The sequence below is a fragment of the Robertmurraya sp. DFI.2.37 genome (assembly GCF_029211245.1).
In the GTDB taxonomy this organism is placed as follows: Bacteria; Bacillota; Bacilli; order Bacillales; family Cytobacillaceae; genus Robertmurraya; species Robertmurraya methanolica_A.
Genome location: NZ_JARGEJ010000001.1, coordinates 1 through 115343 on the forward strand (window position 1 = coordinate 1; position 115343 = coordinate 115343).

114 protein-coding genes, 1 pseudogene and 1 other annotated feature (1 of these 116 running past the window's edge) are annotated in these 115343 nt (G+C 39.0%); of the genes and pseudogenes, 3 read left to right on the forward strand and 112 right to left on the reverse strand.

Features of this window, described 5'->3' with window-relative positions; translation table 11 throughout:
* Positions 1-166: 166 nt before the first annotated feature.
* From rseP to PZE06_RS00375, 75 genes and pseudogenes are all read right to left on the reverse strand, one after another.
* Positions 167-1429 (reverse strand): RIP metalloprotease RseP, encoded by a 1263-nt coding sequence (gene rseP, locus PZE06_RS00005; RefSeq protein ID WP_150913534.1) that lies wholly within the window; start codon positions 1427-1429, stop codon positions 167-169.
* Positions 1430-1595: 166 nt separating this feature from the next.
* On the reverse strand, positions 1596-2741 hold the full coding sequence (locus PZE06_RS00010) for a 1-deoxy-D-xylulose-5-phosphate reductoisomerase (protein WP_150913532.1): 1146 nt from the start codon (positions 2739-2741) through the stop codon (positions 1596-1598).
* Between the two features lie 50 nt (positions 2742-2791).
* Positions 2792-3580 (reverse strand): phosphatidate cytidylyltransferase, encoded by a 789-nt coding sequence (locus PZE06_RS00015; protein WP_150913530.1) that lies wholly within the window; start codon positions 3578-3580, stop codon positions 2792-2794.
* A 21-nt stretch (positions 3581-3601) separates the two neighbouring features.
* Complete coding sequence (locus PZE06_RS00020) at positions 3602-4378, reverse strand: undecaprenyl pyrophosphate synthase (RefSeq protein ID WP_150913528.1); 777 nt, start codon at positions 4376-4378, stop codon at positions 3602-3604.
* 286 nt (positions 4379-4664) lie between these two features.
* The gene (gene frr, locus PZE06_RS00025; RefSeq protein WP_150913526.1) at positions 4665-5222 is read right to left on the reverse strand and encodes a ribosome recycling factor; all 558 of its coding nucleotides are present in this window, start codon (positions 5220-5222) and stop codon (positions 4665-4667) included.
* Between the two features lie 2 nt (positions 5223-5224).
* The gene (gene pyrH, locus PZE06_RS00030) at positions 5225-5947 is read right to left on the reverse strand and encodes a UMP kinase (RefSeq protein WP_150913524.1); all 723 of its coding nucleotides are present in this window, start codon (positions 5945-5947) and stop codon (positions 5225-5227) included.
* 118 nt (positions 5948-6065) lie between these two features.
* A complete protein-coding gene (gene tsf, locus PZE06_RS00035; protein WP_150913522.1) occupies positions 6066-6947 on the reverse strand; it encodes a translation elongation factor Ts in 882 nt (293 codons plus the stop codon).
* A gap of 268 nt (positions 6948-7215) precedes the next feature.
* Positions 7216-7917: a 30S ribosomal protein S2 gene (gene rpsB / locus PZE06_RS00040; RefSeq protein ID WP_095308115.1), complete on the reverse strand. Its 702-nt coding sequence runs from the start codon at positions 7915-7917 to the stop codon at positions 7216-7218.
* Positions 7918-8090: 173 nt separating this feature from the next.
* A complete protein-coding gene (locus tag PZE06_RS00045) occupies positions 8091-8690 on the reverse strand; it encodes a hypothetical protein (protein WP_137742840.1) in 600 nt (199 codons plus the stop codon).
* Between the two features lie 9 nt (positions 8691-8699).
* Positions 8700-9011 carry a hypothetical protein gene (locus PZE06_RS00050; RefSeq protein ID WP_150913520.1) on the reverse strand — a complete coding sequence of 104 codons (312 nt, stop codon included), beginning with the start codon at positions 9009-9011 and terminating at the stop codon, positions 8700-8702.
* A gap of 43 nt (positions 9012-9054) precedes the next feature.
* Positions 9055-10410 (reverse strand): flagellar assembly protein A, encoded by a 1356-nt coding sequence (locus tag PZE06_RS00055; RefSeq protein WP_150913518.1) that lies wholly within the window; start codon positions 10408-10410, stop codon positions 9055-9057.
* 45 nt (positions 10411-10455) lie between these two features.
* Positions 10456-11220, reverse strand: coding sequence for a FliA/WhiG family RNA polymerase sigma factor (locus PZE06_RS00060; protein ID WP_150913516.1), 765 nt, complete (start codon positions 11218-11220; stop codon positions 10456-10458).
* Positions 11221-11487: 267 nt separating this feature from the next.
* On the reverse strand, positions 11488-11985 hold the full coding sequence (locus PZE06_RS00065; RefSeq protein WP_150913514.1) for a chemotaxis protein CheD: 498 nt from the start codon (positions 11983-11985) through the stop codon (positions 11488-11490).
* A complete protein-coding gene (locus PZE06_RS00070; RefSeq protein WP_150913512.1) occupies positions 11978-12619 on the reverse strand; it encodes a chemotaxis protein CheC in 642 nt (213 codons plus the stop codon). Before PZE06_RS00070 ends, PZE06_RS00065 begins: the two co-directional genes overlap by 8 nt.
* Before the next feature lie 4 nt (positions 12620-12623).
* Positions 12624-13094, reverse strand: coding sequence for a chemotaxis protein CheW (locus PZE06_RS00075; RefSeq protein ID WP_150913510.1), 471 nt, complete (start codon positions 13092-13094; stop codon positions 12624-12626).
* A gap of 63 nt (positions 13095-13157) precedes the next feature.
* Positions 13158-15215 carry a chemotaxis protein CheA gene (locus PZE06_RS00080; RefSeq protein ID WP_150913508.1) on the reverse strand — a complete coding sequence of 686 codons (2058 nt, stop codon included), beginning with the start codon at positions 15213-15215 and terminating at the stop codon, positions 13158-13160.
* A 170-nt stretch (positions 15216-15385) separates the two neighbouring features.
* Positions 15386-16479: pseudogene (locus PZE06_RS00085) on the reverse strand (protein-glutamate methylesterase/protein-glutamine glutaminase).
* 8 nt (positions 16480-16487) lie between these two features.
* A complete protein-coding gene (locus PZE06_RS00090) occupies positions 16488-17351 on the reverse strand; it encodes a MinD/ParA family protein (protein WP_150913506.1) in 864 nt (287 codons plus the stop codon).
* Positions 17335-18513: a flagellar biosynthesis GTPase FlhF gene (gene flhF, locus PZE06_RS00095; RefSeq protein WP_150913504.1), complete on the reverse strand. Its 1179-nt coding sequence runs from the start codon at positions 18511-18513 to the stop codon at positions 17335-17337. Before flhF ends, PZE06_RS00090 begins: the two co-directional genes overlap by 17 nt.
* A complete protein-coding gene (gene flhA, locus PZE06_RS00100) occupies positions 18510-20546 on the reverse strand; it encodes a flagellar biosynthesis protein FlhA (RefSeq protein ID WP_150913502.1) in 2037 nt (678 codons plus the stop codon). Before flhA ends, flhF begins: the two co-directional genes overlap by 4 nt.
* Positions 20547-20706: 160 nt before the next feature.
* Positions 20707-21789, reverse strand: coding sequence for a flagellar biosynthesis protein FlhB (flhB, locus tag PZE06_RS00105; protein ID WP_150913500.1), 1083 nt, complete (start codon positions 21787-21789; stop codon positions 20707-20709).
* A 1-nt stretch (position 21790) separates the two neighbouring features.
* Positions 21791-22567 carry a flagellar biosynthetic protein FliR gene (gene fliR / locus PZE06_RS00110; protein WP_150913498.1) on the reverse strand — a complete coding sequence of 259 codons (777 nt, stop codon included), beginning with the start codon at positions 22565-22567 and terminating at the stop codon, positions 21791-21793.
* A 4-nt stretch (positions 22568-22571) separates the two neighbouring features.
* The gene (gene fliQ / locus PZE06_RS00115; protein ID WP_150913496.1) at positions 22572-22841 is read right to left on the reverse strand and encodes a flagellar biosynthesis protein FliQ; all 270 of its coding nucleotides are present in this window, start codon (positions 22839-22841) and stop codon (positions 22572-22574) included.
* A gap of 79 nt (positions 22842-22920) precedes the next feature.
* Positions 22921-23586 carry a flagellar type III secretion system pore protein FliP gene (gene fliP / locus PZE06_RS00120; RefSeq protein ID WP_150913494.1) on the reverse strand — a complete coding sequence of 222 codons (666 nt, stop codon included), beginning with the start codon at positions 23584-23586 and terminating at the stop codon, positions 22921-22923.
* Complete coding sequence (locus PZE06_RS00125; RefSeq protein ID WP_150913492.1) at positions 23583-24263, reverse strand: flagellar biosynthetic protein FliO; 681 nt, start codon at positions 24261-24263, stop codon at positions 23583-23585. The genes fliP and PZE06_RS00125 overlap by 4 nt, the downstream gene beginning before the upstream one ends.
* Before the next feature lie 83 nt (positions 24264-24346).
* Entirely contained in the window at positions 24347-24709 is a 363-nt protein-coding gene (locus PZE06_RS00130; RefSeq protein WP_095308081.1) for a response regulator, read from the reverse strand.
* A 19-nt stretch (positions 24710-24728) separates the two neighbouring features.
* Complete coding sequence (gene fliY, locus PZE06_RS00135; RefSeq protein WP_150913490.1) at positions 24729-25988, reverse strand: flagellar motor switch phosphatase FliY; 1260 nt, start codon at positions 25986-25988, stop codon at positions 24729-24731.
* On the reverse strand, positions 25978-26976 hold the full coding sequence (gene fliM / locus PZE06_RS00140; RefSeq protein WP_150913488.1) for a flagellar motor switch protein FliM: 999 nt from the start codon (positions 26974-26976) through the stop codon (positions 25978-25980). Before fliM ends, fliY begins: the two co-directional genes overlap by 11 nt.
* 44 nt (positions 26977-27020) lie before the next feature.
* Complete coding sequence (gene fliL / locus PZE06_RS00145; RefSeq protein ID WP_137742837.1) at positions 27021-27449, reverse strand: flagellar basal body-associated protein FliL; 429 nt, start codon at positions 27447-27449, stop codon at positions 27021-27023.
* The gene (locus PZE06_RS00150) at positions 27439-27660 is read right to left on the reverse strand and encodes a flagellar FlbD family protein (RefSeq protein WP_095308074.1); all 222 of its coding nucleotides are present in this window, start codon (positions 27658-27660) and stop codon (positions 27439-27441) included. Before PZE06_RS00150 ends, fliL begins: the two co-directional genes overlap by 11 nt.
* A 54-nt stretch (positions 27661-27714) precedes the next feature.
* Entirely contained in the window at positions 27715-28938 is a 1224-nt protein-coding gene (locus PZE06_RS00155) for a flagellar hook protein FlgE (RefSeq protein WP_150913487.1), read from the reverse strand.
* 77 nt (positions 28939-29015) lie between these two features.
* On the reverse strand, positions 29016-29402 hold the full coding sequence (locus PZE06_RS00160) for a TIGR02530 family flagellar biosynthesis protein (RefSeq protein ID WP_150913485.1): 387 nt from the start codon (positions 29400-29402) through the stop codon (positions 29016-29018).
* 15 nt (positions 29403-29417) lie between these two features.
* Complete coding sequence (gene flgD / locus PZE06_RS00165) at positions 29418-30056, reverse strand: flagellar hook assembly protein FlgD (RefSeq protein WP_150913483.1); 639 nt, start codon at positions 30054-30056, stop codon at positions 29418-29420.
* 13 nt (positions 30057-30069) lie between these two features.
* Positions 30070-31314, reverse strand: a complete 1245-nt coding sequence (locus PZE06_RS00170) for a flagellar hook-length control protein FliK (RefSeq protein ID WP_150913481.1) — start codon at positions 31312-31314, stop codon at positions 30070-30072.
* Between the two features lie 30 nt (positions 31315-31344).
* Positions 31345-31932, reverse strand: a complete 588-nt coding sequence (locus tag PZE06_RS00175) for a MotE family protein (RefSeq protein WP_150913479.1) — start codon at positions 31930-31932, stop codon at positions 31345-31347.
* An 8-nt stretch (positions 31933-31940) separates the two neighbouring features.
* On the reverse strand, positions 31941-32384 hold the full coding sequence (fliJ, locus tag PZE06_RS00180) for a flagellar export protein FliJ (RefSeq protein WP_150913477.1): 444 nt from the start codon (positions 32382-32384) through the stop codon (positions 31941-31943).
* On the reverse strand, positions 32381-33706 hold the full coding sequence (gene fliI / locus PZE06_RS00185) for a flagellar protein export ATPase FliI (protein WP_150913476.1): 1326 nt from the start codon (positions 33704-33706) through the stop codon (positions 32381-32383). The genes fliJ and fliI overlap by 4 nt, the downstream gene beginning before the upstream one ends.
* Before the next feature lies 1 nt (position 33707).
* Positions 33708-34481, reverse strand: coding sequence for a flagellar assembly protein FliH (gene fliH, locus PZE06_RS00190; protein ID WP_225310566.1), 774 nt, complete (start codon positions 34479-34481; stop codon positions 33708-33710).
* Complete coding sequence (gene fliG, locus PZE06_RS00195; RefSeq protein WP_150913474.1) at positions 34465-35481, reverse strand: flagellar motor switch protein FliG; 1017 nt, start codon at positions 35479-35481, stop codon at positions 34465-34467. The genes fliH and fliG overlap by 17 nt, the downstream gene beginning before the upstream one ends.
* A 12-nt stretch (positions 35482-35493) precedes the next feature.
* Complete coding sequence (fliF, locus tag PZE06_RS00200) at positions 35494-37086, reverse strand: flagellar basal-body MS-ring/collar protein FliF (RefSeq protein WP_150913473.1); 1593 nt, start codon at positions 37084-37086, stop codon at positions 35494-35496.
* A gap of 55 nt (positions 37087-37141) precedes the next feature.
* On the reverse strand, positions 37142-37450 hold the full coding sequence (fliE, locus tag PZE06_RS00205) for a flagellar hook-basal body complex protein FliE (protein ID WP_150913472.1): 309 nt from the start codon (positions 37448-37450) through the stop codon (positions 37142-37144).
* A gap of 15 nt (positions 37451-37465) precedes the next feature.
* Positions 37466-37915 (reverse strand): flagellar basal body rod protein FlgC, encoded by a 450-nt coding sequence (gene flgC, locus PZE06_RS00210; protein WP_191963106.1) that lies wholly within the window; start codon positions 37913-37915, stop codon positions 37466-37468.
* Between the two features lie 2 nt (positions 37916-37917).
* Positions 37918-38313, reverse strand: a complete 396-nt coding sequence (gene flgB / locus PZE06_RS00215) for a flagellar basal body rod protein FlgB (protein WP_150913471.1) — start codon at positions 38311-38313, stop codon at positions 37918-37920.
* Between the two features lie 763 nt (positions 38314-39076).
* Positions 39077-39856: a GTP-sensing pleiotropic transcriptional regulator CodY gene (gene codY, locus PZE06_RS00220; RefSeq protein WP_150913469.1), complete on the reverse strand. Its 780-nt coding sequence runs from the start codon at positions 39854-39856 to the stop codon at positions 39077-39079.
* Positions 39857-39992: 136 nt separating this feature from the next.
* Positions 39993-41399 (reverse strand): ATP-dependent protease ATPase subunit HslU, encoded by a 1407-nt coding sequence (gene hslU, locus PZE06_RS00225; protein WP_150913467.1) that lies wholly within the window; start codon positions 41397-41399, stop codon positions 39993-39995.
* A gap of 2 nt (positions 41400-41401) precedes the next feature.
* On the reverse strand, positions 41402-41953 hold the full coding sequence (gene hslV, locus PZE06_RS00230) for an ATP-dependent protease subunit HslV (RefSeq protein WP_150913465.1): 552 nt from the start codon (positions 41951-41953) through the stop codon (positions 41402-41404).
* A gap of 23 nt (positions 41954-41976) precedes the next feature.
* A complete protein-coding gene (gene xerC / locus PZE06_RS00235; RefSeq protein WP_150913463.1) occupies positions 41977-42879 on the reverse strand; it encodes a tyrosine recombinase XerC in 903 nt (300 codons plus the stop codon).
* 260 nt (positions 42880-43139) lie between these two features.
* Entirely contained in the window at positions 43140-45218 is a 2079-nt protein-coding gene (gene topA, locus PZE06_RS00240) for a type I DNA topoisomerase (protein ID WP_150913461.1), read from the reverse strand.
* Between the two features lie 362 nt (positions 45219-45580).
* The gene (gene dprA, locus PZE06_RS00245; protein WP_150913459.1) at positions 45581-46441 is read right to left on the reverse strand and encodes a DNA-processing protein DprA; all 861 of its coding nucleotides are present in this window, start codon (positions 46439-46441) and stop codon (positions 45581-45583) included.
* Positions 46442-46626: 185 nt separating this feature from the next.
* Positions 46627-47529 carry a succinate--CoA ligase subunit alpha gene (sucD, locus tag PZE06_RS00250; protein WP_095308034.1) on the reverse strand — a complete coding sequence of 301 codons (903 nt, stop codon included), beginning with the start codon at positions 47527-47529 and terminating at the stop codon, positions 46627-46629.
* A 113-nt stretch (positions 47530-47642) separates the two neighbouring features.
* On the reverse strand, positions 47643-48803 hold the full coding sequence (gene sucC, locus PZE06_RS00255; protein WP_150913457.1) for an ADP-forming succinate--CoA ligase subunit beta: 1161 nt from the start codon (positions 48801-48803) through the stop codon (positions 47643-47645).
* Positions 48804-49008: 205 nt separating this feature from the next.
* Complete coding sequence (locus PZE06_RS00260) at positions 49009-49332, reverse strand: EscU/YscU/HrcU family type III secretion system export apparatus switch protein (RefSeq protein WP_150913455.1); 324 nt, start codon at positions 49330-49332, stop codon at positions 49009-49011.
* The gene (locus PZE06_RS00265) at positions 49329-51077 is read right to left on the reverse strand and encodes a hypothetical protein (protein ID WP_150913453.1); all 1749 of its coding nucleotides are present in this window, start codon (positions 51075-51077) and stop codon (positions 49329-49331) included. Before PZE06_RS00265 ends, PZE06_RS00260 begins: the two co-directional genes overlap by 4 nt.
* A 13-nt stretch (positions 51078-51090) precedes the next feature.
* The gene (locus PZE06_RS00270) at positions 51091-51861 is read right to left on the reverse strand and encodes a ribonuclease HII (RefSeq protein WP_150913451.1); all 771 of its coding nucleotides are present in this window, start codon (positions 51859-51861) and stop codon (positions 51091-51093) included.
* A 154-nt stretch (positions 51862-52015) separates the two neighbouring features.
* Positions 52016-52870, reverse strand: a complete 855-nt coding sequence (gene ylqF / locus PZE06_RS00275; RefSeq protein WP_150913449.1) for a ribosome biogenesis GTPase YlqF — start codon at positions 52868-52870, stop codon at positions 52016-52018.
* 57 nt (positions 52871-52927) lie between these two features.
* Positions 52928-53479 (reverse strand): signal peptidase I, encoded by a 552-nt coding sequence (gene lepB, locus PZE06_RS00280; protein WP_150913447.1) that lies wholly within the window; start codon positions 53477-53479, stop codon positions 52928-52930.
* A gap of 424 nt (positions 53480-53903) precedes the next feature.
* Positions 53904-54248: a 50S ribosomal protein L19 gene (gene rplS / locus PZE06_RS00285; RefSeq protein WP_019152808.1), complete on the reverse strand. Its 345-nt coding sequence runs from the start codon at positions 54246-54248 to the stop codon at positions 53904-53906.
* 137 nt (positions 54249-54385) lie between these two features.
* A complete protein-coding gene (gene trmD, locus PZE06_RS00290; RefSeq protein WP_150913559.1) occupies positions 54386-55126 on the reverse strand; it encodes a tRNA (guanosine(37)-N1)-methyltransferase TrmD in 741 nt (246 codons plus the stop codon).
* Positions 55126-55644, reverse strand: a complete 519-nt coding sequence (rimM, locus tag PZE06_RS00295; protein WP_150913445.1) for a ribosome maturation factor RimM — start codon at positions 55642-55644, stop codon at positions 55126-55128. The genes trmD and rimM overlap by 1 nt, the downstream gene beginning before the upstream one ends.
* Positions 55645-55656: 12 nt before the next feature.
* The gene (locus PZE06_RS00300; RefSeq protein WP_150913443.1) at positions 55657-56043 is read right to left on the reverse strand and encodes a YlqD family protein; all 387 of its coding nucleotides are present in this window, start codon (positions 56041-56043) and stop codon (positions 55657-55659) included.
* A 263-nt stretch (positions 56044-56306) separates the two neighbouring features.
* Positions 56307-56537, reverse strand: a complete 231-nt coding sequence (locus PZE06_RS00305; RefSeq protein ID WP_150913441.1) for a KH domain-containing protein — start codon at positions 56535-56537, stop codon at positions 56307-56309.
* A 5-nt stretch (positions 56538-56542) separates the two neighbouring features.
* The gene (rpsP, locus tag PZE06_RS00310; protein ID WP_150913440.1) at positions 56543-56815 is read right to left on the reverse strand and encodes a 30S ribosomal protein S16; all 273 of its coding nucleotides are present in this window, start codon (positions 56813-56815) and stop codon (positions 56543-56545) included.
* Positions 56816-56921: 106 nt separating this feature from the next.
* On the reverse strand, positions 56922-58289 hold the full coding sequence (gene ffh, locus PZE06_RS00315; RefSeq protein ID WP_095308008.1) for a signal recognition particle protein: 1368 nt from the start codon (positions 58287-58289) through the stop codon (positions 56922-56924).
* 11 nt (positions 58290-58300) lie between these two features.
* Positions 58301-58633: a putative DNA-binding protein gene (locus tag PZE06_RS00320; protein WP_150913438.1), complete on the reverse strand. Its 333-nt coding sequence runs from the start codon at positions 58631-58633 to the stop codon at positions 58301-58303.
* 240 nt (positions 58634-58873) lie between these two features.
* A complete protein-coding gene (gene ftsY, locus PZE06_RS00325) occupies positions 58874-59866 on the reverse strand; it encodes a signal recognition particle-docking protein FtsY (RefSeq protein WP_150913436.1) in 993 nt (330 codons plus the stop codon).
* 29 nt (positions 59867-59895) lie between these two features.
* Entirely contained in the window at positions 59896-63462 is a 3567-nt protein-coding gene (gene smc / locus PZE06_RS00330; RefSeq protein WP_150913434.1) for a chromosome segregation protein SMC, read from the reverse strand.
* 70 nt (positions 63463-63532) lie between these two features.
* Positions 63533-64273: a ribonuclease III gene (rnc, locus tag PZE06_RS00335; protein WP_150913432.1), complete on the reverse strand. Its 741-nt coding sequence runs from the start codon at positions 64271-64273 to the stop codon at positions 63533-63535.
* Positions 64274-64464: 191 nt separating this feature from the next.
* Positions 64465-64698 carry an acyl carrier protein gene (gene acpP / locus PZE06_RS00340; RefSeq protein WP_095307998.1) on the reverse strand — a complete coding sequence of 78 codons (234 nt, stop codon included), beginning with the start codon at positions 64696-64698 and terminating at the stop codon, positions 64465-64467.
* Between the two features lie 184 nt (positions 64699-64882).
* Positions 64883-65626 (reverse strand): 3-oxoacyl-[acyl-carrier-protein] reductase, encoded by a 744-nt coding sequence (fabG, locus tag PZE06_RS00345; protein WP_150913430.1) that lies wholly within the window; start codon positions 65624-65626, stop codon positions 64883-64885.
* Positions 65623-66570 carry an ACP S-malonyltransferase gene (gene fabD, locus PZE06_RS00350; protein WP_150913428.1) on the reverse strand — a complete coding sequence of 316 codons (948 nt, stop codon included), beginning with the start codon at positions 66568-66570 and terminating at the stop codon, positions 65623-65625. The genes fabG and fabD overlap by 4 nt, the downstream gene beginning before the upstream one ends.
* A 21-nt stretch (positions 66571-66591) precedes the next feature.
* On the reverse strand, positions 66592-67581 hold the full coding sequence (gene plsX / locus PZE06_RS00355; RefSeq protein ID WP_150913426.1) for a phosphate acyltransferase PlsX: 990 nt from the start codon (positions 67579-67581) through the stop codon (positions 66592-66594).
* Between the two features lie 40 nt (positions 67582-67621).
* The gene (gene fapR, locus PZE06_RS00360; RefSeq protein WP_150913424.1) at positions 67622-68185 is read right to left on the reverse strand and encodes a transcription factor FapR; all 564 of its coding nucleotides are present in this window, start codon (positions 68183-68185) and stop codon (positions 67622-67624) included.
* A 117-nt stretch (positions 68186-68302) separates the two neighbouring features.
* Positions 68303-70357, reverse strand: coding sequence for an ATP-dependent DNA helicase RecG (gene recG, locus PZE06_RS00365; RefSeq protein ID WP_150913557.1), 2055 nt, complete (start codon positions 70355-70357; stop codon positions 68303-68305).
* A 104-nt stretch (positions 70358-70461) separates the two neighbouring features.
* Positions 70462-72135, reverse strand: coding sequence for a DAK2 domain-containing protein (locus PZE06_RS00370; protein WP_150913422.1), 1674 nt, complete (start codon positions 72133-72135; stop codon positions 70462-70464).
* Positions 72136-72150: 15 nt separating this feature from the next.
* Positions 72151-72513 carry an Asp23/Gls24 family envelope stress response protein gene (locus PZE06_RS00375; protein WP_150913420.1) on the reverse strand — a complete coding sequence of 121 codons (363 nt, stop codon included), beginning with the start codon at positions 72511-72513 and terminating at the stop codon, positions 72151-72153.
* Positions 72514-72962: 449 nt separating this feature from the next.
* Between PZE06_RS00375 and rpmB the strand changes: the two genes are divergently transcribed.
* Positions 72963-73151 carry a 50S ribosomal protein L28 gene (gene rpmB / locus PZE06_RS00380; protein WP_095307982.1) on the forward strand — a complete coding sequence of 63 codons (189 nt, stop codon included), beginning with the start codon at positions 72963-72965 and terminating at the stop codon, positions 73149-73151.
* A gap of 310 nt (positions 73152-73461) precedes the next feature.
* Here the strand turns inward: rpmB and spoVM are convergent, their stop codons facing one another.
* From spoVM to PZE06_RS00465, 17 genes are all read right to left on the reverse strand, one after another.
* The gene (gene spoVM, locus PZE06_RS00385; protein WP_017551496.1) at positions 73462-73542 is read right to left on the reverse strand and encodes a stage V sporulation protein SpoVM; all 81 of its coding nucleotides are present in this window, start codon (positions 73540-73542) and stop codon (positions 73462-73464) included.
* A gap of 80 nt (positions 73543-73622) precedes the next feature.
* Entirely contained in the window at positions 73623-74267 is a 645-nt protein-coding gene (locus PZE06_RS00390) for a thiamine diphosphokinase (RefSeq protein WP_150913418.1), read from the reverse strand.
* A 66-nt stretch (positions 74268-74333) separates the two neighbouring features.
* Positions 74334-74978, reverse strand: a complete 645-nt coding sequence (gene rpe / locus PZE06_RS00395; RefSeq protein WP_150913416.1) for a ribulose-phosphate 3-epimerase — start codon at positions 74976-74978, stop codon at positions 74334-74336.
* 2 nt (positions 74979-74980) lie between these two features.
* The gene (gene rsgA / locus PZE06_RS00400; protein WP_150913408.1) at positions 74981-75865 is read right to left on the reverse strand and encodes a ribosome small subunit-dependent GTPase A; all 885 of its coding nucleotides are present in this window, start codon (positions 75863-75865) and stop codon (positions 74981-74983) included.
* A 103-nt stretch (positions 75866-75968) separates the two neighbouring features.
* Complete coding sequence (gene pknB / locus PZE06_RS00405) at positions 75969-77960, reverse strand: Stk1 family PASTA domain-containing Ser/Thr kinase (RefSeq protein ID WP_150913406.1); 1992 nt, start codon at positions 77958-77960, stop codon at positions 75969-75971.
* Between the two features lie 5 nt (positions 77961-77965).
* Positions 77966-78715, reverse strand: a complete 750-nt coding sequence (locus PZE06_RS00410; protein WP_150913556.1) for a Stp1/IreP family PP2C-type Ser/Thr phosphatase — start codon at positions 78713-78715, stop codon at positions 77966-77968.
* An 8-nt stretch (positions 78716-78723) separates the two neighbouring features.
* Positions 78724-79809, reverse strand: coding sequence for a dual-specificity RNA methyltransferase RlmN (rlmN, locus tag PZE06_RS00415; protein ID WP_150913404.1), 1086 nt, complete (start codon positions 79807-79809; stop codon positions 78724-78726).
* A gap of 72 nt (positions 79810-79881) precedes the next feature.
* Complete coding sequence (rsmB, locus tag PZE06_RS00420) at positions 79882-81228, reverse strand: 16S rRNA (cytosine(967)-C(5))-methyltransferase RsmB (protein ID WP_150913402.1); 1347 nt, start codon at positions 81226-81228, stop codon at positions 79882-79884.
* A 1-nt stretch (position 81229) separates the two neighbouring features.
* Positions 81230-82168 (reverse strand): methionyl-tRNA formyltransferase, encoded by a 939-nt coding sequence (gene fmt, locus PZE06_RS00425; protein ID WP_150913400.1) that lies wholly within the window; start codon positions 82166-82168, stop codon positions 81230-81232.
* The gene (gene def / locus PZE06_RS00430) at positions 82161-82649 is read right to left on the reverse strand and encodes a peptide deformylase (RefSeq protein WP_150913398.1); all 489 of its coding nucleotides are present in this window, start codon (positions 82647-82649) and stop codon (positions 82161-82163) included. Before def ends, fmt begins: the two co-directional genes overlap by 8 nt.
* A 121-nt stretch (positions 82650-82770) precedes the next feature.
* Positions 82771-85170, reverse strand: a complete 2400-nt coding sequence (gene priA / locus PZE06_RS00435) for a primosomal protein N' (RefSeq protein WP_150913396.1) — start codon at positions 85168-85170, stop codon at positions 82771-82773.
* A complete protein-coding gene (gene coaBC, locus PZE06_RS00440; protein WP_150913394.1) occupies positions 85160-86377 on the reverse strand; it encodes a bifunctional phosphopantothenoylcysteine decarboxylase/phosphopantothenate--cysteine ligase CoaBC in 1218 nt (405 codons plus the stop codon). Before coaBC ends, priA begins: the two co-directional genes overlap by 11 nt.
* Positions 86378-86612: 235 nt before the next feature.
* On the reverse strand, positions 86613-86831 hold the full coding sequence (rpoZ, locus tag PZE06_RS00445; RefSeq protein ID WP_150913392.1) for a DNA-directed RNA polymerase subunit omega: 219 nt from the start codon (positions 86829-86831) through the stop codon (positions 86613-86615).
* A gap of 2 nt (positions 86832-86833) precedes the next feature.
* Positions 86834-87448, reverse strand: a complete 615-nt coding sequence (gene gmk, locus PZE06_RS00450) for a guanylate kinase (RefSeq protein ID WP_150913390.1) — start codon at positions 87446-87448, stop codon at positions 86834-86836.
* Positions 87449-87457: 9 nt separating this feature from the next.
* Positions 87458-87721: an extracellular matrix/biofilm regulator RemA gene (remA, locus tag PZE06_RS00455; RefSeq protein ID WP_095307958.1), complete on the reverse strand. Its 264-nt coding sequence runs from the start codon at positions 87719-87721 to the stop codon at positions 87458-87460.
* A gap of 60 nt (positions 87722-87781) precedes the next feature.
* Positions 87782-88657, reverse strand: coding sequence for a YicC/YloC family endoribonuclease (locus PZE06_RS00460; protein ID WP_150913388.1), 876 nt, complete (start codon positions 88655-88657; stop codon positions 87782-87784).
* A 237-nt stretch (positions 88658-88894) separates the two neighbouring features.
* Positions 88895-91582 (reverse strand): calcium-translocating P-type ATPase, SERCA-type, encoded by a 2688-nt coding sequence (locus tag PZE06_RS00465; protein ID WP_150913386.1) that lies wholly within the window; start codon positions 91580-91582, stop codon positions 88895-88897.
* Between the two features lie 771 nt (positions 91583-92353).
* On the opposite strand from PZE06_RS00465, the gene PZE06_RS00470 reads away from it, so the two are divergent.
* A complete protein-coding gene (locus PZE06_RS00470) occupies positions 92354-94066 on the forward strand; it encodes an Rqc2 family fibronectin-binding protein (RefSeq protein ID WP_150913384.1) in 1713 nt (570 codons plus the stop codon).
* A gap of 279 nt (positions 94067-94345) precedes the next feature.
* Positions 94346-94561, forward strand: coding sequence for a hypothetical protein (locus PZE06_RS00475; RefSeq protein ID WP_150913382.1), 216 nt, complete (start codon positions 94346-94348; stop codon positions 94559-94561).
* Positions 94562-94630: 69 nt separating this feature from the next.
* Here the strand turns inward: PZE06_RS00475 and pyrE are convergent, their stop codons facing one another.
* The 20 genes from pyrE to pgeF form a co-directional block, all read right to left on the reverse strand.
* A complete protein-coding gene (pyrE, locus tag PZE06_RS00480; protein ID WP_150913380.1) occupies positions 94631-95266 on the reverse strand; it encodes an orotate phosphoribosyltransferase in 636 nt (211 codons plus the stop codon).
* Positions 95263-95979 (reverse strand): orotidine-5'-phosphate decarboxylase, encoded by a 717-nt coding sequence (gene pyrF / locus PZE06_RS00485; RefSeq protein ID WP_150913378.1) that lies wholly within the window; start codon positions 95977-95979, stop codon positions 95263-95265. The genes pyrE and pyrF overlap by 4 nt, the downstream gene beginning before the upstream one ends.
* A 1-nt stretch (position 95980) precedes the next feature.
* Entirely contained in the window at positions 95981-96892 is a 912-nt protein-coding gene (locus PZE06_RS00490; RefSeq protein ID WP_150913376.1) for a dihydroorotate dehydrogenase, read from the reverse strand.
* Positions 96889-97665 (reverse strand): dihydroorotate dehydrogenase electron transfer subunit, encoded by a 777-nt coding sequence (locus PZE06_RS00495; protein WP_263641544.1) that lies wholly within the window; start codon positions 97663-97665, stop codon positions 96889-96891. The genes PZE06_RS00490 and PZE06_RS00495 overlap by 4 nt, the downstream gene beginning before the upstream one ends.
* On the reverse strand, positions 97662-100874 hold the full coding sequence (carB, locus tag PZE06_RS00500) for a carbamoyl-phosphate synthase large subunit (protein ID WP_150913372.1): 3213 nt from the start codon (positions 100872-100874) through the stop codon (positions 97662-97664). Before carB ends, PZE06_RS00495 begins: the two co-directional genes overlap by 4 nt.
* A complete protein-coding gene (locus PZE06_RS00505; protein WP_150913370.1) occupies positions 100853-101956 on the reverse strand; it encodes a carbamoyl phosphate synthase small subunit in 1104 nt (367 codons plus the stop codon). Before PZE06_RS00505 ends, carB begins: the two co-directional genes overlap by 22 nt.
* Positions 101953-103239 carry a dihydroorotase gene (locus tag PZE06_RS00510; RefSeq protein WP_150913368.1) on the reverse strand — a complete coding sequence of 429 codons (1287 nt, stop codon included), beginning with the start codon at positions 103237-103239 and terminating at the stop codon, positions 101953-101955. Before PZE06_RS00510 ends, PZE06_RS00505 begins: the two co-directional genes overlap by 4 nt.
* Complete coding sequence (locus PZE06_RS00515) at positions 103202-104134, reverse strand: aspartate carbamoyltransferase catalytic subunit (RefSeq protein WP_150913365.1); 933 nt, start codon at positions 104132-104134, stop codon at positions 103202-103204. Before PZE06_RS00515 ends, PZE06_RS00510 begins: the two co-directional genes overlap by 38 nt.
* 320 nt (positions 104135-104454) lie before the next feature.
* A complete protein-coding gene (locus PZE06_RS00520) occupies positions 104455-105768 on the reverse strand; it encodes a solute carrier family 23 protein (RefSeq protein ID WP_150913363.1) in 1314 nt (437 codons plus the stop codon).
* Positions 105769-106135: 367 nt separating this feature from the next.
* On the reverse strand, positions 106136-106678 hold the full coding sequence (pyrR, locus tag PZE06_RS00525; protein WP_150913361.1) for a bifunctional pyr operon transcriptional regulator/uracil phosphoribosyltransferase PyrR: 543 nt from the start codon (positions 106676-106678) through the stop codon (positions 106136-106138).
* 190 nt (positions 106679-106868) lie between these two features.
* Complete coding sequence (locus PZE06_RS00530; RefSeq protein ID WP_150913359.1) at positions 106869-107780, reverse strand: RluA family pseudouridine synthase; 912 nt, start codon at positions 107778-107780, stop codon at positions 106869-106871.
* Complete coding sequence (gene lspA / locus PZE06_RS00535; protein ID WP_150913357.1) at positions 107755-108246, reverse strand: signal peptidase II; 492 nt, start codon at positions 108244-108246, stop codon at positions 107755-107757. The genes PZE06_RS00530 and lspA overlap by 26 nt, the downstream gene beginning before the upstream one ends.
* 91 nt (positions 108247-108337) lie before the next feature.
* A complete protein-coding gene (locus PZE06_RS00540; RefSeq protein ID WP_150913355.1) occupies positions 108338-108616 on the reverse strand; it encodes a TraR/DksA family transcriptional regulator in 279 nt (92 codons plus the stop codon).
* 248 nt (positions 108617-108864) lie between these two features.
* A complete protein-coding gene (gene ileS, locus PZE06_RS00545; RefSeq protein ID WP_150913353.1) occupies positions 108865-111636 on the reverse strand; it encodes an isoleucine--tRNA ligase in 2772 nt (923 codons plus the stop codon).
* Between the two features lie 110 nt (positions 111637-111746).
* Positions 111747-111990: a binding site (T-box leader), on the reverse strand.
* A gap of 42 nt (positions 111991-112032) precedes the next feature.
* Entirely contained in the window at positions 112033-112548 is a 516-nt protein-coding gene (locus tag PZE06_RS00550) for a DivIVA domain-containing protein (RefSeq protein ID WP_095313042.1), read from the reverse strand.
* 102 nt (positions 112549-112650) lie between these two features.
* Positions 112651-113424, reverse strand: a complete 774-nt coding sequence (locus PZE06_RS00555) for a YlmH family RNA-binding protein (RefSeq protein ID WP_150913351.1) — start codon at positions 113422-113424, stop codon at positions 112651-112653.
* 75 nt (positions 113425-113499) lie between these two features.
* Positions 113500-113766 (reverse strand): YggT family protein, encoded by a 267-nt coding sequence (locus PZE06_RS00560; protein ID WP_170943640.1) that lies wholly within the window; start codon positions 113764-113766, stop codon positions 113500-113502.
* A gap of 3 nt (positions 113767-113769) precedes the next feature.
* A complete protein-coding gene (locus PZE06_RS00565) occupies positions 113770-114213 on the reverse strand; it encodes a cell division protein SepF (RefSeq protein WP_150913349.1) in 444 nt (147 codons plus the stop codon).
* Positions 114214-114228: 15 nt separating this feature from the next.
* Entirely contained in the window at positions 114229-114900 is a 672-nt protein-coding gene (locus tag PZE06_RS00570; protein ID WP_150913347.1) for a YggS family pyridoxal phosphate-dependent enzyme, read from the reverse strand.
* Positions 114884-115343 carry the 3' portion of a peptidoglycan editing factor PgeF gene (gene pgeF / locus PZE06_RS00575; protein WP_150913345.1) on the reverse strand. The gene runs 380 nt beyond the window's last position, so only the last 460 of its 840 coding nucleotides appear in the window; the start codon falls outside the window, past its right edge — the gene reads right to left on this strand; it ends in the stop codon at positions 114884-114886. The genes PZE06_RS00570 and pgeF overlap by 17 nt, the downstream gene beginning before the upstream one ends.

Sequence of the window (115343 nt, forward strand, 5' to 3'; positions counted from 1 at the left end):
TAATATCCTAGTTTGCCCCTTAGATATTCCATTACAATTTTTAATTTAAATTCTTCACTATATTTTGCCATACAAAAACACCCCAGAGGTTAGATTTTTAACTCTAACTTCTGGGGTGCAGTACCTAATGACACCTTTTAATACCAGCTTCTTTAATTTAATTATTTTACAGGAAAAACCTTTGAATATCGTTCCACGTTACCACGAGCATAAGGAGCATTAATAATGCAAAACCGATAAAGTGAACCATCCCTTCTTTTTGTCGGTCAACCGGCTTACCTCTTAATCCTTCTACAGCAAAGAACATCAATCTTCCACCGTCTAATGCTGGAATAGGCAGAAGGTTCATAATTCCTAAGTTTATGCTCAATACTCCTGCCCACTTCATTAAATAAAGGATACCGGATTTAGCCACCGTGTCAGTTGAAACATAAATCCCCACAGGACCAGATAAAGCATCAATTGAAAATTGACCTGTTATCAGCTTGCCGAGCATGGAGAAGATCTCCTTTGTCCAAATATAAACCTCTTTTGCTCCATACGTGATCGATTTGAGTGGTGATTTCTCCATGGGACTATAGACGCCAATAATTCCAATCGTTTTCCCATCTTCTACTTGTTGTGCTTTTGGAGTAACTGAAATGTTCATATCTTGCCCATCTCTTTCCAAGAAGAAATCCAATTCCTTTTCAGGATTCTTCTGGATAATTTCCACCACATCTTCCCATGTGGATATTTCAGCTCCATCGACTGTATGGATAATATCCCCTTCCTTAAGACCTGCTTCTAATGCAGCTCCATCAGGAGTTAATTTACCAAGCATCGGTTCATGAGTAGGCATTCCCTGAATTAATGCGATAATAACAAAAACAACAAAGGCCAACACGAAGTTCATCAATGGACCTGCAAAAATAGCCATTGTTCTTTGCCCAAGTGTTTTGGAGGCAAATTGACGATCGTAAGGAGCAATTAATGTTTCCTTCCCATTTTCAACAAAATTTGCTTTTCTGCTGATACGAAAGGTTTGCAGACGCTCGTCATCGCCCTCTTCATAGCCTTTTATCATTAATTCATGTTCAACATCAGCATGCTCAACCTCAATTACGCGAATATCAGGATATTTTTCCTTATTATTAAGTACAATTTTAGATACTTCATCATTTTTATCAAACAACAGACCAACACGATATCCAGGCTTGATCTCCACCATTTCAGGATCTTCACCGGCCATGCGTACATACCCTCCAATCGGGAGAAGGCGAATCGTATAAACCGTGTCATTCTTTGTAAATGAAAGGAGCTTTGGTCCCATCCCTATCGCAAATTCACGACAGAGAATTCCCGCCCTTTTCGCAAAGATTAAATGTCCTAATTCATGAAAAAATACTAACGCCCCGAAAATAATAATAAAGGCTATAACTGTACTCAAAATATAACCACCTTTTTAATTAGGCTACGTTAAATACGCTTTTTGCCTCATTTTTGTTGGGAATTTAGCGCCTCCCAGTTTCATTGTCTTGGAATTGAGTAAAGAGGAGCTCCCTCGTTCATCCTCCATCAATCGCTGCAATAAGTCAAAAAGATAAACATCGCCTTTATTTTAGAAGTGAGTAAACGAATGCTCTTGTTTCCTGATCAACTTCTTGAATAAGGGAAAGATCTGGATTCTGTATGGAGTCATGTGCAGTTAACGACTTTTCGATTAGTTCCTCGATCTGAAGAAACGTAATTTTGCCTTTGAGAAACGCTTCGACTGCCGCTTCATTGGCAGCATTTAACACCGTTGGCAAAGTCCCTCCTGCCTTACCTGCATCAAAAGCAAACTGCAAGCACCTAAATCGCTTAAAATCCATATGATTAAAATGCAAACGGCCAATTTCAGCTAAGTTCAATCTATTCGCCGTATTTAAAGGCATTCTATCTGGATAGGTTAGCGCATACTGGATCGGAACTCTCATGTCTGGTGTTCCTAACTGTGCAATCACGCTACTATCATGAAATTCTACCATAGAATGAATAATACTCTCTTTATGGAGCAAAACATCGATTTTTTCGTATGGAATATCGAAGAGCCAATGTGCTTCAATGACCTCTAAGCCCTTGTTCATCATCGTTGCCGAATCAATCGTAATCTTCGCACCCATGGACCAGTTCGGATGATTCAATGCCTCTGAAACAGTGACATTTTGCAATTCATTCCTGCTCTTATCCCGAAAGCTTCCCCCTGAAGCAGTTAAGATTAGCTTTTCAATATTTTTCTCTTTCTCCCCCTGTAACGCTTGGAAAATCGCGGAATGCTCACTGTCTACAGGGAGAATAGGGACATTATACTCCCTTGCTGCGTGCATCACAAGATGTCCTGCCGTTACTAACGTTTCTTTATTTGCTATACAAATTGTTTTGCCAGCACGAATCGCTTCCAGTGTCGGATATAATCCTACACTTCCGATAACAGCATTGACAAGAATAGTTGACTTTACATATGTAGCAGCTTCTACTAAACCATCATCACCAAAAGTAAAATTCACATTTGGATACTCTATCTCTAAATTAGCCATATCTTCTTTGTCAGCGACAGATACTAATTCAGGTTTAAATTCAGCAATGATTTTCCTAGCAAGTGGAATATTACGCCCTACACTCATTGCAACTAATTGAAATTCATTTGCATGTTCTTTAATTATATTCAGCGTTTGCGTTCCAATTGAACCAGTTGCTCCTAATAAACTAATATATTTCAACGATTTCACTCCTGATCATAAAAGCACTTACCATGAGCCTTCCACCTGAATTAAAAATGAAAGAAATACAGTAGTGGCCAAACAAATAATAAACTATCAAAGCGATCTAATATCCCTCCATGACCTGGTAGCAATCTCCCAGAGTCTTTGACATGATAATGTCGCTTTAACGCAGATTCAACTAAATCACCCACTTGCCCAAATATGGAAAGAAAGATGGTAATGATCCCTAATTTCAAAAAAGATGCATCTATATCTGAAAAGATGACAAACAATATAGATACAACTACCGCACAGAAAATGCCACCAAAGAAACCTTCTACTGTTTTATTAGGGCTAATTTCCGGCCATAGCTTTCTCTTTCCAAATGCTCGGCCTATAAAGTACGCTCCTGAATCTGTCGCCCAAATAATAAAAAGGGAGTAAAAAATGTAAATTAACCCGCCCGTTTCCCTTATTTCGATAAAATACAAAAAACCCATCCCGATGTAGATAATCGACATAATTGAGAAGGCAACATCATCAAAGGTAAATTTATTTTTCGTTGCCACAGTATAGGTTAAAAATAGCAGAATTGCTAACAAAGCAACCTCTACCTTTGAATATTTGAGGGCTATTAAAATATCTTGTAATTGATTCGGTAATAAAAAAATCCACAGTACAATTAACGCTATCAAGCCCGGTACTGAAAATAACTTTAATTTTCGCATCTTTAATAATTCATAAAGAGCGATAGATGCTAATAAATAGGCGAGAAAAATCAGGGGTACTCCGCCTATTATAACAATCGGTAGAAAGATTGCTGCTGCGATAATTGCTGTAATAATTCTTTGCTTCATCTAATATATTCAACACCTTTATTATACTCCACCAAAACGCCTTTGCCGATTTTGGTATGCTTCTACAGCTTCAATGAAGTGCTGTTCATTAAAATCAGGCCATAGTACATCCGTAAACCAAAATTCCGTATAAGCAAGCTGCCACAACATGAAGTTGCTTAAACGGATTTCTCCACTTGTTCTGATCAAAAGATCTGGATCACTAAGTTTGTTCGTCATTAAATAAGAGGAAAAAGCCTCTTCATCGATCATATCTTCCTTTATTATACCACTTTTGTAATCTTCTAAGACGCGCTTTACAGCGTCGACAATCTCACTTCTACTCCCGTAATTAAGGGCAAAATTTAAGACAAGACCATCATTATCCCTCGTTTTGTCCATCGCATGCTCGATAGCTCCAATCGTATGAGAGGGCAAACTTTCTTTATAACCAATCATTTCGACACGGACGTTCTGTTCAATTAGCTCCGGGAGAAAGGTTCCGAGAAATTCTTCAGGCAGTTTCATTAAATAATCGACTTCCATTTTCGGACGTTTCCAATTTTCAGTTGAAAAGGCATATAAAGTAAGCGTTTTAACTCCTAACTCATTCGCTAGCTTCGTGATCTTTTGGACACCTTTCATCCCTTCATGATGCCCTGCAACTCGAGGGAGTGCTCTTTTCCTTGCCCATCTACCATTTCCATCCATAATAATCGCCACATGTTCTGGAATAGGTTGCTTTTTTAAAAATTCTATTTGTTCCCGGAGAATGGGAGAGTTTTTGTTATTTTTCCATGACTTTAATTTATCTAACATGATTCCGCTCCTCCAGAGGGATCATTTTTTCTCAAATACTTACGTTCAGCACGAAGAAAAAATGAGCCATCCATTCAATATTCCACTTTTTTCCGTAGCTGTCTCTATCATAACAAAAAATAAGTGAGATATCTCTATAAAAAATTATGTACGAGCAAGAGAAATTAAGACTACAAAAATTTCTACTTCTATAATTACCCTAACCCCCTCAATATCCTACCCTTTCTATTCATTTTTGTAAAATAAAAACCCCCTATAATTAGAGGGTCAAATGATAAAGTTATCTTTATACTTCCAAAATTTCTTTTTCTTTATCCTTTGTTAAGCTATCAACTTTAGCAATATACTCATCTGTTAGCTTTTGAATATCATCTGCATAGCCACGTTGATCATCTTCCGTAATTTCACCATTTTTTTCAAGCTTCTTTAAGTCATCATTGCCATCGCGGCGAATGTTACGTATAGCAATTTTCGCTTCTTCTGCCTCTTTCTTAACCACTTTCACAAGCTCTTTACGGCGTTCTTCCGTAAGCTGTGGAATCGAAAGGCGAATAATATTCCCGTCACTTGTTGGTGTCAAGCCAAGGTCTGATTTTAGAATGGCTTTTTCTATTTCTCCCAAAACTGATTTATCATACGGTTGAATCACTAGTAAACGGGCTTCAGGGACAGATACACCAGCTAATTGATTAATTGGAGTTGGTGCTCCATAATAATCGACTGTAATTCTATCTAGCAAGGAAGCATTTGCTCTTCCTGCGCGAATACTTGCTAGCTCACGAGTGTATGCCTGAATCGCTTTCGTCATTTTATCCTTTACGTTCGCAATAATTTGTTTTGGCATTTTTATTTCCCCCTTACAATTGTTCCGATCGTTTCACCAAGAACAGCTTTTTTAATATTTCCATTTTCCATAATTGAAAATACAATTAGCGGGATATCATTGTCCATGCATAAAGATGAAGCGGTAGAATCCATCACTGCTAAACCTTCCTTTAACACATCTAAATATGATAATTCATCATACTTCTTCGCATTTGCGTCCACTCTTGGATCTGCCGAGTAGACACCATCGACATTATTTTTAGCCATTAAAATGACATCTGCTTCAATTTCTGCAGCTCGCAATGCGGCTGTTGTATCAGTGGAAAAGTATGGGTTTCCTGTTCCGGCAGCAAAAATGACAACGCGTTTCTTTTCGAGATGGCGAATAGCCCGACGTCTAATATACGGTTCTGCCACTTGACGCATCTCAATCGATGTTTGTACTCTCGTTTCTACTCCAGCTTGTTCTAAACTATCCTGTAACGCCAATGAATTCATCACCGTTGCTAGCATTCCCATATAATCAGCATTAGCACGATCCATGCCCATTTCTTCACCAATTTTTCCGCGCCAAATATTTCCTCCGCCCACAACTACAGCAACTTCTACACCAAGATCAGCTAATTCTTTCACCTGATTTGCCACCGATTTTATAACGGTTGGGTTAATTCCAAAGCCTTTTTCACCAGCTAATGCTTCACCACTTAATTTTAAGACGACTCGTTTGTATTTTGGACTGCTCATGAGAACCTCCGTATGTATAATTCGGATCCCTTGTTCATTGCTACTTTAAACTAAAGGCATCAAGTTTGTTTTTGAAAATAGGGAACACAACGTGTCCCCTATCGGTTTTAAATTCAAATTATTTTTTAACTTGGCTCATTACTTCTTCTGCGAAGTTATCTTCACGCTTTTCGATACCTTCTCCAACTTCATAACGAACGAAGTCACGAATCTTACCGCCTTTAGCTGAAACGAATTGTCCAACTTTTTGATCAGGATTTTTAACAAATGCTTGATCGTTAACACAAACGTCTTCAAAATATTTACCTAGACGACCCTCAACCATTTTTGCAACGATATTTTCAGGTTTTCCTTCATTTAGGGCTTGCTGAGTTAGAACTTGACGCTCACGTTCAACTTCTTCTGCAGACACTTCATCACGAGAAACATACTTTGGATTTAAAGCGGCAATATGCATGGAAACATCTTTAGCAGCTTCTTCATCTGTCGTACCTTCAAGAACTGTAAGAACCCCAATGCGTCCGCCCATGTGTAAGTATGCACCAAATGCATCGTTATCACCTTTTGTCTTAATTTCAAAGCGACGCAATGACAGTTTTTCACCGATTTTTGCAATCGCAGCATTAATATGAGCTTCAACTGTAGAACCATTTTCCATCGTTTGGGTAACAGCTTCTTCAACCGTAGCTGGTTTCTTCGCAAGCAGATGAGCGCCTAACTCTTGAACAAGTGTTTGGAATCCCTCATTTTTTGCAACAAAATCTGTTTCAGAGTTTACTTCAAGGATAACAGCTTCATTGCCGTTAACTTTTACTGAAGTTAAACCTTCCGCAGCGACACGATCGCCTTTTTTCGCAGCTTTCGCAATTCCTTTCTCACGCAAAAGATCAACTGCTTTTTCTAAATCGCCATCTACTTCTTGAAGCGCCTTTTTACAATCCATCATACCTGCGCCCGTTTTTTCACGCAGTTCTTTAACCATTTGTGCAGTAATTGCCATAATGAGTTATCCTCCTTAAATCTATGTATCATTATTTTTAGCTAGACTAGCAAAAGCTAATCTTCAATCATTCATTATTCTCAAAAAAAGGTGATAAAGAAGGGTAAAGCCCTCTTATCACCTTCATTGAATCAACTCTATGATGTCTAGTTCCAGCGCCTAGTCCCTCGTGGTCACAGCACAATCCGCTAAGAAAGTTGAAGCTCAACCTCTCTAGCAGCTCGCCTTGTGCTTGTCAGAACTGAGCAAGGCGCTACCACTTTTCCCATTACGCAGTTGTTACTTCTTCGCCTTGCTTCGCTTCTAAAATTGCGTCAGCCATTTTACCAGTTAATAGTTTAACCGCACGAATAGCATCATCATTTGCAGGGATTACAACATCGATCTCATCTGGATCACAGTTTGTATCAACAATACCTACGATAGGAATGTTTAATTTATGAGCTTCAGCAACAGCAATGCGCTCTTTACGTGGGTCAATGATGAATAAAGCATCTGGAAGTTGCTTCATATCTTTAATTCCACCTAAGAACTTTTCAAGACGCTCTTGCTCTTTTCTTAATCCAACTACTTCTTTCTTTGGAAGCACTTCAAAAGTACCGTCTTCAGACATTCTTTCAATATCTTTAAGTCGGGCAATACGCTTTTGAATGGTTTCGAAGTTTGTTAAAGTACCACCTAACCAGCGTTGGTTTACATAGTACATTCCAGAACGTTCTGCCTCTTCCTTCACAGAATCCTGTGCTTGTTTCTTTGTACCAACAAAAAGAACTGTACCGCCATTTGCAGCTAATTCTTTTACCCAGTTATAAGCTTCTTCAACCTTCTTAACTGTTTTTTGTAGATCGATAATATAAATGCCGTTACGTTCTGTGAAGATATATTTCTTCATTTTTGGGTTCCAACGGCGAGTTTGGTGTCCGAAATGTACACCAGCTTCAAGCAATTGCTTCATAGAAATTACTGACATGTTTCTTCCTCCTAATGGTTTTGTTTTCCTCCGCCCATATCATCTTTAGTCAAAAACTGTTTAATAGCAATTGACGAATTGTCTTCATATTAAACAGCACCATTTGCCTAAATCCATGAACGTGTGTATTAACACCATTTGTAAATATAGCACATGTGTAATGACGAATCAAGTCATTCTTTTTCATTTTGTCGTAATTTGAATAATAATTCTAATTCCGTTTTACCTTTACCAAGCTTTTTAGCAATATCCTCAATTGACAGACCTTGTTTTTGCAACAAAATTGCTTTGTGATAAACTGATTCATCATTTATATCATCGCTATCTTCTATTTTCTCTCTCTGTGCTTCCTTATTCTCAAGATTAGGCTTGACCTTTTCTTGGTCAAGTTTTTCTTCACTATTACCATTTACATTTCGGTATGCTTTGACTGCTTGAAAAACAGTTCCTTTACGATAGGTGATGTTTTCACCCTTTTCAAGCTGGACGCGTTCTTTGTTAAGCTCCATATTATCGTCTATTTGCTCGGTGATCGCCATTCCCTGCCCTGCTTCAGTCTTACTTTGAACTTGACTTAACTTCTCGATAAATTTTTCATTTTCCTCTGTCATTTCTATTAAATAACTCGATATTACCTCTTCGATCTCTTTAAGAATTTCTTCCTGCCTTTTTTCGACTACAAGAAGTCTGTTTTGACGCAAATAAAGAATAACAATACAAAATAAAGCAACAATATTTAAAATTAAACTGATGAATAAAAATAAGTTCGTCATGGTACCCCTCTATCCGCTGTAATCCACCCTTGTCCCTTTGTATGGATGCTGTTCCTTTGGATGGTGTTTCTGTTTTCCTTTATTCGATCCATGCTGTTGAGACTGAGACTGTTCCTCATGGTGCCTCTCTTTTTGAAATCGGGTAATATCCTTTTGTTCCTGCTTTATAACTGAATTTTTCTTTTTTTCCTCTTCCCTTTTCACACTTTCGGAGGCAAGATCATGCTGTAGTTGACCTCGTTGCTGCATTTGCTCTAATAATTTGCCCGCATCATGTGTTCTTGGAAGCGCGACCTGCATTTCAATTGCTTTGAGGCTCACTTTTCATTCACTTCCTCACTAATATAATTAAAGGCAAGGCGAACTAAATTGGTTGAAATACAATTTCTTTATTTTCTAATAAAAACTTCACATATGAATGCGTTTTCTGAATTACTCTGACATATTTGCCAAAACAAAGACTTGTGTTTGGATATATTTTTTCATAAATATAGACAGCATAATGTTCTCGGTTTCCTTTTTTTGCTTCAATTGCTTCAAGCTCACCTTCAACCTGTGCTAAGTTAAGCTCTAATTGCTGCTTTGTTGCTCTTTGTTTGACAATTAACGCTTGTTCCTGCGTGGTAGGCTTACCTTTTATTTTCGCAGCTTCAACTAATTTGTTTTCGATCATCCTTAATTTTTTTATATTTTCTGAAAGCTCTTTCATCTCTTTTCTTAGCTCTATTTCTTTTTGTTCAATAGAAGAATCATAGCCAACATAAAGCTCTGTTTTTGTGAATAGATGGTTTCCTACCTCTTTCACATGTATATCTTTACCTGAACGAAGAACGCCACCGATAATATGACCTTGTTTACAGTAAATTGATTCCTTCGCCTCAATCTGGCTATGCAAAGAGGAGGTGTTAATAATTACGTCCTGACCAGCACGGACATTAGCCTGATTTAAGTAGTTTGCTTGGATGCTTCCTCCTGCCACTACTTTACCACGATTTCCTGCTGTAATTCCACCAGAGATGAGGATATTCCCTCTAGCAACCAGTTGTGCACCTTCCACAAGTCCAGCAATTTTAATATCACCACCAGCAATAACCTCATAACCAGTTGGAACATTGCCACGAATAACAACATTGCCAATAAAATTAATGTTGCCTGTTTTTAAATCTAGATCACCATTTACTTCAAAAACAGGATTAACCGTAACTGTTTTTTGAGTAACGCTTACTTGACCGTCCGTAGTTGCAATAAATTGATTTCCTTCCTTGATAACATTTTTGCCAGCCCTTGTCTTCAATGGTTTGCCATCACGAGCAGGGAGTAATTTCCCCGTTACTCCACGCCCGTTTACACCGCTAGTTTGCGGAACTATTTTGGCAATCACCTGGCCATTTTTTACTGAAGGGATATCGAGTACTTCGCGAAAATTAATTTTTTCTTTCTTTTCCGATTCCTCTTTTTGTATCTCTAAAATTAAATGCGCATCTTCGCCATTTTTTGGTGCAATGCCCTCTGCAATCGTTAGAGGATAATTTTGCACCTTCGGTTTTGCGGCAATTTCATGAAGCAACGAATGATTTATTCCAAAAGCGACATTTTGCTCCCCTAAAAATGTCTCAAGTGCATTAACTGAAATTGAAAATTTTTCGTCCTGTTTATCAATCAATTCAATTTCAGCTTTCAATTGATCTTTACTTATTCTCACGCGAAAGGGTATCTCCATTTTCTCCGGCCCTCTTTCTTTTCTTATCTTCCATTTACAAGTGTATTAGATCATTTTACTTAAAGATTGTCTCAGCTTAAATATTGCTTTTGAATGGATTTGTGAAATTCTTGAAGTTGATAAATCTAGTACTTGTCCAATTTCTGTTAAGGTGAGTTCTTCTTGATAGAACAAACTTAAAACGAGTTGCTCTTTCTCATTTAATTGAGAGATCATTTCCGACATTTCTTGAATTAGTTCATCCTTTACGATTTTTTCTTCGGGAATATCGGCTTTAATATCCTTTATCGTATAGGCTTGACCATCTTTTTCGTCTTGGTCGCTCCCACGCTCATCAATTGAAAGAATGCTTGCGAAAAAATGTTCGTTCATTGTGGCATGGACTTCTTCTTCCGGCATATCCAGCTCAATAGCGATATCTTTAGCCGTTACATTCCTCATAAATTTTTGTTCAAGCTTTCCAATAGTAGCTTCGATTTTTTTCGCTTTTTCCCTCGTACTTCTTGATAACCAATCTTCTTTTCTTAGACCATCAATGATTGCCCCACGAATTCTGAATGACGCATAAGTATCAAATTTCAATTCTCTTGTCGGATCAAATTTTTCCAGTGCATCGTATAAACCCATTAATCCAAGGCTATGAATATCATCTCTTGATACATTTTTTGGAAGGCCAACAGCTACCCTTTGTACGTGATAACTGACAAGAGGCATATATTTTTTGACTAACAGGTTTCCTGCTTCTGAGTCGCGGGCCGAAATCCATTTATCCCATATTAGTTGTTCCTCAGTTGTTAATACCTGTCCCATTGCAACCTCCCAATATTTCATTAAATTCCGACCATTATTACCAATAATCGTCGCACTTTTTGAAAAAACAGATAGCGAATTACATTTATTTTTAGCATATTTTCGTTCTTTATGAGGCAATAGATTATATACTATTATTATAGCAAATTCACGTTCATCATATCAAAGAAGTTCGAAAATTGTCACAACATTATCAAACATGTTTATAGGAAAATATACCCATTAACAAGAAAAATCAGTCCTTTTTAGGGGACTGATTCAACATGACTAAAGTTCAAAAACACCTTTGTTAACGGTGCGTATGTTGAGTAGACAAGTTTTGGGATCGAACTCAATCGTTCGACCGCTATTTCCACCAACATCCTCTCCAACAATGGCAATTTTGTAAGCTGCAAGCTCTCTTTTCACTGCTTCTACATTTCTTGGACCAATTCTCATCATGTCATTCGAGCTAGAGAATTGAAACATCTGTGCTCCGCCAGCCAGCTTTGCCTTCAATGAATAGTCCCGTGCGCCATTTTTCAACAATCGATTGACCAGTTCCTTTACAGCAGTATCCGCGTATTTTGCAATATTAAATGCTCCACCCTTTGCAAGAGTAGAATCAGGTAGCATTACATGCGCTAATCCAGCAAGCTCTTTCCCTTGATCATAGATCACCACACCAACACATGAGCCCAATCCCGATGTTCTTATATGATAAGGTGTTCTTACAATATTCATATCTGCAATCCCAACCTTAATCACTTGAACCGTATCATTCATTCTCAGTTACTCCTAATGCTTGAAAAATAATCTCAAAGGAGTCTGGATCAGGCAAAAGGAAAAAATGCCCCTTTACACTTTTCGGACCATTATAATCATCATCATCTAATGCTGTATCAATCACAATGGCGAAGTCGCTGACCTGGGACAACTCGATTAAACCAAAGCTAATAATGGCACCAACCATGTCTATACTTAGTGCAGGGACAGATGGATATAAATCTAATTTAGTAAAATCTGATAAAGACGATAAATAGGAGCCAGAGAGAATATTGCCAAGCTCCTGTAGAGCAGACATCGCTATTTCGTCATAAGGTGGTTTAGCAAATGAAAATTGACTATCTCCAGTCATCTGTTGAATAAACGTACTTGCCTGTTCCAAAGATAGAACAAAAAACATACTTCCCGGAGCATCTCCCTCAATTCTTAAAAAAACACTTGCGACGATATTTTCTGGACCACCCGCCATTTCCATCATTTCATCAAAGGAAACAACTCTAACTTTCGGCACCCTCATATCAATTTTCTTATTAAGCAAAGTTGAAAGAGCGGTTGCAGCATTTCCAGCCCCAATATTCCCAACTTCTTTTAAAACGTCTAAATGAACGGTTGAAATTTTCTCAAGAAAACTCATATTGCTAGCCTTCTATCTTACTATCTAAACGAATTTCATCCCGATTCAAAATTTTCTCAAGATCCAATAAGATAAGAAGTCGTTTATCAATTTTGGCAACTCCACTTATGTACTCCGCTTCCGCAACACCAACCACTTCTGGCTGTGGCTCAATAGAGTTCATATTCACATCAATAACATCATTGGCCGCATCGACAATTAAGCCGACCTCCATATCATCAAATGAAATGATGATCACTCTTGTACTTTCTGTGTATTTAATTTCTTCAAGACCAAAACGCAGTCTTAAATCAATAATCGGGGTTACAACACCTCTTAAATTAATGACACCTTTCACATATGGAGTTAACCCAGGTACTCTTGTAATATGCTCTATCTTTTCGATCGAGTTCACTTTGTTTACTGGAATGGCATATTCCTTTTCTTTTAACTGAAAAACAATAAATTTAATATCCTCTGTTAAAGTTTCAGCCATTATCGTCACCTTCCTTTAAAAGGGGTTCCTCCACAGCTTTTCGTGGAGGATCGTTTCACACATCTATTTGATTAATGCGTTGCAATCTACAATTAGTGCAACTTGACCATCACCAAGGATTGTTGCACCAGATATAGCAAAGACATTCGTTAAGTAATTGCCCAGCGATTTAAGAACAACCTCTTGCTGGCCGATAAAGGAATCAACAATCAATCCAGCCATCTTATCGCCTTTTCTTACGATGACAACAGAGTAAAACTCATCTTCTTCCTCTTGGCTCGGCACTTGAAAAATATCTTTCAAGAATAGAAGTGGTACAACCTTGCCGCGGAAATCAATCACCTTTTGATTATGGGCATTTAAAATTTCAGCCTTTTTAACAATTGCTGTTTCTATAATGGAAGAAAGGGGAACTGCGAACTTTTCCTTTTCAATTTCAACGAGCATAACAGAAATAATTGATAGAGTAAGAGGTAATTGGATAGAAAACGTCGAACCCTTCCCTTCTCTTGACTCAATTGAAATCGCACCGCCCAGTGATTCAATTGTGTTTTTCACAACATCTAGCCCGACACCGCGACCGGAAACATCTGAGATTTTATCAGCAGTTGAAAATCCAGAAGCAAAGATTAACTCGAATACTTCCTTATCAGTCAATGTTGAGGCAGTTTGTTCATTAATGATTCCATTTTTAATTGCTTTTTCAAGAACTTTTTGCTTTTTGATTCCTGCACCATCGTCATCAATCTCAATAAAGACATGATTACCGCTGTGGAATGCTTTTAACACAACAGTCCCCTCTTCATTCTTTCCGTTCGCTTTTCGAACATCCGGTGTCTCTAACCCATGATCGAGTGCGTTTCGAATGAGATGGACAAGGGGATCACCAATCTCATCAATAACGGTTCTATCGAGCTCCGTTTCAGCGCCAATAATTTCTAAGTTAACCTTTTTGCCTAAGTCACGAGCTAATTGTCTAACCATTCTAGGGAAACGATTAAACACCGTTTCTACAGGAACCATTCTCATATTCAGAATAATGTTTTGTAGATCACCAGTAATTCTAGACATTCTCTCCACTGTTTCATGTAACTCTTGATTTTTCAAATCATTAGAAATCTGTTCTAATCGACCACGGTCAATCACAAGCTCTTCAAACAAGTTTAATAAAATATCAAGTCTTTCAATATTTACTCTAATTGTTTTATTGCTAGCTTGTTTCCCCGTACTTGTCTGCTTCTTCTGTTCCGCCTCAGCGGGAACATCAGAATTAGTCGTTTCAACTGTTTTCTTACTTTCCTCTTCACTCTCAGCCTTAGTTGTTTCCTGCTTATTTCGGATGCCTTCAAGTGAAATCGCATTGATTTCCACCTTTTCAACTTCGGAAACTTTCATTATTATTTTCTTTAAGTCCTCTTGGTTTTCTTTGGAAACAATCGATACGGTAAATTCTTGATCAAACTGCTCTTCTTCGAGTTGATCGACAGGTGGTGTTGATTTAATGACTTCTCCAACCTTCTCCAATACTTCAAATACCATGTACACTCGAGCCGCTTTAAGAAGACAATCTTCCCTTAAGGCAATCGTAATTTCATAGGCCTCAAAACCTTGCTCTTTCGATTGCTCTAGAACTGTGTATTCAAATTCATCGTATTCACTTTTAAAGGATGCTCCCGTTGATGTTGTTACAACGGTTGAAGTAGCAGCTACTTCAGCCTGTGACTGTGCTTGTTGCGGACTCTCACCTTTTTCAATCAATTTTAACTTTTCTACAACCTCTGTTACATTTCTTTTTCCATCTCCACCATCAGCAATCGAAAATACCATTGCCTCCAAATCATCAACTGCTTGGAAGACAACATCTAAAATTTCAGGCGTGACCGATAGCTTATGATTGCGAATCGCATCAAGAACGTTTTCCATTTGATGGGTTAAACTTGCAAGATCCTCATAACCCATTGTTGCAGACATTCCCTTCAAAGTATGAGCCGAGCGGAAAATATCATTAACAATGTCTATATCTTCTGGATTTTTCTCAAGATCTAGCAATCGTGCATTACAGCTTTGTAAATGCTCTTTGCTTTCTTCAATAAATACTTCAAGATATTGATTCAATTCCATTTTCTTACCCCCTTCGACATATCTGGGATGTTCAAAAAGTTTGTGCGAGATAGCTAGCGAATTCTCCGACTTTACTTAGACAAATAGTTTCTCCATTGCCCAGCATAGCAGACATCTCAACCTTCTAGTCTCATAATTTGAACAATCACTAGAGTGGCTTTCCATTTTCCCTAAACATATTGCAAAATCGTTTCAGCAATTTTATCCACATCTTCAACTTCATCGACCAAATTAGTGGCGATAGCCGCCTTAGGCATTCCATATACTATCGAAGTCGCCTCTGACTCTGCAATCGCTGTTACATCTCCACTATTCTTTAACTCTATTAATCCCTGTGAACCATCAGCGCCCATTCCTGTCATAATGACAGCAATTTTCGTGTAACCTGAAAGCGTGCTGATCGATTGAAACATGATATCTACAGAAGGGCGATGACCGCTTTTAGGCGGTATGCTTGTACTCAGTTCAATCTTTAACCTTGCTCCTGCTTCCTTTACAAGTAAATGGTAACCGCCGGGAGCAATTAAATCGTACCTTTCTCAGCAAATTCCCCATCCTCTGCTTCCTTCACATGGCACTCAGATAAAGAATCGAGTCTAGAAGCAAGACTTTTTGTGAATCCAGCTGGCATATGCTGTACAACAAAAACAGTAGCATCCAAATCTTTAGGTAACTTTGTGACAACCTCTTGTAACGCTCTAGGACCTCCTGTTGATGTCCCTATACAAATAATCTTTTTAGCAGTAGCGTGACTTTTTTGAACGGGACGAAGTGACTGTCCCTTTCGTTCTATTTTACTACATTCTTTTGTTGATGGAATAGTACTTTTGGCATAAGTAGCCTTTTTCATAATTCCAGACAGATTAGCTTTACTGGCAGAGATGACCTTCTCAATCAATTCTTCCTTTACCTTAATAAGGTCAAGAGATATTGGGCCAGAAGGCTTTGTAATAAAATCGATCGCCCCATAAGAAATCGCTAGCATAGTGTTTTCAGCGCCAAGCTGTGTTGTACTTGACAACATTAATACAGGGACCGGATGTTCTTTCATTATTATTTGGAGTGCTTCTAAACCATCCATTACAGGCATTTCGATATCCATTGTTACAACATCCGGTTTTAAAGCACTGATTTTTTTTAATGCATCCTCCCCATTTCTTGCTGTGCCTATTACGTCTATAGAAGGATGTTCTGACAAAAAATCATTTATCAGTTTTCTCATGAATGCTGAATCATCAACAATAAGCACTTTAATTTTTGGCATTACGCGCCCTACCTTTCAAAGAGAAATCGCTTTAACTTTGAAACAAACTGCAAAGCATTAGAAGATTGAATCTCATTAAAGTTATCTTGTTCATATCGCTCTGTAAGTTCTACTAACGCTTTAGCAGTTAGAGATTTTGTTGTTAAAACAAACGGTGTTTGATTCGCTACGGCAATTCTGACCGATTTATCATCTGGAATCATTCCCAGCAGCTTTAATTCACGTCCTAAAAATTTCTTCGTTACTGAATTAAGCCGATTGAATGTCGTCAATCCATCATTTTTTTCAATTGTTCGATTTACAACAACTAAAAAAGGGACTTTTTCATTTTGCATATGTATATGTTTCAACATGGCGTAGCCGTCTGTAATTGAAGTGGGTTCTGGTGTAGTAACAAGGATAATTTCATCGACTGACAGTATCAGTTGGAGAGTTTCCTCCGTTACCCCCGCCCCCATATCAAAAATGACATAATCATATGCATTTAAAACAGCCGAAAATTCTTCCGTGAATTCCTCAATCATATCCTTGTCCAACTTAAAAAGTCTATTCAACCCTGTACCACCAGCAATATAATGGAGATTCTCAGGACCTTCCATCACGACATTGTTTAGGGATTCTTTTTTATCAAAGAAATCAACAATGGTGTATCTTGATGATTTGCCTAATAAAATATCAATATTGCCCATTCCTACATCCATATCAAATAGTAGTACTTTATTACCTTTTCGACACAAGGAGATCGCAAAGTTTAATGAAAAATTTGATTTTCCGACTCCTCCCTTACCACTTACTACGGCAAGAGCTTTCATTTTTCTTAACTTCGACATATTACTTAGACGTCTTCTCAGCGCTTCAGCTTGATCTTTCATCAGATTCATCCTCGAGAACCAATTTACTAATTACTTCTGCAGAAGCAGATATTTTATCATCAGGTACATCTTGACCATTCGTTAAATAAGCTACACCAATTTGATATTTATCAATCATATTATACATAGCTCCATACGTCGCTGTTTCGTCTAATTTTGTAAAAATAAACTGCTTAATGTCAATACTGCTTGAGAACTGCTTAAATATTTCTTCCATATCACTTTGCTTTGAAGTTAACGATAAAACGAGCAATGTTTCCATTTCGTTTTCATAATCGATAATATTTTTAAGCTCTTCCACATAACGGGAATCACGAAAATTTCGGCCTGCTGTATCAATTAAAACGACATCATAGTCCTTGAAAGTATCGCAGGCCTTTTTAAAGTCATTCAAGTTGTAACATACCTCTAATGGGACAGATAGTATTTTTGCATACGTTTTTAATTGTTCAATTGCTGCAATCCGGTAAGTATCGGTTGTTATTAGCGCCACTTTTTTACGGAACTTTAACATTGAATCAGCAGCAATTTTTGCTAATGTGGTTGTTTTTCCAACACCCGTTGGACCAACGACATTTACGTATTTTTTTGAAAATGAGATATCACCAAATTTATACATAGAAATTCGCTCAGCCATCTCCTGCTGGCACCACCGTTTGACATCGGCAATCTTGGAATCAGTTCGATTCGTATACCATTTTTCAAGTAATGAAACCATTAACTCGTTGCGAATAGAGGTATCAATTTCCTGTGATATGAGCTTTTGATTGATGTGTTGCACTAATTCTGGATAGACGGTATCTTCTCTTGTAGAAGAAATATTTTGCAACAATTGTTTTACCTCTGTTAATTCCTTCATGACTTCAGAGGATGTATTTTCTTCTACCTTGTTAAAATTGAGCACAGGACTTTCTTTTTGTTTGGCAACCGGTTCATAATAAAGCATTGTATTAACCGGTTTTTCTTTTATCTTTGGTACCCGATTATTAGAGACTTGATCCATTGCCGCAATTACCTCAATGCACCTCTTTCGAAATAACCCAAGGAACCCGCCAGTATAAACGATCTTTGAATTTAAGATGACCGCATCATTGCCTAATTCAGCTCTAATTCGCTTCATCGCTTCAGGCATTGAATTAGCCACAAATTTCTTTACCTTCACTCAATATTCACCACCCCTACACTTTGTACCTCAACATTCGCCTCGAGTTCGTTATAAGACAATATTGGAATTTGTGGAAAATAGCGCTCTGTTAATTGTCTAATATACATGCGAACAGCTGGTGAACAAAGAACGATCGGAGTTTGCTCCATTAATGAAAGCTGTTCCACTTGTGCAGCGATGGACTCCAAAATCGACTGAGATACATTCGGATCAATCGATAAATAATTGCCATGCTCTGTTTGTTGAATGCCATCTGCGATTATTTTTTCGATTTTTCCAGAAACGGTTATAACTTTTAATTGCTCACCGCCTGAACTGTACTGATTCGTAATTTGTCTTGCCAAAGCTTGTCGAACGTATTCAGCTAATAAATCAGTATCAGATGTCACCTTCCCAAAATCGGCCAATGTTTCAAAAATAATCGGCAAATTGCGGATTGAAACATTTTCCCGTAACAGCTTTCCGAGAACCTTTTGTATTTCTCCAACAGATAGTGGATTTGGTGTCACTTCTTCTACTAAAATTGGATAGCTCTCTTTAATATGATCAATTAGTTGTTTTGTTTCTTGTCTTCCAAGTAGTTCATGGGCATTCGCTTTTATAATCTCTGTGATATGAGTTGATACGACAGATGGTGGATCGACTACTGTATAACCAAAGATCTCTGCCTGTTCCTTCATATCTTCTGTAATCCACTTAGCAGGGAGACCAAAGGAAGGTTCCACTGTATCAATGCCTTCGATTGAATCATCTTCGACTCCCGGGCTCATTGCTAAATAATGATCAAGAAGGAGTTCTCCTCGCGCCATTTCATTTCCTTTAATTTTAAGTCGATACTCATTTGGCTGGAGCTGGATATTATCACGAATTCGCACAACTGGAATAACGAGACCTAACTCAATTGCTAATTGCCTTCTAATCATAACGATCCGATCTAATAAATCTCCCCCTTGGTTTGAATCTGCTAACGGAATTAAGCCATAGCCAAACTCAAACTCAATTGGATCGACATTTAATAGGCTGACGACACTTTCCGGACTCTTCATTTCATCTGCTTGAACATCCTCATCTATATCCTCTAGTTGTTCTTTTGCAGTTTCTGGCACTTTAGACATTCGGTATCCACCAAGAAGCATTAAACCACCTACTGGTAGTGTTAATAATGCTCCGATTGGAGTCAATAGCCCCAACAATATAATCGTACCACCTGTAACATACAGCATTTTTGGATAAGATAGAAGCTGTCTCGTTATATCTTGCCCAAGATTGCCGTCAGAAGTCGCTCTCGTCACGACAATTCCCGTTGCTGTGGAGATCAATAATGCTGGTATTTGACTGACAATTCCATCTCCGACAGTAAGGAGAGAAAAACGTGTAGCTGCTTCCCCAATAGGAAGTCCTAATTGCATTGAACCGATGACAATTCCAAAAAGTAAATTGATTAAAGTGATAATAATCCCAGCAATGGCATCCCCTTTAACAAACTTACTGGCACCGTCCATAGCACCATAGAAGTCTGCTTCTCTACCAATCTTTTCACGGCGTTCCCTTGCTTCATGCTCAGAAATCATCCCCGCGTTTAAATCAGCATCGATACTCATCTGCTTTCCTGGCATCGCATCCAATGTAAAACGTGCTGCAACTTCAGATACACGCTCTGATCCTTTTGTGATGACGATAAAATTGATAATAACCAATATAATGAAGACCACTAACCCTACAACAATATTGCCGCCGACCACAAAGGAACCAAATGTTTCAACGACATTACCTGCGTCTCCTTTAGAAAGAATAGAACGAGTTGTCGATACATTTAGTCCTAATCGAAATAACGTAACTAGTAAGAGCAATGAAGGAAAGACCGAAAATTGAAGTGGTTCACTCATATTCATTGAAATCAATAAGATTAGAAGAGCTAATGATATGTTCACAATTAATAGGATACTCAATAGCCACGTTGGAAATGGAATAATGAGCATGGCCACAATTAAAATGACACTGAGTAATACAATTAAATCTTTAGCTCGCATGGTGTTTCCCCCTAATTGAAACAAATAGGCACTAAATATTCTGCTGGTCCTTTTACAAACTTTTAATCAATAGTGCCCATTGCTAGACCTTAAGAAAATGAACAGGGATTAAAAAGGAATCAAATACCATTATGATCTTTATTAAAAACCTGTTGTAAAATTAAATCTTGTTCTTGGTTCGATAAACATAGGCTAATATTTCTGCCACCGCTTTAAAAAATTCTTCAGGAATGGCATCGCCAATCTCAGTTTGGCTATATAAAGCTCTTGCAAGTGGACGATTTTCCACTAAAACGACATCATTTTCATTCGCAATATACTTAATCTTCTGCGCTACATAATCAACACCCTTTGCAACAACAAATGGTGCATCTAGCTTACTTTCATCGTACTTTAAACAGACTGCATAATGGGTTGGATTTGTGATAACGACATCAGCATTAGGAACCTCTTGCATCATTCGTCTCATTGCCATCTCACGTTGACGCTGTTTAATCTTTGACTTGATCAATGGATCCCCTTCAATATTTTTGTGCTCATCCTTGATATCCTGCTTCGACATCCTTATATTTTTCTCAAAATCGTATTTTTGATAAAGATAATCCAGGACCGATAAGACAATTAATAACACCGAGGCAATTAATCCCATTTGAACGGTTAAATTGGCAATCGTTGTAAGTCCCGCTCCAACCGACTTTTGTGCTAATATTAAAATCTCTTCCTTGCGGAACCAGAGGACCGAAAAAGTTGCCAAGCCAACAAACGAAATCTTTAAAATTGACTTTAACATTTCTACGATCGCTCGAAGTGAAAAAATTCTTTTAAACCCCTTAATCGGGTCCAATTTTTCCAATTTGGGCTGAATCGTTTCTGTTGAAAACAGAAAGCCGAACTGCATATAATTTGCTGCAACTCCCGCTATCATTGCGACAGCCATGATCGGTGCAAGGACAAAGATAAGTTCTTGAAGAATATCTAGAAGAATCATCTGCAAATTATTTTCCGTGACGTCCAAGCCAATATATTGTTGATATGAGTGCTTAAAGATGTTGAGCAGCGATTCAAAGAAAAACTTTCCTGCAAATAATAAAATCAAAAAAACCGCTAACAGTACTATTGCAGTATTAACATCTTGACTTTTAGCAACCTGTCCTTTTTTTCGGCTATCCTGCCGTTTTTTCGGCGTCGCTTTCTCTGTTTTTTCACCCGCAAATAACTGTAAGTCTAACTTTATCCATTCCATATTACGAACTCCCAATTAGATCCATAAGCCCCCTCATGGTACCGAGCATCAGTTCAAACAGCTGTGAAACAACCCCCATCATAATCGCCATAACCGCAAATATGACAATGAAGCTAACTCCGATTTTCAGCGGTAGACCAACAACAAATACGTTTAACTGAGGAACAGTTCTCGCAACAATACCTAAAGCCACGTCGACTAAAAACAGACTCCCTACAACAGGTAAAGCCATTTGCAAAGCAATCATAAACATGGAACTAAAGGATTTAACCACATACTCCACCATGTTTTCATCCCCAAAAGGAATCCATGCTTGGTCGAGAGGAATAAATTGATAACTATAGTACACACCGTCAATTAAAAGATGGTGACCATTTACACTCAGCAAAAAAAGCAGTGTAATAATGTAAAAATACTGTCCCGTTAAAGGGCTTTGTGCACCTGTTTGTGGGTCAATGACGTTGGCAATGGCAAATCCCATTTGAAAATCGATAAATCCCCCAGCGATTTGGATAGCAGAAAGGATTAAATAAGCAATAAAGCCAACCAGTATGCCTACGAGCGCTTCTTTCATAATTAGTAAAAAGTAGGCACCATTTATTTCAAATAGCGGTGCTTCTACTGTATAAAACATAATCCAAGCAAGAAAAAAGCCGAGGCCAATTTTATGTCTTGCAGGTATTGTTCGGTAAGAAAAAAGAGGCATCATCAAAAAAAATGATGTAACCCTAACAAAAATAAGTAAAAAAGCAGGAAATTCAGGAAGTAAATCTACCATAACATCAGCCTACAAACCTCGTTAAATTAGAAAAAATATCGTTCGCATAAGAAAGCATGCGACTTAACATCCACGGACCGAAGAAAACAATTCCTAGTAAGACAGCAACTATTTTAGGGACAAAAGCTAATGTTTGTTCCTGGATTTGCGTCGTAGCTTGAAATACACTGACGATTAAACCTACTATAAGAGCAAGCAATAGAAGTGGTCCACTAATCAAAAGAACAATCCAAACCCCTTGTTCTGCGATTGAAATTACACTTTCTGGAGTCATCCAATTTCACCTTCTTTTCGCTCTTGTACACATGAATATGATTAAATGCTTACTTTCAGTGGTTTCCTAACCCCAATATTTAGAAGCTGTCCAATAGAGATTTCACAACTAAATACCAACCGTCTACCAAAACAAATAATAAAATTTTAAAAGGTAGTGAAATCATTACCGGTGGAAGCATCATCATTCCCATTGACATCAAAACACTTGCCACGACCATGTCTATTACTAAAAAAGGAATAAAGATCATGAAGCCAATTTGAAAAGCTGTCTTAATTTCACTTATTGCGAACGCTGGTATAAGTGTGGTTAAAGGGATGTCTTCAATTGACTCCGGCCTTTCAGCCTGTGAATACTCTAGAAACAAGGCAAGATCCTTCTGCCTCGTATGTGCACTCATAAATTCCTTTAATGGCAGCGCCGCTCTTTCATAAGCTTCATCAAGGGTAATTTCTTCATTAAATAACGGTGTTAAAGCCTGTTGATTCACCTCACTAAAAGTAGGTGCCATAATAAAAAACGTTAAAAATAATGATAAACCAATGATTACTTGGTTTGGTGGCATTTGCTGAGTGGCAAGCGCCGTTCTGACAAAGGAAAGAACAATCACAATTCTAGTGAATGAAGTCATCAGCACTAGAATACTTGGAGCCAAGGACATCACGGTTAGAAGTAGGATCAGTTTAACTGATGTTGAAACATTAGCAGGATCGCTATTGTTAAAGAATTCCATAAACTCATTCATTTCTCTTCTGACCCTTTCTTCTCCATTTCATCGTACAGCTTCTTTCTTTGCTTTGTGATCTGATCTAACTGTGTTTTCAAGTGTGAAGAAAAAGATAGACTTTCTTTTTCTTGATCCTGTTTTTGAAAGGCCTTCGTTCTTTCAATTACCTTTGTCACAATATCGCTTGGACGAGTTAATTGTTCGATTTTGTGATTATGATCCTCGATAATTCCTCGAGCTTCCTCTTCATCATCAATTTCTTTTAATAGTTGAATATTTTCCCCCACACCAACTATAAGCAGTCTATTTCCTACTTTAATGATCTGGACGGAACGATTTGAACCAACAGATGTCCCACCAATATTTTGAATCAACTGTGTATCACGATAACCATGGCTTTTTTTGTTTATAAACTTTAGTAAAAAATACAGAAGTGCGATCACAAATATGGTGGCAACAATCATTTTCATGAAGTCCCAAATCGTAATTCCTGCTGGGCCACTTTCATCAACAGCCTCATTGCTTGGAATCTCCTGTTGTTCAGATTCTTCAGATTCTTCCTCCACAATTTGTTGTTCTTGTTCAAACATATTTTTCACACTATCGTCGGGCTCTGCCTTAGCTTCTGTATGAAATCCGATTACTAAAATAACGGAAAGAAGAAGGATTTTGACGGATTGCTGAATTACTTGCAACTGGATGCACCTCTATATTTTGAATTCTATTAGAGAAAAGAAAGTAAAGTATGGCGGCACGAAAGCCGCCCTTTAAATTAACATTATGCTAATGTTTTCGAGATCGCTTCAATAACTCGGTCCGCTTGGAACGGTTTTACGATGAAGTCTTTTGCCCCAGCTTGGATAGCATCGATAACCATCGCCTGCTGTCCCATTGCTGAACACATAATTACTTTCGCACTTGGATTTAACTTCTTAATTTCCTTTAATGCTGTAATTCCATCCATTTCTGGCATTGTGATATCCATTGTCACCAAGTCTGGATTCGTTTCTTGATATTTTTCAAGTGCTTGTGCACCATCAGCAGCTTCACCTACTACTTCAAAACCGTTTTTTGTTAAAATATCTTTAATCATCATCCGCATAAATGCTGCATCATCTACAATTAAAATTTTGTGCGCCATTAATCTTTTCCCCCATTGTTTATCTTAGTTTATTTAGTCGGTCTGTTTGACTAATGATATCTGTTACACGGACCCCAAAGTTTTCATCAATAACAACCACTTCACCCTTTGCGATCAAGCGATTATTTACTAATATGTCAACTGGTTCACCTGCCAACTTGTCCAATTCTATAATGGACCCTGGCGATAGTTCAAGGATTTCTTTCACAGATCTTTTCGTTCTTCCTAGCTCAACTGTTACTTGAAGCGGAATATCAAATAACATATTTAAGTTTTTCGCTTCAGATTCTTGAAGCTGATACTGGTCAAAGCTAGAAAACATAGCTGGTTGTACTGTCGGCTGTGGACCGTTTTGATACTGCGCTCCGTAATGCTGTGGACCCGGTTGGTGATGGGCCATAGGCTGCTGCATTGGCGGGATTTGATATCCAGCAGGCTGTGAACTTTGTTGTGGAGCTTCACTATACACTGGAGCCGACGCTTGTGCTCCAACATTTACAGCGGCGCTTACTGGTTGAGGCTGTTCAGTATGGACAGCCGCTTCAGCGTTCGCACCAGCGCTTGAAGCTGACTCTTCAACCTTGCCACCAGATGGATTTAACAGTTCTGCAACTAGTTCCTTGGCGAAACAAAGCGGTAACAACTGCATTATACTGGAGTCGATAAGCTCTCCCACTCTCAGCCTAAATGAAACCTTGACAAGCATATCATCTTTCGGTATTTTTTCAGTTCCTTCACCATGCTGTACATCCAACATATCAATTGATGGTGGTGAAATGTCCACCTTTTTACTAAAGATCGTAGACATTGAAGTTGCTGAAGAACCCAACATTTGATTCATTGCCTCTTGAACGGCACTAAGCTGGATTTCTCCCAGTAACTCAGCAGGATTTAATCCATCTCCTCCAAGCATTAAATCAGCAATAATGGCTGCATCCTCTTGTTTAATGACAAGTAGATTCGTTCCTGAGAAACCTTCTGTGTATTTAACTTGAATGGCTACATAAGGGTGTGGAAACTCATCCTCTAAATCACTCTTTAAAATGACTGAAACGGTTGGTGTTGTAATATCAACTTTTTGATTTAATAACGTGGATAATGCTGTTGCCGAGCTCCCAAAGGAAATATTTCCAATTTCCCCTAAAGCATCTTGCTCCATCATTGTTAAATGTTCTTCCACATTCACGTCGTCGTTTTTGGCGCTGTCTAGCTCTACATCATCTGTACCTTTTAACAAAGCATCTATTTCATCTTGAGAGAGCATATCATCACTCACCATTATCGTCTCCCCCCTTCAATGTCTCTAATATTTGCACGGCAATTTTTTTATTGAGTTTTCCAGCTTGTCCCTTGAATTTTGGAACTTCAGCTATTTTAATTGTTAACGGATTTTCTATCGTTTGTTTTAATTCTATAACATCGCCAACATCCATCATCAAGAAATCCTGAATCGTGATTTCGGCATTTCCCAATTCAACCGCAATAGGCAGACTTGCTCTTTTTAATCGTTTTTCTAAAAGCTCGACTTCCTGAGGCTCCCTGTCTTTTTTATCTGTTTGCATCCAATAATGGACAGAAAGCTTTGGTATTATCGGCTCTAGAACAACGTGAGGAATACAAATATTAATCATTCCCGTTGTTTCACCAATCGTAGTGTTAAGTGATATTACAACGACCGTCTCATTCGGTGAAACCATTTGTAAAAACTGAGGATTCACTTCAAAATCAGCCATTATTGGTTCAATATCAGCGATTGTTTCCCAAGCTTCACGTAAGTATTCGAGAGAACGTTCAAACGTCGTCGTCATAATTTTTGTTTCAATTTCAGTTAAATTCTCAACTTTATTGATGCTGCTGCCTTTCCCACCCATCATTCGATCCATCATTGCATAAGCAATGTTAGGGTTCACTTCCATTAAGACCCTACCGTCTAATGGCGGCACCTCAAATACATTTAAGATCGTCATTTTTGGTATGGAGCGGATAAATTCCTCATATGGGATTTGATCAGCAGATGCGACTGAAATTTGAACATAGGTTCTTAGTTGAGCGGAGAAAAAAGTTGTTAACAACCTGGCAAAATTTTCATGAATTCTTGTTAAGCTTCGAATCTGGTCTTTAGAAAATCTTAATGCTCTTTTAAAATCGTAAACTTTTACCTTTTTCTCGCTCGTCTCTTTCTTAAGTTCATCAGCATCCATTTCTCCTGTCGAAATGGCAGATAATAATGCATCAATTTCACTTTGTGATAAAACCTCTCCGGACACGAATCCTCACCTCCATTCACTTACATCTCAATTTTGTCGAAAAATTACGGGAGGAGTGATCCGGTGATGTATACTTTCTCCACTTTTCCAGACATCATCAATTCATTTATTTTTTCCTTCAACTCTTCTTCGAGAACTGTTTGCCCTTGTGATCCTTGAATCTCTTCTGAGCTTTTTTCAGATAATGTATGAATGATAATGTTTTTAACTTGAAAATCTCGTTTTTCCAATTCTTCCTTTGCTTTCTTACTGTCAGTTTGAATTTTGAATGAGATACGGATAAAATCATTTCCAGCTAAATTAGTCGTAATTTCTGGAATGTCCACCGAATACTCTAATAACTCATCAATTGTTGGTCCCGCGGTGTTTTCAGCCCCTGTTACCTTTAGAACGACTACAACAGCAACAGCTCCAACAAGAGTAATCGTGATTAGAATAATTAACATTATCATGACAAGCTTATTATTTTTCATGCTCTGGGCCCTCCAACTGTTGAACTCCTAATAGGTTGACAGTTTGATAGAACTTATTCACTAACTGTACGATTTCTTCCTCGGTTTCCTTCACAACATATTTATGACCATTTGACAGGGTAATCGTCGTATCAGGAAAGGATTCAATTGTTTCAATATAAATTGCATTAATAATATAAGGCTTTCCATTTAATCTTGTAACATTTATCACGGTAATATTCAGGACTGAAGACTTCTTACCACTTCAGTCCTGTCCCTCCCTACCCTATCGTTTTAAATTTACAAGCTCTTGCAGTATCTCATCAGAAGTTGTGATAATCCGCGTATTTGCTTGGAAGCTACGCTGAGCAACAATCATTTCTGTAAATTCCTCTGAAAGGTCTACGTTTGACATCTCTAAGGCGCCTGATACCAATGAGCCTCTTCCATCACCTGCTGCGCCAATATTAGCGGCACCTGAGTTAATGGATTCTTGAAAAAGATTGTTCCCTGCTTTCGTAAGACCTGATGTATTGCTAAATTTAGCTAACGCCAAGCGACCTAGCGTCACAATTTCACCGTTTGAATACACGCCGCTAATGTCTCCTGAAGCCCCGATATTAAAGCTATCCAACTTTCCTTCTGTGTTTCCGTTCGGATTCACAAGTGCTGTTGTTGGTCCAGAATTCATCGTTAAGTCGGCAAAATTAAGGGTTAGAGCTAAATTGTCTACAGTGGTGGCAGCTTGTCCATCAATATCTAAGTTAAAGGTTACTGGCGCTGTTGGATTTGTTAAATTCCCATCGGCACCAAAGGTTAAAGCACCATCGCTAGTTGGGGCAGGATTTGCTTCCGGATCCTTATTAATGAAATATTCCCATCCTGTTGCTGTTCTTTTAAAATGAACATCAATGCTATGTGGATTTCCACCATTATCAATCACTCTAATCTGCTGAGTATAAATAGAATCTGTAATCGCATCTGCGGATAGATTCTCTGAAAATACGACATTGCTTGTAACCGTTGCTGGCATAACCGCATTAATATTTACCGCCACATCTCCATAAACATTTGTTAAATTGCCGTTAGCATCGTAGCGATAAGCTTGTACAGCTAAACCATCCCCGTTTACAAGTGTGCCGTTATCATCCAAGTAGAAGTTACCTGCTCTTGTATAGTATTGGGCGTTTCCTTGTCTTACAACGAAATAGCCGTCGCCATCAATCCCTGCATCTAAAGAACGAGTCGTAGTTTGCAAGCTAGAGCCATCATGAATCGTATCAATCGTTGCTAAAGTGGAACCAAGTCCTATTTGTTTAGGGTTAGTCCCTCCGCGTAAATCAGTGGCTGCAGAAGCTCCAGCAACCGTTTGGCTCAGCATGTCTTTAAATGTTACGCGACTCTTTTTAAAACCATAAGTATTGACATTAGCAATATTATTACCAATGACATCAAGCTTTGTTTGCGAGTTTTTCAAACCACTAATTCCAGAGTACATTGAACGTAGCATAAGTAACATTTCTCCTTTCAATTAAGCTGCTTCAGTCATTCCACAGCTTTGGCTTCCTATCCAGGTCCAGCCTTAGATTATTCGAGAACAATCGTCCCATTTATATTGGTAAAAATCTGGGATGTTGCTTCATGACGGTCCATTGCTGTAATGACCGTATTGTTTTTTGCACTGACAATTAATGCCGCTTCATCTAATAAAATTAATGATTCTTTTACTCCCATTTTCTTCGCTTCACTAACCTTTGCTTCAATTAGCTTCCAACGTTTATCATCAATGTGTATATCCCGCTGCTCGAGTCTTTCCTTTGCATGTTTGCTTAATGTAAGCTTGCTGCTATCAATGATTGCCTGTTGTAAATGCTGGGAAAATACATTCCCACTCATTGACTTCATCTTTTTCGTCTGAACAGTTTGGGGAGTAATCGGTTGAGATTTTATGGGCCTAAAATCAAATTTATCCATCCAATCAACCTTCTCCTATTGAATTTTTATCATTTGCGAGGAAGTGATTGTCGTATTACTACTATCATCTAATTGATATTGAACTTTACCGTCCTTGATTGATACTGATTTAATCACGCCTGTTACTTCTTCTTTGCTGCTACTTAAATATGTCACTGTTTTACCAATCAGCATACTCGCTTGGATAAGATCATTATCCTTTGATATTTGTTCATTAAATTGTGAAATATTACCCGGTTCTAGCTTCGTTCCATCTTCTAAAATAAAGTACACATTACCTTCTTTAAATTGAAGAGAAACCACTTTTCCCGTTCCTTCTAATATCTTGATTTCACCGTTTTTATTCTCTTCAAGTTTATGCCAAGTAATTTCTTTTCCTATAAATTGCCCATAGGAGATAAGATTGCTCTCTTCTTGCCCACTTGCCATTTTTTGTAGCGTTGTATTCATATTTGTCATTTGCTCCAATGAAGAAAATTGAGCCATCTGTGCGATGAATTCACGATCCTGCATGGGATTTGTAGGATCCTGATTTTGCAGCTGGGTAATTAGCAATTTTAAGAAATCGTCTTTTCCTAATGTGTTAGAACCTGTTTTTTTCTGTTCATTTTGATAATTGGAATAGAGTAAAGAAGGTGCAATAGTATTTGACATATTTTTAACCTGCCTATACTTCAGTATTTAAGAGCGCCTCTTCAAAGGAATTCATAAAAGAAGTCTCTTCTGTTTCATTTTTGCCTTGCTCCTGCTGTCTGTTCTCCTGTCCATTTTGCTGGGACTGTTGCTCACGTCCAAAAAATCTTTCCTGTTGTTGATTCATCGATTGGGAAATTTCAACGCGATCGACTTGAATATTTTGCGTGCCAAAAGCCTGTTTTAAGCCATTCAAATGCGTCTCTAATGTTTCCTTTGCCAATTTTGTGGTTGTCATGATTTTCGCCACTAATCCGGCGTCACGTTGAATCAATTCTATTCGTAAAGCTCCTAAATGTTCTGGATTGAGCTTAATTAAAAGTTTTTGAGTACCAGCGTTATTGGAAAAATTACTTCTTGCAAGAATATTTTCAAACTGCTTAATTAGCTCATTTGCCCCTGTTGGCCGTTCTCCTTGTTGCAAAGACAACGTTAATTGCTCAGCCTTTGACACTTGATGATATTGAATCATGCCATGAAGCGTGTCTGCTTTAGTAGTTAAATTCTTAGGTTCAAGCGTCGCTTCGCCTGTTTGCTTTGCCAGTGGCTGCTTGCTACTAAGCTCCTGAGCTACTGCCGAAAATGTTTTTAGGATATACTCCTGTCTATTCAATTGCGGCTTATTTTCACTTTCTGTTGAAAGGAGAAGTTCAAGTCCTTTTGTAAATTGCTGCAATAGGTTTTTCAGTTTTCCCTGGTCTGCAGACAATTTCTGTTCACTAGCCAGAAGTTCAAACATTTTTACTGCCTTAAGTATTTGGGCCATATCACCGTTTAACGAATTTCGCAATTCCTCTGGTGTCATGGCATTCAATTGCTCTAAAACCGCTACTAAATCCTCGATTCTAATCGCACCGGGCTCAAAAGAAGCAACATCAATTGTCGCAGGCAACTGCGAAAGTGACATATTTGGCAGCAATATTTCTTCAATTAACTGAAATAAGTCATCTTCGTGATGAACGGATAGTGATTGATTGAACATGAGCAGCCCCTCATCCAAATTTAATACATCCTCAGTCTGCAAAAATGCAATTAAATCCAGCAATGCTTCCTTCGAAAAAGATTGTAATGGCTTGTGCTCAGCTGCTGATTCATCTGCTAATTTGGGCTCTTGTAAAAAAGCTCCAACAAGTCCTTTAAAACCAGTTTCATTTTTAAAATTGCCAGCTTTTTGCGAGGATGAGGATGAACTTATCATATTAACAGCTCCGATCTCCATCGTTTCACCTCCTTTCGCTCCATAAAGTGGCTATTCATTTGTTAATAATTCCGTATACTTAGCAGCTTCCTCTGGTGATAAATTTTCCAATATTGCCGCTAAATTGTCTGCTTTAATATTCGATAAAATTTGCAATGCTTCTTGTTCTTGCATTTGTGAAATAATGGGGGCAGCTCTTTTCGCTGACATCGTTTCGTAAGTTTTCACAATATCCTGAAAAGCACGTTTATTTTCTTCTTGAATCGCCAGAAGATCGTCAATTTGCAGCTGAAGTTGTTCAATTTCTAGTTTATTTCGCTCGATTTCAGTATCTTTTCCTTCTAGTTCTAACTGCAATTGTTCAATTTGTGCTTCTTTATCTTTAATTATCCCTTCAAGCTCAATGGTATCTGCTTCTAAGTCTTCAATCGTTTTGCTTGGCTCTTCTTCCATCATTTGCGACAGAAAAGGGATCTTTTGACTGTATTCCTGAGCTTTTTCAAAAACATTAATGCCAGCAACTGAGAAAACAATTAACAGAACGACAATTAGAAATAGTACTGGGATAACTCCAGTGTAAAGAAACCATTGGAATTTATTCGCTTTTTTTCCTTCTACTTCTTCTGCTATTTTTGCCATCAAATCACCTAACTTCCTCGGTTCATATAAAGCTGAATCGAGATATCATCCATTTGTTTATTCTCAGTTGTTTTTAAGGAATGGAGAAAATGCTCCAAGTCCTTCTCGCGAATTTTTTCAAATTTCTTTACTTCTATATTTTTTTCCATCAGTTTTTCCTGAAATAAATGCATCCGATTACGGGCATTAATAACCATTTTTTGATAATGGTTAATTGTCTTTTCTAAATTCCCAATAAATTGCTGGTGGTGACGGATTTCGACAATCGATAAACCATTCTTAAGCTCTGCAGATTGAAAAGCTTCCAAATCTTCTTTTTTCCGCAATAATTCGTATAACTTTTCAGCGACCTCTTCAAATTTTTTAACTGCATCTTGATAAGTAAAGAGAGCTTCATCTTTCTCCCTTTCCTTCAAAGCTAATACTCTAGCAAACTTATAATGATAAGTCATCGGATACTCTCACCTTTTTCCATTAACTCATATAGAGCATTTAAGCTATCATGAAACGATGCCTTCTCGTCTGTTTCTTGCTTTAAAAAGCGAATAATGTCTGGATACAAACGAATAGCCTCATCGATTTGTCTGGAGGACCCTTTTTTATAAGCACCGATATTGATAAGATCTTCTGAATTAATATACGTGCTTAAAAGTTCTCTAAGCTTCTCAGCAGATTTGCGATGTTCTTCTGGAACAATATTATTCATAATTCTACTTACACTTTTCAACACGTTAATCGCAGGATACTGACCCTTATTAGCCAGCTCTCGGTCTAAGACAAAATGTCCGTCAAGAATTCCGCGAACCGTATCTGCGATAGGCTCATTCATATCATCACCATCTACTAAAACAGTGTAAAAAGCTGTAATCGAGCCTAGCATATTAGTACCTGTTCTTTCCAAAAGCTTTGGAAGTATCGCAAAAACGGATGGTGTATATCCTTTCGTTGTCGGTGGCTCACCAATTGCCAAACCTACTTCTCTCTGCGCCATCGCAACCCTCGTAACTGAATCCATCATCAGCATCACATTCAAACCGCGATCTCGAAAATACTCTGCAATAGCCGTGGCTGTGAATGCCCCTTTAATTCTCATTAATGCTGGTTGATCAGAGGTGGCGACAATAACGATCGAACGCGCCAAGCCTTCTGGCCCCAGATCACGTTCAATAAATTCTCGCACCTCTCGACCACGCTCACCAATAAGTGCAATAACATTTAAATCCGCTTTTGTATTTCTGGCAATCATCCCTAGTAACGTACTCTTTCCGACACCACTTCCGGCAAAAATTCCGACTCTTTGTCCCGTACCTACTGTTAGTAACGAATCTATCATTCGAACACCGACTTCAATAGATTCAGAGATAGGCGGTCGTTTTAACGGATTGGGCGGCTGTTGCTCAGTCAATACAGGTGTCAGCCCTTTTGGTAGTTCTTCTTCATCTAACGGCTTGCCAAGTGAATCAAGTACAGTGCCAATTAAACCGGGACCAATCTTAATTTCAAGAGGTTTGTGACTTGCCTCAACTAAACTTCCTGGAGAGATGTCATTAACCGTTGTATAGGGCATTAAAATAATATTTTCATCTTTAAAACCCACTACTTCAGCTTTGATTTTTCTTTTGTGCTTATGGCCGACATGGATATAGCAAACATCACCAATCGAACTTTCTGGGCCCTGTGACTCAATCATCAGACCTACTACTCGCTTAACTCTACCGTAATGTTTATATGTGTCTATTTGGTCAATTTGCTCTAATAGGTCAGCTAATTTCACATTATTCACTCTCCAGCAATTCGAATAACTTTGCTTTAATTTCCAAAAGCTGTTGATCTACACTTGCATCGATTCTTCCATTCGCTGATTCGATAATGCAGCTAAGCTCTGTTAAATCTCCGTCTGGATAAATATATAACTCCGTTTCCTTCGGGAAAATTTTAATTAAATCTTCCTTTTGAGACAAGAGAAGCTCATAGTGGGCTGGGTGTACGTGCAATTGAACTTCACGATATTCCCTTGCTTCTTTCAGCGCCCTTTTCACAATGCTTAGAAAATGGTCTGATTTTCCTTCAAGATGCTGACCAAGAATGCGTTCAGCCACTTTTAACGCAATGTCTAAAATAATGGGCTCTGATTCTTCAATCGTTCGATGATAATCTGTCTTGGAAAGGTTAACGATTTCCTTGGCGTGCTCAATCAGTTCATGCATTTGTTGGTAGCCTTCTTCTTTTCCTTGTAAAAAACCAGCTTCATAACCACTTTCCTGTGCCTGATTAGTTAACCTTACGACCTCTTCATCCCAATTATTTCTTTCTTCCTGCAGTTGAGCCTGCACCTGTTCTTGGAACGCTCTTGCCTCTGCAACAATCCTGTTTGCCTCTTCCTTCGCTTCATTCAAAATCTCTTTTTGCTGCAAGGAAATGTCGATAGCAGCCGCCTCAACGTCAGCCTCTTCGCTTTCCACTTTAAAGCTTCGAATAGAGATTATTTTATTGTTCTGCTCTTCAACATTAGACCAGCTAGATTTGATAAGCCTAGACAATGATATCATCTCCTCCGCCACGAGCGACGACGATCTCACCAGCTTCTTCTAGACGGCGAATAATCGCAACAATTCTTGATTGAGCTTCCTCAACATCACGAAGACGAACAGGTCCCATATATTCCATTTCATCTTTGAACGTTTCAACCATACGCGTTGACATGTTTTTATAAACAATGTTTTTCACTTCATCACTTGAAATTTTTAATGAAAGCATTAAATCTTCATTTTCACAATCACGAATAACCTTCTGAATAGCCCGATTATCAAGAGTAACAATATCTTCAAATACAAACATCCGTTTCTTGATTTCCTCAGCCAACTCTGGATCCTGGATTTCCAATGCATCTAAAATCGTTCTTTCCGTTGCTCTATCTACGCCGTTTAGCACTTCGACCACGGCTTCGACTCCGCCTGTTTGCGTATAATCTTGGGTGACGGTTGAAGAAAGCTTCCGTTCCAAGATTTGCTCAACTTCATTAATGATTTCAGGTGACGTACTATCCATAACCGCAATCCTTCGCGCCACATCAGCCTGCATTTCCTGTGGTAGTTCTGATAGTATTTGCCCAGCTTGAGTAGAATCTAAATACGATAAAATTAAGGCAATCGTTTGCGGGTGTTCATTTTGAATAAAATTGAGAATTTGCGCTGGATCAGCTTTTCTAGCAAAATCAAACGGACGCACCTGCAATGAAGAGGTTAGTCTATTTATAATGACAGACGCCTGTTCAGAACCTAATGCTTTTTCAAGAACGGTTTTTGCATAGCCAATTCCGCCTTGAGAAATATAATCTTGAGCTAGCGCAATATTGTGAAATTCCTCCATGATTTCCTCTTTTGCTTGAGAGTCCACCTTTTTAACCGAGGAAATTTCCAATGTTAGTTTTTCAATTTCTTCTTCACTTAAATGCTTATATACAGACGCAGATACATCAGGGCCAAGTGATATGAGAAGAATGGCTGCTTTTTGTTTTCCTGTTAATTCTTTTTGCTCTCTAATTGCCAACTTTCAAACCTCCTAGTCTTCTGAGATCCACGTCCTTAATAGTTTCGCAAAGTCTTCCGGATTTTCTTTTGCCATTTTTTCGAGCTGCTTTCTTCTTAAGCTTCCTTCAGTTTCTTGTTCCTCATTTACATCAGGAATTTGAACTTGTGATTCTTCTTCAAATTCTTCCATCTCTTCTTCCTCACGCTTTTTACGTGCTCTTACAAATAGGAAGATTAGAACAATTATAATTAAAAGTAACACTCCACCTAGCACATAAACCCACCAAGGAATTGCACTTTGCGGTTCTGTATTAAACTGTTGCTTGCCATTAAATGGTTGTACGGAAACAACTACCTTGTCTTGGATGTCTTCATCCGTTAATTCTCCATCAACTGTATCTTTATTAATTGTCGTTCTAACAATCGTACTTAACATCCTCGTGATATCGTCGACTCTCTCCTGCGGAAGTGAAGATTCATCATCTGCAATCGGAGGTTCAACCATTACTTGGATTCCTAAGTCTCTAATTTTATATGGACTTTCAATAATTTCTCTTCGGATCTTATTTACTTCATTATTAATCGTCTCTTCAATTCTTTCATAATCGCCATTTCCATATGCCCCTTCTTGGTATGTACCGCCCAGGGTGTCGGCAGGATCTTCAGCAGCGGGAACACCACCAACTCCTGCACCATTACCGGTAAAAGTCTCCGTAATTTTTTGAGCACTTACAGCGATTCCTTCCATGTTTTCTTCATCAACAGGTGTGACAAGATTTTCTTCACGATTTTCCTTTGTAAAATCGATATCAGCTGTTACCGAAACAACCACTTTATCTTGCCCCATTAACGTTCCAAGCATGCTTTGTACTTGACGTTGCACATCTCGTTCAATTTCTTTTTTAATATCATTTTGTGCCGTAAATGTGTCACCTGAAGAATTTTCATTATTTTTTAGATCAAAATACTCAAAATTTTGGTTTGAAATGACGATATTATCTGTAGGAAGATTTGGTACACTTTTTGAAACAAGATGGTACAAAGCATTGATTTGCTTTTCTTCAAATTGATAACCTGGAACAGTATTCAAAATAATTGCGGCTGTTGCCTCTTCATTTGCATCATTTACAAAGATCCCTTGTGTTGGAAGAGTAATCATCACTCTCGCATCTCTTACCCCTTCAACACCTTTAATTAAATTGGCTAATTCGGTTTGCATAGCGTCAAGCTTCATGACATTAAACTCATTATCCGTCATGCCAATTCCAGCATTTTGACTAAAGAAAGAATAGTCAATTCCACCTGTTTTTGGTAAGCCTTCTGCTGCTAACTCCACTTTGAGAGAATCCGCCTGTTCCTGCGGAACACTAATCGTTGTTCCACCATCAGAGATTTCATACTTAATACCTTTACCGTCTAGGTTTTCCTTAATAGTTCCAATTTCTGTTAAAGACAAATCTTTATATAAAGGAACCATATTTGATCTTGTCGTAAAAAAAATGACCAAAGAAAGAATAATGACACCTAACAGAATAGATCCGATAATGATCATTTTGTATTGTTTAGAACGGCCATTCCAGTATTCTTTTAAATTGTTAATATATTTCTGAAACGAAACTGTCATTCTTATCCCCCGGCTATTCTGTCTAATTATTGAGAGGGCATAGCCCCCTCAACTACTAAACTTGCATTCTCATAACTTCTTGATACGCTTCAATTACTTTATTGCGAATTTCCATTGTTGCTTGTAGTGTTACACTTGCTTTTTGGCTTGCAATCATCACTTGGTGTAAATCAACGTTTTCTCCCCTTGCAAGCTTTTCAGTCATAACATCCGATTGTACTTGGGCTTCATTGACTTTTTCAATCGATTGCTTAAGTACGGACGCAAAACTCTTCTGTGCCTCGTATGGTGTAACTGGAGAAGTCTTCACCTCAGAGTTCACTGGAAATACGCTCGATACATTCGGAAACGATATATTATTCATTTAAAATGGCTCCTTTTATTTCCCTATTTCTAATGCTTTCATCAGCATTCCCTTTGAGGCATTCAATACTGTTACATTAGCTTCATAAGACCGGGTTGCACTAATCAAGTCAACCATCTCCCTTAACGGATCAACATTCGGCATCTGCACATAGCCAAATTCATCGGCATCAGGATGTTCAGGATCATATACTTCTTTAAAAGGAGAATCATCCTCGACAATTCTTGAAACCTTCACTCCGTTTCCAGCTTCACTTTTATTCATTGCCACATTTAAAAATGAAGAAAAACCTCCTTCTTTCGGTTGAAGGACAACTGATTTACGACGATATGGAACCCACTCACCATTTACCTGAGTTGCTCTTGTTGAATCGACATTGGCCATATTCGATGAAATAACGTCCATTCGCAGTCGTTGAGAGGTCAGCGCAGAAGCAGAAGTGTTTATACTATGAAAGATGGACATGATTACTTACCTCCTTTTATTACCGATTGCAAAGTCTGGAATTTTCCGCTAATTCTTTCTGTTAGTGCATTGTAATAAATTTGATTTGTAGCTAAATCTGCCATTTCCTTATCCATATCCACGTTATTTCCATTATTGTTATACGAAGTTCGATTATTAGTTCTAATCATTACGTTTGATGAATCTTCTCCTCGGAAATTAAAATGTCTAATATCCGTCCGTTTTGCTGTCATTGAAGCATTTTGTGCATCATTTAACGCGGATTTAAAGCTAGCTTCTTTAGCTTTATAATTAGGAGTGTCAGCATTTGAGATATTTTGAGCAATTACCTTTTGCTTTGTTGACGAATAGTTTAAAGCACTCTCTAGTGTTGAAATCGTATTTGAAAACAGCTTCAATTTTTCTCACCCCCATTATTATACTTAATCCGTGTTAAGGGATTTTGTTGAAGATTGTAATATTTAGATGAAAAATGTAATACATACTTAATTGTAATGAATAAGGAATAATATGTCTATGCAATAATCGTTAAAAAAAATGGGATATATGACCTGTTTTCATTCATTTTGCATTAGGACTATATTATTTAAAACGTTAAAAGCTGATACTTTAGAATCATTATCATTATCCTTGATTATGACACATTTGCAACAGAAAGTGTGAGTTTTTTTACAAAAATCGACTTTTTTCGCATAAAATGTGCAACAAATCGTTTTGTCAATATATTTATTGATTATGTATAAAAATGTAAACGTATTCATGGACGAAAAATTACAAATTATTGCAACAAAGTTTATCAAAAAACACCCTTATTCAACCGCTCTGTAATTTTAAATTTTCTCGACCTATCTTTACATATACTTTACAAACTGATAGCTTATTTTTAGTTTTTCAGATATTGAAAAATCACAAATACGAGATTTTTGTTTGTTAAGCTTTGGCAGCTTACGCTAAGCGTAGAATACCCTTTAAAATGTTATTTTTCATAAATATAATTTTATACCCAAAGCTCCTGTTCGCATTAAAGTGTCCACCCTTTGTAGCAATCAACCTTTATATTTCGATTTCTTAAAAGAAAAAAGTGTAGACATGCTCGAGATATTCGAGTTTGTCTACACTTTGAAACAAAAAACGATTTATTGATGCAGCTTCTATCCTTAATTAATTTGTTCTAAGCTTATCAAGCTCAACGAGGAACTTGTCATTTAACACTTTAATATATGTCCCCTTCATTCCTAGTGAACGAGACTCAATGACTCCAGCGCTTTCAAGTTTACGAAGGGCATTGACAATTACTGAACGAGTGATTCCCACACGGTCAGCAATTTTAGAAGCAACTAGCAAGCCTTCTTGTCCGTTTAATTCTTCGAATATATGCTCAATTGCTTCAAGTTCGCTATATGAAAGTGAGCTGATTGCCATTTGTACAACCGCTTTACTACGAGCTTCTTCTTCAATTTCCTCCGCTTTTTCACGAAGAATCTCCATTCCTACAACAGTTGCCCCGTATTCTCCTAGAATCAGATCATCATCATGGAATTGCTCCTGTAATCTAGCTAAAATTAATGTTCCAAGTCTTTCTCCACCGCCAATAATCGGTACAATTGTTGTTAAACCATTTTGAAATAACTCTTTATTCTCAACTGGGAAAGCAGTGTACTCACTATCAATATCAAGATTTGACGAAGTTTCCTTAATGTTGAACAGATTGTTTGTATATTCTTCAGGGAACTGACGATCTTCAAGCATTTTAATCATACGATCGTTTTCAATCTTTTGATTAACCGCGAAGCCTAGCAATTTTCCACGTCTACTAACGATGAAGATATTCGCTTCAATCACTTCGCTTAACGTTTCTGACATTTCCTTGAAGTTTACTGGCTTACCTGCAGCCTTTTGTAATAAAGCATTAATTTTTCTTGTTTTTGTTAATAAATCCATTATTCTTCCTCCTATTTCCTTACAACCCTTGTTGCTTCGATTATTTTATTATTTTTTTAAGACCAATACAAAATATGTTGAAACTGAGAACGGCTGGCAACTAGAATCCATCTTCTTCAGCCGTTTAAAAAAACAACTACAATATAAATTGACTTAAATCTTTATTTTTGGAAATAGCACCAAGTTTCTCTTCCACATATTGCGGTGTGATTGTAACTTTTTCCATCGTTATGTCTGGAGCCTCAAATGATAGATCCTCCAGTAACTTTTCAAGAATGGTATGAAGTCTTCTTGCCCCAATATTGTCCGTATTTTGATTCACTTCAAATGCTACTTCTGCTATCTTACGAATAGCATCGTCAGAAAATTCAATTTGTATACCTTCCGTTTCTAACAATGCTTCATATTGTTTAATTAACGCATTGTCTGGCTCGATTAAAATTTTAAAGAAATCATCAACCGTTAATTTCGTTAATTCAACACGAATTGGAAAGCGCCCCTGAAGCTCAGGAATCAAATCAGATGGTTTGGCAATATGGAATGCTCCAGCAGCCATAAATAAAATGTGGTCTGTTTTGACTGAACCATATTTGGTTACAACAGTAGAACCTTCAACAACAGGAAGTATGTCACGCTGCACACCTTCGCGTGAGACATCCGCTGAAGAACCACCTTGATTCTTACTAGCGATCTTATCAATTTCATCAATAAAGATAATCCCTGATTGCTCTGCTCTGAGTACAGCCTCTTGTGTGACTTCATCCATATCGATTAACTTTTGTGCTTCTTCATTCGTTAAAACTTTTCTTGCCTCTTTTACAGTCAGTTTGCGCTTTTTCCGTTTTTTAGGCATTAGACCGCTTAATGCATCTTGCATATTCATGCCCATTTGCTCCATGCCAGAGCCTTGGAGCATATCAAACATTGAAGGCTGCTGTTCTTCTACCTCCACTGTCACGATTTCGTTTTCTAACTCACCCATCGCTAGTTTTTCTCTAACCACTTTTCTTTTTTCCTGAATGTTCATTTCCTCTGTTGGGTTTGGCTCCGGCTCTTGTTCAGATGAGCCTCCACCAAATAACATTTCAAGTGGATTTTTATAGTTGCTAGACTTTTTCGCTGAAGGCACTAGTAAATCGACAAGTCTTCTATTTGCATTTTCTTCAGCACGCTCTTTAACGCTTAACATTTTTTCTTCTTTTACAAGTCTGACAGACGTCTCAACTAAATCCCTGACCATCGACTCAACATCACGGCCTACGTAACCAACCTCAGTAAACTTTGTTGCTTCCACCTTAACAAACGGTGCCGAAACGAGCTTTGCCATTCGTCTAGCAATTTCCGTCTTACCAACCCCTGTTGGCCCAATCATTAAAATATTTTTCGGGTTGATTTCGTCCCGTAGTTTTTCATCGAGCAAACTGCGACGATAACGGTTTCTTAATGCGACGGCGACAGCTTTTTTAGCGTCTTTTTGACCGACTATGTATTGATCCAAACGTTCTACGATTTGCCGTGGAGTCAAGTTCTTTTCTTTTGTCACGTCTACATTCCTCCTAGCTCTTCAACAATGATATTTTCGTTCGTATAAACACATATCTCAGCAGCAATTTGGAGGGCAGCTTGAGCAATCTCTTTAGCAGTTAAATGCTCACCAGCATATCGCTTAAGGGATCTTCCAGCGGATAATGCATAATTCCCTCCTGAACCTATCGCTAACACCCCATCATCAGGTTCAATCACCTCTCCGGTCCCAGACACTAGCAGAATGCTTTCCTCATTCATCACAATCAACATTGCTTCTAATCTCCGTAATACCTTATCGCTCCTCCACTGCTTCGCAAGCTCAACAGCAGCTCTCTGAAGATTTCCATTATATTCTTCTAGCTTGCTTTCAAACATCTCGAAAAGGGTAAAGGCGTCAGCAACCGAGCCGGCAAACCCCGCTAATACTTTACCATTAAACAACTTTCTAACTTTCCTTGCTGTGTGCTTCATTACAACCGCATTGCCGAATGTAACTTGACCATCTCCCGCCATTGCGCACTTGCCTTTATGTTGTACTGCGAAAATTGTGGTCGCATGAAATTGATTCATACAGATTCCTCCTATTTGGGTGTTCATGCCCTCGGATGATGCTCCATATACGTCTTTTTCAAATAATCTTTCGTCACATGTGTATAAATTTGCGTCGATGATAGATTCTCATGTCCTAGTAATTCCTGAACCGTCCTCATATCTGCCCCATTATTTAATAGATGGGTTGCGAATGAATGTCTCAATTTATGAGGGTGTATTTTCGAGTTTAATGATGATTGCTCAACAATTTTATTTAAAACCGTTCTCAATCCTCGAGTCGTCAGCGGCCCACCGCGAAAGTTTACAAATAAAACATCATGTGACTGTTTATTTTGCTGCATGATCGCTTCACGGCCCTCTGTTATGTACCGCTCCAAAGCCTCTGCTGCAAAACTGCCAAAAGGAACGTAACGATCCTTTCTCCCTTTTCCGTGTACCAGCAGCGTAGATAAATCCATATCTATGTCCTGCAAGTGAATACTACAGCATTCACTTACCCTTATTCCAGTTGCGTAAAGTAATTCCAGTATTGCTCGATTCCTCTGACCAATTGGCTCACTAATGTCACAGGCCTGAAAAAGGATTGCCAATTCCTCTTCATAAAAGAAGTTTGGAAGCCTTTTGTCAACTTTCGGGATCGAAACCCCTGCAAATGGATTTTTGGAAACTAGCTTTTCTCTCAGCAAGAATTTATAGAAACTCCGAAGGCTTGAAATCTTTCTAGCAACAGACTTTCTTGATAACTTTTGATTAAATAATTTTGTCAAAAATAATCGAACATCCGAATACTCGACCTGCTCAAACTCCGTTATAGATTGTTCAGACATGAACAATCTAAAATCTAATAGATCCCCATGATAGTACTCGATCGTGTACTGGGAATAGTTCTTTTCAACTTGCAAGTATTGTAAAAACAGCCTTGTGACCATTTCGTCTTTACCCAACTTTATTCACCTCACAGGGCATAGCTATTCAATATTACCATACTAAACATCCGCACGCAAGATAATTTACAAATTTTTCACAAAGTTCTGAATTGTCCTTCGTAATTCTAAATAACATTCTTGCTTTTCTTTATTTTGTGATTCCTCCTGCATTTTATAATACGTTTGATAAATAATAAAGTTTCAAGTACTTTCCGTAAAACTTTCTGCAAAATTAGGCATAATTGCGCACTTAAAAGAGTGAGCAAGCTGCTCACTCTTTAACTTTGTGGCTCTTCCTTGTAGTCGCAATTCACACATTGGACCTGAATTCCTTTTTTAAGCTTTTTCTCAACTAGGAGACTTTCACATTTTGGACAGCTCCGAGGCAGCGGTTTATCCCAAGATATAAAATCGCATTCTGGAAAACGATCACAGCCATAAAAAATTCGTCGTTTTTTACTTTTTCTTTCTATGATATTTCCTTCATTACATTTTGGGCATTTAACACCGATTTCTTTAACAATTGGCTTTGTATTACGACAGTCCGGAAAATTGCTACAAGCCATGAACTTTCCATAGCGCCCCATTTTAAATACCATTGGACTTCCGCATTCAGTGCAATCTTCTCCAGCAGGCTCATCTTTAATCTCGACTTCAGCCATTTCTTTCTCTGCCTTCTTTAATTGCTTCTCAAAGTCTTTATAGAAGTCATCGATGATTTCAACCCATCTTGTTTTCCCCTCTTCTACATAGTCAAGATCCTGCTCCATTTTCGCTGTGAATTCCACGTCGAGAATTTCCGGAAAGAATTCCATAATTAATTGCAGGACGATTTCACCCAGTTCTGTTGGTACGAATCGCTTATTATCAAGGGCAACATACCCTCTTTTTTGTATGGTGTCCAGTGTAGGTGCAAAAGTAGATGGCCGTCCTATCCCAAGCTCTTCTAAAGTTCTAACTAAGCGCGCTTCGGTATAACGAGGAGGAGGCTGAGTAAAATGTTGCTTCGGTTCAATGTCCTTTTTCAGCACCTCATCCCCTTCTTTAAGGTCAGGGAGCATATTATTCTTATTCTCTTCTGTTTGATCGTCCGTACCTTCAACATATACCTTCATAAAACCAGGAAACTTGATTTTTGAACCTGTGGCTCGAAACAGTACATCACCATTTTGTAAATCAACACTCATTGTATCCATGACTGCCGGAGCCATTTGACTTGCCACAAAACGCTCCCAAATTAAGCGGTACAATCTTAACTGATCGCGGGATAAATACTCCTTCATCGTGCTCGGGTCACGAAGTGTACTTGTTGGGCGAATCGCTTCATGAGCATCTTGGGCATTAGAATTTTTCTTTTCTTTCCGCTTTTCTGTTTGTAAAAAGGCGCTTCCATAAGCGGATTGAATAAATTCTGCCGCTTCATTTTGAGCAAGCTCAGAAACCCGTGTTGAATCCGTTCTCATATACGTGATTAAACCAACTGTTCCTTCTTTCCCCAAATCAATCCCTTCATATAATTGCTGGGCAAGCATCATCGTCTTTTTCGCTCGAAAATTCAATTTACGAGCAGCCTCTTGCTGTAATGATGATGTTGTAAAAGGAGCAGCCGGATTCCTTTTTCTTTCCTTTTTCGTAACTGAAGTTACAGTAAACTTGTTTCCCTTGACTTGTTTTAGTATTGCGTCAACCTCTTCTTTAGATTTAAGCTCTACCTTTTCTTTGCTCACTCCGTAAAAAGAAGCATCGAAGGTATCCTTTCCTTTTAAAAACTGAGCGTCAATGGACCAATACTCCTCTGGTACAAAATCTTTTATCTCTTTTTCTCTGTCCATAATGAGTCGCACTGCTACTGATTGGACTCTCCCAGCACTTAAACCCTTTTTTACCTTTTTCCAAAGAAGAGGGCTAATATTATAACCAACGAGACGATCAAGAATTCTCCGCGCCTGCTGTGCATCGACTAGATTCATATTGATTGGACGTGGATGTTTAAATGACTCTTTAATTGCATCTTTCGTTATTTCATTAAAAACCACGCGACAGTCTGAATGAATGTCCATATCTAGACTATGGGCTAGATGCCAAGCAATTGCTTCCCCTTCACGATCCGGGTCAGCCGCTAGAAAAATTTTCTTCGCTCTTTTTGCAGCAGTCTTTAACTCTTTTAAGACAGGTCCTTTGCCACGTATAGTTATATATTTCGGCTCGTAATTATGCTCAACGTCAACACCTGTTTGACTCTTTGGCAAATCACGAATATGCCCCATAGAGGCCTTTACTTTATATTTTTTTCCTAAATACTTCTCAATCGTTTTCGCCTTTGCTGGCGATTCAACGATTACAAGAAAATCAGACATCAATTGTCCTCCTTAAGAGGGATTATAAGATTTAAACGATTTTTTTCGATGGGCAGTTTGTCCTTTTATAAGTACATTTATTATTCATCCCATATTTATCAGCATTTCCCATCGAAATCATACATAAAGTCTCTTCATTTAATTTTAAATATTCACTATTATTAAACAGGTAAATAGTAATTGTCAAGAATAGTATATTTTATCCCTGCAATTTCAAAACATAAAATATGTAATACCTGATGCAAAATGTATACCAGTTTTAAGATAATTTCAACCTTTTTTCGAAAAATTTATTTTTTGTTCATTTTCTAAAGGAGTGTTCAACACCGGAGAAGACATTGTTTGTTCGAAAAAAAACGGGCTTAAAAATTAAGCTCATCTAATATATCCTTTCCGTTCAATACAAGTTTTGCCCCCTGCTGAATAAGTTCATTTGTTCCAGCGGACGTGGTGCTGAATATATTTCCCGGAAGAGCAAACACCTCTCTTCCCTCATTTACAGCCCAGTTTGCTGTAATGAGAGAGCCGCTTTTTTGCTTTGCTTCGACAACAAAGATTCCATTGCTCATCCCACTAATAATACGATTTCTCAGCGGGAATTGCCACCTTAAAGGGAGTGAGTTTGGCGGATATTCGGATAAAACGAGCTGATTCCTCATCAATTCTATTGCTAATTCTTTATTTGTTTTCGGATAGATGTGAAATAAACCACCTGCGATAACAGCAATTGTCGCACCTCCAAGCCGAATTGATGTCTCATGGGCAATGGTATCAATTCCAGTTGCTAAACCACTAACAATGACGATCTCCTTCTCAATCAAGGCTGGGAAGATCGCCTCAATTGCTTTTCTTCCATATTCAGTAGCATTTCTTGACCCGACAACAGCGAGCTTTAGCTGCCGTTGCAACAAATCGATTCTCCCTTTCCCATATAGTACCCATGGAGGCTCGTAAGTCTCCCGTAAACGTTCTGGATACTCATCATCAAAAAGGGTGATCATGTGAATTTGATTTAATTCGTATTGGCGGATTTGTTCATAAATAGAATGGGAGTGAAGGTTATCAAGAAGATTTTTTGGTATTTGTGGGAGTGATGAAGGGAATTTCTTCTTTTCAAAAAGGGTTGACAGATCTGGATCATGTTTTAATAATTGATAAATCGTCTTCCAACCAATTCCTTTACAGTGTTGTAAGGAAACAAGCCTTCGTTTAAATTCATCCATATTATTGCTTCTCCTTTTATTATATGTAGCAGTTGATTTTTGATTGGTTTTTTCCACCTTTTTAGCACAACTAAAAGGCGTGCGAAACCTCGGTTTCACACGGAAGATGCCAAAAATCATAATCAACAATTTCGTTTAACAAAGCTAGCCCTTTCTTACAGAAAGGACTAGCTTTGTGCATTTCATTAATGTGTTTTACATTTTTCATAAAGTCCTTGTTCTTTTAAAACTTTAATTAATGTTTCACCCATAACAGAAGGAGTATCTGCTACGGCAATTCCACACTCATTCATAACGCGGATTTTTTCATCAGCGGTTCCTTTACCACCTGAAATGATGGCCCCAGCATGGCCCATGCGCTTTCCTGGGGGAGCTGTACGACCACCAATAAACCCTACTACCGGTTTTGTCATATTTGCCTTGACCCATTCAGCTGCCTCTTCCTCAGCAGTACCACCGATCTCACCAATCATAATGACCGCATATGTTTCAGGATCTTCATTGAATGCTTTTAAAACATCAATAAAATTCGTACCATTAACTGGATCTCCACCGATTCCAACTGCTGTCGTTTGACCAATGCCTGCTTCTGTTAATTGATGTACAGCTTCATAAGTTAGTGTTCCAGAACGCGAAACAACCCCTACATGACCTTTCTTATGAATATAACCAGGCATTATCCCAATTTTGCATTCGTCGGCTGTAATCACACCTGGGCAGTTTGGCCCGACGAGACGGGTTTTCTTCCCTTCCATATAACGTTTGACCTTGACCATATCTAATACAGGAATATGTTCAGTGATACAGATCGCAAGCTCAAGCTCTGCATCCACCGCCTCAAGGATGGCGTCTGCTGCAAACGGCGCAGGTACATAAATAACTGAGGCAGTAGCGCCAGTTGCATCCACCGCTTCTTTAACCGTATTAAATACGGGGACGCCTTCTACCTCTTGACCGCCTTTACCAGGTGAGGTTCCCCCCACAATTTTTGTTCCGTACTCCAGCATTTGTTTTGTATGAAAAAGGGCAGTGGAGCCTGTAATCCCTTGTACAATAACTTTTGTATCTTTATTAATAAATACGCTCACGAGATTTATCTCCTTTCTGATATCCGTCTAACAACATGGGTAAATAGTCATTTCCCAGCATACATTTTTAGCACATTACAATTAAAACGATTAAATCCATCGTGTTGAAGATATTATCCTACTAAATTAACAATCTTCTGTGCACCATCAGCCATTGAGTCAGCGGAAATGATTTCAATATCGGATTCAGCGAGAATCTTCTTGCCAATTTCCACGTTTGTCCCCTCTAAACGAACTACTAATGGAACGCTGAGTCCAACCTGCTTCGCTGCCTCAACAACTCCAGTTGCAATCACATCACATTTCATAATGCCACCAAAAATATTAACAAAAATGCCTTTTACGTTTTGATCAGAAAGGATGATCTTAAATGCTTCTGTTACTTTTTCCGCGGTTGCACCGCCACCAACATCTAGGAAATTGGCCGGTTCGCCGCCATAATGCTTCACGATATCCATCGTTGCCATTGCAAGCCCCGCACCATTAACCATACATCCGATGTTGCCATCAAGCGAAATATAGCTTAAATCATATTTAGATGCTTCAATTTCCTTCGGATCCTCTTCTTCTAAATCTCGGTATGCCAAAACATCCTTTCTGCGATAAAGGGCGTTTGAATCAAAATTTAATTTCGCATCCAATGCCATAACATTTCCGTCTCCTGTAACGACAAGAGGGTTAATTTCAGCAATGGAGCAGTCTTTTTCAATATATGCTTGATAAAGACCCAACATAAATTTGACGGCTTTATTCACCAATTCCTTAGGAATATTGATATTAAAAGCAATTCGTCTTGCTTGGAATGGTTGTAAACCTACAACAGGGTCAATCTCTTCTTTAAAAATCTTTTCTGGAGTTTTTTCTGCAACTTCTTCAATTTCAGTTCCACCTTCTTCTGAAGCCATTAGAACAACACGAGAAGTGGCACGATCTAGTACAAGACCAACATAATACTCCTTCTTGATATCGCAGCCTTCTTCAATCAATAAGCGTTTTACTTCTTTTCCCTCTGGACCCGTTTGATGTGTAACAAGCGTCTTGCCGAGAATTTCGCTAGCATATGTACGAACCTCATCTAAGTTCTTTGCTACTTTTACACCACCTGCTTTTCCGCGTCCCCCAGCATGAATTTGTGCTTTAACAACACACACTTGCGTTCCTAGTTCTTTCGCTGCTTCGACAGCTTCTTCCACGGTGAAAGCCACTTTTCCGTTAGGAACGGATACCCCAAAGCTTTTGAGGATTTCCTTACCTTGGTACTCGTGAATATTCATTTCCCATCCTCCTTATTGTTGTAAAAGGATTTTAAAAACTTTGGTATCGTTACAACTATTACCAACCTTTTACTGACCTATCTTACTTCCTAAAATTAGACTGCGCTTTCATTTTATAAGACTAAAAATAAGTTGTCTACCATTATGCCAAAAATAATAATTTTCTTTCTTGTCAATAAAATCTGAAATCTCAATTAGTCCATCTTTATTTTTGATTTTTGACTGCGCTATGATCAGCTGAACTCCCCTTTCTTCCTGCCTCCCGATTTGTTTTATAAATAAACGCAAAGACCTCCGCTACTGCTTGATAAAGCTCTTCCGGAATCGTCTCATTAATATTTAGTTTGCTTAATAGTTCTACTAGAGCAGCATCTTCCTGTATTGGAACCTCATGCTTTGCTGCTTGTTCTAATATGTTCTCTGCAATGATCCCTTTCCCTTTTGCAATTACCCTCGGCGCATCCTTCGTTCCACTTTCATAGCCTAAAGCTATCGCTTCTTTTCTCCGCTCCAGTTCTTCATTCTTCATATTCTAATATCAACTCCACTATAAGAACTAGATTGGTATTGATGCTCTTTCTTCTTTATCCTTGGGACGTCTTCTGCAGTTTGACGAAAGGAAATACTTGTTAAAGTAAATCCTAAGCGATGAAGGTTTTCTTTCAAGCTGTCGATAAATGGTTCAGCGATTGCCTTTATTTTTTCGGCATCATTAATAATAGTCATATTCATAATCCGGTTTTGAATTTGCATATCGACGATTAACTCATTGAGATGGTCTAACTCTAAATAAAAAAGCACTCGGCAATACGCCGGATCTATTTCACCATTTTCTTTTTTTCGGCCACTCCATTGCACCGTCAAATCCGTTTTCTTTTCCCAAAAGGAGAGGGGAACTTGCAATACATAATGGTTAAGAGGTGCTGATTCCTGCGATAAAAGCTGAACACCTGTAATTTTATGCAAAAGCTGTTCTGCCTCTCCCTTAGCTGTTCCAGACTGCTCTCCATTCATAAAACGGAGAAGAAGTGCTTTGAGAACGTCAAGCTTTTGAAGATCGCCCGTTTTATCAGACATGGATAATGAGTATTTCGACTCATAATCAAAGCCTATTTTTCCTGTTAGTGAACGAAGCATTTCTGCAACATTTTTACCTGAATCAAGCTTAATCAGTACCTCATGGGCATCATTGGCGACTTTTTGTAGCATCACCATTTCCTCTTTAGTAAATTGAGATGGAATTTTCTCTAGTATATTTGTAGGATTATCCAATAATTGTTGAAAAAAAGGCATCGTTTGCGGGATTTTGCCATCGGAGGAAAATAAAGATACAATTTGTTTCAGGTTAATCATACCGTTATCCACTTCTCTAGCAAGGGCGGCCTTAACAAATATACTTGTCAGTCCCGCTTGATTTTGGCGAAGCGCATCCTCAATTCTGCTTATTTCACTATTCCCTAAAGAAGTTCCATTAGCTTTATCGATTAGCTTGCTTGCTGCAAGCATAAGCAGTTCTCTCTCTTCCCTATTATCAATTATAGAAAGCTTTTGCAATAGAGAAAAGGCCGTTCCAGAAGTGGTTGTTCCCGAACTATTAAACCACTCTTTAAATAATTGAACAGTCGCTCTTTCCGTCATCTTCTCTCGACCCGTCAGAACCATTTCCTCAAGCAAACGGAGCAATTGCTGTCCATCCTTTGTTATGTGCGCAGAAGTGTTTAAATTGGCCCGTAACGCATCCATTAATTGATGCATTGGTTCATTTTTCACTGTTGTAAGCACACTGTTAAAAACCTCTTTTGTAAGCGGCAGTTGCCGCGACATCATTTCCTTTAATACCTCAAGTTTAGCTGGTTCTCTTTCTTGCTCTTGCAGCAATTGCACCGCTGTTTGAACAAGCTCTTTTGTAATAGGAAGCTTTTCATTCAACAACAACTGGATAAGCTCTTTATGTTCATTTGTCTCAGATAAGCCCAACTGCTTTAACAAGCTATGAATCGGATGATGATTGTTCCCGCCTGAATCTTCAATTGGTAAAACCTTCAAATGGATACGGCCTTCATTCGAATGGATTTGGAACCAATATTTCCCACCAGATGATAGAGGAACTTCAAGTTTTGCAATCATTTTTTGGTTTCCGACTTGCACCTCAGCAATCTGATTCGGAAATAGCTTGCCAATTCGTCCATAAATAATTTGCCCTGGTTGAAAAGTATTTGTTTGCCCACGTATATTCTGCTGTTTTTGCAAGGACTGAATAAAGTTTGAAATCATCTTCTTAATCCTCTCATTTCATCATACTTTTAATCGGTTCAAAGCTCTTTCGATGATATGGGGTTATTCCATGTTTTTCTAGAGCCACGAGATGTTCTTTCGTTCCATAGCCCATATTTCGTTCAAATTGATAGATAGGATATTCTCGATGCAATTGCTTCATTATCGCATCTCTCGTTACCTTCGCTATTATGGAGGCAGCAGCGATGGAAATACTGTTTGCATCCCCTTTTATAATCGCTTGTAACGGATACGGCGTATCCAGTTTCATCGCATCTATTAACAAATACTCTGGCACAATAGGCATTGCAGTAATTGCAGATAACATAGCCTTCTTAGTTGCTTCATAAATATTAACTTGATCTATTTCTTCTGGCTGGATTATCCCGATTCCAATTGCAAGTGCATGTTCTTGTATATAAGTATAAAACTCTTCACGTTTTGCTTCAGACAACTTTTTTGAGTCATCAAGACCTATTAGTTGAAAATCCTCCGGCAGGATTACGGATGAGGCAACGACGGGACCAGCTAACGGGCCACGTCCCACTTCATCAATTCCGGCTATAAACCTGTACCCTTGCTTATAAAGGTCCCGTTCAATACGAGACATGTGAGAGAATTTTTCCAGCGCCTGTTTTTTTTGTTGTAATCGCCGTCCGCACCTTTCGATTAAACGTTGCACTCCCTTTCGAGCATCAGGCCTTATTTCTTCAAGAAACGGGTCATTTTCATCTTTAATTTTTGCAAGTTTTTCTTCAATTTCTTTAATCGTGTACATCGTCAAGGTCAAATACCCCTTTTCTTAACAAGTTCTTATCATATGTATCGGTTCGGTCAGAAAAAAATAAAGACCTTCCATTTACTAAAGAAGGTCTTTACTTTTGCATTTTTTGGTTCATTTCTATCCTCAGATGGAAAGAAGGCGTGGTATTTTACACTTATTCCTCATATTGCGGCTTTTCAAAAGAAAGTGGTCCTAATTGTTCCGAACGAATATCGCGAATGACAAGCTCTGCCACTTTGTCATAATCGACTTCACCACCGCTCATGAGCGCGCCCCTTCTTTTACCGATCTCATTAAAAAGCGCTACAATATCTTCTGGAATGTATTGCAGCTGATAGCGCTCTTTTAAACGCTGTGGATATTCTTTCTCCAAGAAGCGCAAGCCATAGATGCTGACATCTTGGAGGTTTAAAATTGTATCTTTTATTGCTCCAGTAAGAGCCAGTTTTGATCCTACTTCCTGATCCTCAAATTTCGGCCACAAAATCCCAGGAGTATCTAATAATTCGAGCTCTTTTCCTACTTTAATCCACTGCTGTGCTTTCGTCACCCCAGGAGTATTACCGGTTTTTGCGATATTTTTCTTGGCCAAGCGATTAATCAGCGTCGATTTTCCAACATTCGGAATTCCGACAATCATCGCTCGTATTGCTCTCGGTTTAATTCCTTTTGCCTGCATTCGAGCAAATTTTTCCGTTAGGATCCATTTAGAAGCGGAAACTATCTCTTTCATTCCTGTTCCAGCCTGTGAATTAATTGCCAAAGCCTTTATTCCCTGCCGATCAAAAAAATGGATCCATTCCTTCGTTACTTCTTTATCAGCCATATCAGCTTTATTTAATAGAACCAATCTTGGTTTATGTTGAATGATTTCATCAATCATCGGATTTCGAGAGGAATGGGGTATTCTCGCATCAACTAGTTCAAAAATAATATCAACAAGCTTTAGCTTCTCTGTCACCTGCCGGCGCGCTTTCGCCATATGTCCTGGAAACCACTGTATCGTCATTGCAGCACCTCCTTACTGAACGGCATGTCCATTTTTTCCATACAATGTATTGTTTTGCTATTTTACAATTCGAATATCTTCCAATGGCCAATATATCATACTTGTACTACCTAAAACTTTTTCCATAGGAATTGTCCCGATATGACGGCTATCTTTACTATAACGGCGATTATCTCCCATCACAAATAAATGTCCTTCCGGGACAACCTCTTGGCCTGTAACTTCTTCAAGTGTAAATGGCTCTGTCAGCGGCCCATCAATGACTTGATTTTTAAAGTCATTGAGATACGGTTCTTCATACGCTTCTCCGTTGACATAGAGAGTGTCATTTCGATATTCAATCTTATCTCCTGGGAGACCGATTACTCTTTTTATGTAGTCTTTATCCTCTGGTGCATGAAAAACAATGATGTCAAATCTTTCTGGTTTGCCAATCTTATAGCTGAATTTATTCACAATCATTCGATCCTGATCATGTAATGTTGGCATCATCGATAAACCATCTACTACGATAGGGGCGAATAAAAAATAGCGTATAAAAGCTGCTAACACGACAGCAATAAGAAGTGCTTTTATCCATTCCCATAGTTCATTTTTTTTCTTAGCCACTTTCTGAATCCCCACCATTCTTAAAATACACTAAAATTACAAATCCCATATTATTAGAGTAAACTATGATAGCCAATGAAATCAAACAAAACAAGCTAGAGTAAACAGGCCCCCGACGGATAAATGCTTGCTTACGCTACCGTTGATTTAGCTCAATTAAGCGAAGCCTTTTGTGAGCTCCATCTTAATTAAGCCTTCACAGCTTAGGGTTTGCCATTTCTAATCTTGCTATTATGTAATAGTAGAAAAAGCAGAAACGGTTGTCAAAAACAGCCTTTTAACAACAAAGGAGCCTGCAAGTAAAAATCCTTAATAGATCTTTACATAAACAAGCTCCTTCCATTGTTAGGCAGCCGAATCAATTTCAATTCTTCTGCTTTTTTTGTTTAGCTTCAAGCATAAGTGCTGCTCTACACTTTTGTTATTATCGGATTTCTTTAATACGAGCTTTTTTACCACGTAGATTACGTAGGTAGTAAAGTTTAGCACGGCGAACTTTACCGCGACGAATAACTTCAAGCTTCGCAATTTTTGGTGTGTGTACTGGGAATGTACGCTCAACGCCTACACCGTAAGAGATTTTACGAACTGTGAAAGTTTCGCTAATTCCACCACCACGACGCTTAATCACAACACCTTCAAATAACTGAATACGCTCACGAGTACCCTCGACAACTTTAACGTGTACACGTACAGTGTCACCAGGGCGGAAAGCAGGAAGATCAGTACGAAGTTGTTCTTTTGTGATTTCTTCGATTAATTTTTGCATCGTTTTCAACTCCTTCCAACAGATGCTCATGCATCACTGTAGCTCACTAAATTGCAGCGGAACATCGTTATAAGACAAAGACTAACACATCTAAGTCACAAGAAGTATCATACCATAACGTTTCATCAACTTCAAGCTTATTTTTTAAGGCTTTCTATTTCATGAAGCCATTTTTTTTGTTCATCTGTTAGTTCAACCTTTTCGAGAAGATCAGGTCTCCGTTCGTACGTTCTCCTTAACGATTCTTTTGCTCTCCATTCATCGATGAGACGATGATTCCCGGAAATAAGTACATCGGGGACCTTCATTCCGCGAAAATCGGCTGGCCTTGTATAATGTGGATGCTCTAGCAAGCCGGTGCTAAATGAGTCTCTCATATGTGATTCTTCATTTCCAAGAACTTTCGGCAGCAGCCGAACAACGCTATCAATTACCACCATAGCCCCCAGTTCGCCCCCAGTTAATACGTAGTCACCAATTGATATTTCGTCTGTAATGACATGCTCTCGTATTCTTTCATCATAGCCTTCATAATGTCCACATATAAAAATTAAATGCTTTTCTTGCGCCAGTTCTTCTGCCATTTTTTGATTATAGGTTTTGCCTTGTGGACAAAGAAGGATGACCCTCGGCTTTTCACTCTCAGCCTGCTCTTTTAAATGGGTCACGGCATCAAAAATGGGCTGTGGCTTCAACACCATGCCAGCACCTCCACCATACGGATAATCGTCAACCGTTTGATGCTTGTTATCGGCAAATGCACGAAAATTAACGACCTGATAGGCAACAGCATTCTGTTCAGCAGCTTTTTTTAATATCGAGCTACCTAATACTCCTGGGAACATTTCTGGAAACAAGGAAAGGACATCAATTTTCATCATGATAGTAACCCTTCCATCGGTTCGATTAAAATGATCTGTTCTTTTACGTCAACCTTTTTCACAACCTGTTCAATATATGGAATCAATATATCTTTTCCATTTTTCCCTTTGACAACCCAAACATCATTTGCTCCAGGAGTTAAGATTTCCCTGACCTTGCCAATCTCTTCCCCATTTGTCGTAAATACGAGGCAGCCAATAATTTCATGAAAATAAAATTCATCCTCTTCCAGTTCTGTTAGTTGACTTTCATGGATTTTTAAAATGCCGCCTTTCATCGATTCCACTTCGTTCACATTTTCGTAACCCTTAAACGTTAATAAATCAAAATTTTTATGAACTCGATGGGTTGCCACAATTAATTCCACCGGTTCCTTTGAATCCGACATGAATAAATATAATTGATTGCCAGAAGCATAACGCTCTTCAGCGAAATCCGTTTTTGAAATAACTCGAACTTCACCTTTTATTCCATGAGTATTTACAATTTTACCGACATTAAACCATTTTTCCAACAGTCATCACCTCTACCGAATTTCCGCAACGACGCCGTCTTTTATGACAATTGTTTTGCTTGTAGCAATGTCCTCCCAAGCGTCTCCAATATTAACTTCAATGATCCCTTGAATTTCCTTTTCTTGCAGTTCACTACCTAAAGGTAGCATATGTAATTGTTCTATTTGAAAATCGAGAAGCTTCATTTTTTCTTGGCGAGTATGGAGTTCCTTCTCAAATTGTTTTGTTAAATTTCCCAATGGATATTTTTTCGTCTTCTCTAGCTTTTTTAACTCAAATCGAAGCTGTTCGCACTCTTTTTTTAACTGAAGCAAACTTTCTTCGTATTTTTGATGAAGTTCCGCTCTGCTTCTCTCTGTAAGCACTTGCTTGACGACAATTTTTTGAAGAATATTCATACTCTTTGCCTCCCTCATTTAATTATGAAAGGTTATTGCTAAATAATAAAAAGGATTTGTGTTTATATATAGTTGAATTTTAGCTCATTTCATACACCTTTCAGCTTCTCTAAAAGGTGTATGGAATGCAGGAGAAAGCTTGCTTTCGTATAGCGTTTCATAATCTCAAAGCTAAAATGAGCCAAAAATCGCACTATCAGCTCTTACAAAAAAAAGGAGGGGATTCTCCCTCCTTTTCGCTGTCATTCTTGTAGTCTAGAGCTTTACTCAACAATTTCTAAAAAGACTTTCTTCTGTCCAGTTGTTCCTGCGGCATAGACAACAGTTCGAATAGCTTTAGCAACTCGCCCTTGTTTTCCGATTACCTTCCCCATATCGCTTTTATTCACGTTTAGTTTATACGTAATCCGGTCAGACTCTTCCGCGACATCCACTTGAACATCCTCAGGAAAGTCCACAAGAGGCTTGACAATTGTTTCAATCAGCTCTTTCATACGTCTTACTTGCTGTGCTTAGCGTTATGGAATTTTTCCATAATGCCCTGCTTAGAGAATAAGTTACGAACTGTGTCAGATGGCTTAGCACCGTCTTGTAACCATTTAAGAGCTAACTCTTCATTGATGTCTACAATAGCTGGTTCAGCTACTGGGTTATAAGTTCCAACTGTTTCAATGAAACGTCCATCACGAGGAGAACGTGAATCAGCTACTACGATACGATAAAAAGGAGATTTTTTTGCTCCCATACGTTTTAAACGAATTTTTACTGCCATAATTAATAGCACCTCCGAATAGTTTCACACAAGATAAAATGATAACAGATTGATAAATAGTTTGTAAAGTGTTTTTTCTTGTCAGTTAATAAAATAATGTAAGATTTTATTGGAAAGGATTGAACGGCAGATTAAATCCACCTTTTTTCTTTCCTTTTTTCTTCCCTTTTTGCTGCATTCCTGTCATTTGTTTCATCATCTTTTTCATATCCTCGAACTGCTTTAATAAACGGTTCACCTCAGGGACTGATGTTCCGCTTCCTTTTGCAATTCTTTTTCTGCGACCAGCCGTAATGATTTCCGGATGAATTTTTTCCTCTTTCGTCATCGACTGGATGATGGCTTCGACATGGGTAATTTGCTTCTCGTCAATTTGCATATTGTTTAGACCTTTAATTTTGTTCGCGCCAGGCATCATCTTCAGAAGCTCGTCAAGAGGCCCCATATTGCGAACCTGACCAAGCTGCTCTAAAAAGTCATCTAAAGTAAAGGAAGCGGTTCGCATCTTTTTCTCCATTTCCCTTGCTTTTTCTTCATCGACATTTTCCTGCGCTTTTTCAATTAAAGTTAAAACATCTCCCATGCCAAGAATACGGGAGGCCATTCTTTCCGGATGAAAGGATTCTAACGCATCCAATTTCTCCCCGAGACCAATAAATTTAATCGGGGTGTTCGTAACCGAACGAATGGAAAGGGCTGCACCACCACGTGTATCCCCGTCAAGCTTTGTTAAAACAACTCCAGTTAAACCAAGCTGTTCGTTAAAGCTTGCAGCAACATTCACAGCATCCTGACCAGTCATGGCATCAACAACAAGGAAAATTTCATTCGGATTTGCGAGCTCTTTAATTTCCTTTAACTCGCCCATCAAAGCCTCGTCGACATGAAGGCGACCAGCTGTATCAATTAAAACATAGTCATGATGGTCTTCCTTTGCTTTCGCAATTGCTTGTTTCGCAATTTCAACAGGACTCACCTGATCACCAAGTGAAAACACTGGCATATCAAGTTGTTTGCCAAGTGTTTCAAGCTGTTTAATTGCTGCAGGTCGATAAATATCCGCTGCTACAAGCAAAGGGGTTCGATTATATTTCTTGCGAAGTAAATTCGCGAGCTTTCCCGTCGTTGTCGTTTTTCCGGCACCCTGTAATCCAACCATCATGATGACAGTCGGCGGACGATTCGATACAGCAATCTTGCTTTCCTCGCCCCCCATAAGATTAGTGAGTTCCTCTTTCACCACTTTAATAACCTGTTGGCCAGGAGTTAAGCTTTTTAACACTTCTTGCCCGACAGCACGCTCGCTCACTTTTTTGACGAATTCCTTAACAACTTTGAAGTTAACATCCGCTTCTAATAGAGCAAGGCGAACCTCACGCATCATCTCTTTGACATCCGCTTCAGAGACTTTCCCTTTACCACGGATTTTTTGCATGGTACTTTGCAGTCGGTCGGCTAATCCTTCAAATGCCATCTTGCCGCCTCCTAATCCAATTTCTCAAGCTCAGCTATTGCTTCAAGCAATGCCTGCTTCGACGGAGCATCTTTGTCTAATACTACTTTTATTTCATTCAGTAGCTTGCTCCGTTTTTGGAATTTATCGAATAAAAGTAGCTTTTCTTCATACTCCTCGAGCATTGCTTCTGTGCGCTTTATATTATCGTACACAGCCTGTCTACTCACACCGTATTCATCAGCAATTTCCCCTAAAGAAAAATCATCAAGATAGTAAAGAGACATATAGCTTTGCTGTTTTGGTGTTAACAAGGATTGGTAAAAATCATATAAATAATTGATTCGCGTCGTCTTTTCGAGCACACCGCATCCCTCCTTGTTAAGTGAAAAGCCTTTACATTGACAGTTTACACGCATCGATATGGGATGTCAACGTAGGTTTCCGGAAATATGATGAGTTTTTTGGGAATTATGCATTTTTTTACGAAATTGTGGCATGTTTTCCCGGAATTATTACCAATTTTTCCAGAATTAATCGTTTTTTTCGAAAATCTAAAACTAAAACAAAATGCCCGGCACAGCAAAATACCGAGCATTCGACGATTATTCTATCTCTTCTTTTTCCACTAAATCGGCAAATAAGCCATAAACGTATTGCTCGGCATCAAATTCCTGCAAATCATCCATTTTTTCACCGAGGCCCACGAATTTAACAGGAATGCCAAGTTCATTACGTATTGCTAGCACAATTCCACCTTTCGCAGTACCATCTAATTTTGTCAATACAATTCCGCTTACATTGGTCGCTTCCTTGAAAGTCTTCGCTTGAATTAATGCATTTTGACCAGTCGTCGCATCAAGGACTAAAAGAACTTCATGCGGTGCACCTGGTATTTCTCTTTCAATGACACGCTTTACTTTTTCCAATTCTTTCATTAAATTAACCTTATTTTGCAAGCGTCCTGCTGTGTCGCAAATTAATATATCCGCATTTCTCGATTTCGCCGCTTGAACAGCATCGAACATAACTGCTGCTGGATCAGAACCTGCTCCCTGTTTAATGACATCCACTCCAACTCTTTCTCCCCATACCTCAAGCTGTTCGATTGCCCCCGCTCGGAAAGTATCACCTGCAGCAAGAACAACCTTTTTACCATCAGCTTTGAATTTGTGAGCAAGCTTTCCAATTGTCGTAGTTTTTCCAACGCCATTAACTCCAACAAATAAAAGAACCGTCAACCCTTCAGCTTGGATGTTTAAAAGTGACGTCTCATCTTCTCCACCTTGATAAATTTCAACAAGCTTCTCAGAAATAACGCTTTGCACTTCAGCAGGATCTTGAATATTTTGTCGTTTTACTTCCATTTTCAATTCTTCAATTAACTCCATTACTGTTTCAAAGCCGACATCAGCTTGAATTAAAATCTCTTCAAGTTCTTCGAAAAAATCCTCATCCACTTTTCGATAACGGGCGACGAGATCATTGACACGGCCAGAAAAACTGTCTCTCGTCTTCGTCAAGCCATCCTTAAACTTTTCTGTTACCGCATCGGTTTGCTTCGTAATCTTTTCCTTTAATTTCTTAAAAAAACTCATTTTTTATCATCCTTTACCATTTGCAATCTTCACGATTTTACTAGTTCATTCGTTTCTTCTAGTCTTACAGATACTAATTTTGAAACACCAGACTCCTGCATGGTCACACCATACAGAACATCTGCACCTTCCATCGTCCCTTTACGATGGGTGATGACGATAAACTGCGTTTCATGACTATATCGTTTTAAGTATTGACTAAAACGATGAACGTTCGCCTCATCAAGAGCCGCTTCCACCTCATCCAAAATACAAAACGGAACAGGTCTTACCTTTAATATGGAGAAAAGGAGGGCAATTGCTGTTAACGCTCTTTCGCCACCAGAAAGCAAGCCAAGATTTTGTAACTTCTTGCCTGGTGGTTGTGCCACAATTTCAACACCAGTATTTAATAAATCATCCGGATCAGTAAGGCGAAGATCAGCTCGTCCACCGCCAAAGAGCGCTTGGAAAACGGATTCGAAGTGCGAACGAATACCATAAAACGTTTGTTCAAAGCGTTTTTTCATCTCTTCATCCATTTCGCCAATGACTTGGAACAAGGTATCCTTTGCCTCTTGAAGGTCGTTTTTCTGTTCCAATAAAAATTCATAACGCTCTGAAACACGTTCATATTCTTCAATTGCACCGAGATTAACAGTTCCTAATTCTTCGATTGCTAGCTTAATAAGCTTTACTTTCTTTCTCGCCTCATCGACCGGTATCGTTAACGAATATTCTTCCTTCGCTCCTTCATAGGAAAGCAAATATTCCTCACGTAGTCGCGCTAAGCGATTTTCAAGTTCCACATCAAGACGTGTTAACTTCACTTCTTCATCCTTTAATATGCCGATTATCCCTTTATGCTGACGTTTTAACTCTTTCACTTCAAGCTCCGCATCCTCCACTTGATTATGGAGTTGAAGACGCTCCTCGCGCCGAGCAGAGATTAACTTCATCGTCTCATTTTTATCCTGAGCCTTACGATTCGCTGCTTCTTCTAAATGTTCCTCTCCAGATGTACTATCGGTCATTTCTGATGAAAGCAACTGTAGATCCTCAGAGATTGTTGCATAGGTTTCCTTATTTTCTTCAAGCTCAAACATCGTTTTCGCAAGTTTTTCACGTGCATTGCGTGATTGTTCATTTTTCGCTGCAAGCATAACCTTCAATTCGCTAATTTCCTCGACTAATGCTTCTTTAGATGAAATTTGCGAATTTTTTTGTTCTGTCAAGATAGTGATTTCCTTGTCCAATTTTGCTTTTTCTTTTTCAGAAACAGCTAAAAGATTTGTTAATTCCTCTTTTCGAGCCGTGAGTTTTTCTTTTTCTTCCCCATACTGAGAAATATTCATGTCGTACAAGGTAAGTTTTTCATTCATATTCTTTTCTTCTAGCTCAACCTCTCGAAGCTCACCTTTTATGGATTGCTCTAGCAAACGGAGTTCTTCCCCATTTCTTCTGAGCTCATCAAGATGGGCTTCTTGAGCTTGAATATTGGATTTAACTTGCTTAACTTGCTCTTCTTTTACAGCGGTTTGCTGCTCCATTTCCCCAAGCTTTGCAATTAATTCCTCTAGCTCACCTTTTCTACTTAAAAGGGAAGACGACTTTTGCTTTAAGGCACCACCAGTCATTGCTCCACCAGCATTAACAACGTCCCCATCCAAAGTAACGAAACGACAGCGATACTGAAGAACTCTCGCCATTTCATTAGCACCTTTAAGGTCTTTTGTAATTACGACATTGCCAAGGAGACTTGAAACCACCTGACTATATTTCTCATCATGGCGAATAAGCTCAGCAGCAATCCCAACATAAGCTGGGTGCATACTAATTGATTGCTGCTGTTGATAGGACAATGATTTTCCTTTAATTACATTTAACGGTAAAAATGTCGCCCTTCCGAACGAATTCTTCTTTAAATATTGAATAGCTTGACGACCGCTCTCTTCGTTAGCTACTACAACATGTTGCATCGCACCGCCAAGAGCCGTTTCAATTGCGACTTCATACTCTTTTGGAACTTGAATAAGCTCGGCAATTGCCCCTTCAATACCAGAAAGTTTGCTGTCTCTTGCTTTTAAAATCTCTTTAACACCTTGGAAGAATCCGGAATAATCGTCTTCCATCTCTTCTAACATATCTTTTCTTGATTTTGCCTTTTGCAAATATTGATAGGCTTGATAGAGAGTCTTTTCTTGCTTGTCATATTGATTACGCAAGTTTTCAAGCTTATTTTGCTCGTTTCTAAAAATATGCACCTGCTGTTCCAGCTCTTTTTGCACTTCCGATAATTTCGCAAGAATACCTGCTCGTTTATTTTCGATAAGACGACGCTCTTCTAAATATTTCTCATTGTCCTCTTCCAAACGTTTGCTGCGATGATCTTGCTGTCCAAGCTGAGCCTCAACATTTTGAAGTTCATTTTTATATGTGGCCTGCTGATTCAAAATTTCGATATAATCACTTTTTAAAGATTCAATTGTCTCTTCGATATTTTCACTGAAAAGCTTTAATTGATTTTGCTTTTCTACTAAGGTTACCTCAATCTCTGCTGCTTCATTTTCAAGGGCAGCGGCCACCTCTTCTTGCTCTGCTTTTTCCCTTGTAAGTTCATCTATCTTCAATGATAATGTTTGAATATTCTTTTCAAGTTGTTCTTTATTTTGCTTTGCGTTCTTTTTTCTTTCCTTTAAAACCTCCTTCCGTCCTTCAAGTTTTTCTAATTCTTCACTTGCATGAAGGAGAACGGTTTGAAGATCATTGATCGATTCATCTAAGGCAGCAATTTGCTCTCTCATTTCCACTACTTTTGCTTCTTTTGTTTGCAAAGTGGAAGACAACTGCATTTCACCTTGTTTATGATTTTCTAATTGGGTGGATAATTGCTCCCATTTTTCGTGCAAATCTTCAATCTCATAAACGGTAAGAGCTACCTCAATTTTTTCAAGTTCCTCCTTTTGCTGAAGATAATCTTTTGCAATAGAAGCTTGAATTTTTAATGGTTCCACTTGCCCTTCAAGTTCATGAATAATATCATTGACACGATTTAAATTTTCCTGTGTTTCTGAAAGCTTCCCTTCCGCCTTCTTCTTTCTTGTTTTATATTTTAAAACTCCTGCTGCCTCTTCAAAAATCGTCCTTCTTTCTTCAGCCTTACTATTAAGAATTTCTTCAACTCTTCCTTGGCTGATAATTGAAAACGCTTCTCTACCGAGACCGGAATCCATAAATAAATCAACAATATCTTTAAGGCGACAGCTTTGTTTATTAATAAAGAACTCACTATCTCCAGAGCGATAAACTCTTCTTGTAACACTTACTTCTTGATAATCAATCGGCAAAAATTGATCCTCATTTTCTAAAGTTAAAGTAACTTCAGCAAAGTTCAGTGGTTTTCTCGAATCGCTACCTGCAAAAATAATATCTTCCATTTTTGCTCCACGAAGGGATTTAGCTGATTGTTCTCCAAGCACCCAACGGATAGCGTCCGTAATATTGCTTTTTCCACTTCCGTTAGGTCCAACAACTGCTGTCACACCAGGTACAAAATCGACCCCAATGCGTTCAGCAAAAGATTTAAACCCTACTACATCCAAACGTTTAAGATGCACGTTTGTATCCCCCTTCGCTCCTTATCATCTATCGGTTACACTAGCCAAAAAATCCTCTTATACGCTTATTCTAAAGATGTGCTTTTAGTTTTTCGAGAGCCATTTGGGCTGCATGCTGCTCTGCTTCTTTTTTTGATCTACCTGTGCCTACTCCTACCTCTTCCCCATTCAAAGAAACTTGGGAAATAAACTCCCGATTATGAGCGGGCCCTTTTTCTTGCAAGACCTTGTATTCTATTAAACCAGATCCGTCTCTTTGTACATGCTCTTGCAATTGACTTTTAAAATCCATCACATGAGAAAAAGCACCAGCATCAATTTTCGGAAATACAACTTTCTCTAAAAATCGCACGACGGCCTCAATTCCTTTATCCAAAAACAAAGCACCAATAAACGCTTCAAATACATCTGCTAGCAAGGCGGGCCTTGTTCTCCCTCCTGTCATCTCTTCCCCTTTGCCTAATAGCACATACTCGCCAAAGGTGAGTTCGTTAGCAAATGCCACTAAAGAAGGCTCACAAACTACTGCTGCTCTTAATTTTGTAAGCTCTCCTTCACTCATTGTTGGATACTTATTATAAAGAAATTGAGACACCGTTAATTCAAGAACTGCATCCCCTAAAAACTCCAGCCTTTCATTGTCATCATAAGGCTTTTTGCGATGCTCATTCACATATGATGAATGAGTAAAAGCTTGTATAAGTAATTTTACATTGGTAAAATGCACACCTATTTTATCTTGAAATTCTTTAAACTGTCTATCCCTATTTCGTAACGCAAATTTGTCCTTATCTTTACCACTTTTACGCATCCTGCATCCACCTTGCTATATTTTTACATTCTAGATTCAAGTGTACTTTTATTTCCTTTAAAACGCAAAGAAATTCTTTAAATGCCCATCATCATGAAGGAGCTTTTTAAAGAAGCTGCTTTTTTAATCAAAAGCTCTCCCTTATAGAAGAAAGCCCCGTTAAAAACGGAGCTTTTAAAAAAGACCTTGCATTATGAATTGGCTTGTATGTAATTAACTGCGTCACCAACTGTTTGGATTTTTTCAGCATCATCGTCAGAAATTTCCATATCAAACTCATCTTCTAATTCCATAACTAGTTCAACAACATCTAGTGAATCAGCACCAAGATCTTCTTTGAAAGTTGCTTCAAGTTTTACTTGAGATTCTTCCACGCCAAGGCGGTCAACGATAATTTTTGTTACTCTTTCTAGTACTTCTGCCATGCTTGTTCACCTCCCCTCAAGCCATTATAGATGATTTTATTTTAAATTAAAATCTCGTTTTCATTTTTTATAGATAAATCTTTAATTCGCATGCTTGTGAATGTCTTCATTTCCTTAAAAGCCTCTGCCTTTTCCGCTTCTTAATGGCAACACCTATGCAACTTTAGGTGTTCCAACGGTCATTCTACATGATCATTCCACCATCAACATGTAAAGTTTGACCAGTCATATAACGGCTATCTTCAGAAGCCAAGAAAACAACCACTTTTGCAATATCTTGCGGTTCACCGAGACGAGCAAGTGGTATTTGCTTTAGCATTTCCACTTTCACATCTTCATTTAATTGATCCGTCATATCTGTCGTAATAAAGCCTGGCGCAACAGCATTCACAGTAATTCCCCGTGATGCCAACTCCTTCGCAGTTGTTTTAGTTAGGCCAATCACCCCAGCTTTAGCGGCAACATAATTGGCTTGTCCAGCATTTCCGCCTACGCCCACGATCGAGGAAATATTAATGATTCTCCCGCTTCTTTGTTTCATCATTTGACGAGTGACCGCTTTTGTACAAAGAAAGACACCTTTTAAATTTGTATCGATAACCGCATCCCAGTCTTCTTCCTTCATACGCATAAGCAGATTATCTCGAGTGATGCCTGCGTTGTTAACTAATATATCAATAGTACCAAACTGCTCTACTACTTGTTTCATCATAGTGGAAACAGAATCACCGTCTGCAACATCTGCTTGGACAGCAATTGCCTTACGGCCTAAAGATTTGATTTCAGCCACAACATCGTTTGCCATCTTTTCACTACCAGCATAATTTACCGCTACATTAGCACCTTGTCTTGCCAGTTCCAATGCTATTTCTCTTCCTATTCCCCTTGATGCACCAGTTACTATGGCATTTTTCCCTTCAGTTTTCATTGTACTCCCTCCTTCAAGGCTTCATACACAATCTTAAAGCTTTCTTCATCTGAAATAGCATAAGTTGCAACGGTGCGATCAATTTTTCTCACTAATCCTGATAGAACTTTTCCAGGACCAATTTCAATAAAAGTATCAACACCAAGTCCGATCATTCTTTTCACTGTATCTTCCCATTGAACAGGGGAATATAATTGCTCAATTAATTTTTCTTTAATCTCATTAGGCTCTACCATCTCTGTTGCCGATACATTTGCGATAACAGGTATCGCTGCTTTTTCAATCTTTACCTCATCGAGAACAGCTGCTAATTTAGCAGACGCTGGTTTCATTAAGCTTGAATGAAACGGCCCACTGACCTCCAAAGGAAGAACCCTCTTAGCGCCAGCTTCTTTCGCTTTAACGGAAGCTAATTCCACTCCTTGGCGCGAGCCAGAAATAACAATCTGACCAGGGCAATTTATGTTCGCTAATTGAACAGGCTGTCCCCCAGCCGCGATCTCTGCCGTAACTTTCTCAAGTTCATTGCGCTCTAACCCCAATACCGCTGCCATCGTCCCCTCTCGATTAGGAACGGCTTCTTCCATAAATTCTCCTCTTTTTCGAACAGCGTAGACCCCATCTTCAAATGAAAGCGCGCCTGCTGCAACAAGAGCTGTGTATTCACCCAAACTATGACCGGCAACAAAGTCGGCTCTAATGTTAGCTTGCTCAAAATAATGTAAGATTGCAATGCTCGTCGTTAACAACGCTGGTTGGGCATAAGTTGTTAATGTCAGTTTTTCTTGCGGTCCTTGAAAAATAATGTCTGAAAGAGCAAATCCTAATCTTTTATCTGCTTTTTGAAATATGGCCTGCACTGATTTATCTTTTTGCGCAAGTGTTTGTCCCATTCCAACCGTTTGGGAACCTTGTCCTGGAAATATAAAAGCAATTTTCCCCATTAAAAATCTCCTTTCGGTAGATTAATTCGATTTTTCTTCGATCGTTACTTTAATTGTTTGGATCACTTCTTTTTGAACCATTTCACGGGTTTGACGCACTGCATTATAAAGTGAGTTTGCATCTGAAGAGCCATGTGTTTTAATGACAGGAGCCTTTAAACCAAATAATCCAGCGCCACCATACTCAGAGTAATCCATTTTTGCCTTTAAAGCCCTTAAATTAGGCATTAAAACGGCAGCGGCAAGCTTCGATTTTAAATCACTGGAAAGAGCGGCCTTCAGCATACTAAATACAGACATCGCTGTTCCTTCGATCGTTTTTAACACCATATTGCCAGTAAATCCATCCGTGACAACTACATCAGCAACGCCATCTAATAAATCGCGAGCCTCGACGTTTCCAATAAAATGAAGATCAGAGTTCTGTAATAGATCAAATGCCTGCTTCGTCAATTCATTGCCCTTTTTCTCTTCCGTTCCAATATTTAAAAGTCCAACTCGCGGATTTTCAACGCCTCTAACCTTGTCACAATAAATCGATCCCATTATTGCGTTTTGTAATAAGTGCTCTGCTTTTGCGTCTACGTTTGCTCCGACATCAAGTAATAGAAATCCTTCTCCGCCAATTGTTGGCAAGGTCGGGGCGAGGGCAGGCCGATCAATTCCTTCTATGCGGCCAACAACAAATAATCCTGCCGCCATTAATGCGCCTGTGTTTCCAGCTGAAATACAGCCATCAGCCTCTCCATCAGCGACAAGCTTCGCAGCAAGCACCATCGATGCGTTCTTCTTTCTTCTCACTGCACGAACAGGTTCATCTGTCCCTAAAATCACTTCTTCAGTATGTACAATCGAAATTCTTTCTTTATTTGAAAGATATTCCTTAATCTTGCTTTCATCACCAACTAACATTATTTCCAAGTCAGAAAAGGCCTCAATGGCCTTCATTGCTCCAAGGACAATTTCCTTTGGGGCGTTGTCTCCACCCATAGCATCAATGGCTAATTTCATTATGCCTCATTCCTTATATTCAGTTTAGTATAACAATGTTTTAGGCATGCGAGCGATACATTTCAAAATCACCTTTAAAAACAATCTCGCTGTTCACATAACTTGTTACTTCAACGAGTGTGCGTCCAGTTTCTTCATCAATATTAAGAACCTTTGCTTTTGCGACCACTCTTTCACTTACTTTTACTGAGCGGGTAAAACGGATATTCGCTTTAGCTGTTAATGCGAGTTCATCATTGATCACAGCAACCGCCAGTGAGTTAGCTTGAGCAAATAAATGGTGCCCTCTAGCAATTTGGTTTCGTTTGAATACATGTTCTTTTTTTATATCTAAGATAGAAATCGCTGACTGATCTAAATCCATATCAATGATTTCCCCAATTACTTCATCAATTGGTAAAGAGCGAACCTCATCCTCAAACGTTCTTTCTGCAACGTTTTTAATCCGCTCCCTAAGTTCAGGGATCGATAACTCTAACCGATCTAATCTGATCGTTTGCACACTTACGGAAAATTTATCTGCCAGTTCTTCATCTGTGACAAACGGATTTTCTTTGATTGTCTCTGTTAAAAGCGCTTGCCGTTCTCTTTTATTTCTTCTCATTTATGACACCGTCCAAGATATTAAGACTAGGTACTAATAGTAGTATATGATTAAAAAATACAGATTGCAAGAAAGAATTCTTCCTGTAAACTATTCTAGTAATGCTACCGGGCCACATTAGTCCAGCTTTTCACCTTTTAATACTTCTGATTTATGAAGATATTCTCGTAAATCAGCATAACTAGGAGAATGCCAAAAATCCTCCGATTGAATCATCGCCGCCGCATCGTTTCTTGCTGTTTCTAAAGTACGATAATCATGGACCATATCTGCTAATTTAAACTCGGGTACACCACTTTGCTTTCTTCCAAAAAAATCACCAGGACCTCTTAACTCCAGATCCTTCTCACTTAAGACAAAGCCATCGTTCGTCTCAGTCATAATTTGCATACGTTCTTTTCCAATCTCTGTTTTTGGATTGGCAAGTAATATACAATAAGACTGCTCACTCCCCCTGCCGACACGACCACGAAGCTGGTGCAATTGCGCTAAGCCGAAACGTTCTGCATCATAAATGACCATGAGCGTTGCATTCGGCACATTAACTCCGACTTCCACAACAGTTGTGGAAACGAGAACTTGAAGTTCATTTTGGCTAAAAGCTTTCATAACTGCATCTTTTTCATCAGCATTTAAGCGACCGTGCATTAATCCGATCTGATAACGACCTTCAAAGTATGTCATAAGGGCAGCGTGAACATCTATCGCATTTTGAACATCAAGCTTCTCTGACTCTTCGATCAATGGACAAATAACGTATGCCTGCCTACCCTTTGCTAACTCTTTTTCCATAAACGCCAATACTCGTTCAAGCATTTCATGTTTCGCCCAATAAGTTTCAATTGATTTTCTTCCAGCAGGCATTTCATCTATGACTGAAACATCCATTTCACCAAAGACAGTGATCGCAAGCGTTCTCGGAATTGGAGTAGCGGTCATAAAGAGTACATCGGGATTTTCTCCTTTCTCGCGCAGGATTTTCCGCTGCTCGACGCCAAAACGATGTTGTTCATCGGTGATAACTAGACCAAGCTTATGAAAATGTACCTCATCTTGAATTAAAGCATGCGTACCGATTAAAACATCAATTTCCCCCAATCGCAGTCGCTCAAGAATTTCTTTTCTTTTCTTTCCTTTCACAGAACTTGTTAAAAGTTCACATTGAATATTAAATGCTTGCAGTAAGCCAGTGAGCGATTCCGCATGCTGCTCTGCCAAAATCTCAGTCGGCACCATCAAAGCTCCTTGAAAACCAGCAGAGATACTAGCAAATAACGCAATCGCTGCGACTACTGTTTTTCCTGAACCAACATCGCCTTGAAGGAGTCTGCTCATCCGATACGGAGACTTCATATCTGCTAAAATTTCGTTGACAACCCTTTTTTGAGCGTTGGTCAACGGGAAAGGCAACGAATGGAGAAAAGCTTTGAGTTTTTTTAAATCATAGCTTTGCATGACACCTTGTGATTGTTCTCTCTCAAACTTTCGTAAAGCCTGCATTTTTAATTGAAAATAAAGAAACTCCTCGTAAACAATCCTTCTTCTAGCCTGCTTAATGTCATCATCATTAGAAGGAAAGTGAATCATTTTTATTGATTCTTTTCTGCTGGGAAGGCGATATTTTGCGAGAAGATCCTGAGGCAAAGTTTCATGGATTATGTCACCGTACTGTTGAAAAGCTAATTGCAAAAAACGGCGAATTCCTTTTACTGTTATCGTTCCTTTTACATGATAAACAGGTGAGAGCATCTCTTTTTGATCAGAAGGTCCTAATTGCATTTCAGACGCTGTAATAGTGCGCCGATGCATGTCCCATTTTCCTGTGACCTGAATCGTCTCGTTAAGCACTATTTTCTTCTTCAAGTATGGCTGATTAAAAAAGATTACTTGGATTAAAAAATGGTCAACGAGCAATTTAACCGTCAAACGCGACTTCTTTCTACCATAATAAACAAGGGATGGTTCACTTTGCACCTTTCCTTCAAGGGTTAATCTTTCTTCGTGCTTCACTTCGGTTAAATCCTTAAGACGATAATCCTCATAACGAAAGGGAAAATGCTCAAGCAAATCTTCAATTGAATATATGTTCATCTCAGCTAAGGCCGCAGCAGTTTCGTCGCCAATCCCTTTTATAGCAGTAACGGATTGTTTTAAACGATTATCCCCACTCATCATTACACTCCTCCTTTACTTAAAGAGAATCACAAAAGCATGACTAAATTAGCCATGCTTTTTGTAAGTATTTAGAAGGTGATTGAAGTAACATTGGCTCATATTTACTCAATGGAGAAAATAAATGCGTACAATGGTTGCTTTCCATCATGCACTTCAATTTCAACATTTTCAAATTGTTGCGCAACGAAATCTGTCACTACTTGGACATCTTCCTCTGTTGCATCTTCACCTTTTAGAACAGTTAAAATTTCAGAGTCTTCATCGAGCATATTCTTTAATAATTCAATGGCAGCCTTCGCTCTGTCTTTGTCCTTCAAGATAATTTTACCATCGGCAATCCCCATGTAGTCATCTTTAGCAATTTCAATGCCATCGATATTCGTATCACGTACAGCATAGGTGATTTGTCCAGTTTTCACATGAGCTAATGCCTCTGACATTCCATCTTTATTTGCTTCAAGATCCGCTGTTGGATTAAAGGCAAGAAGCGCTGCTAAGCCCTGTGGAACTGTCTTTGATGGAACGACAATGACATCTTCTTCAGAAACCTCAGCTGCCTGCTCAGCAGCCATAATAATATTTTTATTATTAGGCAAAATGATAATTTTTTCCGCATGGATCTCTTTGATCGCCTTTACAATGTCCTCTGTACTTGGATTCATTGTTTGTCCGCTTTCAATTACAGCATGAGCACCGATACTTCTAAATAACTCCGCTATGCCGCTGCCCATTGAAACCGTTACGATCCCGTACTCGAGCTTTTCCTTACGCTTAGGTGGGACCTCTGTTCTATGCTGCTCACCAACAATATTTGTATGCTGTTCACGCATATTTTCAATTTTCATATTGATTAAGCTTCCATACTTTTGACCGTATGATAAAACAGTTCCCGGTTGCTCTGAGTGAATATGTACTTTTACGACGTTTTCATCTGCTATTACTAGAAGGGAATCTCCATATTCACTTAAATCCTGACGGAAATTTTCCTCAGAAAAAGGATTATGAGAAAGCTTTTCAGGTTCAAATTTCACCATGAACTCTGTACAATATCCAAATTCTATATCCTCTGTATTAATATGACCTTGTACGCTCATATGATGCTCTGCGCTAACAAGCTCTTCCATATTTGGTAGGTCAGATGGATTATCTGACAATTGTTCCCCTTTTAAATTCGCCAAGAAACCTTCATAAACAAAAACAAGACCTTGACCACCACTATCGACTACCCCTACTTCTTTAAGAACTGGGAGCAAATCTGGTGTTCTTTTTAATGATGCTTTTGCTTCTTTAACAACCGCTTCCATAATTTTCACAATATCATCGCTTTTTTCTGCCGCTTCAACTGCCCGTTTTGCTGCATCCTTAGCGACGGTAAGAATGGTACCTTCAACAGGCTTCATAACTGCTTTGTAAGCAGTTTGTACCCCTGCTTCAAACGCTTGGGCAAACTCGGAAGCGTTTATTTCACTTTTTTGCTCAATATATTTTGAGAACCCGCGAAATAATTGGGATAGAATAACCCCTGAGTTACCTCGAGCTCCCATTAGGAGACCTTTGGATAGAGCAAGACCAACACGACCGATATGGTCCTGAACATTATTTCTAACTTCTTTCGCACCAGAAGTCATCGATAAGTTCATATTCGTTCCAGTATCTCCATCTGGAACAGGAAAAACGTTTAATGCATCCACATATTTAGCATTTGTGGACAAGTGGTTCGCCCCTACGGCTACCATTTCTGCAAAACGTTTTCCGTCTAAAGTTTTCATAGACACTAAACTTCCTCCTCACTACGGGTTCGTAACACGAACGCCCTGAACAAATATATTTACCGATTCCACACTAAGTCCGACTGTCTTGTCCAATATATATCTTACTTTAGACTGAACATTGTGGGCTACCTCGGAAATTTTCGTTCCATAACTAACGATAATATACATGTCAATATGCACATCATCATTTTCTTGGCGCACGATGACACCACGTGTGAAATTTTCCCTACGCAGTATATCCGTTAATCCATCTTTTATTTGATGTTTTGACGCCATTCCTACTATACCATAACAGTCAACTGCCGCTCCACCTGCAATTGTAGCGATCACATCATTCGAGATATCAATTTGTCCGTAGCTCGTTTTCAATTCAATGGACACAGGTCTTCCCCCTTTGGAAATTAATCCGTATTGAATGCTTTTATGACTTCGAATTCGGTAAACTCATTCAACTTCGTTGATTTCAACATATTTCACTTAATCGCAAAACATGAACTTACTTTTGCAATTTAATGCAACTACAGTCATTTTACTATAATGATTTCAAATTTGAAAGTCTGCAGAAAACTCTTCGTAAAAAGGTCGGATGAATCAGCATCAACTTCTTCCGCTGATTTTATTAATCAAATTACCTGTCAAGGTAATAATCTTGAAACTCTTTTATATCCCTATTGCATTCCGAATGTTTGTATGATAAATTATTAAAGTATCTTTTAATGGTCGAAAAATGTTTTGTAATTTTTCGCATTAAATTAAAAACGGCAAGATTCATTGCGCAGGATGTATAGGTTGAAATGATACGCCTTTCATAAGTAAGGGGGGAAATAAATATGCCACGTAAATGTGTAATCACTGGTAAAAAAACAACTTCAGGTAATGCACGTTCTCACGCTATGAACGCTAACAAGCGGACATGGGGAGCAAACCTTCAAAAAGTACGTATTCTTGTAAACGGTAAGCCTAAGCGTGTTTGGGTTTCTGCAAGAGCACTTAAATCAGGTAAAGTTGAACGTGTATAAGAAGAATGGGAGCATCCTCGTAGATGCTCTTTTCTTTTTTTCACTCCCCCTACATTTCTTCCATAGTTTATCCTATTTCTTGCTTTACAAAACAAAGGGAAAGATATGTTTTAAAACAGAGACGAAGAGCAAGGATTGTTTTCTAAAAGATTTATTAAACCATATTACTGTGCAAACATTCATCATAAGTCATCGCCATGATAAAAGAAAAAGACTATAGACAAACTTGCTCTCTCAAGTTTGTCTATAGTCTGACATCTCATTTCATTTTAATGAGGTGCGCATCATTTACTTTTAAAGATGAGCTACATTAGCCCTTTTTGAATGTTCCCAACATGGCCCGGACAATACCACCAAGAAATTTCGGAAGTTTAATTGTATAAAATTTCATCATGTCCCTCCTTACCATCTCACGCATACAGCATATTCCTAAGTAATGCATTACTATTATATTCTTACAAAAAAAATTAGTTAATCATTGCTTCTTATCACCAATAATATGCCCTTCGTAAAAGAAAAAGTACCATTATCACCAATAAGTTCATTACTAATACATAGTGTAGAAGTTAACGGAATATGCCGATCATTTAACGGATATTTAAATCCAGTGAGCGTGAGGCCAGACACTGCGCTAGAATACGGAATAAAAGAAATGTATTTTTTCTGTTCATCTTTTTCTATGCGATAACTTCCAGGTCCTTTGGCAAATATAATATTTTTTTTATCAATTATTTCGATAGTCGCGTTAACACGGTTTAGTATAGGTCTTAACAATAATTGCACATTGCCTAAAAAATGATCAAGCCTTCCTCCCGTACCGGCAAAAATGCGAATCTTTTCTGCGCTCTGTTCAAGTGCCCAATTCACGGCGAGTTCCATATCGGGCTCGTCCTTTTCCGCTCTAAACGCTTCGATATTTTTTACTCTTGAACGGATCAGCGCCCATTCTTCATCCGTTACTGAATCAAAATCGCCAAAAGCATAGGCCGGCTCAATTCCATGGCTTATGAGAAGCAATACACCCCTATCTACCCCAATCCAGGTGCAATTATCGTTAAATTCTGCAAGATCAGGCACATGCTCTGCTGGTCCACCTGCTACAATATTGATGTACATTTCTCCACCCCCCTGCTTAATTATGTAACCACATTACGAAAAAAGTCAGCTATGCTGCAGCTGACTTTATCCTCGTAACACTTCAATTGCTTGCTTTCGATCCGATTTATTATAGATCGCTGATCCTGCAACGAGTACGTTCGCCCCCGCCTCAATGCATAATTTCGCAGTCTCCTCATTTACTCCACCATCAACTTCTATTTCAGTTTTTAAACCTCTTGATTGCACCAAATCCTTCACTTCTTTGATTTTTGGCAAAACGGAATGGATGAACTTTTGACCGCCAAAGCCAGGGTTAACTGTCATTAACAGGACCATGTCCACATCGTCAATAATCGGTTTAATCGTTTCAATCGATGTAGCTGGATTTAAAACTACTCCAGCTTTAACACCGCAAGACTTGATATTTTGGATAGTGCGGTGGAGATGCCTTGATGCTTCTACATGAACCGTCAGAAAGTCTGCTCCAGCTCTTGCAAACGCCTCTACATATTGATCAGGGTTTTCAATCATTAGATGGACATCTAACGGAAGACTAGTGACAGGTCTTATCGCTTCTACAATCAAAGGGCCAATTGTGATGTTAGGTACAAAATGACCATCCATAACATCAACATGGATATAGTCTGCCCCACCTTGTTCTACATCTTTAATCTCTTCTCCTAGTTTGGAAAAATCTGCGGATAAAATCGAAGGTGCAATTTTCACCATTGCTAATACCTCGGCTTTCTCTCTTTTATTTCTTGCAAAAACTGCTTGTAATGCTCATAACGGTATTCAGGAATATCACCGGATTCAACCGCTGCTTTGACGGCGCATTTCGGTTCTTGCATATGCATACAGCCTCTAAACTTACAAGATTCACTTGCCTTCTCTATCTCTGGAAAACAATAATTTAAATCTTCTATTTCTAGCTCCATAAATTCCAATGAACTAAATCCAGGAGTATCTGCAACTAAGCCAGCACCAATTTCAATTAACTCCACATGCCTTGTTGTATGTTTACCACGTCCCAAATGGGTTGAAATATCATTTGTCTCCAATTTAAGATCAGGCTTCAAAACATTTAATAGAGAAGACTTCCCCACTCCAGATTGGCCGGCAAAGACGGAAATTTCACCCTCTAATAAGGGCAGCAATTTCTCCACCCCGTCCTCCGTAGCTGAAGAGGTAAACAGGACATGATAGCCAGATTTTTCATAGTCCTTGCCATATTTCAAGATTCTTTCTTTTTCCTTTTCATTGATCAAATCCATTTTCGAAACACAAATAATCGGACGGATTCGATTAAATTCAATGAGGACAAGGAAACGATCGAGCAGAGCCGTACTAAAGTCAGGCTCAACTGCAGAAAAAATTAAAATAGCTTGATCGACATTGGCGATCGGCGGTCGAACGAGTTCGTTTTTTCGTTCTTTAATTTCTAGAATATACCCTTCCTGATCATTATCTGCTTGAAATAGAACTTCATCACCAACAAGAGGGCTCACCTTTTTCTTGCGAAATACACCACGCCCTCTGCATTGAATGACTTTTTTTTCATCTGTTAAAACATAATAAAACCCTGCTAACGCTTTAATAATTTTGCCCTCAGGCATAAATACACTCCTTTATTAAAAAATATTCTTAAGTCAGGCAGGAATCTCTTCCTTCTCATTTAAGAAATACCAGTCGAGTAAACAAGGGGAATTGTCCCCTTGTTTACTCCTGTGGATACGGTACGGATTTGTCAATGATGACTCGGCCATCAACAATTACCTTGTAGCCTGCTTTCCGATCATGGGCAACTTTTAAAGTAATTTTTATCGTTCGAGGTTCCATAATTTCAAACGAATCATACGGTACTGTACTGCTATTGATCATATCCTCCACAAATATTTGTACTGTCTGTGGTTCACCCTCTTCAGTTGGCTCATATGGAATTGATACTTCTTCAACAACATCCTTCGGTGGAATTTCTCTCTTCCCTTTCGAAATTGTTACTGAAACTTTGTCGCCTTTTTTCAGTTCCGTACCCGCTCTCGGATTTTGTGAAATGACGAGTCCTTCAGCGACCGAATCATGAAACTCTTCCCGTGTAATATCAACAACCAAGCCGACTGAAGCTGCATACTCCTCCAAGCCTTTGGCATTATAGCCCGATAGATCTTTTAAGCTAACCATTTCAGGCCCTTTACTCACAATAAATTCAAGGATTGTCTCCTCTGGTACAACTTCGTCCCCTGGCGTAAACGATTGCTCAATAATAATACCCGCAGGTACTTCATCATCATGTACTTCAGTCGGAATAATGTCCTTGAAGTTTTGATCCTCCAACAGTTGCAAAACATCTTCAATAGCTCGGCCACGATAATCTAATAATTCGACTTTTTCCTTTCCAGTGCTCACATAAATATCAATCGTGGTTCCTTCTTTCTGTAATTGACCAGCCTTCGGATCTGTCTTAATTACATGCCCTTCTTCAATTTCTTCATCTGGCAATTCAATCGTTTCACCGACCACGAAGCCAACCTTTTCAAGCTCCGCCCTTGCCTCTTCTAATTCCATCGTCGCTACATCAGGAACCTCAATTTCGTCAGGTGCCAACAGATCAGGAAGAATTGTTACCGCTGAAATAAACAGTATAATAAGCACAACAAACACAGAAACTAAAATGATGGGCCATTTCTTCCGCTTTTTCTGTTTTTCTTTCTTCTTCGCCTTCTTTTCAGCTGGTTCATCTTGCTCTAACGCAGGATCAGCCTTGGCAGTTTCTTTGCCATGAATAATCGTTTCATCCAAATTACCGTACGGACGATCATTTGTAATAATGGGAATAGCTTTCGTCGCATCATTATCCTCAGGGATCGTAAAGCGCTCCTCATTCATCCGTGCAGGATCGAGTGCTGTCCTTAAATCTTGCTCCATATCTTCCGCACTATCGTAACGATGAAAAGGGTCTTTCGCAGTTGCTTTTAGAACAATATTTTCAACGCTTTGCGGGATCGATGGATACCAGCGTCGTATCGATGGTGTCTCTGACTGAAGATGCTTTAAAGCTATAGAAACGGCTGACTCTCCTGAAAATGGCAACCTTCCCGTTAACAGTTCAAATAATACGATTCCAAGGGAATAAACATCCGATTTTTTATTCGCCATCCCGCCGCGCGCTTGTTCCGGCGATAAATAATGAACCGAGCCTAAAACGGAATTAGTCTGTGTAATACTTGTCGCACTTAAGGCCATCGCAATCCCGAAGTCAGTAATCTTCACATTCCCTTCCCGATCAATTAAAATATTGTGCGGCTTAATATCACGGTGGATAATATGATTTTGGTGGGCGTGAGAAATGGCCGAAGTGAGTTGCTGCATAATATCCAGTGCCGTCTCCACTCTTACCGGAGAGTGCTGCTGAATATATTGCTTTAATGTCTGTCCATCCACGTATTCCATCACGATATAGTATATTGAATCTTCTTCGCCTACATCGTAAATATTCACAATATTAGGATGTGCTAAGCTTGTTGCAGATTGGGCCTCACGATGAAACCGGCGAATAAACTCCTCATCATTAGAAAAATCAAGTCTGAGTACTTTCACGGCAACATCCCGATCGAGAATCATGTCATGGGCTAAATAAACATTCGCCATTCCTCCTCCACCGATCATATCGAGGATCTTATAACGGCCACTTATTCTTTTACCGATTAACATTTACATCACCCTCTTTCATGACCTTGATCAAATTCTAAAATGACTAGGGTGATATTGTCTTCGCCACCGTTTTCATTAGCAAGGTTGACGAGCGTAGTTGCTTTTTCTTCTATCGATTCCACGCCCTTCAATATGCGCTTCATCTCATCGTTGCTCACTTTATTGGAAAGTCCGTCAGAACATAATAAGAGATAATCCTCTTCTTCAAACATAATTGTTTTAAGATCAATTTTTACATCTAATTCTGTTCCAAGGGCACGTAAGATCACGTTCTTTCTTGGATGATGCTCTGCATCCTCTTCAGAAATTTGTCCTGTCCGAACCAGCTCATTTACTAGTGTATGGTCTTCAGTCAATTGCTGAAAACCACTCGAATTTAATATGTAGCTGCGACTATCACCAACATGGGCAATCGTTGTGAAAAGCTCCGTTACAATGACAGCCTCAATTGTAGTTCCCATTCCGTCGCATTCTTTATTCGCCTGTGCATGCTCGAAAATTTTGTTATTAACTTCTACAATATTAGTACTTAACCAGTTTTCAGCTTGATCGGCTGTTGCGATTTCTTCCGCCTGTTCCCATAAAGCTTGTAGGGATGTAACGGCGAGTTCGCTTGCTACATCACCAGCGCGATGACCACCCATCCCATCAGCAACAATAGCGAGGTGCTGACCATTCTTATTTTCAAACACCCCGCCGTTATCCTCATTATTCTGGCGCACTCTCCCTTTGTCAGTCATAAAAATGGACTTCACTTTACCAGTCACCTCGTCTCCTCTTTTCGCTCCTTTGCACGTAGTTGTCCACATGCAGCATCAATATCATGTCCTTGTTCTCTTCTTATCGTTACGTTGACACCATGCTGCTTTAATGTTTTTTCAAATAAGAAAATTTGTTCCTTTGGAGTTCTTACATAATCTCTTTCAGGCACATAATTTACTGGAATTAAATTGACATGACATTTGATTCCTTTAATCAGTTTTGCGAGCTCTTCCGCATGCTCCACTTGGTCATTTACGCCACCGAATAATCCATATTCGAAGCTGACCCTGCGACCTGTTTTGTTAATATAATACTTAACAGCTTCCATCAATTCCGGCAGCTTATAAGCACGGTTTATCGGCATTAACCTACTTCTAATCTCCGTATTTGGGGCATGAAGGGAAATGGCGAAATTGATTTGTAAGTTTTCGTCTGCAAATTTATAGATCTTAGGAATAATTCCACTTGTTGAAACCGTTATATGGCGAGCACCAATGTTCAAACCTTTGTCATGGTTGATAATCTTTAAAAAGGACATCATCGAATCAAAATTATCAAACGGTTCACCAATTCCCATAATGACAACAGAGCTGACGCGCTCATCCGTTTCGTCAAGAGCCTGTTGCACCTTTACCACTTGGGAAACTATTTCACCCGCTTCGAGATTTCTTTTTAATCCACCTAAAGTTGAGGCGCAAAATGTACAACCAATCCGACATCCGACCTGTGTCGTAACACAAACTGAATTACCATATTCATGGCGCATGAGGACCGTCTCAATTGAATATCCATCATGAAGCTCAAACAAAAATTTAATCGTTCCATCTGAAGATGTTTGCTGAATCAATGTATTTAATGTTGTGATCGTGAAATGCTCAGCAAGTTTTTCCCGTAAACCTTTTGAAAGATTCGTCATGTCCTCAAAGGTCGTGATTCTTTTTGTATAAAGCCAGTCAAAAATTTGTTCTCCTCTAAATCCCTTTTCGTTGCGTTCCACTAACCATTCTTTCAATTCATGTAACTGTAAGGAATAAATGGATGGTTTCTGCTCGGTTGTTTGTTTCTTCACTCTTGTTGTTTGTTCCACTTCCTACACCTTCTTTCTTTGCCTATACATCAACATTGTATCTGTTTATCGCGATTCATAAACGGTTATCTTTCATTCAGTCTTCTTGAGTGCTGCAATATAAAATCCATCCGACCCAAAATCCTGCGGCAAAATTTGTATTGAAAACCGATCACAAAGCGCTTTAATCGCTTTAGGAAGTCGCTCTGCCAATGTATGATCACCACTAAATTTTTTATTCTCATTTAAAAACTTCTCGATGACAGAGGCGTTTTCTGCATCATCAACTGTACATGTACTATAAACAAGAATACCACCTTTTTTCAACAATGGAGCAACAGAATTCAGAAGCTCGAGTTGAATCCGTTGAAGGTGTTGAACATCTTGTTCGTTTTTTGTGTACTTCATATCCGGTTTTCTCCTCATTACGCCAAAACCTGAGCATGGAGCATCAAGGAGAATGCGGTCAAAGCTTTCTTCAGGGAAGTGTTCTCCTGCTTTACGACTGTCCAAAGCCTTTGTTTCAATATTTTCCAATCCAAGCCGTTTGGCGTTTTGCGCAATCAGTTTTACTTTATGTTCATGAAGATCTAATGAGATGACTCGCCCTGTTTGTTCAAGCTTCTCCGCGATATGTGTTGTCTTTCCACCAGGTGCTGCACAAGCATCCAATACTATCTCATCTTGTTTTACTCCTAATGCATAGGCGACAATCATCGAGCTCTCATCCTGAATGGTCAGCAATCCTTCCTTGAAGGGCATTGAGTTAGCTAAGTTCCCTTTTAAACACCTGATTGCTTCTGGAATGACAGAGCTTCTTTCAACTTGATAGCCCTCTTCCTCAAGCATTTTAAAACATGCTTCCCAATTTGTTTTTGTCGTATTAATTCGAGCTGTTTGCAAAGGCGCCGTTAAATTAAGTTCGCACATTTCCTTCGCCTGCTCATAACCTAATTGTTTGACCCACCTTTTAACGAGCCAGAGCGGATGACTTGTACTAATTGAAAGGCGATGGGTAGGATCACTTATCTCTTCCAAACTAGGAACACCCTCGCGTTGGATCGTCCTTAAAACCCCATTGACCATACTAGCAATCCCTTTATGTCCACGCTTTTTAGCAATTTCAACAGCTTCAAAAATAGCAGCTCGATCAGGTATTTTATCTAAGTAAATCATTTGATAAATCGTCAATCTTAGCAATTGCTTTACCCATGGTTCGAGTTTATGTGCTTTTTTTAAAAATGGCTCCATGTAGTAATCCAGTGTCATTCTGCGCTGTAATGTACCATAGACCAACTCTGTTAATAATCCTATATCTTTTGGGTTAATCTGATTTTTCTTAATCTCGCTATTTAACAGAAGGTTACTATACGATTGATTTTTTTCAATCTGATCTAATATTCTAAGTGCACCTTCTCTAACATTGTTTTGCTGACCCATTCTATTCTCCTAATCTGTCTCCAACCGCTAGCTTTGCTCCTCTTAAAAAATCGCTAGCTTTCATACGTTTTTTTCCAGAAGGCTGGAGTTCGATAATTTTCACAGCTGTTTTATTCCCCGTTGCAACAACAAAACCATCCTCTTCAATGGCAATAATTTCTCCTGACTGTTGCTCTGAGGCGATTGCGTATTTTTCGACCCACCAAATTTTCATTACTGCGCCTTCGTGCGTCGTATAAGCAACTGGCCAAGGATTAAATCCTCTCACATGGTTATAAATAGCTTCTCCCGTTTTTGACCAATCAATCTTCTCTTGCTCACGTTTAATCGTATAAGCAAAAGTAGCCAATGCTTCGTTTTGCGGAACGGCTTGCAATTCCCCTTTTAAAAGTTTGGGCAATGTCTCAGATAGCAGCTTCGCTCCTGCAGCACTTAGTTTATCGTGCAACGAGCCGACCGTATCCGTTTCAGTGATCGGTACTTCCACCTGTGTAAGCATATCTCCTGCATCAAGTTTTTCCACCATATACATAATCGTAATACCCGTTTTCTCTTTTCCTTCGACGATTGCGTAATGCATCGGGGCTCCTCCCCGTAATTCAGGTAAAAGAGAAGCATGAACATTAATACAGCCAAACTTCGGTGCCTCCAGTAAGGACTTCGGTAAAATCTGACCAAAGGCCGCTGTTATAATTAAGTCGGGCTGAAGAGCCAAAATTGGTTCCAGCGCTTCTGGTTGACGGATTTTTTCCGGCTGATGGACAGGAATACCATGTTTCTCCGCTTCTACTTTTACTGGTGGCGGCGTCAATAGCTTTTTACGCCCCACAGGACGGTCTGGTTGCGTGACTACTCCGACTACTTCATAGCCATCTTCGATAATTTGCTGTAATACAGGTACAGAAAAATCAGGCGTTCCCATAAATACGACTTTAGTCATTTTGCTCCACTTCCTCTAACTCTTCTTCATCTAAATATTTGCTGACCTTTGATGTGAATAAAATCCCATGAAGATGGTCAATTTCATGTTGAATGGCACGAGCTAAATAATCTTCCGCTTCCATGATAAATGGCTTGCCTTTGCGATCATATGCCTTTATTTTCACATAATATGGTCGCAACACTTCTCCATATAGTCCCGGAAAGCTCAAACAGCCTTCGATTCCATTTTGTTCTCCGGACGTTTCTAGAATTTCCGGATTAATCAGTTCAATTGTGCCTGACTCATCATCTATATCAACGATTGCGATCTGCTTGTTCACACCTATTTGCGGTGCGGCAAGACCAACACCATCAAATTCGATCATCGTTTCATACATATCAGTTAAGAGCTTTGCTAATTTTTTATCAAATGTCTTTACTGGCTCACAAACCTGCTCTAATATTTCAGCAGGATATGTCACAATTGCTTTTACAGTCAAATCATTTCCTCCATAAACCTTTTTATTATAGCAATGCTTTAATAAAATTATTTTTTGCCTTCAATCCATCGTAAAATTAAGACCAAGATTTAAACCTTCTTGAATGATTCCTGATATTCCTCTACATTAATATATAGGGATTAACATCAATGGAAATTTGTAATCCCTTCGAGGCGATATCCTGTTGATAATGGTCAAGAATCGTTTTTAATGCATTGTTTAATTGTGGTTCACGTTTGTATTTTATCAAACATTGGTAGCGATATCTATTTTTGATCCGTGAAATAGGGGAAACAACAGGGCCGAGAACATGCGCTTCATTCGATAGCTTTGATTGTACAAACTTCGCTATTTTATCGGTTACCGATGCCACCATTGCTACATTTTCATGGGAAACAGTGATAAGTGCAATATAATAATAAGGTGGATATTGACGAGCCTTGCGAACCGTCATTTCCCGTTCAAAAAAACGATCATAATTTTGTTCTGCTGCCAGCTCAATACTATAATGCTCTGGCGTATAAGTTTGAATGATGACTTCACCTGGTAGCAAATGTCTCCCAGCTCTTCCACTCACCTGTGTTAACAGCTGAAACGTTTTTTCAGAGGAACGAAAATCAGGCAAGTGCAGCATTGTGTCTGCCGAAAGAACACCAACTAAGGTAATGTTGGGAAAATCAAGCCCTTTGGCGATCATCTGCGTACCAAGTAAAATATCAGCTTTCCCTTCCTCAAATTCTGTTAACAAGCGCTCATGTGCCCCCTTACGGCTTGTTGTATCCACATCCATTCTAATCACTTTTGCTTCTGGGAGAATTTTCCCTAATTCTTCTTCTACTTTTTGTGTACCTGTTCCAAAATAGCGAATATGTTCGCTATCACATTCTGGACATCGGTTCGGTACAGAAGCTTCATAACCGCAATAATGGCACTTCATCTGCTGACTATAGCGATGATATGTCAAGGATATATCACAATTAGGGCAATTTGCCACATAACCACAATCGCGACACATAACGAAAGATGAGTGTCCGCGTTTATTTAAAAACAACACGATCTGCTCTTTTTTTTCAAGTCGTTCCTTTAAGCCCTCGATCAATGCTCTCGAAAACATAGAACGATTTCCGTCTCGGAGCTCTTCTCTCATATCGACAATCTGAACAGAGGGAAGCGATTGATTATTCATCCGATTAGACAATGTTAGCAGCTTGTAAACTCCCTTTTGCGCCCGAGCAAACGTTTCTAATGTTGGAGTTGCACTTCCTAAAATAACGGGACATTGATAAAATTGCGACCTTTTAATAGCTACATCTCTAGCATGATACCGGGGATTATCCTCCTGTTTATAGCTTGTTTCATGTTCCTCATCGATTATAATGATGCCTAAATTTTCAAATGGAGCGAAAATGGCTGAGCGCGCTCCGACGACGACCTTTACTTCTTTTCGCTCGATTCTACGCCATTCATCATATTTTTCCCCTGACGATAATCCACTATGAAGAACTGCTACTTCATCACCAAAGCGACCTTTAAACCTTTTGACCATTTGCGGTGTTAAAGAAATCTCAGGAACGAGCACGATCGCTTCCTTCCCTTTCTCCAGAACCCGTTGAATGGATTGGAGATAGATTTCCGTTTTTCCACTCCCAGTAACCCCATATAATAAAAAAACCTGCTGACGTTCCTCTTCAACCGTTGCTAGAATGGGAGAGATTGCTTTTTCTTGTTCCTTCGTCAATGGAAAAGGCTCCGTTTTTGCAAATACGCGATCTTCAAACGGATCTCGATACACTTCCATTTCCTTTTCTTGCAAAATCCCTTTTTTTATAAGACTTTTAACCGTTGATGCAGAAACGTTGAAAAGGGAGAGAATTTCCCTAAGTTGAACAGGCTCATGTTTTTCAATAAAGAAATCAATGATTTGCCTCTGTTTTTCCGCAGTGGTAACCAAGCTTGCTTTCGCCTGTTCGAGTGCCACTTTATCCAATAATGGTGAAAGATATTTTACCTTTTTCTTTTTCACGCGTTCCTTCACTTCATATATGACTTCTATAGATCCATTGGCTGCTTCTCTTTGCAATATACTAAAAAAAGCATCCGCATCGTTCCACAAAATCGTGTCACTCTCTTGGAAAAGTGGCTGCAGTTTCGTTGGCAAGTTTTCTAACGGTGCAATCCTCCTAATCTTTTTTTCATATTTTGCTTTCAAAGCAGCTGGAAGCATCACTTGAAATGCAGATATTTTGTAAGAAAGGGTCTCCTCTGTTAACCATTCACCAAGACTAAGCAATTCCTGGTTTAACACAGGGGCCAGATCCATCGGCTCGACAATTTCCTTTAACTTAGAAAAAGCCGACTTTTCTTGAACTTCCACAACAAACCCTTGAAGCGTTCTCGGGCCAAAAGGAACGACAACACGCATCCCTGGTTTAATCACATTTTCGAAAGCAGCTGGAATTTTATAGTCAAAGGGACGATCCGTCTGCTTAGCTGGAACATCGACTATTACTTTAGCAATCATTTTTTGTCGCCACCTCTAAAATTTTAGCCGCCTCTACTAAAATTTTTCTAGCAACCTCCTGCTTTGACAGGATTGGGAGCTCTAAACTTGAACCGTCCTTCTTGTAAATGGTCACGATATTCGTGTCTGTAGCGAAACCAGCTCCTCGTTCCTTCACATTATTCGCAACGATCATATCCGCGTTTTTCTTTTCTAGCTTTGCCCGGGCATATTCCTCGACACGATTAGTTTCCGCTGCAAAGCCGATGAGAATTTGATCCTTTTTCTCGTTGCCTAATTGCTGCAGGATATCCTTTGTTCTTTCTAATTCAAGCACTTCTGCCCCGTCTTTCTTTTTAACCTTATCATCGTAAGCTATTTTCGGCCGGTAATCAGCAACTGCAGCCGTTTTAATAACAATATCTGTTGAGCTGTACTCTCCCATAACAGCATTAAACATATCTTCAGCACTCTCAACAGAGATAAACCGTACACCCTTTGGCACTTGTAGAGAAACAGGTCCAGAAATTAAGACTACTTCTGCACCAAAACGAACAGCTTCCTCTGCAATTGCATACCCCATTTTTCCGCTAGAATGGTTTGTAATATATCGCACTGGATCAATTTTTTCACGAGTTGGACCGGCTGTAACCACTATTTTTTTTCCACTTAAAATGGATGGCTGCGGCTTAAAAAAAGCAGTGATTAACTCAACAATTTTTTCCGGTTCTTCTAAGCGACCTCTACCGACATAGCCACAAGCTAAATAGCCCTCATTCGGTTCAATAAATTGATAACCAAAGCGATGAAGTGTTTCGATATTTTTTTGAACAGCAGGATGCTCATACATATGGACATTCATCGCAGGGGCGACCCACACTGGAGAAGTTGCCGCTAAAAGCGTTGTCGAAATCATATTATCAGCAATGCCATTGGCTATTTTTCCGATAATATTCGCAGTTGCTGGGGCAATTAAAACCAAATCGGCCCAGTCTGCTAAATCAATATGAGCGATCACTTTAGAATCCTTTTCATCAAATGTATCTATATACACATCATTTCTTGATAAAGCTTGAAAGGTCAAAGGAGTGACAAACTTCGCTGCTGACTCACTAAGGATTACCTTCACTTCTGCACCAGCTTGCGTGAGCTTGCTCGTTAACGCAGCCGCTTTATAGACTGCTATTCCGCCCGTTACGCAAAGCAAAACTTTTTTTCCATTCAACATTTTTCCTTCCTCCGTCACAGATCTCTTTCTTTCATTATGCAAGAATTGTCGTTTTATTGCATCTTTTAGCAAAGATATTCCTTAAAAACCTGATTTGACAATGGTCATTTGTCTCTCAAAGCAGGTTTCCCATTGAACAACATCATCCTGAAATAAAAAACAACCTATCTCTAGGTTGTTTTAAATATTTGGCGTTTTACCCACCTTCAGATGAGTAAAATTGTACGGCAAAATACTAGTTAGTGGCCGTTTCTTCTTGATCGACAACTCGAAATGTCAGCTGATCAGCATGAATTTCTTCTAACGCTTTACCAACAGATTTATGAGAAACGTATTTTGTTAAATACGGTTGGGCGTCCTGTTGTAGGCGACGAGCACGTTTTGCTGCCACTGAAACCAATGAGTACTTAGAGTCGATTTTTGTTAATAATGAGTCAATTGATGGGTATAGCATATTTAATTTACCTCCAACATTCTTTTATATTTGGGCTCCACACGTTCTCTTCGGAGATGCTCAGCAATCACAATCGCTTTAATTTTCTCTACGGCATTCTCTACTTTATCATTTTCTACGACATAATCATATAAATGCATCATTTCAATTTCTTCTTTAGCCGCATTCATTCGATTGTTGATCACTTCTTCAGACTCAGTTCCTCTAGTAACGATGCGGTTTTTCAACTCTGAAAGGCTGGGAGGAACAAGAAAAATAAATAGGCCATCAGGAAATTTCTCTCGAACTTGTTTCGCTCCTTCAACCTCTATTTCAAGGAAAACATCTTTTCCTTTATTCAAAGTTTCTTGAACATAGTCGACTGGTGTTCCATAATAATTGCCAACAAATTCTGCATATTCTAGCAGTTTCCCTTGCTTAATAAGGGCCTCAAATTCCTCTCTTGTTTTGAAAAAATAATCGACACCATTGACTTCTCCTTGTCGAGGTGCACGAGTTGTCATGGAGATGGAATATTCAAAAGCTGTATCCTCTTGCGAAAAAATTTCCTTTCTAACGGTACCTTTCCCGACTCCAGAGGGTCCAGATAAGACAATTAATAACCCCTTTTCTTGCATGAAATGTACCTACCCTTCATCCATAATTTCATCACGATCATTCAGTCGGGCTGCTACCGTTTCGGGTTGAACAGCTGAAAGTATCACATGGTCACTATCCATCACAATAACAGCTCGAGTCCTTCTTCCATAAGTGGCATCAATGAGCACACCTCTGTCTCTTGCATCCTGAATAATCCTTTTAATCGGAGCTGATTCTGGACTAACTATCGAAATGATTCGGTTTGCAGAAACAATATTTCCAAAACCGATGTTAATTAATTTAATTGACATGCTTCCCCTCCATAATTCAGTTATTTATTTTTACCTTGCTAGCCTATTTCTAAACCCGGACTACTCTATATTTTGAACCTGCTCTTTCATTTTTTCGAGCAAGCTTTTCATCTCGACTACTTCTCTAGCAATACTTGAATCATTACCTTTTGAACCGATTGTATTCACTTCACGATTCATTTCCTGGAGGAGAAAATCCAATTTACGTCCAACTGGTTCAGTTAAACTCATGATCTGATAAAATTGACTAATATGACTTTCTAATCTAGTCAATTCTTCATTAATATCTGCCTTATCTGCAAAAATCGCGATTTCATTCACCATTCTATCTTCATCGACGACACCATTGGTGAACTCCTCCATCCTTTTACGCAATCTTTCTCGATAAAGCTCAACAACCTGAGGAGCGTATTTTTTTAATAATGTGGTTTTTTCACTTAAAATATTTAATTGATTATGTAAGTCACTCTCGAGGACTTTTCCTTCTACTATACGCATCTGCTTCAATTGTGCAGCGGCATTTTCAATTGCATGAAGAACCAATTGTTCCAGTTCTGGATTTCCTTCATGCCCTTCTTCGATCGAAATCAAATCTTCACGCAGTAAAAGATCCCGTAAAGAAAATGAATCTTCAAGCTTATACTTGTTCTGAATCGCTTTAATGGATTGAACATATTTATCAAGAAGGGGCCAATCTACAACCACATTAGAGGAAAGATGTCCTGTACCTTCAACAGTCACAAATACTTCAATTCTTCCTCTTGTTACATGCTCGGCAATTTTTTTCTTTATTTTATCCTCGACCACAAGAAGCTGCCTAGGCATTCGTATATTGAACTCTAGAAAACGATGATTAACAGCTTTTATTTCTACTGTCACAGAACATGTCTCGAGTTCTGCTTTACTTCGACCAAAGCCTGTCATACTAACGATCATAGCAACACACCCAATTTTTGATATTGAAAGGCCATGTTTAACAATAATGTTGATAAAAATTTGGGATTCATTCCGCAAAATCAAGGGCAAATTTTAAAAGCAATGGCTTAACTAGCAAACAACTGCATCATAGCAAAGCTGATTAAACAGCTTACAGTCTACCTAAACTTCGCAAAACAGCCCATTGAAAAAGGCAATAGAGCAATTGCCCTATTACCTTTTGGATTATAACATAGTTTACTTTCTTTTTCTTGCCAAAAATGTTCCTGCCAGTAAAAAAGTTGGTGCTGCAGCTAACCCAATAATCATGAGCCAATCTTTTGCAAGGATCGGAACCGTGTGGAAAATTGGCTGTAGCGGCGGATAGTAAATGACTACAAACATTAAGGCAATAGAAGATACAACTGCCCAAACTAAGTACATATTTCCAAACGGATTGCGAGCAAAAATCGATTTTTCACTGCGACAATCAAATACATGTATTAATTGCGCCATCACCAATGTGGCAAAAGCCACCGTTTGTGCATACGCTAAATGATCTGGGTTTTCATTTATGGCAATCATAAAAGCAATCAATGTTGCAATACCGATTAAAAATCCTCGCGAAATGACTTTCCAGCCCAGCCCCCTTGCAAAAATCCCTTCTTTTGGATTTCTCGGACTTCGCTTCATCACATCGCCTTCCGGTTGATCAAGCCCTAACGCCATTGCCGGTAAACCATCTGTCACGAGATTCACCCAAAGGATCTGGATCGGGACAAGCGGCAAAGGGAGTGCCAACAGCATCGCAAAAAGCATAACAAGAATTTCACCAACATTCGAAGCCAATAAGTATCGAATAAATTTTCGAACATTTTCATAAATATTGCGTCCTTCTTTGATAGCAGCTTTAATAGTAGCAAAATTGTCATCCAGTAAAACGAGAGCAGATGCCTCCTTGGCCACATCTGTACCCGTAATTCCCATCGCCACTCCAATATCCGCTGTCTTAATCGCAGGCGCATCATTAACTCCATCGCCTGTCATCGCTACAATATGACCGCGATTTTGAAAAGCACGGACAATTTTCAACTTATGCTCAGGTGAGACACGGGCAAAAACTGCCACATCATCGACCACTGCTTCTAACTCGTCGACAGACATTTTCGATAATGCCTTACCATCTAAAACATGCTTATCTTTTGTAAGGATTCCTAATTGAGCAGCGATTGCCTTTGCTGTAATCAAATGGTCTCCTGTGATCATGACCGTTTTAATTCCTGCTTCCTTACACTCTTTAACCGCTTGTTTAACTTCAGGCCGTGGCGGATCGATCATCCCCTGCAGCCCAATAAACGTCAAATCTTTCTCCGCTTCTTTTTCATCAAGGATCAGTGTTTTGGCGGGTACTTCTTTGAAACCGATCGCAATCGTCCGAAGTGCTTTTGAGGCTAATTCATTAATAGCTGTTTGGACATCCTTTTTTCTTTCCGTTGAAAAATGCTGCCGCCTCCCATCCCAAAGAATCGATTCACTAAGCCCGACCATCACATCTGGAGCCCCTTTTGTCACAATGAATTGACGACCATTTGGATCTTTAACAATAACCGACATTAGCTTTCTCGTAGAATCAAATGGAAACTCTTGCACAATTTGATATTGCTTTAAGAGACCTTCACGCTTGTAGCCAGCTTTCATTGCTGCTACAAGAAGAGCCCCTTCCGTTGGATCGCCATCAACAACATAATCATTCTTTGCTTTTTCTTTTAAAACGGCATGATTACAGAGCATACCAAACATGAGCATTTGTTGAACAGATTTTTCTCGATTAACATCGACTGGCCTCTCCTGTTCCCCCCGATAGAAGCTGCCATGGGGATTATAGCCAACTCCATCTACTCTCCAAGTAACTCCACCGCTCCATAGGTGGGTAACGGTCATTTTGTTTTGCGTCATCGTTCCTGTTTTATCGGAACAAATAACGGAAGCACAGCCTAGCGTTTCGACCGCAGGCAGCTTTCGAACAATCGCATTTTTCTTTATCATTCTTTGAACCCCTAGAGAAAGGGCAACTGTTACAATGGCAGGAAGCCCCTCAGGAATCGCTGCAACCGCTAGTGAAACTCCAGCCAAGAACATTGTATACAAATCATTCCCTTGGATGACCCCGACAAGCACGACCAAAACTGTCAGCAAAATAGCGACAATAATTAATATTTTTCCAAGTTGCTGCAATTTTCTCTGCAATGGTGTGATCGTCGTTTCTGCATTTTGCAATAAATCAGCTATTTGCCCCATTGCCGTTTTCATGCCAGTGCCAACAACAACACCAATTCCTGAACCTCTTGTCACCATCGTTCCCATAAAGGCCATATTTTCCATATCGCCAATTCCGATATTTTCTTTTTCTAGAGGCTCAATTGTTTTTGCTACCGGAAGGGATTCTCCTGTTAAGGCAGATTCTTCAATCTCCAAACTTTTTGATTCTATGACCCTTACATCGGCACCAATCCGATCACCAGACGAAAATTTAACAACATCCCCTGGAACAAGCTCCTTTGATGGGATCTTCTCCCATTCACCGTCTCTCATGACCATTACACTTGGAGCAGACAGTTCTTTTAATGCTTGTAATGATTTCTCCGCCTTTCTCTCCTGGAAAAACCCTAGAAATCCGTTCAAAATAACGATCGCAATGATTGCAATCGCATCGATATATTCTCCCAATAATCCGGAAATTAAAACTGCCCCTAATAAAACAAGAACCATAAAATCTTTAAATTGACTAAAAAACAATAGTAGTGCTGACTGCTTTTCACCTTCTTCTAATTCGTTAAAGCCATGTTGCTTTATTCGCTTTTTAGCATCACTGTTTGTTAAACCGTTAGAAAAGTCGGTATTCAAGACCTTTTCAATATCTTGTCCTTTCATTCCATGGAACTTCATCCGACCATTTCACTCCTCCTCCAGCGTTGTAAACTTTCTAACCACTGCTTGTATTTGTGATAGAATGCAAACTCACTCTAAAGAAAGCTTATTCAGACTCGTCCCAAAAAATGATCTAAATTTATAACAATGCGAAATTATAGAATGTTATTTTTACTAAAAGAGCAATTTTAGGAAGGAATGGGGTAATGGAGAGATGAAGGAATGTGGATTATTGCCTCTATCATATCTAGCTTTTATTTTGGGCTTCCGTGTCACGATGAAAGAATTATGGGTCATTGACAGGAAGCGATTAAAAAAAAGAATTCGCTATAAAACTTATCGGTCGAAATGATTCATTTAACGAATATCACCCTTTTTGACTGGAATATTCTCTACTCCTTTGACTCTTACATCCCTCTGGGCTAACCATTTATGAAACCATTGAATATGAATTAGAAGGATTACTGAAGCCGTAAATGAAGGAATGAACCGAATTGTTTTGCAAAACGAACAAAAGGTCATTTGTTATTTACAGGGATATCCAGCAGATAACGTCCTTAGACTGTTGTTCACTAGTCCAAAAGAAAAAGAAACAACATCGCCTTCGTCTTAAATTCGAATGATGATTTGACCCATTAACGTAGTTAAGAAGCGATTCTGTCATTCTATTAACAAAAAATCAGTGAATCCACATGCAACACATGTGGTTTTCTATCATTAAGATTCGTTTTTTCCGCAAAAGTAAGCTATGATTAAGAGTGAGATTTTAGAAAGAAGAGGATGTTACATATGTCATTTGACGGTCTATTTACAAGAGCGATTACTGAAGAATTTTCTTCCCTCTTAAAAGGCGGAAGAATCAATAAAATACATCAACCCTTTAAAAATGAAATCGTGCTAATCATACGGGCCAACGGAAAGAATCATAAGCTGCTTATTTCCGTTCATCCAAGCTATGCAAGAGCACAATTAACAAATGAAAGCTATGAAAATCCAAATGAACCTCCGATGTTTTGTATGCTTTTGAGAAAACATCTTGAGGGCTTTATTTTAGAGGATATCCATCAAGTAGGAATGGATCGGATCATGGTCTTTGACGTAAAAGGACGAAATGAAATTGGCGATATTTCTTCAAAGCAATTAATTGTCGAGATTATGGGACGACATAGCAATATTATTTTAGTGGATAAGACAAGAAATATGATTCTTGATAGCATCAAGCATATTTCCTATGCGGTAAACAGCCATCGAGCAATTATGCCAGGGCAAGAATATATCGCCCCTCCTATCCAAAACAAGGAAAACCCATTGGAAGCAACTGAAGAATCCTTATTAAGAAAATTAGACTTTAATGCGGGCAAATTGGACAAACAGATTGTTGAGCATTTTGCAGGGGTATCCCCTCTTCTTGCAAAAGAGATAGTGTATCATGCGGGAATTGCTAATAGAGTGACAGTACCAAAGGTGTTCGTTGAAATGTTAACAAAAATGAAGGAGCATCGCTACGAGCCTGCGATTACGATGAAGAATAAGAAAGAATCCTTCTACCTCTTTCCATTAGAACACTTAAATGGGGAAAGTAAGCGTTATGACTCGCTCAGTGAACTTCTTGACCGCTATTATTTTGGCAAAGCGGAACGAGACAGGGTAAAACAGCAGTCCACTGATTTAGAACGATTCATTTTAAATGAAAAGGATAAAAATGAAAAGAAAATCAAAAAGCTTCAAGCAACGCTCAATGAAGCGAAGAATGCGAGCCAGTATCAGCTTTATGGTGAATTATTAACAGCTAATCTTTATGCACTTGAAAAAGGGATGAAGGAGATTGAAGTTATAAATTATTATGATGAGAATGGCGGAACTGTAACCATTCCGTTAAATCCACAAAAGAGCCCTTCTGAGAATGCACAGAGATATTTCACGAGGTATCAGAAAGCAAAAACGGCGCTTGTCATGGCGAGTAAACAATTGGAAAAAGCGAAGGAAGAAGTTGCTTATTTCGATTCTCTTCTACAACAAGTTGAAACGGCCTCAACGAAGGACATCTCTGAAATCCGCGAGGAATTGATTGAAGGCGGCTACTTACGAGATCGGCAAAAAAAAGGCAACAAGAATCATAAAAATGCCAAGCCTATTTTAGAAAAGTACACATCAACAGATGGAACAGAAATTCTTGTCGGCAAGAATAATAAGCAAAATGATTATTTAACAAATAAAGTAGCGGGCAAAGATGAAATTTGGCTCCATACGAAGGATATTCCAGGATCACATGTAGTGATTCGAAGTGCAAATCCTGCTGAAGAGACGATTATAGAAGCAGCTCAGCTTGCTGCCTATTTTAGTAAAGCACGAAGCTCTAGTTCTGTACCGGTTGATTTTACGCAAATTCGTCACGTCAAAAAGCCAAGCGGAGCAAAGCCTGGCTATGTCATTTATGAAAATCAACAAACAGTATACGTGACACCTGAGGAAGATACGGTTTTACGATTGAAAAATAGTTAGGCTGGATAAAGGGTAGTAAGGTTTTCCTTACTGCCTTTTTAGATGGTCATTTTTCATAATGAAACAAAGTTAAACGAAATATGTATGGTATAATAATAGGGGTTATTCATTACAATACTTGAACTCACAAAGGTACGTTTTGGGTTACCGTCGATCTCTCTATACTCTGCGTCAAGTGAACCGTTCGCTCGGATTTAATGACAATAAAGAAAAATAAACTGAAATATATAGTTGACAAGTTATTCCTTATCATTGTTACTATATTAAGGAGAAGCCAAAATGAAAAACAATAAATTGAGGCTCGTTTGGATTACCCTAAATATATTTTGTTACTTCATATTTATTCGTTTTTCCTTCTTTGTCATCACCCACTCAAAAGAATTGGATGAATTCAATCAACTATCCATTTGGGTAATTATATTGTTATCACTTCTATTTATTTCCATATATGGAAGCTATCGAATCTGGACGTGGATGAAAGAAGGGAAAATGTAAATATAATAAAAAGAAATGATTAAATCAAATAAAGAGAAGATTTCATAATCTTCCCTTCCATTTTTAACATTATTGTACTCTCTTTTTCCCCCACTCAGACGGGTCTTTTTTCCATTCTGCTAGACTTGTTAAATCCTTCTCTTGTATATGACCTTTTGCTTCTGCTACTTCAATTAAACTGGAAAAATTAGACAGTGAATAAACATTGACTCCCGCTTCGACAAGTTTTTTTCTGCCTCTCTCTAGTTCATAAGTAAAAATGGATACGACTCCTAATACGTCACAGCCTGCTTCTCTTAAAGCAGTTACTGCTGTAATGACGCTACCCCCCGTTGAAATTAAATCCTCTACAACCACTACTTTTTGCCCTTTCAATGCTTTTCCTTCAATTTGCTTTCCTTTCCCATGCCCCTTTGCTTTTGAACGGACATAGCACATTGGTAAATCAAGCAGATCACTTACCCAAGCTGCATGCGGTATTCCAGCAGTAGCCGTTCCCGCTATAAGCTCAGCATCTGGAAATTTTTCTACTATCAAGTCCTTTAAACCATTCACAATTTCCTTACGAATATGCGGGTAAGAAAGCGTCAGCCGGTTGTCACAGTAAATCGGGGACTTAAGGCCAGAAGACCACGTAAATGGTTCGTCAGGTTTTAAGGCCACTGCTTCTATTTCTAATAATCTTTCAGCGATGATTTTCTTCATACTCGAACACCTTCCCATGCTTGTTTATAAGCTTGATAGCTTTTGAATGGTTCTTCTGCCTTTGTAATTCCTCGACCAACGACAATTGCTGAAACTCCCGCATTTCTAGCTTCTTCTGGTGTTGCTACTCTCTTTTGGTCCTGAACCAAATCATAATTTAAGCGAATTCCTGGTGTCACCGTTAGAAATTCTTTTCCTAGATGCTGGCGTATCATGGCCACTTCATGAGAGGAGCAAACGACTCCGTCAATTCCTGCCTCCTGTGCAATGAGAGAATAATGTAAAACCGATTCTTGTAGAGTTGCTTCGATAAGCTGCTCGCTTTTCATTTGCTGTTCAGAAGTGCTTGTCAATTGAGTCACCGCAATACATGATGGTCTCTTCTCTCCAGCATTTGTTCCAGCTTCAAGTCCTTCAAGAGCGGCCATCATCATTTCTTTGCCCCCTGCCGCATGAACATTGACAAGGTCACAACCAAGTTTTGCTAGACCTTTCATCGCACTGTATACGGTGTTAGGGATATCATGTAATTTTAAATCCAGAAAAATTTGATGCTCTTTTTCTTTTATTTCTTGGATAATTTGAGGCCCTTCCTGATAAAAAAGCTCCATGCCAACCTTTACAAAAAGCTTCTCGTCTTGAAACGGATTTAAAAATTGCAATACCTCATTCTTATTTGGAAAATCTAGGGCGATAATAAGGGGATTATTCAATTTACTTCCAGCTCCTTCCCGTACATTCAGAAATATGGTCAAAGCCAAGTTGATCAAGTAGTTCAGGTAAGTCTTTAATGATTTTCGGACAAACGAACGGGTCGACAAAGTTTGCCGTGCCGACAGCAATAGCACTTGCACCTGCATAGAAAAACTCGATGACATCCTCCGCTGTCTCAATTCCACCCATTCCAATAATCGGAATGTTCACTTGTTGGCTAACATCATGAATCATCCGAATCGCAACAGGCTTAATCGCAGGACCTGATAGTCCTCCCGATTTATTCGCTAAAATCGGTTTAGCGGTTTTCAAATCAAGTCTCATTCCGAGGAGCGTGTTTATCATCGTAAGTCCGTCGGCTCCACCAGCTTCTACGGCTTTTGCCATCTCGACGATATTGGTAACATTGGGAGAAAGCTTCACATAAACCGGAACTGCTGACACTTCTTTTACTTTTTTAGTTAAACTTTTGGCTACTTCCGGAATCGTACCAAAGGCAATACCACCTGTTTTCACATTCGGACAGGAGATATTTAATTCAAGAGCATGAACATTTGCTGCAGTGGAAATACGCTTAGCGACTTCCACATAATCCTCTTCAGTAGAGCCTGCCACATTAGCAATAATTGGTACATTAAACTGTTCTAGCCATGGGAGCTCCTTATTCATCACTCCATCTAGGCCTGGATTTTGTAAGCCAATCGCATTCAACATTCCTGCTGCTGTTTCAGCAACTCGAGGTGTCGGATTACCAAAGCGAGGCTCCGCTGTCGTTGCTTTAATCATGATCGCGCCTAAATCGCTCAAATTGTATAAGCCACCGAATTCTCTACCGAAGCCAAAGCATCCTGAAGCAGGCATGACGGGATTTTTCAAGTGTAAACCTGGTAATTGGATCTCTAAGTGATTCATAGCACAACCTCCCCAGCTTTAAAAACAGGTCCATCCGTACATACCTTTTTATAGGAAAACCCGGACGGGTCGTCAGCAGTATGACATACGCAAGCAAAGCAAGCGCCAATGCCACAGCCCATTCTTTCCTCCAAGGATACATACACTTTTTTATGAGAGGCATATTCAGCTTCTACTGCCTTAAGCATCGCTGTTGGTCCGCAAGAGTAAATGGTATCAAAGCTCAACTCTTTGATGACATCCGTTACAAAGCCTTTTGTACCGTAAGAACCATCGGTAGTCGTGACATAGGTAGATCCTAAACTTTTAAATTTGTCTTCATAGAACACCACTGCTTCGTTTTGAAAGCCAAGGACATGGAGAACATTTACCCCTTTTTTCACCAATTGCTTGGATAACTCATACAACGGAGGAACGCCAATTCCGCCACCGACGAGTAAAACCGTCTCACCTGCATTCGTTTCCTCAATTGGAAATCCATGTCCCAATGGGCCAAGAATATCGACTGTTTCAGAGGTCTTTTTTGAAGACAAAATGGCAGTTCCTCGGCCATCTTTCCGATAAATCAAGGTAAATTCATGATTTTCTCGATCGATATTTGCGATACTGATCGGTCTACGGAGCAATGGGTCATATCCTGAAGCTATCTTTACATGAACAAACTGGCCTGGTTCATTCATTTGAGAGGAAAGCTCACCACGAAGGATGAGCTCATAAATGTTATCAGCTATTTCTCGCTGGGAAACGATGGAACATTGTTCATTAATTATCACAGTAAAACCGCCTCTCGTGCTTTCGTTTGTTGCCCCATTGGTTCTGCCGCAAAAGTCAGCGATTCGAGGACACGAAGCATCGCCTCTGCCGTATCGAGTGACGTGAAGCATGGAATTCCATTTTCAACGGACTCTCGCCGGATTCTAAAGCCATCACGTGCTGGCTGTTTGCCCTTCGTTAAGGTGTTGATCACCATTTGCGCATTGCCATTGCGAATGACATCCAGTAGATCTGGACCATCAGTGCCAATTTTATCAACGACTTTCACTTCAATTCCTGCCGTTTGTAAAAATTCAGCAGTACCACTTGTTGCCATTAATCGAAAACCAATGGACGCAAACCTTCTGGCAATTTGAAGAGATTCTTCCTTATCTTTGTCAGCAACGGTCATAAGGACATTACCGTGCGACTGAATTTTCATCCCTGATGCGACTAGACCTTTATATAATGCTTTTTCAAGAGTGCTGTCTTTCCCCATAACTTCCCCGGTTGATTTCATTTCTGGACCTAATGTGATATCAACTCTTCTCAGCTTAGCAAAAGAGAAAACAGGTACTTTCACATATACGCCTGATTGCTCTGGTACAAGCCCTGATTTATAACCTAGTTCTTTTAAAGTTTGACCAAGAATGACCTTAGTCGCAATTTTTGCCATAGGTACCTTCGTAATTTTACTTAAAAATGGAACGGTTCGGCTTGAGCGAGGGTTAACTTCAATAACGAAAACATCCCCTTTGGAGATAACGTACTGAATATTTAAGAGCCCTATAATTCCTAAGCCTTTTGCTAACTTTTTCGTATAGTCTACTAATGTATTTTTTATTTCTTGCGTTAAGCTTTGTGGTGGATAGACAGCAATCGAATCTCCTGAGTGAACTCCCGCTCTTTCAATATGCTCCATAATTCCTGGAATCAAAACTGTCTCTCCATCACAAATGGCATCAATCTCAATTTCCTTTCCCGTTAAATAGCGGTCAATGAGAACCGGGTGCTCTGGATTGATTTTGACTGCATTTTTCATATAGTGTAGTAGTTCTTCCTCATGATAGACGATTTCCATCGCCCGTCCTCCAAGGACATAGGAAGGGCGAACTAACACTGGATAGCCGATTCCAGCAGCAATTTTCACTGCTTCTTCGACCGATAAAGCTGTTTTCCCTTTTGGCTGCGGAATATTTAAGCGAGAAAGGGCATGTTCAAATTTATCCCTGTCCTCTGCTCCATCGATATTCTCAAGAGATGTACCGAGAATGTTCACGCCACGCTCAACAAGCTTGGAGGCAAGATTAATTGCCGTTTGTCCCCCAAACTGAACAACCACCCCTTCCGGCTTTTCTAAATCGATGATATGCATAACATCCTCGATCGTCAGTGGTTCGAAGTAAAGCTTATCTGAAATACTGAAATCGGTTGAAACTGTTTCTGGATTATTGTTAATAATGATGGCTTCATAACCTGCTTCCTTAATCGCCCATACGGCATGAACCGTCGAATAATCAAACTCAATCCCTTGCCCAATTCGAATGGGTCCAGAACCTAGGACAATGACACTTTTCTTTTCCGTTACAATCGACTCATTTTCATCTTCGTAAGAACCATAATAGTACGGTGTTTCAGATTCAAATTCGGCAGCACATGTGTCGACCATCTTATAAACTGGCCTAATATCATGCTTTTTGCGCCATTCGTAGATTTCAAGCTCACTGCAATTCCAAATTTTAGCAAGAGCAATATCAGAAAAGCCCATTTCTTTCACTTTTTTCCCTACTTCTAGGTCAAAATGGTGATCGGCAATTTCTTGTTCGAACTTAATGATTTTTTCCATTTTATGAAGGAAAAAGAGATCAATTTGACTCCAATCATGAATCGTATCAATACTGCAACCTCTTCTTAACGCTTCTCCGATGTAAAACAACCTTTCATCTCCAGCGTTACGGATACGCTTCTCTAATAACTCGTTATTGATTTCGTCTGCATTGTTAAGAGCTAAATGGAAAACGCCTGCCTCAAGAGAGCGAATTGCTTTTAATAATGATTCTTCAAATGTGCGTCCGATAGCCATCACTTCTCCGGTTGCTTTCATTTGCGTACCTAGATTTCGCTTGGCTGAATCAAATTTATCAAATGGCCAGCGTGGAATTTTCGTGACAATGTAATCAAGCGTAGGCTCAAAGCTGGCATATGTTTTCCCTGTGATCGGGTTCATCATCTCATCCAAAGTCAAGCCAACCGCAATTTTCGCTGCGAGCTTAGCAATTGGATAACCCGTTGCTTTTGAGGCTAATGCAGAAGAACGGCTTACCCTAGGGTTTACTTCAATGATGTAATACTGGAAGCTATATGGATCAAGTGCTAGCTGGACATTACAGCCCCCTTCAATTCCTAGGGCACGAATGATTTTCAATGAGGTATTACGAAGAAGCTGGTATTCTCTGTCACTAAGCGTTTGGCTTGGGGCAACAACAATCGAATCCCCTGTATGAACACCGACTGGATCAATATTCTCCATATTACAAACAACAATCGCATTGTCATTTGCATCTCTCATAACCTCATACTCTATTTCCTTGTAGCCTGCTATGCTTTTTTCTAATAAACATTGGGTAACAGGGCTATATTTCAAACCACTTTGTACGGTTTCTATCAACTCTGCCTCGTTATGGCAAATTCCGCCACCTGTACCGCCTAATGTAAAGGCAGGACGAACGATTACTGGATACCCTACTGTTTGCACAAATTGACGAGCTTCTTCTAAGTTGTGGATGATGTCACTTTCAGGTACAGGCTCGCCTAGTTCATTCATTAATGTACGAAAAAGATCCCTATCTTCAGCTTGTTCAATCGCAGATAATTTCGTTCCTAGTATTTCTACACCACATTCTTCAAGGACCCCTGATTTAGCAAGTTCAACCGCTAAGTTCAGACCAGTTTGCCCTCCTAATGTTGGCACGATTGCGTCTGGGCGTTCTTTGCGAATAATACGACTTACGAATTCAAGAGTAAGTGGCTCAATATATACCACATCGGCCATTTCAGTATCTGTCATAATCGTTGCCGGGTTTGAATTAACAAGTATAACCTTATATCCCTCTTCTTTTAAGGCAATACATGCTTGTGTCCCTGCATAATCAAATTCCGCTGCTTGACCGATAACAATCGGCCCTGATCCGATGACTAATATACTGTTTATATCTGTACGCTTTGGCATTTGTTTGCACCACTTTCCTCAGATTCTATTAAACTCATAAACTGGTCAAATAAATAATTGGCATCCTCTGGACCTGGTGAAGCTTCAGGATGATATTGCACGGTAAAGGCCGGTACATCTTTATGCTGCAAACCTTCAATCGTTCCATCATTAAGTGCGATATGAGTGACTTGTAAACGAGTATTTCCAATCGATTTCTCTTCCACCGTATAGCCATGATTTTGCGACGTGATGGCCACTTTCCCAGTTCGTATATCCTTAACTGGATGATTGGAGCCTCGATGACCAAATTTCATTTTTTCGGTATTGGCACCACATGCTAAAGCAAAGAGCTGATGTCCTAAGCAAATCCCAAACATCGGTACCTTGCCTAAAATGCCCTTAATCATTTCAATCGCTTCCGGTACATCCTTTGGATCCCCAGGTCCGTTTGAAAGCATGATTCCATCTGGGTTCAAAGCAAGCACTTCTGCTGCTGTCACATCGTAAGGAACGACAAGGACATCACAATTTCGCTTGTTCAATTCTCTTAAAATTCCGTGCTTCATCCCGTAATCGACAAGGACCACTCTTTTCCCTCTTCCTGGACTCGGATAAGCTGTTTTCGTAGAAACTTTCTTCACTTGGTCATTTCTTAATGGTGTAGCTTTTAATTGTTGCAGAACCGACTGAACATTTTCTTCAATATGACAAATGGCCCCTTTTAATGTTCCATGTTGGCGAATAATTCTCGTTAATTTTCTCGTATCTATCCCAGAAATCCCAGGAATATCCTTGCTTCGAAAATATTCATTCAATGAAATTTTGCTGCGAAAATTGGATGGAAAATCAGCTACTTCCTTCACGATAAATCCTGAAATTGCTGGCGTAATCGACTCAAAGTCATCTCTGTTAATGCCATAATTCCCAATGAGAGGATACGTTAAAGTGACAATCTGTCCACAATAGGATGGGTCAGATAAAATTTCTTGATAGCCTGTCATCCCTGTATTAAAGACGACTTCACCAATTATTCTTTTAACGCTACCAAAGCCCTCACCAATAAAGACGCTACCATCTTCTAGAATTAATTGCCTTTTCATGCCTTTACACTCTCCCTGTTGTACGCAATTTTTCCACCAACGATTGTCAGCTGTGGCCAGCCTGAACACTCCCAATCTGAAAACGGGGTATTTTTTCCTTTTGATATGAAGTTAGCTGGGTCAATTTTTTCTTTATGCTCTAAATCGATTAAGGTAATATCAGCGTTTTTACCAATCTCTAGCCTTCCATAAGGTAAACCAAATGCTTCAGCTGGTTTAATTGTTAAAAAGTCAATTAGTTGCTTTAATGTGATGATACCGGCATTGACTAAATACGTATAAAGAAGCGGAAAGGCTGTTTCTAAGCCAACAATTCCAAACGGTGCTAACGCCATACCTTCTCCCTTTTCTTCTGCTGTATGTGGAGCATGGTCAGTGGCAATAAAGTCAATTGTTCCGTCCAGTAAACCTTCAACCAAAGCTTCCCGATCCTCTTTGCTTCTTAGTGGCGGATTCATTTTGTAATTTGGATCCAATCCAGGGATATCGTCCTCACATAATAGAAGATGATGGGGCGTTACTTCAGCTGTTACCTTTATTCCCGCCCGTTTCGCATCACGTACAACTCTCACCGATTCCTTCGTACTTATATGACAAACATGGTAGTGGCAATCGGCGGCCTCTGCTAACAGAACATCACGTGCAATATGTACAGATTCGCACACAGAGGGGATTCCATTGATGCCTTGTTTCTTTGAAAAAGCTCCTTCGTGGACAGCCCCTTTATTGATGAGTGTGTTTTCTTCACAATGAGCAACAATTGGCATATTGATGGCTGCCGCTCTTCTCATCGCTTCTAGCATCATGGCAGCACTTTGTACCCCTACGCCATCATCCGTAAAGGCAAAGGCTCCTGCCTCTTTCAATTCTGCAAAGTTAGTCAACTCCTGGCCAAGCTCACGGATGGTTATAGAAGCATAGGGTAACACTCTTACCGATGCTGTTTCTTCAATTCGTTTATTCAGCCATTGTAATTGTTCCTTTGAATCTGGAACCGGTCTTGTATTCGGCATTGGAGCGACCGTTGTAAAACCACCTTTAGCAGCCGCTAATGTACCTGTTTCAATCGTTTCCTTCTTTTCTCCTCCTGGCTCGCGAAGGTGCACATGTAAATCAATTAACCCTGGAGCAACAAGAAGTCCGTCAGCGTCAATGATTTCATCCGCTTTTATTGAAAGGGATGCTCCGATTTCTTTAATCATCCCATTTTCGATAAATATATCTCTGTTTTGTAATTCCCCTTCATTAGTAAGCAACAGGCCATTTTTGATGATCATTGACATTTACTTTTCCCCCTTGTTGTAATGCTCGTTTTAGTACTGCCATCCTAATATACACACCATTTTCCATTTGTTTAAAAATTCTTGAGCGTTCACACTCAACGAGCGCGTCCGCAATTTCTACATCTCGATTAACGGGGGCAGGATGCATAATAATGCTACCAGCTTTCATTCTTTGTTCTCTTTCAAGTGTAAGCCCAAATCTTTGATGATACACCGCTTTCCCCTCATGCCCTTCCTGCTCATGTCTTTCATGTTGAATCCGCAACAACATAACGACATCAGAAGTTGTGATAGCCTCTTCAATCTCCTCGTATCGACCATGCTCCAATAAACTGTCATCAAACCATTCTTTTGGTCCAGAAAAGACAACCTCTGCCCCTAAGCGTTTTAGAACATTGGCATTGGAACGGGCAACTCGACTATGGCGGATGTCCCCGATAATGGCCACCTTTAAACCGTGGAAACGACCAAACTCCTGTTGGATTGTTAGTAGGTCTAACAATGATTGCGTTGGATGATGGCCACAGCCATCTCCAGCATTTAAAATCGGAATTTGAATTTGTTCTTTCAATGCTGCAAAATAATTATCTATACTATGACGGATGACTACCGCCTCAACTCCTACCGATTGTAAGGTTCTAATCGTGTCATAAAGCGTTTCTCCCTTTATGACACTTGAAGCATTTACTTCAAACGGGATAACTTCTAATCCTAGTTTTCTCTCAGCGACTTCAAAGCTGCATTTCGTTCTCGTACTCGGCTCAAAAAACAAATTGGCAACAAAAGTTTGCTTCCCCGGCTTCCAAACAGCTCCCTCAGAAAATGCTTGTGCATCCTCTAAAATCGTTCTCACTTCTTCTAGCGATAAGGCGTTCGTTGTTAATAAATGCTTCATTTAAAAGAACCTCCTTTTTTTATAGACTTTGTTATAAGTAACAAAGCCGTTTTATCAAAAAAAACACCCTGAAAACATTCAGGGTGTTTTAAATAATGCTGGTTTCAAAGATAGCTATTTGTCACGCAACACTATCTTCACTACCAACTTATCTCACCCTTGTAAATCTCTCGGATTTAATTAAAGGCTGAACATATAACGTTTTATGGTGAATCTAAAACCCATTTTAGCTTAGCTAATATGCTTTTTCTTCCCACAATTCGGCATCTCTTCTGGATTAAACACTGCTTTAGTAGCGCAAGTAGCCTTAAAAAGTGTATCTACGCAATATCCTGATTAACAGCATCATCAGACTCAAGGTTTCCCTGCTCTCTACCGGGCAATACAATATTGAGAATTACTCCAACAATAGCAGCTAACGCCATTCCCTCGACGCTGAAAGCTTCTGAAATTTCCAAAGCTGCTCCACCAATCCCCAATACCAAAATGACAGATGAGATGACTAAATTGCGATTATTGCCAAAGTCGATCTTGCTGTCAACAAGCATGCGCAATCCGCTTGATGCAATAATTCCGAAAAGTAAAATGGAAATTCCGCCAAGCACTGCAGTCGGAATCGTCTGGATGAATGCCATCGCTTTTCCCACGAATGAGAAGAGAATCGCAATGACCGCGGCACCGAAAATCACATATACAGAATAAACTCTCGTAATTGCCAAAACTCCAATATTTTCTCCATATGTTGTTTTAGGCGGACCTCCCATAAATGCACTGACAAAGGTTCCCAATCCATCAGCTACTATTGAACGATGCAATCCAGGATCTTTAATATAATTGCGGTTGACAACTCTTCCTAACACTAATTGATGTCCGATATGTTCAGATATTGTAACAAAAACAATTGGAACCATCGCTAACATAATGGAAGATGTAATCGAAAATTCGTAGTGAACACCAGGAAAGAGGAAGTCGGGCATCGCAAACCAACTTGCTTCCCTTACCGCTGTAAAATCAACGATACCCACGATAGCCGAATAAATATAACCAACAATTAAGCCTAACAAAATTGGCATTGCACTTAAAATATTTTTGAAATAGACGGTGAAAATAATCGCCGCAAATAGCGTCACTAACGCGGCAGTAAAGTGAATAAAACTATATTCACCATTCACATTCATGGCCATATCCACTGCTGTTGCTGCTAAACCTAATCCGATTACCATAATAACCGGTGCAACCACAATCGGTGGTAAGAGACGCATTAACCATTTGTATCCTGTTTTCCAAATAATGAGTGAGACAACCCCGTAGGTAATCCCTACTGCCATCGCACCAATCATTGCATTCCCTGGATTAACGCTCATTCCATTTTCGTCAAGGCCTCCAGCTGCAATCAAGATCGGTGCGATGAATGCAAAGGACGAACCTAAATAGGCGGGCACTTTAAATTGTGTGATTAGCAGAAAAAGGATTGTTGCAATTCCGCTCGTTAACAGCGCGATTGCTGGACTTAATCCTACTAATTTAGGCACTAAAATCGTCGCACCAAACATCGCAAACATATGCTGGAAGCTTAATGTAAGCATTTGTGTCGCTGTTGGTTTTTCATGAATATCAAGTACTGGTCTGTTCATTTCTATTTCCCCCTAATAAGAAAAGCGCACGGCGCTTTCGGAACAATTAAAGTTCAAATTGTTCCAGCTAATGATTATTCAGAGTAGTTTCTCTCAGTGCTCATCGCCATCAAACTGGAAGAACCTGTTCCTTCCGAGAAAGGAAATCCGATTCAGCATATGCAAATATGGGAAAGGACCTGAAGTTTGATAGGCTTTTGCTACTTGTGCGTGACAGTTCTTAAAGTCAAAATTAATTCATTCTGGCATAAAAATACCTCTTTGAAAATTCCTTTCAAAGAGGCTAGGCGCAAGAATACAAGGGGGTACCCCTTATACTATTCTTCCTTTTGCTAGCCTCTCTGGACTACACTTAAAAAGGTTGACGTTATTTATCATATATGCTTACGTGTTCATTTTCATCAATTTCCGCTAATTGAACGACAATTTTTTCTGAGCTTGAAGTCGGGATATTCTTCCCAACATAGTCTGCTCGAATCGGTAGTTCCCTATGTCCGCGATCAACTAACACTGCTAGCTGGACGGATGAAGGTCTTCCTAAGTCGACCAAAGCATCTAAGGCGGCTCTGACGGTTCTCCCTGTATAAAGTACGTCATCTACTAAGATAACCTTTTGGTTTGTGACATCAATCGGAATATCAGAACCTTTAACTAGTGGCTCCTGATTATCCGTTTTTGTTGTTAAATCATCCCGATAGAGAGTAATATCTAATTCACCGACCGGTATATCAGCACCTTCGATTTGCTGAATCCGTTCTTTAAGACGTTTAGCTAAGTAAATTCCTCGCGTACGAATTCCGACTAAAATGCAGCCTTCAATTCCCTTGTTTTTCTCAATAATTTCGTGAGCAATCCTTGTCAGTGCTCTTCGAATCGCTTGTTCATCTAATACAACAGCCTTTTTAGACATACTATTCACATCCCTTCATTAGACAAAAAATCCTCTCACCTGAGGGCGAGAGGATGAACGAATGGTATAACTTAAATGTAACTTTGGACATTCATTGTCCAGCTACAAATCCGCTTCCTTCCCAGCCTCTCTGGACTGTCTTAAAGGACTTATGAAACTATAGTAATAATAGCTTACCCGTACTTACTTGTCAACGATTATTTCGAAGCTTATTTAGTAATTCGACAAAATCCTGTGGAAGCGGTGCTTCGAATTCCAAATATTCCCCACTCCTTGGGTGAACAAAACCTAGTACCCCAGCATGTAATACTTGTCCGCCAAAATCAATTGTTTTTCTTGGACCGTACTTCGGATCTCCTGCAAGAGGATAGCCAATATATTTCATATGCACACGGATCTGGTGCGTTCTTCCCGTTTCAAGCTGACACTCGACAAAGGTAAAGTCAGGAAATCTTTCTAATACTTGAAAGTGTGTAACTGCATGTTTGCCATTGTCTATAACTGTCATGCTTTGCCGTTCCTTAGGATCTCTAGCAATAGGGGCATTAATGGTTCCATAATCGTGTTGAATGTTTCCATGAACGACTGCTCGATATTTTCTTGTCACGGTTTTTTCTACGAGTTGATTAACTAGATGCTCATGAGCATAGTCATTTTTAGCAACCATCAACAAGCCAGATGTATCTTTATCAATACGATGAACAATCCCTGGTCGTAACACACCGTTTATCCCCGATAAATCTTTACAATGGGCCATTAAACCATTGACAAGTGTTCCTGTTAAATGACCAGGAGCTGGATGTACAACCATACCTTTTGGTTTGTTCACGACAATGACATCTTTATCCTCATAATAAATATCGAGAGCCATTTCTTCAGGGACAACATCTAGTTCTTCTGGATCCGGAATCGAAATTTCAATTTTATCATGTAAATTGCTTTTATAATTCGTCTTTATCTTTTTTCCATTTACAAGGACATTGCCTTCTTTAATCCATGTTTGCACTTGTGTCCTTGACCATTCATTATTCAATGATGAGAGCACCTTATCAATTCTTTCATTCACTTGCTCCTCATCAATGATGTGTTCCTGTTTCTCCATCTAACTTCTCCTTTGCTTTCCGCTCTTCACGGAACATTTGAATCATTAGGAGGGCAACCCCTACTACTAAAGCTGAATCAGCGACATTAAATATCGGGAAATCATATCCAAATATATATGTATCGACAAAGTCTACCACTTCTTTTCGGAAAATGCGATCAATGAAATTACCAATGGCACCGCCAAGCATTAATCCTAATGATGTCCCAAGGAGAACGCTTCCCTTGGCATGCTTAGCCATGTAGTAAACGATTCCGACAATTACCACTGTTGTAATAATATAGAAAAACCACATTTGCCCAGGTAAAATACCCCAAGCTGCTCCTATATTTCGATGGGAAGTAATATAGAGAAAATTCTCCACTATCGTGATACTTTCCCCCAACTCCATATTTTTTACAATTAACCATTTTGTCCATTGATCGAGTCCTATAATTACAAATGCCAATATGTAATATAAAAACACAAAGGTAACCTCCAGCTCATACGAAAATTGTTACCTTTGCATTTTAGCATACAACTTATAAAAACGGTAGGGATTGGAATCTCATAAGAGCTTAATGATAGAGTGGTTTGCAATAAAATTTGCTGATTTCATTCACATCATCAATCGATTTAATCGTCGGGACAATCGTGAGATAATCTGCTGGAATCAGTTCTCCAGAATTCTCGCAAAAACCAAATGTCCCTGACTCCATTTTTCTAATCGTCTCTTCAATATCTCTTAGCTCGTCCTCAATTATCGGTTTAATACTTGAATCTTTATTAAGACTTGCTAATAATTCATGACGAATTATACGGAGTTCTGAATAGAGCCTTTGTTGATTCGCATCCATATCTACCCCTCCGCCTTTGCAAATTTTTAAGTTCTCATTAAACCTTTGTTATTTCTTTTAGTATTGCCTCACTTAACATTCTGACACAGGCAAACATTTGACAGACTGAACAACCTTTTACGATCTTGGAAGATTTTTTCCCCTTTCATATTGTATAAAGTATAAATGAAAATGGTTCTTCGCCCTTTAAACTTAGAAAAAATTCCATAAAAAAACTCTCTAAGACGATCGTCTTAGAGAGTTTTTTCCTAACTTAAATGACTGTAATGTTGCTCTACAACTTCTGCACAGCGTGGGCAAAGTGTTGGGTGTTGCTCATTTTTTCCAACTTCAGTTGTTACAACCCAGCAGCGTTCACATGTTTCACCATCCGCCTTCGCCACAACAATGGCTGCATGCTCTAGCTTAAGCGCATGATCAGGCGCTTCATCATACGTTCCGGCAATTTCAAACCCTGATACGATAAAGAGCTGCTGCAAATTCTCTGAAATAGAAGCAAGCAAGTCTTTTGTTTCTCCATTAACGTACAGACTTACTTTTGCCGATAATGATTTTCCAATCACTTTTTCGTTTCTTGCCTCTTCCAATGCCTTCAAAATATCATCGCGCACATCCATAAACGCAGTCCATTTTTTTACTAATTCATTCCCATTTGCAAGTTCTTTATCCTCTGGAATTGTAGTTAGTTGGACGCTTACCTCTTCTACATTTGGAATATGCCCCCAAACTTCATCCGCTGTATGTGGAAGAATTGGCGCTACTAATTTTGTTAAAGTGATTAAGCATTCATATAAAACGGATTGAATTGATCGGCGCTCTTCGTTATCCGGTGCCTCGATATAAAGAACATCCTTCGCAAAGTCTAGGTAGAAGGCACTTAAATCAAGTGTACAGAAATTATTGACCGCATGATAAATGGAAGCATACTCATAGTTCTCATAGGAATTTCTCACATTTTTTATCAAGTGATTTAATTTCACTAAAATGAATTGGTCTACTTCTCTTAATTGTTCGTATGCCACCTTATTTACACTTGGATTAAAGTCGGCAAGATTTCCTAATAAGAACCGGAATGTATTTCTAATTTTGCGATACACTTCTGCTACTTGCTTGAGTATTGCGTCAGAGACCCTTACGTCAGCTTGATAATCAACGGAAGATACCCATAATCGCAAAATATCTGCTCCAAGCTGGTTCATAACTTTTTCAGGGATAATCACATTTCCGATTGATTTACTCATTTTTCTACCTTCACCATCAAGTACAAAACCGTGACTTAAAACTCCTTTATAAGGCGCTTTTCCTGTAACAGCTACGGCTGTTGATAATGATGAATTAAACCAACCACGGTACTGGTCAGAACCCTCTAAATAAAGATCGGCAGGTCGTTGTAAGTCTTCACGTTCTTCTAAAACTGCTTGATGGGATGAACCTGAATCAAACCAAACATCCATAATATCCGTTTCTTTTGTGAATTTTCCATTTGGACTTGATTCATGTGTAAAGCCTTCCGGCAATAAATCTTTTGCATCTCGTTCAAACCAAATATTCGAGCCATGCTGACGGAATAAGTCAGAAATATGATTGATCGTTTCATCAGTAATAATCGGTTCGCCATTTTCACCGTAAAACACTGGAATCGGAACTCCCCATACGCGTTGACGTGATATACACCAATCGCCACGATCTCTTACCATATTGAAGAGACGAGTTTCCCCCCAAGCTGGCACCCACTTTGTTTCTTTTACAGCATCCAGTAGCTCATTGCGGAAATCTTTAATCGATGCAAACCACTGAGCAGTTGCGCGGAAAATTACTGGTTTCTTCGTTCTCCAATCATGTGGATACGAATGGGTAATAAAATCCAATTTCAACAAGGCGCCAACTTCTTGAAGTTTTTCTGTAATTTGTTTGTTCGCACTGTCATAAAATAATCCTTCAAAACCTGGTGCCTCACTTGTAAAGACGCCTCTATCATCGACAGGACTTAATACATCCAAACCGTATTTCCTCCCAACAAGGAAGTCGTCCTCCCCATGTCCTGGTGCTGTATGAACGCAACCAGTACCAGCATCTGTCGTAACATGTTCACCAAGCATCACAAGGGAATCACGGCCATATAACGGATGCTTCGCTACGATATATTCAAGCTCGCTTCCCTTCAATGTTTTAACAACTGAAGCATCTTCCCAGCCAAGCTCTGTGGATACAGAATCTAATAATTCTTCAGCAATGACATATTTATTGCCTGTTACTTTAACAACGACATAATTTAAATCAGCATGCACAGTGATTCCAAGATTTGCTGGAATGGTCCATGGTGTTGTCGTCCAAATAATAATTTTTGTATCTGCATCAAGTACCCCTTTTCCGTCTTTCACATCAAAAGCAACATAAATAGAGGCTGAACGCTTATCTTTATATTCAATTTCTGCTTCAGCAAGAGCAGACTCACTTGATGGGGACCAATATACAGGTTTTAACCCTTTATAGATATAACCTTTTTTCGCCATTTCTCCAAATACTTTAATTTGCTGTGCTTCATACTCTGGCTTTAAAGTGATATATGGATTTTCCCAATCCCCACGAACACCCAAACGTTTAAACTGAGCTCTTTGACTGTCAATTTGTTCATAAGCATATTCTTCACATAGCTTTCTAAATTCAGCAACTGTAAGTTCCTTGCGCTTAACCCCTTTATTTGTTAATGCTTGCTCAATTGGCAAACCATGTGTATCCCATCCCGGTACATACGGAGCATGATAACCGCTCATTGATTTATAACGGACGATAAAATCCTTTAAAATTTTGTTTAAAGCATGCCCCATATGAATATCCCCATTTGCATATGGAGGACCATCGTGCAATACAAACATAGGAAGTCCTTTTGTCTTTTCCTGAACTGCCTTATAAATGTCCATCTCATTCCATTTTTCCTGCATTTCAGGTTCTCTTTTTGGCAAATTTCCTCGCATTGGAAACTCTGTCTTTGGCATTAATAACGTGTCTTTATATTCCATTTCTCTTCCTCCTTACAAGTCCTAGCTCACTAGTCATACAGTATTACCTAATTTCAGATTTTAAGGCATTTCATCCACATTTTTAAAACACAAAAAACCCTCTCATCCCAAAAAGGGACGAGAAGGTTTTAAATCCCGCGGTACCACCCTTGTAGATAGAAAATCTATCCGCTCTATGTTCGTAACGTGAATAACACGCCTATGCCTACTTATTTCAAAGAATCCATTCTTGAAAATGTTCAACTAGGTACTCAAGGGTGATTTCCAACTTTTTATCTTTGCCGAACTTTCACCGTCTTCGGCTCGCTACAGATAAGATTAAAAAAGTGTACTTGTCCCTCTCATCGTATGAAATATATTTTATTAACGTATTATATTCTCTTTTATGACGAGACGTCAAGCCATTGAATCTTCTTCCTCTGCGGATTTCAACTCTGCCGCGTCAATCTCATATTGCAAAAGATGATCCCAATCATCATTATTTAGCAGATCTAATTGAGCCTCAATCAACATTTTAAAGCGTGTGCGGAATACTTTTGATTGCTTTTTTAAATCCTCAATTTCCAAAGCGATCTTTCTTGCCTTCGATAATGACTCATTTACAATACGATCGGCGTTTTTTTCCGCCTCTTTTATTATGAGCTTTGCCTCTTTTTGTGCGTTACGCTTAACTTCCTCTGCCGCCTCCTGGGCTACAACAATCGATTTATTCAATGTCTCCTCAATATTAGAAAAATGGCCAAGGCGCGCATTCATATCATTTAATTTTTCTTCTAATTCCTTTTTCTCACGAATGATGATTTCATAATCTTTAATTACCTGATCGAGAAATTCGTTTACTTCATCTTCATCATAACCTCGGAACCCTTTGTTAAACTCCTTGTTATGAATATCTAAAGGTGTTAATGGCATGAAGGCCACCTCCATATTTCTGTAAGTAGTATGTATTCATCAATATTCGACACTTGCTCTCATAATCCTGCACAATTCTAAAAAAATATGAGGCTTGAGCAGTTATTTTTGTTTACCACCGACAATTCGCCATTTATCTTTCTTTGTTTTCCCTTCAATCGAAATTAATTTGAGACGCCCAAAGCCTCTTACAGAAAGAATGTCCGCCACACCGCATTCAAACGATGGGTTTTCAATCGTTGTCCAATTGACTTTGACTCGCTTATTTCTAATTAATTCTTGTGATTTTTGCCGAGAAAGATTAAGCAATGCAGCTAATACAGTATCTAAACGGAGCGAAGAAACAGTCGCAGTCATTTCCTGCCAATGACCTTCAATTACTAACCCTTCTTCGCTAGGCAGTTCCTTTAATGTTACAGAAGCCCGACCAATTTGGGTAAGTTGTAATTTGATATACTCACTTATTTCTTCTGTAACTAGGAATTGAATTCGCCCATCATGAATGAGAATATCTCCAAATTTTCCTCTCTTCAATCCAAGAGCCATCAGGCTGCCAAGAACTTGAGGGTGTTCGATGGTTACAAACTTTACTGGATATTCTATTTCGAATAAGCGAATGTGAAAATCATTTCTCTCCACCTGCAAATATTCTGGATAGATTAATGCCCGTTTACGTTCATTATTTTCCTGTCCACCAAAAAACGCCACCTGGATTTCCGACTGACTACCCACAACCGCCTGAACGATCTGCTGCTCTCGTGGATCGAGAAAATCTGTTAACTTAGAGCTGTAGGTTTGCTCAACATATTCCATCCATTGCAAAGCCATATCTATAAATTCTCTTTCTTCAGTGCGGAAATGCTGATAAATATTCATGTTATCACCTAGAATGAATGAAAAAAGGGGGATCATCATTAGCCCCTTTTATTACTTAATATGAGTAAATTCCCCTTAAATGATCCAATAGTACAGCTGATGCAATCCACTTGTAGCAAATCGTAATACCAAAATCGCCACTATTGGAGAAATATCGATCATACCAAGTGGTGGGATAATTCTACGAAATGGATCCAAATACGGTTCACAAATTCTTGCTAAAAATTGACCAATTGCAGAATCTCTCGCATTTGGAAACCATGAAAGTAAAATATAAATAATCAATGCCCATGAGTAAATTGAAATAAGTTGAACCAAAAGACTAAAAATCGTTGTAAGCAACCATTACCACCTCGTATCTTCATATTCCGTTTCTTGTAGAATTTGCGATATACTTCCAGAAACCTCCACATTATCAGGTGTACATAGGAAAATATCGGTTCCTATTTTTTGTATGTCGCCTCCTATAGCATAAACAGTACCACTTAGGAAGTCGACAATCCTTTTTGCTTGTTCCCTATCAATTCTTTGTAAGTTTACAACAACAGCTCGACGATTTTTCAGTTGATCTGCAATATCTTGAGCTTCAGCATACACTCTTGGTTCAACGAGAACAACTTTTGAGGCCTTTTGAACACTTTGTAAGCTAACGACATTTTGCTTCTGAGATGCCTGATGCTTTTGAGAGCGTGCTGGCGGTGCAGCTTGTTCCTCATACGGTTCTTCATTTTCATAATCATATTCATCGTCTAGGAAAAAAAATGTTTTAAATTTTGATTTTATACTCATTTATTATTCACCTCTTTACTCACCGACTAATGCGGTACCTATTCGAATCATTGTTGCTCCCTCTTCAATTGCTACTTCAAAATCATTAGACATACCCATGGATAGTTCATGACAAGGGGCGTACTCTAGTTTTTTTCCTTGAATTTCAAGCTGCAATTCTTTTAATGCTCGAAAACATCTTCTTAACACCTGTTCATCATCTGTGAATGGAGCCATCGTCATTAAACCAACAACTTGTATGTTTGAATACTGCTCTAATTGTTGAATAAAAGAATGTACCTCATTTGGATCTATGCCATGCTTCGAATCCTCTTCAGATGTCTTTACTTGCACGAAACAATTAACCTTCCGTTGTGCCCTTTTATCAATCTCAGCAGCAAGTGACAAGCGGTCTAATGAATGGATGTAATCCACTTTATCGATGATATTCTTTACCTTTCTCGATTGTAGTGTACCGATGAAATGCCATTTTGGCTTGTCCCCAAGAACCGCCCATTTAGCACTTAATCCTTCCTCGCGATTTTCGCCAAGATGAACAATCCCTGCTTCTATAGCTTCTTTCGCTCTCTCTATTGACACATATTTGGTGACAGCAATAATTTTTATTTGATCTGGATCACGATTTGTTTTATTACATGCTGCTTCAATTTGTTTGTTTATATTAGCTAAATTATCTGCCACTTTCATCGATGCTCTTTTTATCCTCCTTCCACCCTATAAATCCCATCATACGACCAGTCTTGCCTGCAGCCCGTCGATGAGAAAAAAAGTGTTCTTTGTTGCATTTAGTGCATAAATTAGAAACTTGAATATTTTCAGCGGGCACTCCTGATTGTTGTAAAATCAAGCGATTCAATTCTTTTAAATTAAGTTGATATTGATTGTCTTCAATTAGATTATATGGGTTTTCTTCGACATCTTCTAGTATATTTTGAACTAAATCGATCACTCGATTGTCGACAATATAACAATTTTCGCAAATCGCTGGGCCGATAACAATGAATACATCTTGGGCAGGAATATTTTCATGATTAAAGACATGAATCATTTCCTTCCCAATTCCTTTCACCGTCCCCTTCCATCCCGCATGGGCAATGCCTAGTGCACGATGTTTAGGAGCGGAGAAAAAG

Coding starts and splice junctions, on each gene's coding strand:
- PZE06_RS00090 (WP_150913506.1), bottom strand. CDS start 17,351: ATGAAAGATCAAGCTGAAGCGCTGAGAAGACGTCTAAGTAATATGTCG.
- sucC (WP_150913457.1), bottom strand. CDS start 48,803: ATGAATATTCACGAGTACCAAGGTAAGGAAATCCTCAAAAGCTTTGGG.
- PZE06_RS00260 (WP_150913455.1), bottom strand. CDS start 49,332: ATGAAGAATGAAGAACTGGAGCGGAGAAAAGAAGCGATAGCTTTAGGC.
- fliQ (WP_150913496.1), bottom strand. CDS start 22,841: ATGACTCCAGAAAGTGTAATTTCAATCGCAGAACAAGGGGTTTGGATT.
- fliH (WP_225310566.1), bottom strand. CDS start 34,481: ATGATATCATTGTCTAGGCTTATCAAATCTAGCTGGTCTAATGTTGAA.
- trmD (WP_150913559.1), bottom strand. CDS start 55,126: ATGAAAATTGATGTCCTTTCCTTGTTTCCAGAAATGTTCCCAGGAGTA.
- topA (WP_150913461.1), bottom strand. CDS start 45,218: ATGTCTGATTTTCTTGTAATCGTTGAATCGCCAGCAAAGGCGAAAACG.
- plsX (WP_150913426.1), bottom strand. CDS start 67,581: ATGAAATTAGCCATTGATGCTATGGGTGGAGACAACGCCCCAAAGGAA.
- remA (WP_095307958.1), bottom strand. CDS start 87,721: ATGTCAATTAAATTAATTAACATCGGTTTTGGAAATATTGTTTCTGCA.
- ileS (WP_150913353.1), bottom strand. CDS start 111,636: ATGGAATATAAAGACACGTTATTAATGCCAAAGACAGAGTTTCCAATG.
- PZE06_RS00540 (WP_150913355.1), bottom strand. CDS start 108,616: ATGGATGCGAATCAACAAAGGCTCTATTCAGAACTCCGTATAATTCGT.
- flhB (WP_150913500.1), bottom strand. CDS start 21,789: ATGGAATGGATAAAGTTAGACTTACAGTTATTTGCGGGTGAAAAAACA.
- pyrR (WP_150913361.1), bottom strand. CDS start 106,678: ATGTCTAAAAAGGCTGTTGTATTAGATGAACAAGCGATTCGAAGAGCA.
- rpmB (WP_095307982.1), top strand. CDS start 72,963: ATGCCACGTAAATGTGTAATCACTGGTAAAAAAACAACTTCAGGTAAT.
- PZE06_RS00510 (WP_150913368.1), bottom strand. CDS start 103,239: ATGTCAATGATCATCAAAAATGGCCTGTTGCTTACTAATGAAGGGGAA.
- PZE06_RS00550 (WP_095313042.1), bottom strand. CDS start 112,548: ATGCCATTAACACCTTTAGATATTCATAACAAGGAGTTTAACAAAGGG.
- rsmB (WP_150913402.1), bottom strand. CDS start 81,228: ATGGGTCAGCAAAACAATGTTAGAGAAGGTGCACTTAGAATATTAGAT.
- flgC (WP_191963106.1), bottom strand. CDS start 37,915: ATGTCCATCTTTCATAGTATAAACACTTCTGCTTCTGCGCTGACCTCT.
- PZE06_RS00065 (WP_150913514.1), bottom strand. CDS start 11,985: ATGAATGATACGGTTCAAGTGATTAAGGTTGGGATTGCAGATATGAAT.
- PZE06_RS00170 (WP_150913481.1), bottom strand. CDS start 31,314: ATGGAGATCGGAGCTGTTAATATGATAAGTTCATCCTCATCCTCGCAA.
- PZE06_RS00080 (WP_150913508.1), bottom strand. CDS start 15,215: ATGGAATTGAATCAATATCTTGAAGTATTTATTGAAGAAAGCAAAGAG.
- rnc (WP_150913432.1), bottom strand. CDS start 64,273: ATGCGTAAAAGTGGTAAAGATAAGGACAAATTTGCGTTACGAAATAGG.
- flgD (WP_150913483.1), bottom strand. CDS start 30,056: ATGTCAAATACTATTGCACCTTCTTTACTCTATTCCAATTATCAAAAT.
- rsgA (WP_150913408.1), bottom strand. CDS start 75,865: ATGCCTGAGGGCAAAATTATTAAAGCGTTAGCAGGGTTTTATTATGTT.
- PZE06_RS00130 (WP_095308081.1), bottom strand. CDS start 24,709: ATGGCGCACAAAATTTTAATTGTAGATGATGCAGCATTTATGCGGATG.
- pknB (WP_150913406.1), bottom strand. CDS start 77,960: ATGTTAATCGGTAAAAGAATAAGTGGCCGTTATAAGATCCTCGATATG.
- pyrE (WP_150913380.1), bottom strand. CDS start 95,266: ATGAAGAAAATCATCGCTGAAAGATTATTAGAAATAGAAGCAGTGGCC.
- PZE06_RS00520 (WP_150913363.1), bottom strand. CDS start 105,768: ATGAACAGACCAGTACTTGATATTCATGAAAAACCAACAGCGACACAA.
- PZE06_RS00305 (WP_150913441.1), bottom strand. CDS start 56,537: ATGAAAGAGCTGATTGAAACAATTGTCAAGCCTCTTGTGGACTTTCCT.
- tsf (WP_150913522.1), bottom strand. CDS start 6,947: ATGGCAATTACTGCACAAATGGTTAAAGAACTGCGTGAAAAAACGGGC.
- fliL (WP_137742837.1), bottom strand. CDS start 27,449: ATGAAAAATAATAAGCTTGTCATGATAATGTTAATTATTCTAATCACG.
- PZE06_RS00565 (WP_150913349.1), bottom strand. CDS start 114,213: ATGAGTATAAAATCAAAATTTAAAACATTTTTTTTCCTAGACGATGAA.
- fliP (WP_150913494.1), bottom strand. CDS start 23,586: ATGAATGAGTTTATGGAATTCTTTAACAATAGCGATCCTGCTAATGTT.
- PZE06_RS00470 (WP_150913384.1), top strand. CDS start 92,354: ATGTCATTTGACGGTCTATTTACAAGAGCGATTACTGAAGAATTTTCT.
- PZE06_RS00490 (WP_150913376.1), bottom strand. CDS start 96,892: ATGAATCACTTAGAGATCCAATTACCAGGTTTACACTTGAAAAATCCC.
- PZE06_RS00300 (WP_150913443.1), bottom strand. CDS start 56,043: ATGAATATTCTTCAAAAAATTGTCGTCAAGCAAGTGCTTACAGAGAGA.
- PZE06_RS00505 (WP_150913370.1), bottom strand. CDS start 101,956: ATGAAAAGGCAATTAATTCTAGAAGATGGTAGCGTCTTTATTGGTGAG.
- frr (WP_150913526.1), bottom strand. CDS start 5,222: ATGCCAAAACAAATTATTGCGAACGTAAAGGATAAAATGACGAAAGCG.
- PZE06_RS00530 (WP_150913359.1), bottom strand. CDS start 107,780: ATGGAGAAACAGGAACACATCATTGATGAGGAGCAAGTGAATGAAAGA.
- fabD (WP_150913428.1), bottom strand. CDS start 66,570: ATGGGGAAAATTGCTTTTATATTTCCAGGACAAGGTTCCCAAACGGTT.
- PZE06_RS00045 (WP_137742840.1), bottom strand. CDS start 8,690: ATGACGAACTTATTTTTATTCATCAGTTTAATTTTAAATATTGTTGCT.
- fliE (WP_150913472.1), bottom strand. CDS start 37,450: ATGAATAATATATCGTTTCCGAATGTATCGAGCGTATTTCCAGTGAAC.
- PZE06_RS00020 (WP_150913528.1), bottom strand. CDS start 4,378: ATGTTAGATAAATTAAAGTCATGGAAAAATAACAAAAACTCTCCCATT.
- PZE06_RS00160 (WP_150913485.1), bottom strand. CDS start 29,402: ATGGATAAATTTGATTTTAGGCCCATAAAATCTCAACCGATTACTCCC.
- recG (WP_150913557.1), bottom strand. CDS start 70,357: ATGAGTGGGGATAATCGTTTAAAACAATCCGTTACTGCTATAAAAGGG.
- fliJ (WP_150913477.1), bottom strand. CDS start 32,384: ATGACTTATCATTATAAGTTTGCTAGAGTATTAGCTTTGAAGGAAAGG.
- PZE06_RS00075 (WP_150913510.1), bottom strand. CDS start 13,094: ATGGCTGAAACTTTAACAGAGGATATTAAATTTATTGTTTTTCAGTTA.
- gmk (WP_150913390.1), bottom strand. CDS start 87,448: ATGCAAGAAAAGGGGTTATTAATTGTCTTATCTGGACCCTCTGGAGTC.
- PZE06_RS00465 (WP_150913386.1), bottom strand. CDS start 91,582: ATGAAGTTCCATGGAATGAAAGGACAAGATATTGAAAAGGTCTTGAAT.
- pyrH (WP_150913524.1), bottom strand. CDS start 5,947: ATGAGCAGTCCAAAATACAAACGAGTCGTCTTAAAATTAAGTGGTGAA.
- fabG (WP_150913430.1), bottom strand. CDS start 65,626: ATGAAAACTGAAGGGAAAAATGCCATAGTAACTGGTGCATCAAGGGGA.
- PZE06_RS00555 (WP_150913351.1), bottom strand. CDS start 113,424: ATGAATATTTATCAGCATTTCCGCACTGAAGAAAGAGAATTTATAGAT.
- rpoZ (WP_150913392.1), bottom strand. CDS start 86,831: ATGCTATACCCATCAATTGACTCATTATTAACAAAAATCGACTCTAAG.
- PZE06_RS00570 (WP_150913347.1), bottom strand. CDS start 114,900: ATGAAAGTGGCAGATAATTTAGCTAATATAAACAAACAAATTGAAGCA.
- flhA (WP_150913502.1), bottom strand. CDS start 20,546: ATGCGAGCTAAAGATTTAATTGTATTACTCAGTGTCATTTTAATTGTG.
- hslV (WP_150913465.1), bottom strand. CDS start 41,953: ATGAATCAATTTCATGCGACCACAATTTTCGCAGTACAACATAAAGGC.
- ftsY (WP_150913436.1), bottom strand. CDS start 59,866: ATGAGTTTTTTTAAGAAATTAAAGGAAAAGATTACGAAGCAAACCGAT.
- ylqF (WP_150913449.1), bottom strand. CDS start 52,870: ATGACGATACAGTGGTTTCCAGGACATATGGCGAAAGCGCGCCGGCAG.
- fliY (WP_150913490.1), bottom strand. CDS start 25,988: ATGGTGAGTGATGATATGCTCTCTCAAGATGAAATAGATGCTTTGTTA.
- PZE06_RS00175 (WP_150913479.1), bottom strand. CDS start 31,932: ATGGCAAAAATAGCAGAAGAAGTAGAAGGAAAAAAAGCGAATAAATTC.
- PZE06_RS00055 (WP_150913518.1), bottom strand. CDS start 10,410: ATGGAGATACCCTTTCGCGTGAGAATAAGTAAAGATCAATTGAAAGCT.
- PZE06_RS00265 (WP_150913453.1), bottom strand. CDS start 51,077: ATGATTTCAAACTTTATTCAGTCCTTGCAAAAACAGCAGAATATACGT.
- PZE06_RS00460 (WP_150913388.1), bottom strand. CDS start 88,657: ATGATCGTTAGTATGACAGGCTTTGGTCGAAGTAAAGCAGAACTCGAG.
- fliF (WP_150913473.1), bottom strand. CDS start 37,086: ATGACAGTTTCGTTTCAGAAATATATTAACAATTTAAAAGAATACTGG.
- codY (WP_150913469.1), bottom strand. CDS start 39,856: ATGGATTTATTAACAAAAACAAGAAAAATTAATGCTTTATTACAAAAG.
- fmt (WP_150913400.1), bottom strand. CDS start 82,168: ATGACTAAAGTCGTATTTATGGGAACGCCTGATTTTTCTGTACCTGTA.
- fliR (WP_150913498.1), bottom strand. CDS start 22,567: ATGGTAGATTTACTTCCTGAATTTCCTGCTTTTTTACTTATTTTTGTT.
- PZE06_RS00060 (WP_150913516.1), bottom strand. CDS start 11,220: ATGGGACAGGTATTAACAACTGAGGAACAACTAATATGGGATAAATGG.
- PZE06_RS00515 (WP_150913365.1), bottom strand. CDS start 104,134: ATGAAGCATTTATTAACAACGAACGCCTTATCGCTAGAAGAAGTGAGA.
- ffh (WP_095308008.1), bottom strand. CDS start 58,289: ATGGCATTTGAAGGATTAGCCGACCGACTGCAAAGTACCATGCAAAAA.
- spoVM (WP_017551496.1), bottom strand. CDS start 73,542: ATGAAATTTTATACAATTAAACTTCCGAAATTTCTTGGTGGTATTGTC.
- coaBC (WP_150913394.1), bottom strand. CDS start 86,377: ATGTTGAATGGAAAAAAAGTTTTGCTTTGCGTAACGGGCGGAATAGCA.
- priA (WP_150913396.1), bottom strand. CDS start 85,170: ATGATTGCTAAAGTAATAGTCGATGTTCCAGCTAAGCAGACGGATCGT.
- PZE06_RS00390 (WP_150913418.1), bottom strand. CDS start 74,267: ATGTACATCAATATTGTAGCAGGTGGACCAGCAGAGCATGTGCCTGAT.
- fapR (WP_150913424.1), bottom strand. CDS start 68,185: ATGAGAAGAAATAAAAGAGAACGGCAAGCGCTTTTAACAGAGACAATC.
- PZE06_RS00070 (WP_150913512.1), bottom strand. CDS start 12,619: ATGAGTTTTCTTGAGAAAATTTCAACCGTTCATTTAGACGTTTTAAAA.
- rpsB (WP_095308115.1), bottom strand. CDS start 7,917: ATGTCAGTAATTTCTATGAAGCAATTGCTTGAAGCTGGTGTACATTTC.
- rplS (WP_019152808.1), bottom strand. CDS start 54,248: ATGCAAAAATTAATCGAAGAAATCACAAAAGAACAACTTCGTACTGAT.
- PZE06_RS00155 (WP_150913487.1), bottom strand. CDS start 28,938: ATGCTACGTTCAATGTACTCTGGAATTAGTGGTTTGAAAAACTCGCAA.
- PZE06_RS00475 (WP_150913382.1), top strand. CDS start 94,346: ATGAAAAACAATAAATTGAGGCTCGTTTGGATTACCCTAAATATATTT.
- acpP (WP_095307998.1), bottom strand. CDS start 64,698: ATGGCAGAAGTACTAGAAAGAGTAACAAAAATTATCGTTGACCGCCTT.
- dprA (WP_150913459.1), bottom strand. CDS start 46,441: ATGGATGAATTTAAACGAAGGCTTGTTTCCTTACAACACTGTAAAGGA.
- rpe (WP_150913416.1), bottom strand. CDS start 74,978: ATGGTGAAAATTGCACCTTCGATTTTATCCGCAGATTTTTCCAAACTA.
- PZE06_RS00015 (WP_150913530.1), bottom strand. CDS start 3,580: ATGAAGCAAAGAATTATTACAGCAATTATCGCAGCAGCAATCTTTCTA.
- carB (WP_150913372.1), bottom strand. CDS start 100,874: ATGCCAAAGCGTACAGATATAAACAGTATATTAGTCATCGGATCAGGG.
- rpsP (WP_150913440.1), bottom strand. CDS start 56,815: ATGGCAGTAAAAATTCGTTTAAAACGTATGGGAGCAAAAAAATCTCCT.